We start from the raw sequence: 114,043 nt of genomic DNA, 5'->3' as shown, positions 1-114,043 counted from the left end.
CCGATTTCAAGGGCGAAGGCGCCGAACCGCTGATCGAGTCCAAGGGCGAAGTCGCCGCCGTGGTTGGCGCCGACGACACCATCTGGGCCGCTGACCTCGGCGCAGGAACCCTTTCCAGCTTCACCCTGGACGACGACGGGAAAGCCGAACTCGCCCAGGAATTCGAAATTCCGGAACTGGCCGAGATGAAGGAGCCGCAGCTTTCGGCCGTCGGCAAGATCGGCGTGGTCTTCGATGAAGCCACCGGCGAACTGGTCACCTCGGAGGGCAACTCCGCAATTCTCGAGAATCCTGCCAACGCCCGGATCCAGTCTCCGGGCCCGGAAGCCGAGAACATTGCTGTGGCCCTGGACCAGTCGCTGGCAACGGTGAGCCTGTCCGGCAAAGCCACCAACTATGAGCAGCTGGAAACCGCTGGCACCCCTATCCAGCCGGTGCGCGTGGGAACGTGCACCTACGCGGCCTGGCAGACCAGTGGCGAGTATCTGCGCTTCTGCGATGACCCGGCACATAACCAGAGCACCGCAATTCCGGAAATGCCAGAAGGCGCTGAACTGGCGTTCCGCGTCAACCGGGACGTGGTCGTGCTCAACGACGTGCATTCGGGGCAAGTCTGGTTGGCCAATGAAGGCATGGAAATCGTCAGCAACTGGAGTGATCTGGAACCGCCTGCTGGCAAGGGCGAAGCCAAGGAAGAAGAAACCAAGGAAATCACCGACGCCATCGAGCTACCTAACCGCACCGAGGAAAACAAGAAGCCGATCGCCGAGGACGACAGCTATTCGGTACGCCCCGGCCGCACCACCTTGCTGCCGGTGCTCTATAACGACGTGGATCCGGACGGCGATTTGCTGACCGCGAACCTGGAAGGCGCTGCGCCCTCGGTAGGTGCCGTGCAGCCGGTCCATGACGGCACCGGATTCCAGATTGTGGTCCCCGAAGATGCCAGGGGCGGCGCGAGTTTTTCCTACACCACCAAAGACGGCCGCGGGGGACAGGACACCGCGACCGTCAAGCTGAACGTGGTGGACGATGAAACCAACAAGGCTCCGGAACAAAAGCGCACCACCGTGCTGCGCGTGCAGCAGGGCGAGTCAGTCAGCCACAACGTGCTCGCTGACTGGACCGACGCGGAAGGCGATGACCTCCGCTTGCTCGGTGGAACCTCCGATGGCGATGACGTGATCCGCGTCCAACCCGATGGCACCTTGACCTTCCAGGATGACGGAAAGAAGCTGGGGCAAAAGGAATTGGCCATCCAGGTTTCCGACGGGCAGGAGGGCACCAAGGGCCGGGTACTGATCGAGGTCTTGGCCGACGCCACCGTGAAACCGGTGACCGCGACCGATCATGTGGTGGCCAATATCAATGAATCCGCCAGTTTCTCCCCGCTGGCCAATGACACTGATCCCAGCGGAGACGGACTGCGGCTGGCCGGGGTGGATGATGTTCCCGGGTTGGAAATCAAAACCAACGCACAGACCGGAACCGTGACCGCGCGCGCCGAACGCGCCGGAACCTACTACGTTGAATACATGGCCACCAACGGCCCGGCCAGCGCCCCGGGCCTGGCCCGCATCGATATCAAGAAGCCGGAAGAAAATGCCGAGGATCCGATCGCGGTACGCGATGTCGCCTTGCTGCCTGCCGGCCAGGATGTACTGGTCAACGTGCTGGGCAACGACACCGACCCGGCCGGTGGCGTACTGGTGGTAACCGGCGTGCAGACCGCCAGCGACAAGCCGTTCTCCACCTCCGTAGAACGCAATACCTTTGTCCGCATCACCGACGTGCGCGGCCTCACCGACCCGACCACCATTAGCTACACCGTGTCCAATGGCTCTCGTGAAGCGACCGGTTCCATCCGCGTGATTCCGATTCCGGCACCACCACGCATGGATCCGCCGCAGGCCAACCCGGACACCGTCACCGTCCGCGAGAACGACGTGGCCACCGTCAAGGTTCTGGAAAACGACATCCACCCGAACGGCGGAGAGCTGCTCTTGCGTCCCGAGCTGGAAGAAGCTGATGATCTGGGAGAAGGGTCCCTGATCTCGGTTGCCGACGAAACGATTCGATTCCGCGCCGGCGACTTTGGCGGCAAGGCCAAGCAGGTTTCCGCGGTCTACACCGTGGCAGGACCTGATGGCCAGGAAACCAGCGCCAGCGTCACCTTCAACGTCCTGCCCGAGGCAGAAGCCAATGACCTGGAAAAGAACACCCCGCCGAACCCGGAACCAGTCACCGGGCGGGTCTTCGCCGGCTCCAGCACCAACGTGCTGATCCCGATTGACGCTATCGACCCCGATGGCGACTCGGTCTCCCTCGTGCAATTCGGCGATTCCCCGCGCATGGGCACCGCGAAGATCCGCGGGGCCTCCATCGACTACACGGCCAACCCCGATGCCTCGGGCACCGATGAATTCAGCTACGTGGTGGAAGACCGTTTGGGTGCCCGCGCCACCGGCACGATCAAGATCGGCGTGGCACCGCTTGCCGAATCGAATAATTCCCCGGTTGCCGTCAACGACTTCTTGACCGTGCGCCCCAACCGCCCGGTGGCGGTGGACGTGATGGACAACGACACCGACCCGGATGGCGACCCGATCGCCTTGATGAGCGAAGTCTCCACCGAAGCCAGCATGGAGGTGGAAGTCATTGACGGCCGCGTCACCCTGACCTCGCCCCCGGAAGACGGCAACGTTTCGGTGCGCTACATGATTTCCGACGGCCGCGGCGGCACCGCGGCGGGCACGCTGAGCATCAAGTCCGATCCAGAGGCCCAGCTGCTGGCGCCCATTGCCCGCGATGACCGGGTTTCCTTGGAAGAAGTCATCGGCGATGAACAAGTGACCGTAGATATCTTGCGCAATGACGAGGACCCGGATGGCAGCTCCAGCGAATTGGAGATCAGCTTGCCGGATAACCCGCCTACTGCCCAAGTCACCGAAGATGGCCTGGTCGTCACCGCCACCGAGGACGCGCAGATCATTGCCTACACCCTGACCGACCCCGACGAACTGGCTTCTACTGCCTTCGTCCATGTGCCAGGCACCGCCGGAGCACGGCCAATCCTGCGCAGCGGGCTGAATCTGCAGGTCGAGGCGGGACAGGTCCTGCCACTGAACCTGGATGACCTGGTCCTCGTCCGTGAGGGACGCACCCCGCGCTTGACCACCGAAGAGTCGGTGGCCTCGATGCCGCAAAACGACGGCGAGCTGGTGAAGTCCGCCACCGAGCTTTCCTTCCGTGCACCGGTCGATTTCGACGGCTCGGCTACCGTCAGCTTCGAAGTCACCGACGGCACCGGCCCCGACGATGAAATGGGCCTGAAGTCCAAGCTGACCCTGCCAATCAATGTCACCCCGGCTCCGCGCCAGAACGATTCCGAGGAACACCAGAACCAGAACGAGGAAGGCCAACCGGAGGAGGAAGAGCCAGAGGAAGAGGAAGAAGAGCAGCCGCAGGAAGAGAACTTCGCTCCGACCCTGCAGGCCAATGCCTTGGCCGTGGGCCAGGGCGAGGAGCCAGCCTTCCTGGACCTGCGCATGGCCGCCAACGATGCCAATGAAGACGACGTTCCGAAGTTGAAGTTCGCCATCTCTTCGGTGGATATCCAAGGTGTCCAGGCCGAACTGGTCGAAGAGCATAACCTGAAGGTCAGCGCCGGAGCTTCGACCCCGAAGGGCACCACCGGTACCGTCACCGTCACGGTCAGCGACGGTGTGAACCCGCCGGTTCCGGCCGCCATGAACATCACCGTGACCGGCTCGGTCCGCGAGCTGCCGGTAGCTGTGGCCGATAACGTGGCCGATGCGGCCCAGGGCAAGACCGAAGTGGTCGATGTGCTGGCCAACGACCACAACCCGTACGCGGATGAAGGCCCGCTGCGCCTGATCAACGCCCGCGCCCTGGAAGACACCGGGGAAGTGGAAACGAGCGGCGACAAGGTATCTATCACCCCGAAGGACAACTTCGTGGGCACCATGCGGGTGGAATACACCATTGGCGATGTCACCGAAGACGTGGCACGCAACGTCATCGGTACCGTGACGCTGAACGTCAAGGGCGCCCCGGAAGCCCCGGGCCTGCCACGCGTCCAGTCCACCGGGGATGAGAAGGCTGTGCTGCAGTGGGATCCACCGGCCAACAACGGCTCGCAGATCACCCACTACACCGTGACCGGCGGCGGGCACACCCAGCGGTGCGCCACCACCACCTGCACCATCACCCCGCTGGCCAACGACACCGTATACAACTTCACGGTGACCGCCGCCAACGAGATCGGCCAGTCCCCGGCCTCGGCGCCGTCAGCCGATGCCCGACCGGACGTGGAACCCGAACAGCCTGTCGCCCCGACCGGCACCGACGGCGACCAGCAGGCGGCCTTCAAGTGGACTGCCCCCGCCAGCCGGGGTTCGGCCATCCAGAGCTACACCTTGGAGATCTCCCCGGCACCGTCCAACGGCGTCACCCAGGTCACCGGCATTACCGGCACTTCCTATACCTGGAAGGGCCTGAAGAACGGCACCGATTACCAGGTCCGCGTGCGTGCGGTGAACAAGGCGTCCAAGCCATCGGCCTTCAGCGCCTACTCGGCAGCCGTGACCCCGGCTGGCAAGCCGTTCAAGCCGTCCGCCCCCACCGCGGCCCGCAAGGAATCCGCGGTGGATGGCGGCGTGGTCAACGTCGCCTGGAACGCACCGGGCACCAATGGCGCACCGATCACCGGCTATGCCCTGCGCGTCTACAAGTCCGGAACCCTGGAGAAGACCATTGGCTCCATTGCGGCCAACCAGACCAGCCAGTCGGTCACCGGCCTGAGCACCTCGGGTTCCTACACCTTCACCATCGCGGCAACCAACCGCAAGGGCAGCTCGGAACAGAGCTCGAATTCGGTGGCGGTGACCCCGTACGGGCGTCCAAAGGCCGTGTCCAGCGTGAGCGCCAAGGCCACCGGCGCCAATCGCATGGTGCAACTGGGCTTCCAGGCTCCTGCGGCCAACGGCTCGAAGATCACCGGATACCAGTACTCCGCCGATGGCGGAGGGTGGCAGTCCTTCGGCGGCCCCGGCTCGGTGATCGACACCGGTTCCAACGGCACCGCGCATACCTGGCGCGTGCGTGCCTTGAATGCTGCCGGCCCGGGAGATCCCAGCCCTGCCAGCAACCAGACCAGCGCCTACGGTCCGCTGCGCGACAACGCGAAGATTTCCTCGTCGCATGGCGATAACTGGATTTCCTTCAGCTGGAATACAGCCGCCGGCGAATCCAACGGACGCAAGGTCACCCAGACGGTAGCCATTGGCGGGTCTAACACGGCTAACGACGGTACGGAGAAGGTCAGCAACCTGGGCTACTCCACGAGCCGCACCCTCAAGATCGTGGCAACGGATACCGAAGGCCAGAGCAAGTCCTGGTCCAAAACGGATCAGACCAATCCTAAACCGGCCCGTTCGGTGAAGCTGTCCGAAGGACCGTTGTACAACGGCTACGCGAACTCCACCTGCCCGCCGAACTGCTACAAGTACCACGTGGAGCTCTACGACTTCGACCCGGGCACCCACACCTACCTGGCGCAGTGCTACCACTCCAAGGGAATGTTCTCGGATAATTACGTGACCTTCAACGTCGACGGCAATGGCCGGGCCTCCAAGGACTTGCCATGCGTGATCGAATCGGGATATGCCCAGCCGTACTTCGCGAAAATCGACGGCACGGAATCCGACCGGGTTAATTTCAGATAAGCGCGGCATCGGCCGAGCATCAAGACGTACAGAAAGAACAAACACTGCCATGACCATGAGCACCGAGCAGGCCAACTGGTTCTGCGATACCTTCGCCAAATTGGTGTCCAATGTCGGACTGTCCGTGCTGGGCAAGGACCAGGCCATCAAGCTGGTGCTAACTGCCATGCTCACCGAAGGGCACGTGCTGCTCGAAGACGCACCGGGCACCGGCAAGACCATGCTGGCCCGCTCGCTGGCCGCCACGGTGCGGGGCAGCAACTCGCGCATCCAATTCACCCCGGACCTGTTGCCCTCGGACGTCACCGGCATCACCATCTACGACCAGCGCAGCGGGCAGTTCGACTTCCACCATGGACCGATCTTCGCCAACCTCGTGCTGGCCGATGAGATCAACCGCGCGTCTCCAAAGACCCAGTCGGCGTTGCTGGAAGTCATGGAAGAAGGGCGGGTCACCGTCGATGGCACCACCTACCCGCAGGCTCGCCCGTTCATGGTGATTGCCACCCAGAACCCGATCGAGCAGGCCGGTACCTACCGGCTGCCCGAAGCCCAGCTGGACCGTTTCCTGATCAAGACCTCCATCGGGTATCCGGACCGGGAAGCCACCGTGGCGCTGCTTTCGGGCAGTACCCAGCGTGACCGCTCGACCGCGCTGAGCGCCATCATCACTACCGAAGCAGTGGTGGAAATGGCCGAGCTGGCAACCACCGTGCATGTGGACACCGCCGTGCTGGAGTACGTCGCGGCGCTGTGCGAAGCGACCCGCGAAGTTCCGGAAACCCGTTTGGGAGTTTCGGTCCGCGGAGCCCTGGCGATGGTGCGCGCGGCCAAGGTGTGGGCTGCCAGCCAGGGACGGAACTACGTGCTGCCGGATGACATCAAGGAATTGGCGCCCTATATCTTCACCCATCGCCTGGTGCTGGACCCGGAAGCGGAATTCACCGGCACCACCTCCGCCCAGGTCATCACCTCGGTGCTGCGCAAGGTCCCGGCCCCAACCCGCCGTGGCAATGAAGACTCCGCTCCGGCCGCCGGCAAGGACCAGGACGAGCATTAATGAGCAGACGAGCTAAGCGTTCTGCACGGAGCACCAGGCTGAATCGCAGGGCCGAAATGTCGCTGACCATGGCCAGCGAAGCAATGCAGGTGCTGCGCGAATACCTGCGCCCTGCAACAGCGCGGGTCAAGGAATTCAGCACCCGTTTCCTCGCACCGGTCACCACGGTCATTTCGCCGCTGGGCTTCGTGCTGCTGGGTACAGCGATTCTCCTGTGGATCCTGGGCGCCAGTTTCGGCTGGCAGGAGGCCCTGCTCGGCGCCTTCATGGCCACCTTGCTGCTGCTGGCTTCCGTGGGATTCATCCTGGGCCGCAATGATTTCAGCGTGGACCTGGACCTGCACCGCACCCGTGTCGCTGTGGGGGACCGCGCCGTTGGCGCCCTGCAGGTGGCCAACCAGGCCTCGCGCAGCGCAGCGCCGGTGATGATGGAACTTCCGGTAGGCCATGGTGCCGCCCAGTTCCGGATCCCGCGCCTGGAGCCGCAAGGAACGCACGAAGACCTGTTCACCATCCCGACCCAGCGCCGCCAGGTGCTGGAGGTGGGGCCGGTCCGCTCGGTCCGCCAGGACCCCTTCGCCATTCTGCGCCGGCAGGTGAAATGGACCGACCGCTACGAGCTGTTCATCCATCCGCGCACCACCGCGCTCGATGGCTCCTCTGCTGGTTTCATCCGCGACCTCGAAGGCATGCCCACTTCGGATCTCTCGAACTCCGATGTGTCCTTCCACGCCCTGCGCGAATACCAGGCAGGAGACGACCGCCGCCATATCCACTGGAAGTCAACGGCGCGTACCGGTGAATTGATGGTCCGCCAGTTCGAAGAGACCCGGCGTTCGCACCTGGCACTGAGCCTGAGCACCAATCTGGACGAGTACTGCGAGGCGCACGCAGAGGAAGATTTCGAACTGGCTATTTCGGTCGCTGCCTCCATCGGGCAGCAGGCAGTGGCGGAACAGCGCAAGCTGGCCATCGTGACCCAGCAAGGTCCGGTGCGCACCGACAGCGGCCGCATGATGATGGACTCGCTGACCCGCATCGAAGCAGCCGCTGGCCAGCGCGAGAACCTGGTGCAGGTGGTTCGCCACACCGCCGATATCGTGCCCGGAGCGTCGGTGCTTTTCTTCCTCACCGGCACCAGGACCAGTGCAAAGTCGCTGCGTGAAGCCTGGATGCATGTGCCTGCCGGAGTGCGCGCCATCGCTATCAGGTGCGAGACCGGCATGGAGCCGACGCGCTCGAACATTGGCGAGCTGACGGTACTGAGCCTGGGCAAGCTGGAAGAACTCGGCTTGATGCTGCGAAAGGCCGTGGCATGAAACAGTCTTTGCCCCTCTGGCGCTTCGGCGTTGACGCGATCTGTCTGGGATTGGCCCTGGTCCTTGGTGCCCTGGGTCTCCTGGACGCCTACGGCGCGAGCTTGAACTTCATCCTGGCTGCCGTCGGCGGAATTGTTGCCGGTCTTGCACTGGCCTGGGCCAATGTGCACTTCAAGCTGGGTACTTGGCGGACCATGGCCCTGTTCGCACTGCTGTACCTCGTGCTGGGCACCCCGTTGGCGACTCCACGCGAGGCTGCCTTCGGAATCTTGCCCACCGGGCAATCCCTGCGCACCTTGCTGACCGGCCTGGTCTTCAGCTGGAAAGACATGCTCACCGTGGCGCCACCGGTAGGCTCCTACGGCGGCGTATTGATCGTGGCCTTCCTTTCCGCGCTGCTCACCGCGCTGCTGGCCGGCTTGGCGGCCTGGCATTTGCGCTCGCCGTATTGGACTTTGCTGCCGCTGCTGGCGATGTTCGTGCTGGGTATTGTTTTCGGCACCCGCGACGTGCCGATGCCGATCGCCCGTGGCGTCGCCTTGATTGCGGTATTGGTCGGTTGGCTTGCCTGGCGGCGCTTTATGGACACGCGCATTTCCGGCGGATTCAGCTCGCTGAACCACGAGCAGCTTGACTCCCATGGCGGCCAGCAGATGTTGCTGCGCCGCATCATTGCCGGAGCCCTGGTGCTGGCCGGAGCCGGCGTAGCGACCGCCGCGGCCACTCCGCTGCTGGCCCCCGAAACCCCGCGCCAGGTGTGGCGCGATGCGTTGGAACCGCCTGTGGATCTCTACGATTATCCAAGCCCGCTGACGAGTTTCCGCAAGTATGTGAAGACAATGGCTGACGACACCCTGCTGACCGTCAAGGGCTTGCCAAAGGACGAGCGCATCCGCTTGGCCGCATTGGATTCCTACAACGGCATGGTCATCAACGTGGATCCTTCCGCTGGTGGCAGTTTTGCCCCCGTGGGTGATGCCAGCGATATTCGTTCTGCCCAGACGCTGGAAGGCCGCGAAGCGGCTGAACTTGAAATCTCGATCCAGGACTATGAAGGGGTGTGGGTTCCTTCCGGAGGCAAGCTCATGGGCTTGGATCTGGCCGGCGGTCGTGAAGATGAACTGGCCCGTTCCCTGTTCTACAGCGATACCTCTGAAAGCGCGCTGAGCTCCATTGGCCTGGAGAAGGGCGATGCCTACACGGCTAAGGTGCTCTTCCCCGCCAAGCCGAGCGATGACCAGCTCAATGAACTGGATTTGGCGCAGTTCCGCATGCCAGAGCTGGCCAATGTGCCAGCCACGGCGGGAGCCAAGGCCGCCGAATTCACCGGTACGGCACGCGGCGACCTGCAGCGCGTGCGGAGCATTGAAGCCATGCTTTCCGGAACCGGATTCTTCTCCAACGGCACCGAGGGCCAGGTTCCCTCGCTCTCCGGGCACGGAGCGGGACGTATCACCAGCCTGCTCGATGCCGAGCAGATGATCGGCGATGACGAGCAGTATGCTGTCGCGATGGCGCTGATGGCCCGCGAGCAAGGGATCCCTGCGCGCGTAGTCATGGGTTTCTACCCGGAGGAATACGCGCCGGGGAAGGCCGTTGAAATCAAGGGGTCCGATGTTCATGCCTGGGTGGAGATCGCTTTCGAGGAAATAGGCTGGGTTGCTTTCAACCCGACGCCGAATGAAGACGAGCAGCCCACTCCTCCGGAACAGGAACCCAAGGCTGTGCCGCAGCCGCAGGTGCTGCAACCGCCACCACCGGCGCAGGAAGAAGCGGATTTGCCTCCGCAAACTGCACCGGAGCCGCAGGAAGTCGAAGAGGAACCGAAAACCTTCTGGGAACGCTGGGGCCAGGTCATCATTGTCGCCGGCATTTCGCTGGGTTCGGTGCTGCTTGTGCTCTCGCCGCTGCTGCTGGTTGCCTTGCTGAAGCTGCGCCGCAGGCAGAAGCGTTCTCAAACCGGCAGCGCCGGTGACCGCGTGAGCGGTGGCTGGCAGGAATTGCTCAGCCATGCCACTGACCACCGAATCGCGACTGCCAGCGGTGCGACCCGGCGGGAAAGTGCCGGCGTGCTGGCCGACGGTTTCCCGGCGCTGTCCAGCCCGGTGCAGTCGCTGGCGCAGCGTGCGGATGCGGCGAACTTCGCGCATGAAGAACCGACCGAAGAGCAAGTGCGGAAGTACTGGGAGGATGTCATTGCGCAGACCCTGAAGATGCAAGAGCCGCTGGGCTTCTTCGGCAAGATGCGGGTGAAATACTCTCCACGCTCTCTGATACACGAGTTGGCGGCTAAAACGGTCACCACGGCACGAACATTGCAACGGAAAAACAGGAGCAAGCCATGGCGGTAAAAATGGACCTGGTAGATGCCCGAACTGCGCAGCGGCTGCTTTCGTGGCTCGTCGACTTCCTGCCAGTACTGGTCCTCTCGGCTATTTTCCTGCCGATGATCGGATCCAGGATGGTGAACTCGCTGGATGCGCCGCAGATCATGGGCGAGATCGCCGGAACGTACATCCTGTACGGCGTCCTGGCTCTGGCCTACACGGTGTTCTTGTGGTGGTGGGAAGCTGCTGCAGGCAAGAGTCTTGGCAATGTGCTCCTCGGGTTACGCACCGCTACTGTGTCAGGCGAGCGCCCGGGCTGGGGCAAGACCATTATTCGCCGTTTGCTGATAGCCGTCGCGGGTATCGTTCCGATCCTGGGACCGGTGCTGATGGTGATCTCCAACCAATTCGACGCGAACGGCAAGAAGCAGGGATGGCACGATAAGGCGGCCGGGACGCTGGTACTGGATATCAAGGCTGGACGGGATCCGCTGACTACCGGTGGTACTGGGGGACCGGGGTCTTTCGCGCCTGAGCAGCAGTATGCTCCGGGCCGTCGCTTCGTGGGCGAACCAGAAGAAGAGCCCGGCAAGTCCTCGGGAGTCATCGATTCGGTGCCAGGCGCCGTGCGCGCCAATGCGCCTGAGGCGCAGAAAGCAGCTCGTCCCCGTCCTGCCTCGCAGCCTAAGCCGGAGGCGAAGATCGTTGAAGTCCCTTCGTCCAAGTCCGGTGGTGACCCGGATGCAGATCTCGGTCACACGCAGATTCGTTCGCAATCGCCTGATGCCTTGCATCTGCTCTTTGACGATAGCCGGTGCCTTGACCTTGCTGGCAGCATCTTGATCGGACGCAACCCTTCCTACGCAGAGGGCGATGCAGGTGTTCACCTGGTCGCCGTGGATGATCCGGAACGCACCGTCTCCAAAACGCATCTGCTGATCGAGCCGGGCGTAGGCAGTGTCTGGGTTACGGACCGGGATTCGGGCAACGGCTCATCCATTGTCGATGAAGATGGAAACGTGCGCGAACTTGTCCCGGGCAAGCCGGAACAGGCAATGATTGGCCATACGGTGTACTTCGGTGACCGCTACTTCCAGGTGGAACGTCCATGACAGATACTAGCCCGGCAGCCAGCCTCAGATTCAGCCACGGCCAGGCAACTGACCGTGGACTGCGCCGCGCCCTGAACGAGGACAGCTTGCTGGCCTCGGAACGGTTGTTGGCCATTGCCGATGGCATGGGCGGGCATGAGGCAGGTGAAATAGCTAGCACCCTGTGCCTCAAAATCCTGGGTGCAGGATTCCAAGACGCCGGCACCAATCTCGATCCGGAAACCCTGGACACGCTGCTGCTTGAAGCTGACCGCAGCATTGTGGAGGCAGGCTCCGGCCGAGCCGGAACCACACTCACCGGGGCCGTGCTGATTGATGCAAGGACCTCCAGCGGGCAGGAAGAACAACCCGAACTGCTGGTCTTCAACGTAGGCGACTCGCGCACCTACCTGTGGGCCCAAGGATTGCTGCAACAGGTCAGCATCGATCACTCCGAAGTGCAGGAGCTGATGGATATCGGCCAGTTGGACGCCGCGCAAGCGGCCACCCATCCGCGCCGGCACGTCATCACCCGCGCATTGGGGATCAACGCCAACAGCCAACCCGATTACTGGCTGGTGCCACTAGCAGGGCACGAACGCATTCTGGTCTGCTCAGATGGGCTGAGCAGCGAAGTCGGCGACGCCGCAATCCAGGAGATCCTCTCGCGTTTCCCGGATCCGCAGCAGGCGTCCGAGGAACTGGTCCAAGCGGCCATCGACGCCGGAGGACGCGATAATATCAGCGTGATCGTCGCCGACGTGCAGTATGGGCACCCCGATGATGTTGGCATTACAATCCCACGCATATCGACCACGAGCCACCAAGAGGAGAAATCATGAACGGCCTGAGTTACATTCCCGGAGACTGGTACGCCCTGGTGAATAACCAGCACATCGTCCTGCTTCCTGCCAGCGCCAGCGCCGAACAGGTCAACGTTTTGTGGTCCAACCTCGTTGGGAAGACGACGGTGGAAGCACTGCTCTCAGAGCTGTTGCCGCTTTACCAGATGAACATTGCCGAGCTGCCGAACTTCGCTTTGGTTTCCCGGGACAGGGCACCGCATCTGGTCTTGCGGGGAGCCCCAGAATTTACCGCACGGACAGCTGCCGGTGACGAGCTGGTCAGCGGTGCCGGCATTGCGACCTGGACCGAACGCAAACTTGGCGAGTCGAAGTCATGGACTTTGAGCACCGGTTCGGCGAATCCTGAAGCTGCGTTCGCGCTGCCAATTAGCGAAGGCATTGTTCGAGTATCCAGCCTTGAGTGGGGCACCGAAGGGGATGCGGCTGCTGGTGCGCCCGCCGGTGCCGCATCCAAATCACCCGCCACCCCTTCTGCTCCGGCCAAAGCAGCTCCAAGCGTGATGGCGCCTGCCGCCGCTGCGGCCAAGCCTGCTGCGGCTCCGGCAAAGGCGCCAGCGCCAACCGCGGCTAAGCCTGCTGCTGCGCCCGCGCAGGCAAAGGCCCCCGCAGCAACGGCGGCTAAGCCTGCGGCGGCCCCCGCTGTTGCCAAGCCGACGGATGCTCCGGCAAAAGCTCCAGCGGCAGCGAAAGAGCCAGCGCCAGCTGCTGCTAAGCCTGCGGCGGCCCCCGCTGTCGCCAAGCCGGCGGCTGCTCCGGCAAAAGCTCCAGCGGCAGCGAAAGAACCAGTGCCAGCTGCGGCTAAGCCTGCGGCGGCGCCCGCGCAGGCAAAGACCCCCGCAGCAACCGCGGCCAAGCCTGCTGCTGCGCCCGCGCCGGCAAAGGCCCCAGCGGCAGCGAAAGAACCAGCGCCAACTGCCGCCAAGCCGGCATCCGACCCGGGCGCCGCCGCGCCGTCCAAAGAAGCAGGAGATCCCAAGGGCCCCGCAGCTGTGTTGGCACGAGCAGCCAAGGCAGCCGACGCGGCCAAGGTATCTGCACAGGGTGCCGGGGATGAGCAGACAGATGGCACGGCAACGAGTTATGCGCTGCCGCCGACCGAAGTCTCGGAAGAAACTCAGGATCCAGCACAATACGAGCAGGAAGCCTACTCGGAGGAACTATCGCTGGGCGGACAGCTGCTGGGTGCCAGAGGTGCAGCAGAGACCGTCTACGATACCGGCCAGGGCGATGATCTGGACACGATTATCAAACCGCGCCCGGGAAGTCCTGCCTCTTCGGCGCGGCCGGTTGAACCAGCCGACGACGAGCACACGATCATCCGCGGCTCCAGTGTTCCGAAATCCAGCGCCGCTTCAGGTTTGGACGCCAAGGACGGCACCGAAAATTCGGTGTCGCTGAATGAATTCATCTTGGCCCGCTCTTGCTCCAAGCGGCATCCCAACCCTCCAACTGCCTCGACCTGCCGGGAATGCGGCGAGCGCCTCACCGGCCAAGCGCAGCAAGTTCGCAAACCGGCCATGGGCCGCATGATTGTCAGCGATCACGGTGGCGCTCGCGAATACGCCCATGAACTGAACCGCTCGGTGATCCTGGGGCGCCAGCCAAGCGCAGCAGCCATCAAATCCGACACCGAACCCCGGCTGCTGAAGGTGGAAAGCCCAAGCGGTGATATCTCCCGTTCGCACCTGCATGTGCATGTGGAAGGATGGCATGTGCAGCTGGTTGACCTGGGTGCGACTAATGGCACCGTGCTCCTGCGCGAAGGGCAGCGGCCACGGCGCCTGTCCCGGCACCAGGAGATCATGCTGATCAACGGCGATGTTGCTGATCTGGGCGATGGCGTGAGCATACGCTTCGAGGATCTGCCGTGAGCCTGCGGCGCGCGCCAGCTCCGGCACCGCAGATCCCGGGATTCACCTACGTCAAGCCGCTGGGCACGGGCGGATTTTCCGATGTCTATCTGTACGAGCAGCACCGGCCCAACCGCAAGGTGGCGGTGAAGGTGCTGCTGGCGGATGTCAGCGATGAGGAAGCCCGCCAGCGATTCGAGGCGGAAGCCAACTTGATGGCCCAGCTGTCCACTCATCCGTATATTGTCACGATCTACCAAGCGGAGATCACCGAAGACGGACGTTCCTATTTGGCCATGGAGTATTGTTCCCGGCCTTCTTTGGACGTCCGATACCGTCGTGGCGTCCTGAGCATTGATGAAACGCTGTCCCTGGCGATCCAGTTGTGTTCAGCGGTGCATACTGCGCATCTTGCTGGCATTGTGCATCGCGATATCAAGCCGGGAAACGTGCTGACCACCGACTACAACAGGCCGGCGCTGACCGACTTCGGCATCTCGGGAACTATCGGTTCACACACCGCTGGGCTTTCGGTGCCATGGTCCGCACCGGAAGCCTTCGGCGATGGCATGCCTCCGGGTGTGCGCATGGATGTGTACTCGCTCGGTGCCACGATCTATACGATCTTGGCCGGGCATTCGCCATTCGTCCGTCCTGGACAGGATAATTCGCAGGCAGTACTCATTGAGCGGATTTGCAATACGCCGTTGGTGCCGTTGGAACGGCTTGATGTTCCTGAATCATTGAGCCAGGCGCTGGCGGTAGCCATGGCGAAGAACCCGGCGTCGCGATTCGGCTCGGCTGCCGAACTGGCCCGCTCGATGCAACGAATCCAGATCGAGCTGGGCTTCTCGGTCACGCCCTTTGAAGTACTTGAAGAACCTGCAGAAGCGGTTGACGAAGATCACGGCGAGAGCACTCGCGTTCGCAATGTTACTTCGATTAGCGATGCGCAGCGTCCGCTGCCTGCCCCACCGATGATTTCCTCCGTTCCCGGGCAACGGCTGCGGCAGGCAGGACCGTCAGTTCCAATACCGCGGCTGGAAATGCCGAAGGATTCCATTTCGGCTCCGGGCCAGCAGAGCGCAGCTCCAGGCGAATCAGGAACGCCGGTGGACGCGCCGGCAGAACCGAAGCCGCGCCAGGGCCTGCCGAAGGTCTTCATCGCAGTGGGCCTTGTGCTATTTCTCCTGGTTGGCGGCGCTGTCATTGCCAACATGTACTTGCCGGACCAAAATGCTGCACAGCGTTCTGGCCCGCCTATTACAGCGACGGACGGGCCCAAGGATGCATTGGTTGGCGGCACTGTGCCGAAGGTGGATAATTTTGCGTACTCCACGGTCGGAGAAACTGTAACTTTCCGTTGGTCCAACCCAGAACCGAATAAGGCAGACCATTACCGGTGGGCTCCAATTACCGCCACGGAAACGGGAGAATACAAGCAGACGATGTCCCCAAGCGCCACTACCGAGATCGGGAAAGGCGGACAAACCTGTATCGAGGTCAAGCTCGTGCGCGATGATGGACGTATCTCGGATGGAGCACGGTTCTGCACCGCCGCAGGTTCAGGAAAGTAGGCAAGAGAGATGAGTGAAGTAACTATCGAGTACTGCGGACAGTACTATCCTGTCCACGATGCCAAGCCCTTCACCATCGGCCGAGAAGGCGACCTGGCCATCGACGACAATCCCTACTTGCACCGGCACTTCTTGACGATTACCAAGCAAAGCGGGCTGTGGTGGCTTAATAATGTCGGTAGCCGGCTGACCGCGACGATTGCTGACCGTACCGGCGGACTGCAGGCCTGGCTCTCGCCGGAATCGAGCCTGCCCCTGGTGCTGAACCGGGTGGGTGTGGTTTTCACCGCCGGTCCCACCACCTACGAGCTATCGATTCATGTTGCGCAGCCGGCATTCCGGCAGGCCTACATGGACTACGACGCTTCGGGCGAGACCACCATTGGCCCGGTGCTGCTGACCAGTGCCCAGCGGGCCTTGGTCGTTGTCCTGGCTGAGCCGATGCTGCGCCGTGAAGGCACTGGCTTGAGTTCAATTCCCACAAGTGCCGCTGCCGCCGCCCGGCTGGGGTGGGGAATTACGAAGTTCAATCGCAAACTCGATAACGTCTGCGACAAATTGGACAAGGCCGGCGTGGCCGGGCTGCGCGGGGGGCCTGGAAAATTGGCCACCAACCGCAGGGCGCGACTGGTGGAACACGCTGTGAGTTCGCATCTGGTGACTCGTGCAGACCTAGCCATCTTGGACTTCGAAGTTCCCGACGAAGACTAGGATGCCAGCGGCGCTGCACAGAGCAATGGCCCGGAAAATTCCGCTAGGGAACGTTCCGGGCCATCGCTTTCAGCAGGCCTTAGCGCCGGCCAATAGTCCAGCCCAAACGCGGGGCCAGCGCCCGGCGCCTGCGGATCCGGGCTACACGCTTCTTGGGCTCTGCGGCTTCTGGTGCAGGAGCCGGAGTATTGCCCATGGCAGCGAGCAGCGCGGTAACTACCGCCACTTCCTCGTCACTGGGGTTTCCCTTGGTGACGCGGATCTGCGGGGCAACAGGCAACGCAGCGTTCTGTTCCATGGGAGTGCTCCTTATTGGTTTTAGCTGGTACTAGGCGGGCAGGCACTGCTGCTTACAGCGGGATGTTGCCGTGCTTCTTCGGCGGCAGGCTAACGTGCTTCTCGCGCAGTGCGCGCAGGCCGCGAACCAGCTGGAAGCGGGTCTCGCTCGGGGCGATGACCGCATCCACGTAGCCCAGCTCCGCCGCCTGATAGGGGTTGAGCAGTTCGGCCTCGTAGTCGTCGATAATCTGCTTGCGGCGGGCCTCGACGTCTCCGCCTTCGGCTTCCACTGCGGCCAGATCGCGGCGGTAGAGGATGTTCACTGCGCCCTGGGCACCCATCACGCCGATTTGCGCGGTAGGCCAAGCTAGGTTCAGGTCCGCGCCCAGCTTCTTCGAACCCATCACGATGTACGCTCCGCCGTAGGCCTTGCGGGTAATCACGGTCAGCTTCGGCACCGTGGCCTCGGCGTAGGCGTAGAGCAGCTTCGCACCGCGGCGGATGATGCCCTGGAATTCCTGGTCCTTGCCCGGCAGGAAGCCTGGCACGTCCACGAAGGTGAGGATCGGGATGTTGAAGGCGTCGCAGTTGCGCACGAAGCGGGCAGCTTTTTCCGAGGCGGCGATATCCAAGGTGCCAGCGAACTGCATTGGCTGGTTGGCGACGATGCCCACGGTGCGCCCTTCGATGCGGGCGTAGCCAATCATCACGTTCGGTGCGTACAGCGACTGCATTTCAAAGAAATGCTCGTCGTCGACAACCGACTCGATGACCGTGCGCATGTCATAAGGCTGGTTGGCGGAGTCCGGGATGAGCGTATCGAGCTCCAGGTCCTCGGCAGTGATATCCAGTTCTTCATCGAATTCGGCAACCAGCGGATCCGAGAGGTTGGACGACGGGAGGAAATCGAGCAGTTCCTTGCAGAACTCCACGGCGTCTTCTTCATCGGACGCAAGATAGGTGGCGGTACCGGTATTGGCGTTGTGCTGGCGGGCGCCGCCCAGGGTTTCCATGTCGATTTCCTCGCCGGTAACCGTCTTGATGACGTCCGGACCGGTGATGAACATGTGGCTGGTCTTGTCGACCATGATCACGTAGTCGGTCAGTGCAGGGGAGTACGCTGCACCACCGGCCGATGGGCCCATGATCAGCGAGATCTGCGGGACAACGCCCGAGGTATGGACATTGTTGCGGAAGATGTCGGCGAACATGGCCAGGGAAGCGACGCCTTCTTGGATGCGGGCACCTCCGCCATCCAGGATGCCGACAACTGGGCAGCCGTTGCGCAGCGCAAATTCCTGGACCTTGACGATTTTCTCGCCGTTGACCTGGGACAGGGAGCCGCCGTAGACGGTGAAGTCCTGGGAGTAGACAGCCACCAGGCGGCCATCGACGGTGCCGTAGCCGGAGACCAGGCCATCGCCTAATGGCTTCTTCTTCTCCATGCCGAAGGCGGTGGAGCGGTGGACTGCGAGGGCGTCGAACTCAACGAAGGAATCCTCGTCCATGAGCATTTCAATGCGTTCGCGGGCAGTGTGCTTGCCGCGGGAGTGCTGCTTTTCAATCGCTGCTTCGCCACTTGGCGCTTTAGAGAGCTTCTGGCGGCGGCGGAACTCAGCAAGCTTTCCGGCGGTGGTGGACAGGTCGATTGACTCGGCTGCCTCGGTTCTGCCCTGCGTCATGCCTTCGACTCCCTCGAGTTGTCTTCAATGTGTAGGAATGGCACAAGAAAAATGCCAACTAAGCCAGTCTAGCTGGGCAAACAGCTCATTTGTTTGTAGGAATCTTACAAAATGGCCCGATATCTGGTGCGTGGCACGCCAGAATAAGTTACTGAACAGTAGCTTAGTGGGGGATCATCGCGTAATCTATATCACATGACTAGTGAATCGCGCACTCTTATCGCACCTGTTCCCGGGAACCTGGAAAACCGCACCATCCTGATGAGCGGCGGTAGCCGCGGCATCGGCCTGGCTATCGCCCTGGCCGCAGCCAAGCATGGGGCCAATGTGGTCCTGCTGTCCAAGACCGATACGCCGCATCCGGCACTGGAAGGGACCATCCACACCGCCGTTGCGCAAATCGAAGAAGCAGGTGGCAAGGGCCTGGCCGTAGTTGGCGATGTCCGCGTGGACGCCGATGTGCAGCGCGCGGTGGAAGAGGCCGTGGCAAAGTTCGGCGGCATCGACATTGTGGTCAACAACGCCTCGGCCATCAACCTGGCCAAGACCGATCAGCTTGATATGAAGCGCTACGACCTGATGCAGGACATCAACGTCCGCGGCACCTTCCTGCTCTCAAAGTCCGCGCTCCCGTACCTGCGCGCCTCCGAGCATGCCCATGTACTCACCCTCTCCCCGCCATTGAACCTGGAACCGAAGTGGGCTGGACGGCATTTGGCCTACACCATGGCCAAATACGGCATGTCGCTGACCACCCTTGGCCTGGCCGAAGAGCTGAAGGACGATGGCGTCGGCGTGAACTCGCTCTGGCCGGAAACCCTGATCGATACCGCAGCCATCCGGAACCTGCCGGGCGGACAGGAAATGGTTCAGGGAGCGCGCGATGCTTCGGTCGTGGCAGATGCCGCCATGGCCATTCTTGCCAGCCCGCCAGCCGGAGTCAGCGGAAACTTCTTCACGGATGGACAGGTGCTGACGCTGGCTGGCGAGACGGACCTGGAGAAGTACACCTTGAACCCAGAAGTCCCGCTGGTTGAAGACATCTTCCTCTAGGCAGATGACGAGGCAGGACTAAGCGTAATCATCGGCCGGTGCCATAGGGTTGGAGGTATGGAAAACCCGCATGGCACCGACCGCGCAGTTCTCGATTCCCGGCTCTTCACCGAGCTCACCGCGCAGCTGGGATTGGGGCTGGTTAATATCAAGCCAACCTCCGGTTCAACCAATACCGAGTTGGCGCAACTGGCTGGCAATGGGGATGCCGGCCACCTCAGCGTGTACTTCACGGATCACCAGCAGGCAGGCAAAGGGCGTTTGGGCCGTGAATGGGTAACTCCGGCAGGGTCCTCCCTGACCGTCAGTGTCTTGGCGGTGCCCGGTCCCAGCTTCCCTGCCGAATCCCTGTCTTGGTACACCATGCTTGCGGCCCTGGCTTGGAGCCGGGCCGCCGAGAATATCGGCGGCGTTCCCTTGGGCATCAAATGGCCCAACGATTTGTTGGCCGGAGAGCAGAAAGTCTGCGGCATACTGGCGCAAATGGTTCCAACTGGCAACGGCTACGGGGTAGTGGTTGGCACCGGAATCAACGTGAACCAGAACCGGGACGAGCTTCCGGTGCCCACCGCGACCTCCCTGCGTTTGGCTGGCGCCCAGAACTTGGACCGCACCGAACTGCTGGCTGAGTACCTGAAGCAATTCGCAGCACTGGATCAGGGTTTCCGCCGGGTCGGCGGCTTTGCGCAGATGCCGCTGCCGGGAAATAATGGAAAATCTTTGCGCCAGCTCGTCAGCGACAAGCTGGCCACACTGGGACATGAAGTGCGTGTGGAATTCCCCGATGGATCCACGCTGGTTGGCAACGCGGTCGAGTTGGGCGCAGACGGCTCACTGGTTCTGGAATATGGAACCGGGCAGCGAAAGCACGTGATGGCAGGGGACGTGCACCACGTACGGCGCGCCGACGGAAAGTATGCCTAACCAGACTTGGGTCTTGGCCCGGGACTATTATTGGAGATGATGACCGAAGCACGGAGTCGAGAACAGGAGGGGCGAGGAACAACACGATGAAGTTGCCGCTGCATGAAAGGGAACGAGTGATTATCAAAACTCGTGAACATTCCCGAGTGCTGCGCCAGCCCGTGGGAGCCTTCCTCGTATTGACTGCCCTGTGCACCTTCTCGTTGGGCTATCTCTCCCGGGAAGATCTCTCGGACTGGCTAGCTGGCAATGCGAATGTGTGGATGGTTGTTTCGGTGGTTCTCTGGGCCGCACTGGTGCTGATCTGGAGCGTGATTCCCTGGGCCCGCTGGCTACGCAGCCAAATCGTCTTGACCACCGAGCGGATCATGTTCCGGCCCACATACAACGATGGCAAGCTGCAATCTGTAGGATTATTTACAGTTCGCGACCTCGTCGCGCACAGCAAGGCGAAGAACACCATGACGCGTGCGGGAACCTTGGATATCGTGCTGAACCAGGGATACGTGAGACTCTCACATGTCCCCTCGGTACCGTATTTCCGATCCCTGGCAATGGAGGCGATGGCGAACCTGCGCAGCAACCAGAATGCGGCGCACACCGAAACGACGAACAGTGAGGGCATGGGGGCATGAGCACCGAGCACACCAACACACCCCGAGCAGACTCTCCGCAGTCCGCCGCCGAGGCTGTCCGCGGCGCCCGCCAGCACCCCCCTGTGGCCACACCGGCCGAGTCGGATCCAATTTTCGAACTTGCGCAGGCCATGGAAGGCCCCTTGCGCATTCCGGCCCACACCCCCGACGCTGTCCGCGACACCGTCGCTTCACTGGAAAGGCGGCTCATCGGCGGCCAACGCGAATTCCGTCGCCGCGAGGTCGCTTCCGAGGCCGGTGTTTCCCTGCACTCCGCGCGCAAGCTCTGGCGCGCCATCGGCTTCCCTGAACTCAGCGATGATGAAGTGTTCTTCACCCAGGCCGACAAGGAAGCCCTGGGCACCATGGTGGGGATGGTCCGCGAAGGCAAGCTGACCGAAGAAACCGCCATTTCCCTGATGCGTTCGGTTGGCCAGATGACTGACCGCATGGTGGTATGGCAGATCGAAGCCCTGGTTGAGGACATGATCGCCAACCAGAACATGTCGGATCGCCAGGCGCGCCGCCAGCTTTTCGGCCTGCTGCCCGAAATCATTCCAGCGATTGAAGACCTGCTGCTCTACTCATGGCGCCGCCAGCTGAACTCTGCCGTGCACCGCATGGCATTGCGGGTGGAAACCGGAGTGGCTGCCTACAACCAAGACCGTGGCGACGAAGATGGCGGCACCCCGCTGCCGCTGGCCCGTGCGGTGGGCTTTGCCGACCTGGTCTCCTACACTTCGCTGTCGCGCCGCATGAACGAGCGCACCCTGGCCCAGCTGGTGCAGCGCTTCGAAGCCAAATGCGCCGAAGTCATTTCCGTGGGCGGTGGCCGCCTGGTCAAGACCATTGGCGATGAAGTGCTCTACGTGGCCGAAACCCCGCAGGCCGGCGCCGAGATTGCGCTGTCCCTGTCGCGCGAGCTGGCCAAGGACGAGCTCTTCCCGCAAACCCGCGGCGCGGTGGTCTGGGGCCGGCTGCTCTCACGCCTGGGCGATATCTATGGTCCTACGGTGAACATGGCGGCTCGGCTGACCTCGCTGGCGGAACCGGGCACCGTGCTGACCGACGCGATTACCGCAAACACCCTGCGCAATGACGCACGCTTTGTGCTCACCGCCCAGGAAATCACCGCGGTGCGCGGCTTTGGAGACATTCAACCCTATGTGCTCTCCGCAGGCGAGGGAGCAGGACTGGTGATCGACTAATGGCTAAAGAACCAGCACCGGTACCGTTCATCCTCGCCGCGGCAGGGCTGACGGACGTGGGCCGGAAACGAACGCAAAACCAGGACCGCATCCTGATTCACGACATCGTGTATGCGGTAGCCGACGGCATGGGCGGTCACGAAGCTGGCGAGGTGGCCAGCCAGCTTGCGGTGGAAACCATGCAGGAAATCTGCACCTTCGCCAATAAGACGTCGGTTCGGAAACTGCCATCCGTGCCGGATGTCCAGCGCCAGGTGCAGCTGGCTGATGACCGCATTCGCGAAGCGCTTGAATCACGTGGCGGCACTACCTTGTGCGCATTGGTGCAGATCAAGACCCCGGGCAAAGGCCGGGACAATGTGACCGCTCCACTGGCCGCGGTGCCGCCCTGGACTTCAAGTTTCGCGATGACCCAGAACACTGATGTCATCTCCAAGATCACTCCGCAAATGCTGGAGAACCACCGCGCCAGTTTGGCTCCAGCTACCGAGCCGATTCCGGTGGTCGCCGATGAAATCCCGAGCCTGTTGCTGGTCAACGTGGGGGACTCGCGCGGATACCGGCTGCGTGATGGCGCCCTGCAGCAGCTGACCCGTGACCACTCGGCCGTGCAGGAAATGGTGGATGCCGGGCAGATCACCGAGTTGGAAGCCCGCAATCATCCGCACCGGAATCTGATTACCCGTGCGCTTGGCGCCGGCGCCGAAAGCCAGCCGGATCTCACCGTCTTGCAGCCGCGCATCGGCGACCGCTACATGCTGTGCAGCGACGGGCTCTCGGGCGAACTGACCGAAGACATCTTGCAGACCTTGCTGGTGAACTACAAGGACCGCACCGAAGCGGCCCGGATTCTCACCGGGGCCGCACTGGAAGCTGGCGGCCGGGACAACATCGCGGTGATTGTCCTTGATGTGCTGGCAGCCGAGTCCGCGCAAATTGACGCACCTGGGAACTAGGGCTCCAAGCCAGCTAAACTGTCCGCTGGTGGGGCACAATTGAATACGTGAGTGAAAAAGACGTAACACCAGTTGAGGCCACCAACGTTCCGCCAGAAGCTGACAAGTCCCGCTATGAACAGCTGGTCGAGCAGATCCGTGCCCACCGCGAGGCGTACTACCAAAACGATGCTCCTCTGGTCTCCGACGCGCAATACGATGCGTTGTTCCATGAGCTCCAGCTGCTCGAGGCAACCTATCCCATCCTGGCTGGACAGGATTCGCCCACGCAGGAAGTCGGCGGCGAAGTTTCCGCCGCCTTCGCATCGGTCACCCACGCAAGCCGCATGTACTCGCTGGAAGACGTTTTCTCACTTGATGAACTCGAAGCGTGGCTCGAACGTGCCCAGGTCAATGCCGAACGCCTGCACCCGCAAACCCCGGTCAAGTGGCTGTGCGAAGTCAAAATCGATGGCCTGGCACTGAACCTGACCTACCGCCAGGGCAAGCTGGTGCGTGCAGCTACCCGCGGCGACGGCACCACCGGTGAAGACGTTACCCACAATGCGCTGACCATCGGCGACATCCCGCAGGAGTTGTCCGGCACCGGCTGGCCCGAAGAATTCGAAGTCCGCGGCGAAGTTTTCATTGCCACCGATGACTTCAACAAGTTCAACGAAGCGTTGATTGCCCAGGGCAAGGCGCCCCTGGCCAACCCGCGCAACGCGGCCGCCGGGTCCTTGCGCCAGAAAGACCCGGAACAGACTGCTAAGCGCCCGCTGCGCATGTTCGTGCACGGACTGGGCCGCAGCCGCGATTTCAACCTTGCTGAACAGTCCCAGGCTTACGAGCTGATGCGCAACTGGGGTCTTCCGGTTTCGCCCTACGGCCGCGTTGTCGGCAGCCGCCAGGAAGCCAAGGACTACATTGCCGAGCACGGCGAGAAGCGCCACGACTTGATCCATGACATCGATGGCATCGTCATCAAGGTCGATGACCTGGCCACCCAGGAACAGCTGGGCTACACCTCGCGTGTTCCACGCTGGGCTGTCGCCTACAAGTACCCGCCAGAAGAAGTGCACACCAAGCTGCTGGACATCCAGGTCCAGGTGGGGCGCACCGGCCGCGTGACGCCTTTCGGCGTGATGGAACCGGTCCTCGTCGCTGGCTCCACCGTTGCCCGCGCGACCCTGCACAACCAGGAAGTCGTCAAGGCGAAGAACGTCAAGATTGGCGACACCATTATCCTGCGCAAGGCGGGAGACGTCATTCCTGAAATTGTTGGCCCGGTGCTGCCACTGCGTGAGGGCAACGATGACCTGCGTGATTTCGTCATGCCTGTCGAATGCCCATCCTGCGGGCAGCCACTGGCGCCGGCCAAGGAAGGCGATGTGGACATTCGTTGCCTCAACGCTGAATCCTGCCCGGCCCAGCTCACCGAACGCGTGGCCTACCTCGGCGGACGCAGCGCCCTTGATATCGAGGCGCTGGGCTACGAAGCAGCAGCGGCCCTGACCAGCGGTCCGGGCGAGGACCCTGCCACCCAGGGCGGCATCATTCTGCCTGCTGGCTCCGGCCCGCTGAAGAATGAAGCCGAACTGTTCAACCTCAAGGACATGCTCGACGAGCTTGGCGAGGTGAAGGTATGGCGGGAAAAGCGTTCCAAGGGGGAAGGCACCGGCATTTTCGAGCTCGTCCCGTACTTCTACTCCAAGGCCACCGCCAAGAAGCCGTCTGAGCCAACCAAGAGCACCATGAAGCTGCTCGATGAGCTGGAAAAGGCCAAGGGCAACCCGCTGTGGCGCGTGCTGGTGGCACTGTCCATCCGCCACGTTGGCCCGAACGCTTCGCGGGCCATTGCCACCCGCTACGGTTCCATGGATGCCCTGCTCGAGGTCCTTGACTCGGGCAACGCCGAGGCTGAACTGAGCGAAATCGATTCCGTCGGATCAATCATTGCCGACGCGCTGGTGGACTGGTTCAAGGTGGATTGGCACCGTGAAATTGTCTCCTCCTGGCAGGCCGCTGGGGTGAAGATGGAAGACGAGCAAGATGCGAACATCACCAAGAACCTCGAAGGCTTGGCCATTGTGGTGACCGGTACCTTGGAACACTATTCCCGCGATACCGCCAAGGAAGCGATCATTGTCCGTGGCGGCAAGGCCACCGGCAGCGTTTCGAAGAAGACGGACTTCCTGGTGGCCGGCGAAGCCGCAGGGTCAAAGCTGGACAAAGCCCGGTCCCTGGGTGTTCCGGTACTGGACGAAACCGGATTCGGCGTCCTGCTTGAACAGGGCCCAGACGCAGCGCGCGAGGTAGCCCTCGCCGCACTAACGGAAGGCTAGAAATGGACCGCGCAGTGACTCATGATCCGCTGGTAATGGTTGCCCGCCGGGCCGCCGCCGCCGGCGCCGAAGTACTCAACCGCCGCGATGAATCGCAGTTCAACCTCACCGACAAATCGGCGGCCGGGGACTGGGTGACCGACTTCGACCGTGCCGCCGAGGAAGCAATTCGCGCGGCCATCCTGACCTCCCGGCCCAACGACGAACTGACCGGCGAGGAATATCCAAGTGCCAAGCCTGCGAACCCGAGCGGCTTGCGCTGGAGCATTGATCCGCTGGATGGCACCACGAACTTCGTGCGCAACATCGCCTATTACTGCTCCTCGGTGGGCGTCTGCCAACGCAACGAGGATGGCAGCGAGACCTGGGTAGCCGCGGCCATCGTCGCCCCTGCATTGCAGGTGGAATACTTCGCCGGAAAGGGATTGGGTGCATGGAAGCTTGATCTGCGATCCGGGAAGCTCACACAGCTCACCGGACCGGCCGAATCCGAGACCAGGATCCTGGCAACTGGCTTCGGCTATGATTCCCAGCGCCGCCAGTTCCAAGCCCAAGTGCTCGGGCAGATGCTCCAGGACTACGTCAATGTGCGCCGACTCGGCTCGGCCGCGCTGGACCTGTGCCTGGTGGCCGAGGGGTCTTTGGACGCCTACGCCGAATATGGCACCCAGGAGTATGACTGGGCTGCCGGCGCGCTGATTGCAGAGGAAGCCGGATGCCAGGTAGGCAGGCCCAGCAGCAACCCGGGCTGGCAGTACGCCGGATTGGTGGATCCAGCCAAGCTCGCGGAGCCTAGCGCCTAGGGAAGCAAAGCTGCTATCCACTGATGCGCGTAATGGATGGCGATGCCCACAGCTACACCGCCGCACACCTGTGTGGCGGTGTGCTGGTAGCTGCGGATCCGGGCCCAGGAAAGCACCGCAAGGAAGAACACCACTAGCGGCATCAGCTCGGCCTGCTGTCCCGCCACCTGCAAAACAACGTAGGTGCCCACAGCCAGGTGCACCGAGACCTTCCACCACAAATTGATCACGGCAACAAGCGCCAATCCAAGCAGGATGCTGAGCACTTCGAGGAAGATCCCGGAACCGGCATCCATGACCCGCAGCACGAGCAGGCCGCACAGGATCAATCCTGCGGTATAGGCATAGATCCCATGCCGCTGACGCCGTACGGTCACGTGCATATCGGTGACCTTGCCGCGCAGTTTCGCCCCGGCCAGGATCAGCCACGGAATAATCGTGGTGAACAAGGCGGCAACAATCGACTCGGTCCAGCGCACTGAGGAATCCCGCCATGGCGTTGCCAACAGCAACACGGTGGCCAGGATAATGGGGGAGAGCACGTGCGAAACCACTAAGGCGATTTTTCGCACCGCAAGAGGTGAGCTGGCTGTCGAGGTCTGCTGCATCGGGGTCATTGGCCTTGATAGGGGTAGCGGTTTACTGCCGTCGTGGCGACTAATCCACTGTACACGTGGAGCCGTCAATAATTCCCCTCGCAGGCCGACGGCGATGAGCCCTCGGATCCAACTTCCAGTCCCGCACTGCAACCGTGTACTCCGTCATCTTGGAGCGGGGCGAAGCCATATTGGATCAAGGCCCGGATCTGAAAATCTCGGTTAACGCCGACGGTTCGTTCACCCACGTGCTTCCGGTGGATGCCAGTGAATTGCCCAGCCCGATGGCCGTCATCGTCCAGGCGCAGCCGCAGACCGGAGAATGCGGGGAATCCGACTCCTGCGCGGTGCGCCAGTGGGCTGTGGTCATCGAGCCACAGGACCGCTAGCGAGCAGGATTAGCCTTGCGCGTTGACCAGGTAGTCGTTGCGGATCCGGATGAGCTTGGGCAGGTACCAGCCAAGCACGAGCCGCTCGGCTAGCCAGCCCAAGGGACCCAATGGAGCTCTGAAGCGGATCTTGTCCACCATCAACGTCCCCTGGTCCGACTCGTAGAATTCATGGACGTGGTGGAAGGACTTGAAAGGCCCTCGCTCCTGCTGGTCGGTGAACGTGTGCGGGGCATCCAGGTCGGAAATCCTCGAGGTCATCCGGAAGGGGATGCCGAAATGCTTGGCACGCCAGGTGACCTGCTCGCCTAATCCGATAGCGCCGCTGGTAACCCCCGCCACGGCCTTTTCCTGCGAATTGGCCATTGAACCGGCGTGCGCGTCGATGCTGAGCGATTTCTCGAAGAGGTCGGCACGTGAAGCACCGCAAAGCGTAACGCATTCAAAGTAGACGGCCATGGCTTCAGTATGCCATTGGCTGGGCGGTTTAGCTGACCACGAGGTCTACGACGGTCAGTTCCTCAGCCGCGTCATCGTAGTATTCACGCAGTTTCAGCCCCTTGGCTGCCGCTTCATCAACTACTACCACTGCATCCTGGTGCAGCTGCAGGACGGATGCCGGGCAGGAAGCTGACAGCGGCCCTTCTACGGCAGCGGCAATGGCTTGGGCCTTGCCCGCGCCTACAGCCACCAGGACCAAGCGGCCGGCGTCAAGAATAGTACCTAGTCCCTGGGTGACGCAGTGGGTGGGAACGTGCTCGATGCCGTCGAAGAACCGGGCGTTGTCGTCACGGGTATTGGCCGCGAGGCGCTTGATGCGGGTGCGGCTTCGCAGCGCGCTGCCTGGTTCGTTGAAGCCCAGATGCCCATTGGATCCGATACCCAGAATCTGTACGTGGATGCCACCGGCCTGGGCGATGGAGGCATCGTACGCCCGGGCCGCCGTCTCGATGGCTTCCACGGATGCGGCCATGCCCTGCGGTACATGCAGGCAGCGGGCAGGCAAGCCGATGACATTGCAGACCTCGTTGATCAGCGTCTGGCGGTAGGACTGTTCGTGGGTGTCCGGGATCCCGATGTACTCATCCAAGGCGAAACCCTGGGTATCGGTGAAATCGGCACGGCCTTCCTGGACCGCACGGGAAAGTTCACGGTACAGGCCCAACGGAGACGAACCTGTGGCAAGCCCCAAATTCGAGGGGGCTCCAGCGCTGTGGTGGGCCAGGCCGGCCAACACGTTGTCGGCAGCGATGCGTGCAACTTCTTCAGGGGATGAACCAATGAGCACTCGCATGGTGGGCACTCTCCGATCTTGGCAGTGATGATTAGTGGAATACAGGTATGGAGAAACCGGGCGGCCCCGCTAGGTGATCCCCAGTTCATGGAATAGCACGTTGACCGCGCAACCTCGGAGCACCAGATGCTCTGGATCTTCGCTCAGCGAAAGCCGGAAGTTCTCGGCGCGTGCCGTATGCGAGCGCAGGGCCAGTGCTTCGCGTAGCGCTTGCGCGAGAGGCTGATCCACGACTTCCGGGGTCCCGGTGAAAATGACATCGCGAATGTCGAGTACCGAAAGAAGCGGCGCAAGTGCGCCAGCAAGATACGCGGCGATCCGCTGATCCAGCTGTTCCTTTGGTTCCCCCTCGGCCAGGGACTTCCAGATTGCAGGAACGGAAGCATAGGCTTCCAGGCAGCCGATTTGCCCGCAGCTGCATAAGACAGTGTCCTGCGCACGCTGGCGGACATGGCCCAGCTCGCCGGCGGCGAAATCCGAGCCGCGCACCAGGGTGTTGTGGGTGATGACGCCGCAGCCTACACCGCGCCCCAGGCGCAGCAAGATCATGTGGTCGCTGCCTTGGCCGAACGTGTGCTCGGAAAGGATGGCGCAGTCGGCGTCATTGAGGACATGAGCGGCCAGGCCGGTAGCCTGCTCGACCGCAGATCGCAGGTCGTAGTCGCGCCATCCGAACTTTTCGGCTGCGACGACAATTCCCCGATCGGTCACTACACCGGGCGAGCCAATGCCCACGCCCAGAACCGGTGCGTCGCATTCGGCTAGTGCGGTGTCGAGCAGCTCCAGGAGCTGGACCGTCGCGGCTTCACCGGTTGCTTCGCGTGCCTGGGCAGAAAAACTCTTGAGGATGGCGCCATCCAGATCCATGATGGCCGCCCGGAACGGGACAACGCCGGATAAGTCCACGCCGATGATCCTGAGCCCCGGGCGATTCAAATCGACGAGGGTGGAGGGCTTGCCGGGGCGTTTTTGCTCTTGCTGCCCGGTCTCAATGACGTGCGAGCGGTTGATCAATTCCGCGACCAGTTCCGAGACGGTGACACGTGTCAGGCCGGTAGCGCGTGCCAGATCGGCACGGCTCGAAGCGCCTTGGTCCGAAAGTGTTTGCAGAACCAGAGAGAGGTTGTGCTCCCTTCCATGGGAGGGCAAAATAGCGCTGCCGTGCGACAGCACATTCCAGTCCTTGCGTGGGGAAGTCACAGGGTTAGTTAACTCCATTAACAAACTTGCGGGCAAGTTTTTCTCCCAGTTATTCGCAAGGCACTAATTCCCACCGCGAATCACTGCAGATCAGAGAAGAATTGCTCCGCAAAAATTTCAGCCAGAGCATCATTTGCCTTGGGTTCGGTGACGTGCAGAAAACCATCTGAGCTCGTGGCACACTTGGAGCATCATGACTGACGCGCAAAGTTTTTCAACCAGCATTGGCGACTTGTCGATTGAACTGGCTGCTCCCGAGCACTACCAGCGTGTGGGGGAGCTGACCGCAGAGTCCTATTTTGCCGCTGGGCATTTCGACAGCCCGGATAACGAGTACCTGGACTTCGTGCGCAAGGTGGCCGAGCGTGCAGCCCAGACCGAAATCTACGTGGTGCGCCGGGAAGAAGAGATCATCGGTTCCATGACCTTGATCCGGGCGGGCAGCGACTATGCGGACATTGCCAGAGCGGACGAGCTGGAAATCCGCATGCTCAGCGTTGATCCGGCCGCGCAGCGCAGGGGTGTTGGCCGGAGCATGGTGCAGGCCGCCATCGAGCGCGCCCGGCTCATTCCCGGAATCAATGCCGTCTCCCTGACTACCGGTAGCAGCTGGGATTCTGCCCGGGGACTGTATGAATCCCTCGGATTCGTCCACTATCCCGAACGCGACTGGTTTGTGCCGAACACCGATATCGAATTGGTTGTCTACGCCTATAGCCTGCAGCCAAGATGGATTCAGCCTGGATCCAGATGAACCGCCCATGACTTCGGCGGACACACGTTGTGGTCTGTCCGAGCGCGTGAATAGAATGGCGCCATGAGTGCTATTCGCCGAAGTGTTGCCGCCCTGTCCGTTGCGTCCCTGGCCATGGCCGCACTAAGTGCCTGCAGCGCTGGCGCGCCAGACCCGGCGCCTTCGGCCGATGCACTGGTATCCGCCATGAATAGCGGCGATTTCGGCTCAGTGCAATTTGCTGGGACCAGCCCAGAAGATGCAGCGAAAGCCCAGGAAACTGCCTTTGGCGCCATGGGCGAAATCAAGCACACGAGCACCGTTCGTTCGGTGGCCGAAGACGAAGAAGAGCAAGATGGGGTCAAGACAGCTACCGCGAGCATCACCACGGTATGGGATATCGACAAGTCGGACAAGGATCTGAGCTACGACACCCAGGCTGTGTGGGAATTCGACAAGGAATCCGATTCCTGGAAACTGCGCTTTGACCCGTCAATTCTTGCCCCTGAGTTCGAAACCGGCGACTACCTCAAAGCGGCCTTCGATCCTGCAGCACGAGGCAGCATCACCGATGCAGAAGGCGAAAGCATTGTCTCCAACCGGCCGGTGATTCGTGTTGGCATGGATAAGACCCACACCGGAAAAGAAAACTGGGAAAGCTCGGCGAAGAAACTGGCCAAGCTCGTGGACATCGATGAACAGGCCTATGCGCAACGAGTGATGGCCGCTGGCGACAAAGCCTGGGTGGAAGCTATTGTCTTGCGCGACGACGCAACGCGGGAAGTCACCGACGAGGAAATCAAGGGCATTCCGGGTGCCGGCTTCCACAACGACGAGCTGCCCTTGGCACCCACTCGCTCCTTCGCCCGCCCGCTGCTAGGCAGCGTTGGCAAGGCCACCGTCGAGAATATCGAGAAGTCTGAAGGCAAGGTCAAGGCCGGTGACCAGGTAGGCCAATCAGGATTGCAAGCCGCCTACAATGACACCCTCGCGGGAACTGCAGGAGTCTCGGTATCGCAGTACAACGCTGAAGATGAAGCGGTAGCGGAACTGATCACCACAGCCCCGGTAGCAGGCAAGGACCTGAAGACCACTTTGGACACCGGACTGCAGGAAACCGCGGATGAACTGCTGGCCGAAGCCGAATCGAACTCTGCCATCGTGGTCATTCGGCCCTCTGACGGCAGCGTCCTCGCGGCCTCCTCGGGCCCGGTTTCTTCCGGGCTGAACACCTCCTTGCAAGCTTCCTATGCACCGGGTTCTTCCTTCAAGGTCGTGAGCGCCTTGGCGATGCTGCGTGACGGAGCGACCCCGGGTACCGAGGTCAAGTGCCCGGCAACCACGGTGGTGGATGGCAAGAGCTTCAAGAACTATGACGGCTATCCTGCTGCCGCCGTAGGCACCATCCCGCTATCCGAAGCAATCGCGCAGTCCTGCAACACGGTCTTTGTGAATCAGGGAACGGAAATTGGCGGCAAGAACCTGGCTGAAGCCGCGGCTGCTCTCGGCTTGCTGGCAGAGGACGGAACCGGTGCCGGTGCAGTGTTCGGTTCGGTGCCCGAAGATTCTGAAGGCACCACCCAGGCCGCGAACATGATTGGCCAGGGCGTGGTGGAAGCATCGCCACTGGGCATGGCCACCGTGATGGCATCGATCCAGGCGAAGTCCACGGTGCAGCCCAAGCTGATCCTGGCGCCAGAACCCCAGGCACCTGCCAAGCCGGCTTCCACGCTGAGCGAAGAGGAAGCAGGGCAGCTGTCCACCATGATGGCCGAGGTCGTGGACCACGGAACCCTGAAGGACCTGAAAGCGGTAGGCAGCGGAAAGATCATCGGCAAGAGCGGCACCGCCGAATACGACGGAGAAAAGAACGCGCATGCCTGGGCCATCGCCGCCCAAGGCGATCTGGCGGTTGCCGCGTTCGTCGAGGATGGAGACGGCGGAGCCCAGACGGCGGGACCGCTGGTGAAGTCCATGCTGGAGGAAGCGGCCAAATAGTACCGCGGGGTGCTGCTCAGCCCCGCTGGGCGAAGTATTCGCCGGCGAGCAGGCTCAGCTGCACCTGGTCGTGGAATACGCCATTGTGGAAGTACACCTCGCGTTGGCGCCCCTCCTGGGTATACCCGGCTTTCTCATAAGCCCGGATGGCCCGCTGGTTGAAGGCGGCAACGCACAGGCCAATCCGGTGCAGTCCCAACTCGCGGAAACCATAGCCGGACATCAACGCGGTGGCACGGGTGCCGAAACCCTGGCCGACGAAGTCCGGGCCGATCATCACCGCCATTTCAGCGGCACGATGGGGCAACTGGCCGCCATGCAGCGTGATGTGCCCGATGAAGGTTCCGCTGCCGCGCTCGAAGATGCTGAAGCCGGCATCGCCGGAAGAGGGCTTGTTCTCGCTGAACTGTGCGAACATTTCCACGAGCGGAGTCCCGGGACGCGGTTTGATGGTTCGTTGCTGGAGCACCGCCCAGGCCGGATCGTTCCACCACCCGGCCATGACCGAGAAGTCCTCGTGCTCGGACTCGCGCAGTTCAATGGCGGCATCCCGCAGCAGGTGCTGCCCGTACTGCTGCGCCTGCTGAACTTCATCCCATGGCTCATGTGTGTGCATGAAACCATCGTAGGAGCTATCGGCTGGCCAAAGAACCGTTGCGCCAACACTTGTGCCTAATACCAGCAATTGACAGACTAAGCTCATGGGAATCGTCTACAACACCACCATGTCTCCAACCAAGACCGAGTTGGTGGCAGCCTGGCTGGCCAAGCAGGAGTTCTACACCGGCCAGGGCGCGCCGAAACTTGAAAGTGTTGGCGGATTCCGCCTGGAAGACCCGCAGGGTGAAGTTGGTATCGAGTTGAGCTTCTACGCTGACCACAGCGATACCTCTGACGTGATTTACCACGTTCCGCTGACCTATCGGGATGCCCCGGTTGACGGTGCGGAACGCTACCTACTGGGAACGAGCGAGCACGCGATTCTGGGCACCCGCTTTGTCTATGACGCCGCCGGCGACCCCATTTTCATCGCCCAGGCACGTGAACTGCTGGCCGGAAATGCCACGCCGCAGCACCGGTCCGAGTCCTTTGCCGCGGATCCGCGGATCCTGGTCCGCGGCGAGAGTCGGGGCAAAGACGCGGTGATCATCCGCAAACCGGTAGCCGGCGATCCCGCCGAAGCCGGTGTTATCGGGATCTGGGAGAACGCCCTCGGCCAGGACCTGAGCGGTTTGGTATTGCGCACAGCATAACTAATGCCCCGCATATAGGCATTGGGGCAGGCGCGTAAGGGATAGACTTGTCTATGAAACCCAACCGCCATTCTAGGGAGATACATGTCTGCCATCAGCCGTGAGGACGTTGTGCATCTGGCACACCTTGCCCACATAGAGATGAGCGACGCAGAGCTGGACAAAATGACCGGTGAACTCGACGCTATCGTCGGTGCCATCGCGTCCGTCAGCGAAGTCGCCGCCTCCGACGTCCCAGCCACCAGCCACCCGATCCCGCTGACCAACGTGTTGCGCGAAGATACGGTGGGGCAGACGCTGAGCATTGAAGAAGTTCTGCTCAACGCGCCTGATTCGGACTCGGACCGCTTCAAGGTCCCGGCTATTCTGGATGGTGAATAATCCAAGTGAATGAACTGATTAAGCTTTCCGCCACCGAGCTGGCCGCCAAGCTGCGCGCCGGCGAAGCCACCTCCGTTCAAGCAGTCCAGGCCCACCTGGACCGCATCGCCGAGGTTGACGGCGCGCTGAATGCCTTCCTGCACGTGAACGCCGAAGAAGCGCTCGCCGTCGCAGCCGAAGTTGACGCCATCCGTGCCGCCGGCGGCGTGCAGGCCGAAGCCCTGCACCCGCTGGCCGGCGTGCCTATCGCGATCAAGGACCTGATCGTCACCAAGGGCCAGCCGACCACCGCGGCATCGAAGATGCTCGAAGGCTGGATGAGCCCCTACGATGCGACCGTGATCGAGAAGATCCGCGCTGCCAAGCTGCCGATGCTGGGCAAGACCAACCTGGATGAATTCGCCATGGGTTCCTCCACCGAGCACTCCGCCTACGGCGTGACCCGCAACCCGTGGAACCTGAACCGCATTCCGGGCGGGTCCGGCGGCGGCTCGGCCGCAGCAGTGGCCTCCTTCGAAGCTCCGCTGGCACTGGGCACCGACACCGGCGGCTCCATCCGCCAGCCAGGCGCCGTCACCGGTACCGTCGGCGTGAAGCCGACCTACGGTGCCGTCTCACGCTACGGCGCGATCGCCATGGCCTCCTCGCTGGACCAGATCGGCCCGGTCTCCCGTACCGTGCTGGACTCGGCCTACCTGCAGGAACTGATCGGCGGGCACGATCCCAAGGATTCCACCTCGCTGCCCAACCCGCTCGAAGGCCTGGTTGCCGCCGCTGAATCCGGCGCCACCGGGGACATCAAGGGCCTGCGCATTGGCGTCATCAAGGAACTGACCGGCGAAGGCTACCAGGAGGGTGTCCAAGCACGCTTCAACGAGTCGCTGGAACTGCTCAAGGCCGCCGGTGCAGAAATCGTCGAGGTTTCCTGCCCGAACTTCAAGTACGCGCTGGGCGCCTACTACCTGATCATGCCGTCGGAAGTTTCCTCCAACCTGGCCAAATTCGATGGTGTGCGCTACGGCCACCGCGTGCTTCCGGAAGAGGGCCCGATGACCATCGAGCGCGTCATGGGCTCCACCCGTGCCGCCGGCTTCGGCGACGAGGTCAAGCGCCGCATCATCCTGGGCACCTACGCCCTGTCCGCCGGCTACTACGACGCCTACTACGGCTCGGCGCAGAAGGTCCGCACGCTGATCCAGCGCGACTTCGAGGCCGCTTTCGAGCAGGCCGACGTGCTGGTTTCCCCCACCGCGCCGACCGTTGCTTTCGAGCTGGGCGCGAACGACAACGACCCGCTGGCCATGTACCTCAACGACGTGGCCACCATCCCGGCCAACCTCGCTGGCGTTCCGGGCATCACCGTCCCGGGCGGCCTGTCCGAGAACCTGCCGGTAGGCATCCAGTTCCTGGCCCCGGCCTACGAGGATGCCCGCTTGTACCGTGCCGGCGCAGCACTGGAAACCCTGCTCGAGAAGCAGTGGGGCCACTCGCTGATCTCGCAGGCACCAGCCATTGACACCGCTTCGATCGCGCAGGAGGCCTAGGCACCATGAGCAACTACACCGATGAACTGGTCGACTTCGATACGGCACTGGATCGCTACGACCCGGTCCTGGGCTTCGAGGTCCACGTTGAGCTTAACACCAAGACCAAGATGTTCTCCGACGCGCCGAACGCTTTTGGCGATGCCCCGAACACCAACGTCACCCCGGTAGACCTGGGCCTGCCCGGCGTGCTGCCGGTGGTCAACAAGACCGCCGTGGAGTACTCCATCCTGATCGGCCTGGCACTGAACTGCCAGATCGCGCAGAAGTGCGGCTTCGCCCGCAAGAACTACTTCTACCCGGATACCCCGAAGAACTTCCAGACCTCCCAGTACGATGATCCAATTGCCTTCGACGGCTACCTGGACATCGAGCTGGAAGACGGCGAAGTCTTCCGCGTCGAGATCGAACGCGCCCACATGGAAGAAGATGCCGGCAAGCTGACCCACATGGGTGGCGCTGCCGGACGCATCCAGGGTGCGGACTACTCGCTGGTTGACTACAACCGTGCTGGTGTTCCGCTGGTGGAGATCGTGACCAAGCCAATTACGGGTGCCGGCAAGCGCGCTCCCGAGCTGGCCAAAGCCTACGTGGCCGCCGTGCGCGAAATCGTGAAGAACCTGGGCGTTTCGGATGCCAAGATGGAACGCGGCAACGTGCGTTGCGATGCCAACGTCTCGCTGATGCCCAAGGGCGCCCAGAAGTTCGGCACCCGTACCGAAACCAAGAACGTGAACTCCTTGCGCGCGGTGGAGCACGCCGTGCACTTCGAGATCGAGCGGCACGCGGCGGTGCTGGATTCCGGGGCGAAGATCGTCCAGGAAACCCGCCACTGGCATGAGGACACCCGTTCGACCACCTCGGGCCGCCCGAAGTCGGATGCCGATGACTACCGCTACTTCCCGGAGCCGGACCTGGTGCCTATCGTCACCACCGCCGAATGGGTAGAAGAGCTGCGCGGCCGCCTGCCGGAACCGCCAGCCGAGCGCCGCAAGCGCCTGAAGGCCGAGTGGGGCTACGCGGACAAGGAATTCCGCGACGTGGTCAACGCCGGTGTGCTCGACGAGATCGAGCAGACCATTGCCGCTGGCGCCAGCGCCGCTGTCGCACGCAAGTGGTGGATGGGCGAGATCGCCCGCCTGGCCAAGGCCGCGGACAAGGACATCGCCGATCTGGGCGTGAGCGCTGCGACCATCGTTGAGCTGAACTCGCTGATCGAGGCGAAGAAGATCAACGACAAGATCGCCCGCCAGGTGCTGGAATTCGCCATCGCCGGCGAAGGCACCCCAAGCGAAATCGTCGAGAAGCGCAGCTTGGCTGTGGTGAATGACGATGATGCATTGGGCAAGGCCGTGGATGATGCCATGGCTGCCATGCCTGATGTGGTCGAGAAGATCAAGGGCGGCAAGATGCAGGCCATCGGCGCGCTGATGGGCCCTGTCATGAAGGCCACCCGCGGACAGGCTGACGCCGGCCGCGTGCGCGAAATCGTGATGGAGAAGCTGGGACTCTAGTCCCCGGACTCCAAACCCTGGCGCCAGCCTCGGACTTCCAATCGTGAAGTCCGAGGCTGGCGTTTTTTAGCAAGCATCACGCGCAAGCGGTCTTGATGGCACAAGTTTTTATGAGTCGTTTTTATATTCAGTTATCATCTGAACATGATCAATGCATCTCGTGGAGCAAGAATTTTCAGCACGGTGGCCGCGGTTGGGCTGCTGCTCACTGGGTGCAGCGAACCAGAGCCGGACCTGGAATCCTCAACGCCAACGGTAGTTCCTTCGCCGAGCAAGGAAGAACCTGGGATCGAATCCCTGCGAGATGCGGATCTTGGAAACGCAACCTGGATGGATCCGATGGCGCTCGATGGCAAACCCTCGAAGATCCGTCTTGAGAATTCGAAAGCCAGCGATGAATTCAACAGCTATGAGCTGGGCAAGATCGTCTACGCGGATCTGGATGGCGACGGCGTAGACGATGCCGTCGCATCGTTCATCAGCACGTCCGGCAATGCCTATTGGGAGCACTTCGTTGCCTGGGTTGCGACGGAGGAGGGGCCAGTCCAGGTTCCCGGCGAGATCGCTTATTCGCATAATTGCGGATCCACCGTTGCGAGCGTGGTGCCAGCCACGCAGGGCGTCAAGGTCACTGAGTACCTGCGCAGCGATTTCCAGAATACTGCCTGCGCGGAAAATGGCCCGCTGGAACAGGTTCGAACGGTAGGCGTAAAACAGTAGTCCGGCGATGACCAGTACTACCTCGTGCGCACGGACGGTCTTGGAGGCGACGGTGGATACTGCCACCCGGAGGCAAAGGGCGACACCATTTCCGTGTCGATCCCCGTCTATTCTGCCCCGAACGCCAAGAGCGAGATGCCTTTGGAAGATCAAGAAATGATGGGCTACCTGGCCGGACCGGAAGCCATGGGGGAAGTCACCGACGACGGGCAGTGGATGCTGGGCACGGTGCTGGTCAGGGATGGGCAAGCGGAGTCGGGCATGCAGACGCGCTGCGCGTGGATGCCGACGATGAAAAACCCGCTGCATACCGACGGGGACGCGGTGCTGGGTGAAAACGGCCAGCCGGCTGGATAGGGCGAAGTGGAACCTGCCTGGAATCGCACCTTCCGGCTTCCGGCATCGAGGCATACTGGATAGATGAATAGCGAATGGTTCGATAAGCCCGGTGGTGAACCTGTCCATCTTGTCGAGCATGATCCGTCGTGGGCCGACCAGGCCGCTGATTGGATGCTGCGCATCCAGGACGCCATTGGTCCTGCCGCGGCATCTGCAGAGCATATCGGGTCGACAGCAGTACCGGGCCTCATCGCCAAACCAGTTCTCGACCTCCAACTAGCTGTTCCGGATATTTCAGAAGAGTCCGCGTACCGCAGCGGCCTCGAAACGCTGGGGCTTGTGCTGCGGCAACGGGAGACCGGCCATCTCTTCTTTCGTCCGCCCGCGGGAGAGCCCCGAACAGTGCATGTTCACGTGTGCCAACTCGGTTCGGTCTGGGAACGCGAGCATCTGGTGTTCCGCGATCGACTGAGGGAAGACGCCAATATTGCTACCGCATATGCCGAGCTGAAACAGGACTTGGCCACGAGGGTCGGGGATGACAGGATCGCTTATGCGCGAGGCAAGGCGCAATTCATCAAGGACGTTGTCGACGGAAAGCCGCTGCATGGCCGGTCGGCGTGATCCCCAATCGCGACGAGAAATGCTTGCGCAGCAGATCATCAGAAGCAAAGCCAACCTGACGGGCAACGGCGCCAACCGACAGGTCGCTTTGTTCCAGTAGGCGTTGGGCCTCGCTGACTCGAAGATCATTGAGCCATGCAATAGGTGTTGTCCCGACCGCGTCTGAGAACCACCGGTGAAAAGTCCGTGGTGACATTGCGCAGACCGCTGCTAGTTCCTGGACGTTCCAATGCCGTTGAAGATCTTGGCTGACTGCCAGATGCAGTTGTTCAACTGACGGCGATGAATTCCCAGGAATGCTGGTATCCGCGTATTGCGCTTGGGTTCCCGGTCTGAAAACAGGGGTGACCATGGCCTTCGCGATAGTTTCTGCAGCGCTGGTTCCCCAGTCCAGACGTACTAGATGGAGTAATAGATCAACTCCTGCGGTGACTCCAGCCGAAGTCCATACTTTGTCCTCGCCACAATACAAATCCCTCGACTTGACGTTGACCTCTGGATAACGCCTTGCAAGTTCATTGGCAAAACGCCAGTGGGTCGTCGCGCTTCGCCCATCGAGCAGTCCTGCAGCAGCGAGTGTGAATGCGCCGGTACACAATGAGGCGACAAGAACCCCGGCGGAAGCAGCTCGTGCAACTGCTGCAACTTCCTGCGGGTGAGGTTCTGCGAGCGGATTCTCGCTTCCTGGAACCACCATCATGTCGAGTTCCTCCACCGAAGCAAGCGGATGTGTGCGCCGTATTGAGCGAACCGGGTCAAGATCGGTGACCGTGGTTGCTGCGAGGATTCGAACTGCGGGCCGGGGGAGACCACGGTCGGTTCGGTCGTCGTACACCTCACGTGCAACTTCGATATCAAATGCTCGACGGCCCGGCCCAACTAGAATCCCCACGATGGTCATGGCGCAATCTTATCGAACCATGTCATTTATGCCACTGGTTGGGTAGCTCTATCCCTGATGAAGTAGAAGCATGATGACAAGTACAAAGACCGCATTGATCGTGGTTGACATGCAACAGGGTTTCTACGACACCTCATGGGGCCCGACAACCAACTACCCGCAATGCGAGAACAACGTTGACCGGCTTCTCTTGGAGTGGTCCGAAAAGAACCTGCCGATAGTGATCGTCAGGCACGATAGCCGAAATTCGGACTCGCCCTTGTTCGTGGAAAGTCCCGGCAATAATCTTCACGAATCGGTGCAAGTGGTCACCCCTGATCTGTTCGTAACCAAGTCAGTGAACTCATCATTTTATGGCTCCCCGGATTTGGGCCAGTGGCTGAGGTCCAATCAGATCAAAAAGATCGTGGTTTGCGGAATCCAAACCAACTTGTGTGTAGAAACCACCGCCCGGATGGGCGGAAATCTGGGATTTGACGTCATTGTGCCTCTCGATGCCACACGAACTTTTGATCTGGCAGGACCTGACGGCACGGTAATACCGGCAGCCACTCTGATGCAGGTTACGGCGACCAATCTTCACGGAGACGGCTTTGCGCTGGTGGTTTCGACGCAAGAGATTCTGGATTCATTGAAAGCGGCCTGACATGGAAGCAGATATTCGGCCGGGTGCTGTCGCCACCGGATTCATGTTTACGCTGACTGGATCCGGCATGTCTTCTATAGGCTTGCCCCATGAATATCTCGTTCACAGCAATGGCACCGGAAGACAGCAGTGCCATCGCCGCTTTTCTATCAAGCAACAGCTTCCCATTCCGTGTCCGTCGGAACTGGACAGAGCCGGAGCTGAGACGACTAGTCGATAGCGGAAGATATTGGAACAGCGAGCGCCAAGGATTCTGGATTATTGGCGAGGGAGAATGCTTGGGAATGGCAGTACTCGAAGATCTGGAAGACGACACTCCCATGCTTGACCTGCGCTTGGCGGAAAAGCACCGGGGATCAGGCCTGGGTACCCTCGTACTGAGGGAATTGACTGCCAAGGTGTTCACTGATTTCCCCGGCACCTTGCGCTTCGAAGGCCAAACCAGGGAAGACAACATCGCGATGCGCAAGACTTTTCTTCGCGCCGGGTTCCTCAAGGAGGCGCATTACCGGATGGCGTGGCCCACCGGCGACGGGCGCCATCTCGCCTCGGTTGCCTACGCGATCCTGCGCCAGGATTGGGAATCCGGGACCGCTACCCGCTTCGATTGGGAAGATCTGGACCTGTGAGCGGCGCGCGGTCCTGCGGCATTTGATTTGGCGCCTCTGGCAACTGCGCACTGATCCTGCTAGGGTTTCATCACACCAAATCAACTACCGCTGAGCGGTAGAAGGCTTCTAGGAGGGTAGCCATGGCTGCATGGCCCAGAATCGCGGCGCTGGCCATGCTGCTGGCCGCCATGGTGGCATTGATGGCATTCCAGTGGCTTCCAGCTCTCTTGTTCTTGCCTGTTGCAGGAGCCTTGCTCGTTTGGGACGGCTCTGCGCGCGGACGCTCTTCAGGCCCCGGGAAAGGCCATGGGTAGGCCAGCTGTGACCTGCCGGATGCCTTTCACGACGCGTCTTTGGCCAAGTGATCCCGGGTGATTTCCAGATGCCCCAAGTGCTGGCAGAGCTCTTCGAGCACATGCAGCAGCACGCCCTGGCAGGTGGACATCCAGTATTCGCCCTCCCTGCCTGGCGGGGCCGCAACGGGAGCATCATGCATGGCAGTGAACGCCAGGTCGTTGGCGAACGCCTTCCTGGCCTCATGCGCCAGTTGCAGGGCAGTCTCCTTGTCCATCACCGCGGTGAACTCGGCGGCCCGATCGCGGGGGACCTCGATGCCGAGATTGACCGTGGAAGACCAGCGGCGCATCATCCCGCAGCAATGCAGCACCAGCTGCACCGGCGAATTGCTGCCGTGAACGGGCAGGACGCTATTGGCCTGTTCCTGCGGAATGCTCGCCAAGGTTTCGGTAAGCTGGTCGAATTTCTCCAGCAGGAGCGTGGCGAGGATCTGCTGGCCGGGTGCAGGGGAGTCCATGCACCGATTCTAGAACGATTCGCGCGGCAGGGTGAGCCATGCGGGGTGCACTAGCATTGAGCAATGACTTCTTCTGTCTCCACGGATAAGGGAATGCCGCCAGCCGAAGTTGAAATTGACGCGGAGCTGGTCAGGCACCTGCTGGTTAGCCAGGCGCCGCACTGGGCGAACCAGGACATTGCCTATCTGGCTACCGGGTGGGATAACGAGGTGTACCGGCTGGGTGCTGAGCTGGTGGTGCGCCTGCCGCGCCGGGAACTAGGCGAGGCCATTGGACTCAAGGAACGGCGTTGGCTGCCGCAATTGGCCGCCGAGACCGGCCTGCCCATCGCCATGCCGGTCTTCGTTGGACGGCCCGCACCGCAGTACCCCTTCACGTTCTCCATTTGCCCCTATGTCCCGGGCCGCAGCGCCGCGACGGTGGACCGCCGCAGGCGCGATGGCTACGCCGGAGAATTCGCGCAGTACTTGTATCGGCTGCACCAGCCTGCCGGAGCGTCCAGACCGCACAGTGAATGCCGCGGGGTGCCGCTGGCCGCGCTCGACAAGAAAACCCGCAAGCAGATTTCGGCGCTGGACCCTACATTGCACGAACCGGCCCTTGCACTCTGGGAAGACGCAGTGGCCGCGGCACCGCATGAAGGCGCACCACTTTGGTTGCATGGTGATCCGCATCCGCACAACACGATTGTCAACGACTCAGCCAACGACGATGCCACGGTTTCGTTGGTTGATTTCGGAGATCTCTGCATTGGTGATCCAGCCAGCGACCTTGGCATGTTCTGGATGCATTTCAGCCCTGCAGCAATTTCGGAGGCATTCGACCAGTACGGGGCAGAACCCCGAAGCTCGTTATGGCGACGTAGTCGAGGCTGGGGTCTGAGATATGCAATGTTGACCGCAGACCTCGGCCCTGATGATCATTTGGGCGTCATTGGCCGTGAAACATTGGGAATCCTGCTTACCGATTCCGAATCAGCGGCGATTGCCGGTAATTGAACGATGGGCGGGTCCGTAACACAATGCGCCATGGGAATGAGCTTCGAATACCTTTTAGGTGGTCAGCTGGGCTTTCAGCCTATTTTCTCTACTCTAAGATTCCATCACTGTTGTCTAGATGATTTGCGGGTGAAGAGTTACGGAAGCGCGTCGAACTGAGAGATGTTGCCCAGGTCAATATTCATTTGAGGGTACGGTATCTGAAGGGTTGATGGGGTAAGCATCAAGAAGAGGATCCTGGAGGATCTTTTGCGCGGTCCGTCGCTCGCATCCGACTACGAGACTTCTCGCGTAGATGTCCTGACCGACGAACCAGCGAAGATTCGAGGGCCACCAGTACATCGGCACACGCTCCGTTGACGTCGTGGACAAGAGGGAAGCTCCGCGCTGATCCGTCAATTTTCCGGAGTAGAGCAGCATTTCGCTTTGATACGGAGAAAACATCGTGGTCTGTTCATGAAATCCATGGCATACCCGGCCCAGGAAGCGAAAGAGTGGATGCTCGGATCTGGATCGAGGGTTTTGGTCAGTTGCCTTGCAAGACTGGCGGGTGGATTTCCCCTGTCGGGTACCCGCCAGTAACCCTCCGGTTACTTGGCGTCTTTTTTCACTGCGAGCTCGGGCCACTGGATCCATGCCCGAGGCTGACTCCGTTCCTGCCCATGACATCCGTCCGGAGGATAGTTGAACCGTCTCGAAGTTCGACCGGATTGAGGACCAGCACATACGATTCGTAACCAGAGGAATCACTGAGGTCACTGTGTTTCCCGTTTAGTCCAGCAGCCTGGCGACAGCTTCTGCTGGATGCATATCGGCTTCATAGCGCGAGGTATGCATGGACGTAGACTACCCTGGCTCGATGGCTGAATCCAGTGAAGCCCGTTTCGCTTGATATGGTTCCAGTCGGAGAGGAGTAAAGACCAAAATGAACTTGGTTGAGCCTTCCCACAACCATGCTTTGCAGCCACGCCGATTCGGCAAAGGCGGACGTATTTCTTAGCTGGAAAAGTGTGCTTCAAGCTGCTCGGTTCGAGGGCTGATGAAAGCGACTTGCTAGCCTCTTACGGCCACAGCGATAGAAGAACGCTCTACGCGACAGCAGCAGAAATGTCGAATGCGGGGGACCGAGCTCCTTGAACAGCAGCACCGTCCAACCGGGCTATGGGCTGGCAGATGGTGTTGTGGATCGGCGGCAAGGTGATCCCATATCGCCGGGTTTAGCACACGGGGCACAACATTGCTTTTCAAGTTCCGAAGCGCGCTGTTTCCCGCAGTCCGCCCTACTTTACCCACCAGCTTCGCGGCTTCCCACACGGGATCTTCTGCCGCTGAAAGTGCGCGCGTTAGAAAGGGCGCGATCAACCGGTTTTCCGTACAAAGAAACCCGCTGCGCCGAACGAAGCGAAATGCGAGAGTCCTTGCATCACATGTTGTTGATGGCGTACTTGCGGCTTGACGGGGAATATGCCGCAGCCAGCGAATGGGGCAGCGAAAAGTGGTCCGAAAGGATGTTGCGGCCCCAGAAAATGGCGAACCAGCCAGAACGAACCGGTCCGCTTCGTTCCTGGTGTAATAGCTGGTTGGGCTGCGTAATTCTGCTCAATCATGGCCTCTGAATGCCACCTGTGTTCCCGAAGTTGACCCGCACAGTGACACAATAAGCCAAGTAGCCCCTTCAGGTTGCTGTCATGGAAAGGACCTTCTCCGCATGTCCCGCAAGTCCGACCCGGCCCGGGTGCGCAACTACTCGATGGTGCTCCAGGAGATTTTCTCTTCGCCCGGCGGCTCCCGCAAGGATGTCGCCGATGCCCTGGGCATCAGCGCCGCATCGGTTACCGGCATTGCGGCGAGCTTGCTGGAAAGCTCATTAATCAGCGAAGCCGAACCAATGGCTGTGGGGCAGGGGCGGCCCAGGGTCCCATTGCACGTTGATACCAAGTCCAATCTGGTGATGGGCATCCACCTGGGACCGCGAGTCACCGGCGTGGTGCTTACCGGGCTGGATGGGGTGGCCAAGGCCTCGGTTCTCGTGCCGCATGATGGCTTGGGCGCCCAAGAGTCCTTCAAGCTGGTCATTAACCAAGCGAAACAGCTGGTGGACGAGCATGCCAAGGGGAGGCCAATCTTGGGGACCGGGGTAGCCACCGGCGGCATTGTCGACCGGATCAACGGGCGGATTGTGGAGAATCGCGGTGCTCGTTGGCAACAGGTTCCCGCGGTGCAGATGCTCGAAGAATTGCCCCAGCCGATTATTCTGGACAACAATGCCCGCGCAGCGGCGCAGTCCGAGCTGTTCTATGGGCATGGCGCCACGGAGCGCGATTTCCTGCTCATGGTGATCACCTCGGATTTGGGCGCGGTTTTAGTCAGTGACGGGCGGATCCGCGCCGGCTGGTCGCAGCATGCCGGGAACATTGCCCATCTTCAAGTCAGTGACCAGGGGTTCCCTTGCGATTGCGGACGCAGTGGCTGCCTGCAAGTCATGGCAACCGACGAAGCTACCGTACGCCGGGCGCATGAGGCCGGTCGCCTTGATGTGATGCATTATGGCGATATTGATCGGCTTTATGACGCTGGTGATGAACAGATCCGTGCCCTGGTCGCTGATCGCGACACCTTTGTCGCCCGGGCCGCTGCGATGCTCTTCGACCTGCTGGACCCGGGGCTGCTAGTAATCGCCGGGACCCCGGCCGAACGCCCCGAAACCCGGACCCTGGTCCAAACGGTGGTCGCGGAGAATTCCCTGCAGGGCGCCCAGGCCTCAAGCCGCGTAGTCTACTCCAGCGACCATTCGCTGTCGCTGTCGATCTTCGCAGCCAGCTTGATGGTGAACGAAGTGCTGGCCAATCCGCTGGCCTTTATTGATCGGCTGCATGCGGAGACAGAGGCAGAATAAGCCCCGGAAAGTGTTGACAGTCACACCTTCTGCAATGTTTACTTTATTTCATAAAATAAATAAAGTGACAGCGGCCACGAGCACGGCACAGGTGCCGGTAGCCGCTCAGGGAGGAACAAGATGGAACGACAGAAGAAAACTGCGCTCGTTGCCTGTGTCGTATCGCTGATGCTCGCCGCAACCGGCTGCTCATCAGCCAGCAGCCAAGCGGAGCAAGTCGGTGATGGATCCGGTGAGGCAACCTTGTCATTCATGACCAGCGAGCCAAAGAGCATCGTGCCGCAGAAGGATCCCGGAAGCCAGATCGGTATGGCGCTGTGCGCGAACCTGATGGAAGTGAATTCCGAAACCCAGAAGCTGGAACCGCTGGCCGCCAAATCGGTGACCAGCGATGATGCCCAGGTCTGGGATATCGAGCTGCAAGACGGATGGACCTTCCACGATGGCACCCCGGTAACGGCACAATCCTTCGCCGATGCCTGGAACGCCACCGCCACCGGATCCAACGCCTGGCAGGGCAATGGCACCTTCGTCTCCTTCGAAGGCTATGACAAAATGAACCCGCTGGATGGAGGCAAAGCCAAGGCCAGCGAGCTCTCCGGAGTCAAGGTTGTGGACGACACCCACATGGAAGTCACTCTGAAGGCGCCGAACCGCGACTTCCCGGCAATTCTGAGCACCAACCCGACCTGCCCGATGCCGCAAAGCGCATTCGATGACGAGACCGGTTACGACCAGGCACCAGTTTCTAACGGACCATACAAGTTCGACTCCTGGGATCACAACCAGCAGGTAGTGATGGAGAAATGGGACGGTTTCAAGGGTGCCGAGGGCTTCAGTGGCGGAGCCGAGAAGCTGATTGGTAAGATCTACACTTCCGTGGATCCGGCCTACACCGACATGACCGCAGGCAACCTGGACATGATCCGCAACGTGCCGGCCACCATGGTGGACAAGGCTTCCAGCCAGCTGGGCGAAGAAGCGCTGTACAAGGTCGCAATCGGCTCCAAGCAGCAGACATTGCAGGTCCCTGCCTACGTCGATGAACTGACTTCCCCGGCTCTGCGCCAGGCGATCTCCATGTCCATTGACCGCGAAGCGATCGCCACCTCGCTGCTCAAGGGTCACGCCGAGCCATCTGACTCATTGGTCCCGCCATCGCTGGAATCCTACGTTCCCGGATCCTGCGAAGCATGCACCTTCGACCCCAAGGAAGCCAAGGAGATCCTGGCTGATGACGGCGGCTTTGAAGGCACGCTGACTATCGAAAGCAACTCCAACTCCGACCAGCAGCTGGTGCAGGCCATTGCCAAGCAGATCCAGGACAACCTGGGCATCAAGGTGCAGATGAAGCCGATGCTGGGCACCGAGCTGTCCGAGCGCCGCAACAACCAGAAGCTCGAAGGCGCAGCCTTCGGCTTGTGGGGCTGGTCGTACATGTCTCCTGACCAGTACCTGAGCCAGTATGAGACCGGTGGCGACGGCAATCTGGCCACCGGCTACTCCAATCCAGAAGTGGACAAGCTGCTACGCGCGGCCCGCGCCGAGATGGATGATGGGAAGTCCACCGAGCTGTTCAAGCATGCCGAGGCGAAGATCATCAAGGATCTGCCAGCCATCCCGCTGTTCATCCCGACCGACTACGGCCTGCAGTCCAAGTGCGCCGTGCTCAACGACGTGCAGGGCGACCTGCAGTACTACCGCGCGGGCTACGGCTGCTAGCACCACCAGTCTCCGGCGGGCGGGCCATGAAACGAGTCATGGGTCCTCCCGCCGGTACACACTATTCTTCTTAAGGGGTAACCAATGCTGGGTTATACCGTGCGGCGCATCTTGCAGATGATCCCGGTGCTACTGGGCGCCACCTTCATTATCTACGCACTGACCTTTCTGATGCCGGGCGACCCGATCTCGGCGCTCACCGGCGAACGCCCGCTGCCCGAGGCCACCGTGATGCAGATCCGCCAGGCCTACCATTTGGATGACCCGTTTTTCGTCCAGTACGGCAATTACATCCTCGGGGTCTTCCGCGGGGACTTCGGCATCGACTTCTTCGGCCGCCCGGTACTGGATTTGATCCTCGAGCGCTTGCCGGTGACTTTCGCGCTGGCGCTGACTGCCTGGGTGCTCAAGCTGTTCATTGGCCTGGTTATCGGCGTTTACGGAGGGCTGCGCCGCGGACAGTCGGGAGACCACTTCGCACTGGTGTTCACGGTGCTGTTCATGGGTGTACCGGGCTTCGTGATCGCTCTGGGCGCACAGACCTACTTCGGTGTGCACTTGGGCTGGGTGGACCCGGCCGGCATCCGCGCGGGCTGGCCCATGGCCTTCATTCTGCCCGCCTTGGTCATGGCCTTCGAGGCCGCCGCCGGGCTGGCCCGGCTGACTCGCACCTCGCTGGTGGAAGTGCTGCGCGCTGAATACCTGCGCACCGCCAAGGCCAAGGGCCTTTCCCCGCGGCGGATCATCTGGGGCCACGCACTGCGCAACGCCATGATCCCGGTGGTGACCTACCTGGGCCTGAGCCTAGCCGGCATGCTCGGCGGCGCGGTCATCATCGAGGCCATCTTCAACATCCCGGGCATTGGGGGACTGATGGTCAGCTCCATCAACAACAAGGAAGGCACAATCGTGGTTGGCATCGCTACCTTGCTGGTGCTGGTGTACTTGGTTTTCAACCTGCTGGTTGACCTGACCTACGGCCTGATCGATCCACGGGTGAGAATATGAGTTCGAGCATGAGCACAGTCAATCCCGCCGATGGCGCCCAGGCGGTGGACCGCTCCCCGCAGAAGTCGCGCGGCGCGCACCGGCGCTGGTGGCTGAAGCCGCGCTTCGCGATCTCCGGGTCCATTGTGCTGCTGATGATCCTGATGGCCGCGTTCCCTCAGCTGTTTACCGGCTTTGGTCCCGGGCCCACGGAGAGCTGCGACATCCTCAAATCCAACCAGCCGCCTAGCGCCGCGCACCTGTTCGGCATCGATATCCAGGGCTGCGACTACTATACCAATGTCATATATGGGGCGCGCGCCTCGATCCTAGTGGGCATCGTGGTCTCGGCCATCGCCTTTGGCATCGCCGCGCTGGTCGGGGCCGTCGCCGGATACTTCGGAGGCTGGGTGGACGCAGTGATTTCCCGGGTGTGCGATATGGCCTTCGGCCTACCGTTCATCCTGGCCGCGATCGTGGTGCTGCAGCTGTTCAGCGAGCGCAACGTGTGGACCGTGATCTTCGCGCTGTCCCTGTTCGCATGGCCCGGGGGCGTGCGCTTCATGCGCTCTTCGGTGCTGGAAGTGCGCAACCGCGAGTACGTGCAGGCCTCCCGGCTGCTGGGCGCCAGCAATGGGCGGATCATCGCAAAGCACATCGTGCCCAATGCAATCACCCCGCTGCTCGTGCTGCAGACCCTGGGTGTGGGCGGGATGATCTCTGCCGAGGCCGGCCTGACCTTCATCGGCATCGGGCTCACCCCGCCGTCGGTGTCCTGGGGCCTGCAGCTGGCAGCGGCCCGCGACTATATTGATGCCGCCCCGCACCTGCTGCTGTTCCCAGCCGTATTCCTGACCATTACCGTGCTCGGCTTCGTCCTGTTTGGCGAAGCCATGCGCGACGAGTTCGACCCGAAGGGCAAGTGATGAGCACTGCGCACGAAGCAGCAAACCCGCTGCTGGAGATCAAGGACCTGCGCGTTGAGTTCGCCACCCGGCAGGGAGTTGCCACCGCGATCAACGGCGTGGATCTCTCGCTGCAGCGCGGCCGCGCCCTGGGCATACTGGGTGAATCGGGCTCAGGGAAGTCCGTGACCGCGCGAACCATCATGGGCCTGCTGGACACTCCGCCGGCGAAAGTCACCGGTGGGCAGATCCTGCTGGACGGAGAAGACCTGCTCGCAGTGACCCCCAAGCGCCGCCGGGAGCTGAACTCGGCCAGCGTGGCCATGGTGTTCCAAGACGCGCTCAGCGCCTTGAACCCCGTGCACCCGGTGGGCCGCCAGATCGGCGAGCTGTACCGCGTGCACCGCGGCTACAGCCCGGCAGAGGCCAAGAAAGCGGCCATCCAGATGATGGACCGGGTGCGCATCCCAGTTGCAGCCAGTCGGGTGAACGACTACCCTCACCAGTTCTCCGGGGGCATGCGCCAGCGCATCGTGATCGCGATGGCCCTGGCCCTGGACCCGCAACTGCTGATCGCCGACGAGCCGACCACCGCGCTGGATGTCACCGTCCAGGCCCAGATCCTGGAGCTGCTGACCGAGCAGCAGGTGGAGAACAACATGGGCTTGATCCTGATCACCCACGACATCTCGGTGGTCCGGGAGGTCACCGACCAGGTGGCGGTGATGTATGCCGGGCGGATCGTGGAGAACGGGCCCACCGCCCAGGTGCTCTCCGAACCGGCACACCCCTACACCCGCGGTCTGGCCTCATCGGTGGCCAGCGAGGAGCTCAAGGGCCAGCTTCTTCCAGCAATCCCGGGCAGCCCGCCGGACCTGCTGAACCTGCCGGCTGGCTGCGCCTTCGCTGGGCGTTGCCCTCTGGCCAACCAGCAGTGCGCCACCGAAGTCCCGGAACTAGACGAAATCGCCGCGCAGCGCCACACGGCCTGCTTCAACTCCCAGGAGGTGCTAGCCCATGCTTAGCCCGCAGACCCTGCCAGAGACCGCGACACCGGATGCCGCCCCGCTGATGGAAATGCGCGGGGTTACCCGCCACTACCCGGTGGCCCGTTCTCTGCCCATCGGGCCGCGCAAAGTAGTCAAGGCCCTGGACGGGGTGGACCTGCAGGTGCAACAGGGCAAGACCCTGGGAATCATCGGGGAAAGCGGCTGTGGAAAGTCCACCATGGCCCGCGTGCTCAGCGGGCTGGAAAAGCCCACTGCTGGCCAGGTGCTGTTCGAGGGCCACGACATCAATGCGCTGCGCGGAGCGGAGCGGGCGCAGATGCGCCGGAATATCCAGCTGATCTTCCAAGACCCCTACGCGTCGCTGAACCCGCGCATGACTATTGAGCAGATCCTCTCCGAGCCCTTCGAAATCCACCCGGACATCGCCAAGCGCGGCTCCCGCCGAGCTAATCTGGGCGAGATGATGGAATTGGTCGGGCTGAACCCCGATCATTTGGGACGCTATCCGCACAACTTCTCCGGAGGCCAGCAGCAGCGCATCGGCATCGCCCGCGGCATCGCACTGAATCCGAAGGTGCTGATCTGCGACGAAGCGGTCTCGGCCCTGGACGTATCGGTGCGCGCCCAAGTGGTGAACCTGCTCGATTCGCTGCAGCGCGAACTGGGTCTGAGCTACGTCTTCATCGCCCACGACTTGCAGATCGTGCGGCATATTTCCGACTCCGTGGCCACCATGTACCTGGGACGGGTGATCGAGACCGGCTCCTACGCCCAGGTCTATGACGCCAGCGCCCATCCCTATACCCAAGCATTGCTCTCGGCAGCACCGGAACTGCGCCAGGATCCGGCGCATGCGCGCCAGTTGATCATGCTGCAAGGCGACCCGCCTTCGCCGATCGACCCGCCCTCCGGCTGCCGCTTCCACACCCGCTGCCCGGTCGCCCGGCCGGACTGCGCAACTAGCGAGCCGGAGCTGGATCCGGTGGCCGATGGCCACCGCGCCCGCTGCTTCTATCCGGGCCCCATCAGCACAGAACTATCCCAAGGAGACTGAAACATGGATTTGAAAGTTGGCATTATCGGCTTCGGGCTGCGCGCTTCCCTGCACCGCTACCTGCAGCGCCCAAACGAAGGCAGCGTCGTGTCCATTGTTTGCGACACCAGCGAACGCGGCCGTCAGGATGCCGCTGAGGCGCTTCCTGATGCGGTAGTCACCGGGGATTTGCAGGAATTGCTGGACTTCGAGCTGGACGCAGTGCTGGTGCTCACCCCCGACTACACGCACCGGAACGTGGTGGTGCGCACCTTGAAATCCGGTATTCCGACCTTCGTGGAGAAGCCGCTGGATATCACTTTGGAAGCGGCCGACGAGATCCTGGATACCGCTCGGCGCACAGGCACCCGGCTGTATGTTGGACACAATATGCGCCATATGCCGGTGATTCGGCAGATGAAGCAGCTCATCGACTCCGGGACCATCGGCGAGGTCAAGGCCGTCTGGTGCCGCCACTTCGTAGGCAACGGCGGAGATTACTACTTCAAGGACTGGCATGCCCAGCAGCGCTATGCGAATACGCTGCTGCTGCAAAAGGGAGCCCATGACATTGACGTTATTCACTGGCTGGCCGGAGGCTACAGCACCCAGGTTTCGGGCGTTGGCGCGCTGGCCGTCTACGGGGACGTCACCGATCGGCGGGACAACTCGGATCTGCGCATGCGCGACTGGTTCTCGCTGTCGAACTGGCCCCCGGCCAAGCAGACGCAACTGAACCCAGAACTGGACGTGGAAGACTTGTCAATGGTGCAGATGAAGCTGGATAACGGGGTGCTGGCTTCCTACCAGCAGTGCCATTTCACCCCTGACTATTGGCGCAACTACACAGTGATCGGCAGCGCCGGGCGGTTGGAGAATTTCGGCGACGGTCCCGGGGACTTCATTCACGTGTGGAACACCCGCAGCACCCATGGATTCGCCGAACCGGATTTGAAGGTCGAAGTCAATGGCGATGATGAAGGCCATGGCGGCGCAGATCCGAATTTGATCGCAGAGTTCCTGCGTTTTGCCCGCGTAGGGGGAGCGACCGATACTTCCCCGGTTGCCGCTCGCGCGGCAGTGGCCGTGGGCGACTACGGCGCCCGCTCAATGCGCGCGGAGGGAGAGGCCCTGCAAATTCCAGCGCTCGATGGACAGCTCGCCGAGTATTTCGCTGCCAACCAGCAGGCGGCGGCCGTTAGCTGACCTCGATGGGGCTGGCATTTTTGGTGCAGCTGGGCGGTCGCTTCAACGTTCTGAGCAGGCAGAGCCTGCCAAGATTAGGCGAACCGGCCAGCTCCCCGGGGCTCTGGCTTATTGCTTGGATGCCAAAGCTGGCAGCTTATCCATGGAGGTGAACACCTGCGTTGCGCCAGCTGCGCGCAGCAGCTCGGGCGAAGTGCTCGTGGGTCCGCCGTTGGAATAGCCGTACACCGTCGCGCCGGCCGCGATCCCGGCAGCCACCCCGGTGGCAGTGTCCTCGATAACCAGTGCGCCAGCTGGGTCAATGCCCAGTGACGCGGCTGCGGCCAGGTAGACATCCGGTGCCGGTTTGCTGCGTGGGCATTCCATGCCGCTGAAGACCCGGTCTCCGAAGTACTCGGTGAACCCGGCCAGGGCCAGCTGCATTTCGACCTTGGCCCGGTCTGCGCCGGTGGCGCAGGCAATGTTCTGGCCGTAGACCGAGGAAATCTGCTTGACTGCTTCCAGCGCTCCGGGGATCGGCTGCAGCTCCGAGCGCAGCGCTTCGTCGCGGCGTGCGCGGAACTGGCTAATCCACTGGTCGTCGATCCGGAATCCGGTCTGGTCGAGAATGGGTTGCCACTGGTCTTTCAACGCCTTGCCGATGAAGATCTCGATGCATTGCTCGGGGCTGATCTCCCAGCCCAGCTCTATGAGCATCTGGCGGAGCACGGAATTGGTGATGGACTCGGAATCCACCAGGACGCCATCGCAATCGAAAAGCACGGCGGAAAATTTCGGATGCAGCAAGGACGGTCCCTTCCAAGGATTCAGCAATTGGCTACGCGGCAGAGAACTCGTGGAGAATGCGGGCCAGCGGCGCCAGCTCAGGTTGCTCTTCTGCCTGCTTCAACACGCGTTCCAGCGTGGCATCGTGAATGGGCTTGGCCTTCTGGTACAGCTCGTGGCCAGTGGCAGTGAGCTCGGTGTAAATGCCGCGGCGGTCATCGGCGCACAGCACCCGCGAGAGCAGATTGCGGTCTTCGAGCCTGGTAACCAGTCGCGTCGTTGCGCTGGGGCTCAGGGCCGTGGCGCGGGCCAGCTGCGCCATGCGCATATGCCAGCCATCCTGACGATTCAGGGCATCCAGAAGTGTGTACTCGACCACAGAGAGCCCCACTTGCGCCGTCAGGTCCTTTTCAAGTGCAGTATCGATTAATCCGTGCAACGACGCCAAAGTGCGCCACCCTCTTGCCCGAATTTCGACAGCATCATCTGCGATTCCCATCGGTTCCTCCAAAAGTACTTGCTTGCGCTGGTTAGTTGCGTGTGCAACGATAGTGTTCATCGCGCAATAACAAGCGTGTGCAACTAATTTATCTAGTCTATCAGGAGTAACGCTATGCCGCTCGGTCTTATTGCGTTGGCCATCGGTGCCTTCGGCATCGGGCTTACCGAATTCGTCATCATGGGCTTGTTGCCGGATGTGACGGCCGACTTCGGCGTCAGCGAGGCCGCAGCTGGCTGGCTCATTTCCGGATACGCATTGAGCGTGGTGGTCGGCGCCCTCGGCCTGACCGCAGCCACCGTCCGCTTGCCGCGCAAGCCGGTGCTCGTCGGGTTGCTGGTACTTTTCATCATCGGCAACTCGCTTACCGCGATGGCCGCAACGTACGAAGTGGCCATGATCGGCCGCGTCATCGCCGCCCTGTGCCACGGTGCCTTCTTCGGCATCGGCGCGGTCGTGGCAGCTGACCTGGTCCCGGCCAACAAGAAGGCTGGCGCCATTGCCATCATGTTCACCGGGCTGACCGCGGCCAATGTGCTGGGTGTTCCCTTCGGTACCCTGCTGGGGCAGCATTCCGGCTGGCGCTCGACTTTCTGGGCCATCTCCGGCATTGGCATTATCGCCCTGATCGGCATCCTCGTGCTGGTGCCAGTCATCAAGCACGCAGCCGAAGGCATCTCGCTGCGCAAAGAACTCGGGGCCTTCACCTCGCTGCAGGTCTGGCTGTCCCTAGGTGTCACGGTCCTTGGCTACGGTGGTATGTTCGGTGCCTTCACCTACATCGCCTACACCCTGACCGAGGTCACCGGATTCAACGAGACCAGCGTTCCGTGGCTGCTGATGCTCTTCGGCGTGGGCCTGTTTGCAGGCAACTGGATCGGTGGCCGCATGGCTGATAAGAGCATCGACCGCACTCTGCTCATCTTCATCTCGGCACTGCTGGTGGTCCTTGTCCTCTTCGGATTCTTCGCAAGCAACCAGATCGCCACCGTTATCGCTTTGCTGCTGATGGGTGGCTTCGGCTTCGGAACCGTTCCCGGTCTGCAAAGCCGCATCATGCAGTACGCCGGCAATGCACCGACCCTGGCATCCGGCGCCAACATCGGTGCGTTCAATGTCGGCAACGCGCTGGGCGCATGGGCTGGCGGCCTGGGCATTGCGGCAGGCTTGGGCTACACCTCGCCGATCTGGATCGGCGCACTGATCACCCTCGTCGCACTGGTCGTTATTCTCCTGGCCATGGGTTTGGCCAAGAAGTCTTCGGCAGCATCACCCCAGCTGGTTACAGCTGGCTAATCCACAGTTTTGTTCAGTCCCCAACCAATTTCTAGGAGTTAGACATGACTACCCCCATTCCAACCATCACGCTGAACAATGGCGTTGAAATGCCCCAGGTAGGTTTTGGAGTCTTCCAGGTTCCCAATGAAGAGACCACTGCTGCAGTGGGTTCAGCGCTCAAGGCCGGCTACCGCAGTATCGATACCGCCGCGATCTACGGCAATGAGGAAGGCGTGGGCGCAGCACTGGCCCAGTCCGGCCTTGCCCGCGAAGACCTGTTCATCACCTCCAAGATCTGGATTGCGGACATGGGTTACGAGCAGACGCTGGAAGCCTTTGATGCCAGTCTTGAGCGCTTGGGCCTGGACTACCTGGACCTGTACTTGATTCACTGGCCAGCCCCGGAAAAGAATCTCTACATTGAGACGTGGAAGGCGCTGGAGAGGCTGTATGCAGAGAAGAAGATCCGCGCCATCGGGGTTTCCAACTTCCAGCCTGAGCACCTGGAGCAGCTGGTCGCCGAAGGAACCATCGTTCCGGCCGTGAACCAGGTGGAACTCCACCCTGCCTTGCAGAACCGCGAAGTCGTTGCAGCTAACGCGCAGCACGGCATCGTCACCGAAGCATGGAGCCCGCTGGCTCAGGGCGCAATGCTCACCGAAGAAACCATCGTGGGCATCGCTCAGGCGCATGAGGTGTCCGCGGCTCAGGTCATCCTGCGCTGGCATCTGCAGCAGGGCCGGGTGATCATCCCGAAGTCTGTCACTGAATCACGCATCATCGCCAACTTGGACCTGTTCGGCTTCGAATTGACCAGCGGCGAACTGGCAAGCATTGATGCCCTTGATCGTGATGGACGCACCGGCCCAAACCCGGACACCTTTAACGGCTGATTTGATGACAACAACCTAGATGCTGCCTGTGCCCTCAACTGGCCGCGGGCAGCATCTCTGGCTTGGATGGTCCGGGGCGTTGTGAACGTCGCGTTCTAGGCATTATCCCCATGTGGATCGGATTGACCGTCTAGTCGGCATGGGCACGAGCGGCTGGGTATGCCAGAACCTGGTTCGCCAAGTCGCCCCAGTCGATGGCCACCATCGAACGCATTAGCGGCGACTACCTCATTGGCGGGGGCTATCACCAAATAAGGAGACCATCGATAGGGCCTGAGTAAAAAAGTTGTTGCCTAGACCAATTTGCCCGGCCTAGGCAACAACTGTAGCGGTCATCCTATGGGACTCTGAACGTGTCATGTCCTACATGTCAGTCAGCCGCTGTGTGACTACTGTCTGAAGTAGGGGTCATTGGCAGAAGACGATCCTGCCTCTGTTGGTGTCCAGCCGTGGAGTCGAGTCATGCCGATCCCGCCTTCATAGGTGTATTCGACCCAGATCACGGCGTAGCGGCCGTGGCGATTCGCTTCTGTCCACGCGAGGACGTCAACAATGCTTTCTGCGTCTTCAATTCGGTTCTCGTAGCAGGCACGGTCCTCGTCCCAGAAGTCCATCCGATACACGGGATTCGGGTTTTCCTGACTGACGTATCGAGGATCAACGAGAGTTGCCCTGATCTTTTCTGCACTCATGCTCACAATCTATCGCGCTCGAGCGTAATCAAGCGGGCGTTCTAGAGCCGTCCCAAAAAGGGAATCTCCTGTGGGACACTCGCCACAATGTATATGGGCTGTCCTGCATTGGTCAGTCTCAATATCGTCGGGGCGTCCACCCCGATGGCAGCATGCCAGTGATCTTTCCCCGTTCAGAATCAACCTCGGCTGACCAGCCTTGCGCTGCCTGTTCCTCATCGAAAGCGCCCCGTGCAATGCGCAGACCAACGTCTGGGTGGCTCATCCCAGGCGCACCACCGCGGCGCGTCGAAGCCCGCAGGCTCCACGACTTATCAGCAAAACCGCCCCCGCGGAAGACTCGGTAATCGTCGTAGCGGGCCGGATCGGGTAGATCCCAGCACCATTCCCATACGTTTCCAAGGGTGTCGTGGAGTCCGAAGGCATTGGGTAGTTTTTGACCAACTTCCTTCGGGTTCTCTAGCTTGTCATCCGCTGTCCACCCAATGGCATCGAGGGAGCCATAATGTGGCCCCACGGTGCCAGCGCGGCACGCGTATTCCCATTCGGCTTCGGTAGGCAGGCGGTACCCGGAGGCGTTGGTCTGCCAACTTACCTCGCCTGCCTCGAAGATGTATGCAGGGGCAAGCCCTTCATTGATTGACGCTGCATTGCAAAACTTGATGGCTTCCAACCAATTGATATCTACCAGAGGTGCTTGGGAACCTGCTTCGCTAGTACTCATCAGTTGCCCGTACTGCGCCGTGGTGACGGAGATAGCCCCAATTTCGAAAGGTTCTAGATCGACGGTCCAGCGGCGTTTCCGTCGAGCGTCGTGCAATTCTACTTGTCCGGCCGTTAACGGACGGAGGTCAAAGGTAGGCATTCCATAATGTTCCCATACCGTCCCATAAGCCGAACCTTCACCGGGACAGGAACCGTGGGAAGGCCGAGACCTCCCTTTGCAACGGGGTGGAGGGACACGGCTTTGGGTCATGAGACTGCGGGGTTGGCGTTCTCCCATGTCCGCAGGCTCGGCCATGCGATGAGAGCGCAGAGGGCGAACACGAGTGCCCCCGCCAGGAACGGGGTTGCAAGACCACTGGCCGTGGCAAACAGGCCCCCGAGCGCAGCTCCGATGGTGAGGCCGGCGAGGCCGAACAATTTGGAGACGGCATTGACCCGTCCACGCAGCTCGTCCGGGACCAGTCGCTGGCGCAGGGAACTGAGACAAATGCTGAAAAGCACGGCATGCAAGATATATGCGGCCAAGAACAATGCCGCCACCCAGGGAACATCGGTCACGTAGATAGCAAACAAGCTGAGCGATCCAAGGACCAAGCTGCCCGCGGTGGTCGCGGCGTAGCCAATCTTGCGCCGCAGCGGCGCGGCCACGGCTGACCCGATGAGTCCGCCGAGGGCCGAGACCGAAAGCAAAATCCCATAGCCGGGCGCCCCCAAGCCCAAGACGTCCTCGGCAAAAAGGACGAGGATCGAAAACGGCATCATGTACGCGACACTGGCCAGCCCGCTGATGATCGCCAGTGAGCGCAACAGCCGGTGACGTACCAACCAGGCGGCACCCTCGACCACCTCGCGGCGCAAAGAAGGAGGTTTGGCGTTGAGCCGCTTGGGACGGAAATTGCCGACCATCCCCAGGAAGAACAGGGCTGCTGCCGCGTAGGCCCCGCCCGTGATGGCGATAGGCAAGGAGATGACGGCGGCAAACATCAGTCCGCCGAGCGGTGGACCGATGAATTCATCCGCGACAAGTTGGGTCGCTGTGATCTGGCTGTTGGCCTTGTCCAGGTTCTTGGTGTGCACGAGGGACGGCAGGATGGATAGTGCCGAGTTGTCTGCCGCCGTTTCCAGGAGCCCTATCAAAGTAAAGACCACATAGAGGGCGACGATTGACCCGGTGCCGGTGGCGACCAACACTGCCAGTGCGATCAACAGGATGCTTCTGCTCAGATTGGCGACCCACAGAATGGTTTTGCGGTCCAGCCGGTCAACGAAAGCTCCGATCGGCAGAACGACCAGGAACTTGGCGGCGGAATAGACCATCGACAGGCCCGCGATCAGCAAGGGGTTGGATGTTAGGGCCGTAGCCAGAAGTGGAATGGCTACGAAACTCATGCCGTCGCCGAAGTTGGAGGCCGCGTTCCCGGCCCACAGCTTCCTATACTCTCGTCCCAGCGACATGCTTTCAGAGCCTACCGGCAATTCCACGGCCTGTTGCAATCTGACAAGTGCCGTTCGGATTAAGTGCCTCGTCGGGAAGGCCGAGGACTCCGATCTTTGGGTTGTTCGTCTCGCAAGGGGTCTGCTTTGAACAGCGTTCCGTTAGGGGGTCCTCTACAGGAGCGCCCGTAAGCCGAACGTTCTACGGGACAGCAACACGGCACCAGACTGAACAGGCGGGAAATGAGGCGGGCTGTTGACTAGATCGATTCTAGGGCCACGGGACAACCAAGCTATTCTGGCCCAGAAGGTCCGGGGAATGGCTGCGTTCGCCAATGTCGGGAATGAGCGAGTCCCTTCAAGAGTTCATCACCCCAAGATCAGACATGGTCTGGGCAATCATAAATTGGATCCCGTCTCGGGTAACAACTCGCACCGACTGGACATGTATAGGTATGAGCACTTCAGAAATAAAGCAGAATCGGGAGGCGCGGTTCTCCAGATTGTATGAATCGGCCTACACCGATGTCCTGCGATTCATCCAACGACGGGCAGGTCCAGACCACGCGGAGGACATCGTCCACGAGGCCTTTCTTGCCGCCTGGCGGCGTTTGGACGAACTCCCTATTAAGCACGACGATGCCAGAGCCTGGCTGTTCGCAACCGCGCGGAACTGCCTGCTTAACAACCAACGCGGGCAGGCACGCCAAGGAGCGCTGGCGGTCCGGATCGCAGCCCGGACACCTATCTACACTGACGCCGAAGCCGAGCTGACCCATCAACGCATTGACCTGACCTCCGCCTGGCAACGGCTGCGCCCTGAATACCAAGAAGTCCTGGCCACGACGATTTGGGAAGATCTTTCTTCGTCACAGGCGGGCCAAGTACTAGGGATTTCATCGGCGGCCTACCGCATCCGGCTTCATCGTGCGCGCAAATCGTTGCGACACGAACTCGATTCCGCCCCCTTCCCGGCACCCCTCGCCGGATCCCTCATGACGGAGTGACTGACATGGATAAGAACAAATACCTGGAACTAGAGGCATTTCGACCCCTCGATTCCGCTCCCCAAGGCGATCTGGACCAGGCCGGACAGATCAGGGCGAACGCGAGGCTGCAACAAATTCTCGCCAGCGATCCGGACAACGGAAATACCATGAGTGGTGCTATCGGTAAACGTCGACTCAAACCTGTACGCCGCATAGGGGCTCCCATTGCTCTGGCCGCGGTGGCTGCCATCACCGCAACGGTGGTGCTCCTACCGGGGACGGGAAGCAATGGTACGGCGTATGCGTCATGGAATGCTGTGCCAACTTCCATCAGCAGCACCGATAAGGCCGTAGCCGATGCGGCCTGCCGCGGCCACCTGGACCTATCCTCCCCGCAATTGGATCTTGCCGAGCGACGGGGTGATTGGGTGGTGTTGCTTTACACCGCTTCCGAACACATGGCAGGTATGTGTCTAGCCCACTTGCCTGCCGGAGCACAAAAGGCTGACAACATTGATTTCAGTAGGGGAGGTGGCGATCAAGGGTTCCTCCCGGTTGCGGGGGAATTCACTGAGGGAAACATCGCCGAATTTCGTGGTGGCAATATATTCGGGTTCGGTGATCGTCCCGAAATTGCCCTCACCCACGGGAACGTTGGTGAGGATGTAACAGCTGTAACGATCACGACTCCGGACGGCCAATTGGTCGAAGCCACCGTTCAGGACGGCAGATACGCTGCTTGGTGGCCGGGCAAGGCCCTCGGTGACGAATTGGAGGGCAACGGTGGACCCGCTCCGGCGATTTCCTACACACTCACTCTTAAGGACCAGACGGTTGTCAAGGACGCAACCCCAAGGATGCCGTCCTAGAGTCACTGGTGACAGTGTGGGCGCGACGAGCAACCAGGCACCATAATGGAAGCCTCGTCGCGCCCGTTACCTCTAGCAGTGCTTTGCTTTGGGCATCAGAAAGAGCGTCTCACCGCCGCGGGGACAGTCATTTTGTCCCGTTAGGAGTTTGTCCGGAATGGCATTTGAGAACGTCCCGTAAGGGGAACGCCCTGCGGGACACAATTTAGGTTACTGAAATAATTGGGCCGGCAGGTCTACGAAGCCAAACTGTTGTGAAACCCTCTGCCATATCTTCTTCAAAATCGAATTTGAAGCCACGTCGTTCATAGAATGTCTGGGCCGCAGAGTTCCCTTTCACAAATTCGATCCTTACCTCATGGGCTGGGCCAATTGCAGTAAGGGCTACGTCCATAAGAGCACTGCCAATACCGCGTCCGTGGGCTTCGGGCACGACATAAATTTTCCAGATTACAGGTTCGCCTTCAAACAGCCCGAAGGTTAGCGTGCCAACTGCCTGTCCATCCTGAAAAGCAATGAACGTCGTGTCATCCGTGATTGATGCGCTCACCGAGTCGTGAGACCACCATGTATTGAGGTTTTCCATGACAAAATCTGGACTGGTGAAACTCAGGTACGTAGCTGGCCACGTGACGAGCCCAATTGACCGAATGGCTTGCACATCATCAAGGTTCGCAACGCGAATCGAAAGGTCTTCCATGCCCCGAATCTACAGGAGGATCGATAGATTATTGGGCTTCGCAAAGAGACGTAAATGTTTCCACTTGCTATTTCGCTTTATAGCGACTGCACTGACAGTCCTAAGTTGTCTTCGTTACGCGCCCGTAAGCGGAAGGTCTATCGAACAGTCCGGATCGCTTCGAGCCAAAGGGACTCGTTGTTCCTCACGAACTGGGTCACGGTGTTCCAGTGGTCACCGTGGCCAGTCGTGAACATCGCCCCCCACGGTTCGATTCCCCTGGCATGGGAATTTTTGAGCAGTTCGTGCATAGCTGTTGTCCGTTGCCACATCGTGGAGGGCAGCGCTGCCCGGGGCTCTTCGTCGGCGTCGTAGCCGTCAATGAAGGCTGCCAGTGCTTGTGCGGCCATATGAGGGTCGGCCGATGCGTCGTTTAGCGTGAAGGACTGCGCGGCGTATGCGAGATCCCATAGGCGTGTACTAGGTGCGGCCGCGTCCCAATCGATGAACACCCATCGGTCTCCGATGAGGAGATTCCACGGGGCCAGATCGTTGTGGCAGATCAGGTCGGCCCCGGGCGCCGGAATGTGTGTGATCCAAGTTGAGCCGAAGTCCGGCTCATAGGCCGCACTGGCATCATGGATAGTGCGCACCAGGCGACCTACCCGGGAAAGCTCTGAGAGCGATAATGGCCCCGAGTCCATGGCAAGGCAACCGGGGACAAACTCTGTCACTTGTCGTCCCTGGGCGTCTTGCCCATATACCGCGGGCACATCGACGCCTGCGTTGCGCACAGCCCTCATATATGCGAGCACACTCGGAGTGGCTGCCGACCACGGTTTACGTACCGTGGAGCCGACGCGTACCACGCCATCGGTGGCGTTGCCTCCAGCCAGGTGAACCTCTTCCATCCCACAAGCCTAGCGCTCACGCCTTGCCGCTCCGCAGAGGGAAGCTCCACGGGGACGTCCCGCAAGCCGGTCGTCATACGGGACATACGTTTTATTGACTCGGCCAATTTTTGAAACTCCGAGTTTTCAAACATTTCAGATTCCCATATACCCCGCCTGAGAAAATGCCCGGTGAAGGGACCTTATGCGCGACATGGAAAATGAGCCAAAGGCGCCACAGCGTTTCTGGGGAAGAAAACATCTGTTGTTGCTCGATCGTGCGCTGGTGCTCGAGCGCTATTCGTGGGAAATGTTGATTCTTGTGGAACCCTCTTTAACGGAGACTAGCCCTCTGTTCGTTTGGCCTGAAGCTCCCGACCCGATGAAAACGCGAGGCAGGCTGTTGCCTGTTTCCACTCTTTGGAAGTTGCATTGCTGACGGTCGACTAACCGATACATGTCAACAGTCTGGGCTGTGAACGAAATAGATTGAAGAGGGTTCCGCTTGTTCGGCAATTCACTTCCAGAGGAGCCAGTCACTTGTCTTCGCAGGGCTCAGAATGTGAAGCGACGCAGCGAACTATCCGGCTTGCAGAACCCATCCTCTACGGTTGGCCGTCGGCACGGAGCCGGCGACCGGAAATTGATGCAAGGCATGCTGAGCGAGGACTTGGCTGTTCAGGGTGCAGCAGCTTGAGAGAGCGCGTCTTGTGAGATCAAGAGAGCTTGGTAGCCGCGAATTCGGAATGGTTGAAACCGTGTTGCCCGAGTTGCAGAATCAGTTGATGACCAGCCGTTTCACGGTGCTCCTGATCGCCTCGATGACATCATTGATGGTAATTCGATGCAAATGTTCGGCTCTCAATAAGAGGTCGATTTGTCTCCCTGAATTCAATCCCTTGATTGGTCGTAAAGTCACCGTTTCATCCAGAGTCTTTCGTGCTGTGAAACGTGGGAGGATTCCCAGGCAACCACTGGCTTCAACCAAGGCGCCGGCGGTGGCGTAGTCGTTGACCCGGTGCTCGATCCGCGGGGCTTTACCGGCCAGCGCGGCGATGGTTTCCAGGACGTCGGCCGGTGAGTACCCTGAGCGGGAAACGACCCAGGGCTCGTCGATCACCTGCTCGGGGGAGAGCTCCTCGAATTTGGCCAGGGGATGATCTCGGTGGATCGCCACGTCCAGCGGTTCGAAAGCCAGAGGTATAACGCTGATCCGGTCTTCGGGCCAGGGGGCCGTGTGCGGCATCCGGTGTGCCAGCACCAAATCGTACGTCGAGGTCAGCGCCGGAAAATCCTGCTGCGAGACATCTTCGTCGGAAAAGCGCAGCGGGGGCAGTTGGCCTTCCGGGTAGGTTAGCAACGGGGCGAAAATGGTCTGCCCAATGGAATGGAATCCCGCGATGCGAATGGGGGTGTCCCGCTCTTGCTCCTGGGTGCGGATCCTCGCTGACACCTCGGCCAGGGTCGAAGCGACTGACGCTGCGGCGGAGGCCAGCAGTTTTCCCTCGGTTGTCAGGACCAGCCTGCGTCCGTCCTTCTGGGTCAGGGGCGCAGGGAAGTTGCGCTGCAGCTGCGCCAAATGCTGCGAGACCGCTGAGGGTGAGACAAAAAGGGCCCTCGCCACGGCGTTGACGCTGCCCAAATCCGCGAGTTCACGCAGAATCCTCAACTGATGTAATTCCATGAAGTAAATACTAAATCGTTGGATCAGTAAATAAGTGATCTTCTAAGGTGTTGTCCCGTGCTGTCGGGTGCGACACTTGAATCGACCCCATGTCTGTGTTGCGCGCACCCAGGTGCCCAATCCAAAGGAACCCGCATGAAAGCACTGTACAAGTCCGGCCCGCACGCAGGGCTGGAACTCGTTGATCGCCCAGAACCAGAGACCGGTGCCCACGAGGTCAAGATCCGTGTCATGACCGCCGGAATCTGCGGCACCGACCTGCACATCGAAGCCTACGACGATGCAGCCAAGGCCATGATCAACACGCCGCTGGTTCCGGGGCACGAGTTCTACGGCGAGGTCGTGGAAATCGGCGACTTCGTGCACGGGGTCAAGATCGGCGACCGCGTCTCGGGTGAAGGCCACGTAGTGTGCGGCCTGTGCCGCAACTGCCGCGCGGGCCGCAAGCAGATGTGCATCAACGTCGATTCGGTAGGCGTGCAGCGCGACGGCGCATTCGCCGAATACGTGGTGATCCCCGAAAGCAACGTCTACATCCACCGCGATGAGCGCATCACCCCGCTGCTCGGCGCCATCTTCGACCCGTTCGGCAATGCCGTGCACACCGCACTGCAGTTCCCGATGGTGGGCGAGGACGTGCTGATCACCGGTGCCGGACCCATCGGCCTGATGGCCGCGGCAGTGGCCCGCCACGTCGGCGCCCGCAACATCGCCATCACCGATGTCTCCGAGCAGCGCCTGGAACTGGCCCAGTCCATGGGCATCGATCTGGCCGTGAATGTCGCGACCACCCGCATCAAGGAAGCGCAGCAGAAGCTGGGCATGGTCGAAGGGTTCGACTACGGCATGGAAATGTCCGGGCACAAGACCGCCCTGCCGGAAATGATCGAGAACATGAACCATGGCGGCAAGATCGCCATGCTCGGCTTGCCCAGCACCTCGATCGACATCAACTGGGGCAAGGTTGTCACCCACATGCTGACCCTGCGCGGCATCTACGGCCGCGAAATGTTCGAGACCTGGTACGCCATGAGCGCCATGCTCACCTCCTCGGAGGTGATGCGCGAGCGCATCGCTTCGGTGGTTACCGACTTCCTGCCGGCCACCGAATGGCAGCAGGGCTTCGAAGCTGCTCGCAGCGGGCACGGCGGCAAGGTCGTGCTCGACTGGACCGTTTTCTCAGGCTAAGAATTTCCCGCATCAACAAGGAGCATTTGCAATGTACACGGATCTCAAAGACCAGCTTGCCGCCGAATTGGACGAGCTGAAGTCCTCCGGCCTGTTCAAGGCAGAACGCCACATCGACTCGGCCCAGTCCGCTTCCATCATGGCCGGCTCGCTGGGCGACGATGCACGGAAGGTGCTGAATTTCTGCGCCAACAACTACCTGGGCCTGGCCGATAACCAGCAGATCATCGACGCGGCCAAGACCGCCATGGATGAGCGCGGCTTCGGCATGGCCTCGGTCCGCTTCATCTGCGGCACCCAGGACCTGCACCTGGAACTGGAAGCCAAGCTCTCTAAATTCCTGGGCACCGAGGACACCATCTTGTTCTCCAGCTGCTTCGATGCCAACGGCGGCGTGTTCGAATCGCTGTTCGGCAAGGAAGACGCCATCATCTCCGATGCGCTGAACCACGCCTCGATCATCGATGGCATCCGCTTGTCCAAGGCCGCGCGCTTCCGCTACGCCAACCAGGACATGGCCGACCTGGAAACCCAGTTGCAGGCTGCCGCGCAGCTCAACGGCGGGGCGGGCGCCCGCCGCACCATCATCGTCACCGATGGCGTCTTCTCCATGGACGGCTACCTGGCTCCCTTGGAGGCCATCTGCGATCTGGCTGACAAGTACAACGCGCTGGTCATGGTCGATGACTCCCACGCTGTGGGCTTCATGGGCGCCACCGGGGCAGGCACTCCGGAGCATGCAGGAGTCTCGGACCGCGTGGACATCTACACCGGCACCTTCGGCAAGGCATTAGGCGGCGCCTCGGGCGGCTACGTGTCCGGCCGCGGCGAGGTTGTCGCGATGCTGCGCCAGAAGGCCCGCCCGTACCTGTTCTCCAACTCGCTGGCTCCATCGATTGTCGCTGCCACGTTGAAGGCGCTGGACCTGGTGGTGGACTCCGGGGACCTGCGCGAGAAGCTCTTCGAGAACGCTGCGCACTTCCGCCGCCGCATGACCGAAGAGGGCTTCGAATTGCTCGACGGCGAGCACGCCATCATTCCGGTGATGTTCGGCGACGCGGTCAAGGCCGCAGAGGTCGCAGGCAAGATGCTCGAGCAGGGCGTCTTCGTCACGGCCTTCAGCTTCCCGGTAGTGCCCAAGGGGGCCGCGCGCATCCGCGTCCAGCTTTCTGCCGCGCATTCGGCTGAGGATATCGAGGCCTGCGTGCAGGCATTCGTCGCCAGCCGCTGACCCAGGGGGATTGCCCGGCGCCGTGTTTCAATAGGGATGACGAGTTGGAATAACCAAAGGCGGTGGGCTCATGGCTACCAGGAACGACGTGGCGCGCTTGGCCGGCGTATCTCCTAGTACCGTGTCCTACGTGATCAGCGGCCGGCGCACCATTTCCGAGGCGACCAAGGCCAGGGTCCTGGCGGCCATGCGGGAGTTGAACTACACCCCGGATGCCTTTGCCCAGGGCCTGGCCGGATCGCGCCGGGGCATCCTTGCCCTGCACTTTCCCACCAGCCTGGACGGCTATTCTTCCACCGAGTTCGAGTACGTCACCGCCGCCATGGAGCGTGCCCGCGCGCTGGGCTACCACATGCTGTTGTGGTCCAACCCGATGACCGATGCCATGGGATTGGAAAGCCTGGTCGGACAGAAGCTGGTGGCCGGGGTGCTCTTGATGGAAGTGTCGATCAATGACCCGCGCTTTGATGTCCTGCGGCGCGCGGGCATTGCCTTTGCCTCCATTGGCCGTCCCGATGACAGCGCGGACCTGTCCTATGTCGATAATGACTTTGCCCAGGCCGGGCGCATCGCGGTGGACTATTTGGCGAGCCTCGGCCACCAATCCATCATGTACATCAACGTATCGGTGGAAGACCAGGAAGCCGGCAACGGCCCGGCCATCCGCACGGCCCGGGCCATCTGCGATGCCGTGCGCGATCGGGGCATGGCGATGCAGGAAGTGCCGGTGGAAAACAACGCCCGCGGCGGCCGCGCGGCGCTGAATGCCTACCTGGAACTGCACCCGCGACCCACTGCGGTGCTGGCGCTCAAGGAGTTCGCCACCGCGGGATTTGTCAACGCCGCTGGCATGGCTGCGTTGCGGATCCCCGATGACCTCTCGGTGATCGCACTGGGGGTCGGGGACCGTTCGGCCGAGATGGTTGCCCCGGCGCTGACCACGGTGGCCCCGCCGGGGGAGGCCATTTCCCATGCCGCGGTGGACGCCCTGGTGCAGCAGATCGAGGGGCGCTCCCAAGCGCCGGTGCAGCAACTGGTCGCGCCGCTGATGGTGGTCCGGGACAGCTCGGGCCCGGCACCGCAATGACCTGCCCGCGCCAATTTCTCCACGGTGTTCTCCCATAACTGTTGACGCGCGTCGATGACCTGCGTCACTATTGAGGGGATCACTCGTGCCAGGCCGCCTCATCCGGCAGGGCATTACCCAACGTGGAGGGCATCATGACTAAAGCAAAACGCGGGCTGAAGTTCGCGCCGGTTATCTCGGTGGCAGCAATCGGCCTGCTCCTGGCCGGTTGCTCGGGCGGAGCAGACCCCAATGACCCCAACGCCTCCGGCGGCGGCGAAGCGCAAGTGGGCCAAGCCGACGGAGTCGTCGACATCTACGGCCCGGTCACCGGCATTGAAGCGGAACTGCTGGAAGAATCCTGGGCCAAGTGGTCCGAGGAGAACGGCATCAAGATCCGCTACACCGGCGACAAGAACTTCGAATCCCAAATCGGAATCAAGGTCCAAGGCGGCGACACCCCGGACCTGGCCGTCTTCCCGCAACCGGGCTTGCTGCAGGCCACCGTGGCCCAGGGCAAGGTGCAGCAACTTCCCGAGGCAGTGCAGTCCCAGCTGCAGAGCAACTGGTCCGAAGACTGGCAGAACTACGGCAAGGTCGATGGGGTGCAGTACGGGGTGCCGCTGATGGCCAGCGTGAAAGGCTACATCTGGTACTCGCCCAAGCAGTTCGAGCAGTGGGGCTTGAGCGTCCCGGAAACCTGGGATGAAATGACCACCCTGGGCACCGAAATCTCGAAGCAGACCAAGGAACCGGCCTGGTGTGCCGGATTCGCTTCGGGCGAGGCATCGGGATGGCCGGGCACCGACTGGATTGAAGACGCGGTCCTGCGCCAGTCCGGAACCGAAGCCTACGACGAGTGGGTTTCGGGAGATCTGGAATTCACTTCGCCAGAAATCACCAGCGCCTTCGATTCCGTTGGAAAGATCCTGCTGGACCCAGAGCAAGTCAACGCCGGATATGGCGACGTGAAGTCGATCAACGCCACCGCCTTCGGCGATGTTGGCACGGCCGTGGCCAAGGGAACCTGCCCGCTGACCCACCAGGCATCCTTCCTGGAAGGATACGTCCTGGATTCCAAGAACGCCGATGGCGAGAAGGCTACCGTGGCGCCTGACGGGGATGTCTGGGCTTTCGTTGCCCCGCCAGCCAAAGCCGATGACCCCGTATCTGTTGTAGGCGGCGGTGAATTCGTTGCCGCCTTCTCCAATGATGAGGATACCGCCAAGGTCCAGGAATACCTGGCCAGCGCGGATTGGGCCAATAGCCGCGTTGGACTCGGCGGCGTGATCTCGGCGAACTCCGGGCTTGATCCGAAGAACGCCAGCAGCGATCTGCTGCGCTCCGCTGTTGAATTGCTGCAGGATCCGAACACCACCTTCCGCTTCGACGGGTCTGATCTGATGCCCAAGAGCGTCGGCTCCGACTCCTTCTGGAAGGGCCTGGTGGACTGGGTCGATGGCAAGCCGACCAAGGAAGTGCTTGAAAATATCCAGTCCGGCTATGACTCCTAGTCGCCATCTGGTCCATCGCCAACGGCCGGGAGTCCAGGCCGTTGGCGGGATTGTAGGAGCCTGAGCGCATGTCTGAATTCTTCCAGTGGCTGGCTGGCGTTCCGCCGCTAGTCCAAGTGCCGATCGTCCTGGTTGCCTTCGCGGTCTTGATCGCAGCGATCCTCGCCTTTGTCGAGATAGCGACCAAGGGCGGACGGGTTTTCGCCGTCGTGCGCTTTGCCGCCGCGGTCTTGGTCCCGGTGGCGATCCTGCTGGTCCTGGGCCTGTACAACTCCGTGATGTGGGTGGCCGCGCTGGCCGCGGTGCTCGGCGCGGTGCTGTTTATCCTGGACCGGCGCTCGCGATCCGGCGCCGGCGCGCTGCTGCAGCTGTCCGGTTTCCTGGCTCCGGCCATGCTGCTGCTCGCAATCGGCTTGATCTACCCCACGGTCCGCACCGCGCTCAGCGCCTTCATGGCCAACGACGGATCCGGCTTCGTCGGCCTGGGGAATTTCCGCTGGGTCTTCACCAGCCCCGATGGCCTAACCGCCCTGCTCAATACCCTGGTGTGGGTTCTGGTGGCGCCCGTGGTCTCCACTATCATCGGATTGGCCTACGCGGTATTCATCGACAAGAGCCGTGGCGAGAAGTTCTTCAAGCTGCTGGTGTTCATGCCCATGGCGATTTCCTTCGTTGGCGCATCGATCATCTTCAAGTTCTTCTACGACATCCGCCAGGGCGAGCAAATAGGCGTGCTCAACGCGATCATCACGGCATTCGGGGCCACGCCGGTCGACTGGCTCGGGCTCGAACCGTGGAACACGTTGTTCCTGGTGGTCATCCTGATCTGGACACAGGCGGGATTCGCCATGGTCATCCTGTCCGCGGCCATCAAGGGCGTGCCCGCAGAGCAAATCGAAGCAGCATCCCTGGACGGGGCCAGCCCATGGCAGCGTTTCGCCAATGTCACGCTGCCGGGGATCCGCTCCACCGTCATCGTCGTATTGACCACCATTTCCATTGCCTCGCTCAAGGTCTTCGACATCGTCTCTTCGATGACCGGCGGACGCTCGGATACAACGGTGCTGGCATTCGAAATGGTGCGCCAGTTCCAGCTCGGGGCACGCACCGGCTACAGCTCGGCCCTGGCCGTCATCCTGTTCATCCTGGTACTGCCGATCATCATCTACAACGTCCGCCAGCATAAGAAGCAAAGGGGAGTCCGATGAGCACCGTCAGCGAATCCTCTCGACGCCTCTTGGCAGCTACCGAGAAAACCAGCGGGAAACTGCGCAAAGCCACCACCTCCCGCGCAGCCACCATTGCGGCGTTCATCATTGCCGCGGTGTGGACCATCCCCACCTTCGGCCTGTTTGTCTCCTCCTTCAGGCAGGCTGATGACATCAAGACCTCGGGCTGGTGGACGGCCCTGTCCAACCCTTCATTCACGCTCGATAACTATGCGCAGGCCTTTGCCTCCGGCGACAGCCTTCCGCTGTCCAAGGCGTTCCTGAATTCGCTGGTCATCACCATTCCGGCGGCGATCGTGCCGATCCTTGTCGCCAGCTTGGCTGCCTATGCCTTCGCGTGGATCAACTTCAAGGGGCGCAATACGCTCTTCGTTCTCGTTTTCGCCCTGCAGATCGTTCCGATCCAGATGGCGCTGGTTCCGCTGCTCCAGCTGTTCTCGGACGGAGTGAAGATCGGTGGGCTGTATATCCTGCCGGGCTTGGGAGTCAACGGGTTGGATGGCGCCTACGCCAAGGTCTGGATTGCCCACACGATCTTCGCCTTGCCGTTGGCGATCTTCATGCTGCACAACTTCATTTCGGAGATCCCCGATGAGGTCATCGAGGCTGCTCGTGTTGACGGAGCCGGGCACGGGAAGATCTTCTCGAAGATCGTCCTGCCCCTGTCGATGCCGGCTATTGCTTCCTTCGGAATCTTCCAGTTCCTCTGGGTGTGGAATGACCTCTTGGTTGCGACGGTCTTCACCTCGGGTGGAGGCTTGCCGATCACGAAAGCGCTCCAGGACCTCTCGGGTACCTACGGGCAATCCTGGGAGCTGCTCACCGCAGGCGCTTTCATCTCGATGGTCATTCCGCTGGCGGTCTTCTTCGCCCTGCAACGGTTCTTCGTGCGGGGATTGCTGGCAGGTGCCACCAAGGGGTAACCCTGGCCTGCAGTGGGAACAATAGGGTGCCAGTCTGAAATCCCAGACGGGCACCCTATTGTTCTGCCCCATAGGCAACGAGCCATGGGTAGGCTCTTGGCTAAAGGATTGGAAATACCACGAAGGCGGAGCGCTCATGGCAACCTTGTTGCTTACCAACATTGGACAGCTGACTACGGTTGACGCGAAGGGCCGCGTGCTGGAAGACGCGGCGGTGCTGATCGCGGACGGACTGGTCGCATGGATCGGCAACATGGCGCATGCACCTGCTGCAGGACACGGGATCGATTTGGGCGGCCGTGCGGTGCTGCCCGGTTGGGTTGATTCCCACAGCCACCTGATTTTCGGCGGCGACCGCGCCGAGGAGTTCGTAGCCCGCATGGCAGGCCAGTCCTATGCCGCTGGAGGCATCGCGGTCACCACATCGGCCACCGGGCAGCTCTCGGACAAGGAACTGGCCGACCTCGTGGCTGATCGCCGCCGTGAAGCTCTTGCGATGGGCACCACCTGGATGGAAACCAAGACCGGCTACGGCCTGGCACTGGAAGAAGAGACCCGGCATTCGGTGCTGGGCAAGCCGCTGGTCGATTCCCTGACTTTCCTTGGCGCACACCTGGTCCCGGCAGGATGGGATGCCGATGACTACACCGATTTGGTCACCGGCCCGATGCTGGATGCCGTGGCGGCCAACGTCGACTTCGTGGATGTCTTCTGCGAACGCGGCGCATTCACCGAAGAACAATCGCGCCGGGTCCTGGACGCCGCAAGGAACAAGGGACTGGCAACCAAGGTCCACGGAAACCAGCTGGGTCCAGGGCCGGGCGTGAAGCTGGCCGTAGAGTTCGGCAGCCACTCGGTAGACCACGTGAATTACCTGGACGAACAGGATCTCCATGCGCTCGCCGGAAGCTGGGCTGGCTGGGACACTGCAACAAGAACAGGGACTGCAGGCACCGTCGCCACCTGCTTGCCCGCCTGCGACCTGTCCACACGGCAACCGCTGGCCCCGGGCCGTGCACTGCTCGATGCAGGCGTGCGAATCGCACTGGCGAGCAACTGCAATCCGGGTACCAGCTACACGAGCAACATGAACTTCTGCGTGGCTACCGCAGTGCTCCAAATGGACCTGACCCTGGCTGAAGCCATCGAGGCGGCAACCTACGGAGGGGCGCTCGCGCTGGGCGTTGCCGACCAAGTGGGATCTATTGAGATCGGCAAGCGCGCGGATCTGCATGTTCTTGACGCGCCAGTTGCTGCGCATCTGGCGTACCGTCCTGGGATGAACTTGACCCACAGCGTGTATCGGGCCGGCAAAGCGATCTAGAGCTATGTGAGAGCCCATCCAAAATTTGTCTGGATCGCGCGCCCAGGGAAGGGGGATAGGGGCGGCAGGGATCCGGCCGCAAGGATTCTTCGGCCCCGGGCCGTGCTGCGGATTGAAGCAGTCCAAGCCGTAAGCAAAACTAGGACTCTGCATTCTGTCCGCCCGGTAGATCGAAGCGATGAGAAGCCTTCAATGCCTGCCCCTGCTGGCCACGCAGGTCCGCTACTCCCAATTCCCGACGACTGGTGGCGGCTTCTGGTGAGATCGAGGCACGCCTCCGTGCCTTCCCAGACCGGTAGCTTCCTAGCGCTGGGAAATGAGCGTCTCGTGCCCGGACCATGGGCAATTCTCCCCGCTTGGCTCAGCACAGTTCTGCATGGGGATGCCCACGGTCCCAATGTCACTGAGAATAAAAGAGCTTGCCGGCGGCTCGTGGAAACCGATGAAACCGCAGCTTCTCTTGCGAAGTCAGTTGGCTACGAAACAGCGGTCGCATTTAGGCAGCGATTCCAGGCCTTGAAAAGCTTGCCGCCTGTTGAATACCTGGCGGCGTTTCGCAAATAGCCACGAGGCTAGGAGGGCAGAATGAATATTCCATCTGGGCTCTCGAATCCTGAACGCTGTCCGGTGCGCGCGTACACGCTCACCGACCATTGGGAGCCAGAACGGTAGGGAGCTAAATGCCAGTCGGCGAATCGCTGCACGAGCTGCAGCGAGGTCCCTTCGCGAAGTTCGTCCTGGTCTTCCGGTCCGCCGTTGGCATGGCGGGTGGTTCCGACAACGAGTATGCCAGAGACGCTGAGCACCTGATCGGCTAAGTTGAAAACGCCTCGCAGTTCATCGCGAGAAATGAAAGCAGGCACATTACCGGTCAACAATATGGCGTCGTACGTCCTTGGCAGGTCATGCTCGTCCAATGAGCCCACGGCCAGCTGGTTCGCCGATAGCTGCCGGAACCAGCTGCCGTCGAATAGCTCTGCAGCTACATCCAGCACTTGGGGAGTGGGATCTATGCCGTAGCCACGGTGTCCCAAGTGGCGCAAGGCGTTGACGGTGTTGCCTACCCCGCAACCGATATCGAGAATTCGTGAATTGCGGCGGCAGAGCATGTCGGTGAAACGGGCAACTACTTCCAAATCAGTGCCGTCAAGGGTCTGAGCACGCATCTTCGCTGCGTATGAATCGTAGTCGGGGCCCATGTCCACAGTTTTGCATGGGAACGAGAGGTGAGCGACTTGTTTGCGCTAGTAGGCAGAAAATATAGCTCCGGATTAGGCATTCATGATAAACAGGACCTATGGCTAATACTGCTTTCAAGGGAACCCCTGTACAGACTATTGGTGATCTGCCGGCCGTTGGCTCGCAGGCTCCAGCTTTCACTCTCACCGACACCGGCCTTGCAGATGTCACCAGCGAATCGCTGGCTGGCCGTCGCGTTGTCCTGAACATCTTCCCGTCGGTTGATACCGGCGTTTGCGCTGCCAGCGTGCGTCGCTTCAACGAATTGGCTGCCGGCCTGGAGAACACGACCGTGGTGTGCGTTTCTGCTGACTTGCCATTCGCACTGGGACGCTTCTGCGGTGCCGAAGACATCGAGAACGTTACCGCTGCTTCGGTCTTCCGTTCCGACTTCGGTTCGGACTACGGTGTGACCCAGGTTGACGGTCCACTGGGTGGCTTGCTGGCCCGTTCGGTTGTTGTCCTGGATGAAGACGGCAAGGTTGTTTACAGCCAAATCGTCCCGGAGATCACCACCGAGCCGGACTACGATGCAGCCATCTCAGCACTGAACTAGATATTGTTTGCACCGGAAACGGTGCATGAAAGCCCGCTTGAAAATTTTTCAGGCGGGCTTTCTTTATGCCCAAGCCGGTAATCCCATCGGTCGATCAAGCCAAATCTCACGTGGCTTGTGGTGGGAACACATTTCGCCGAGGTTGATCATCAGTGGACCGGCTATCGGACGAGCAGAATCTGCATGCCTGGAACAACGCGGTAATTTCCTCGCTGACTAGTTAATTCCCATCAATAGTCGATTGCTGCCGCACTTTTGGGAGCGGTCTGCCACTGGCGGTAATTGGAGAATTTCTGGGCAGGCATTCTCAAGACGGGTTTCTCACCCTATACTCGAAATAGATTGTTTCTGACTGTTATCATCTAAAAATAATCATAAAACATCAATCCTGATCTGTCGGGCACTGCATGCCAAAAGGAGCAAACGCATGAGCGAGCGAACCGTGCTAGGCGCACATATGGAAGAAGAGCTGGTCTCGCAACCAGAGATGTGGCGTCGTGCAGTAGCGCAGCAACAGCGAGAAAACCTGTTGCCGGCCAAGGGCGCGAAGGTTGCCGTAGTGGGATGCGGGACATCATGGTTCATGGCTGAAGCCTATGCCGCGGCGAGAGAAGCAGCAGGCCACGGTGTGACTGATGCCTTCGCCGCATCTGAAGCGCGTATCGCTACGCGTGACTACGATGCCGTGGTTGCGATTACTCGTTCGGGCACCACCTCTGAAGTGCTCCAACTGCTGGCCGAACTCGATGACAGCATCCACACCGTAGGCATCATCGGGGACGTGGCCTCGCCCATAGTGGACAGGGTCGATGCCGTGATTCAGCTGCCTTATGCCGATGAGCAGTCCGTCGTCCAGACGCGTTTTGCTACCACTGCCCTGGCTTATTTGCTCTCCAGCGTGGGGGAAAAGCTGGATCACGCAATGACCCAAGCCGAAGCGCTGGTGAACTCGCCAACACCACAAGAATTAGTGGACGCAGAACAATTCACCTTCCTTGGACGGGGATTCTCCGTGGGCCTGGCCCATGAAGCCGCCTTGAAAATGAGAGAGGCTGTCCAAGGGTGGACCGAAGCCTACCCTGCAATGGACTACCGTCACGGGCCGATCGCCATTGCCGCGCCCAACCGAGTGACGTGGATGCTCGGCGAACAGCCCGAGGACCTGGATATCCAGGTGCGCAGCACTGGCGCCATCTACATCAATGAAGACCGTCACCCGTTGGCCGAGCTTGCCTACATTCACAGGGTCACCCTGGACCGGGCGCGTGCCCGGGGGATGGACCCGGACCACCCGCGCAACCTCACGCGCTCGGTGATTCTGGAAGGCTGAGTACTCAGCCATGTTAAAACGATATCTGCTCTTCGATGTCGGCGGCACCGACGTTAAAGCCGGGCTGGCCACAGAAGAAGGTGAAATTCTCCGGGTACTGCGAGAACCTACGCGCAAGGCATCCCCGCAGCTTGCCGCCCAGGTACTCGTTGACCAGTTGCTCGGGCTCGCAGCCAAGCTCCGTGAAGCGAATGACCAGCAGCCGGCGGCAGCGGGCCTGGTGGTCTGCGGATTGGTAGACCCGGTTGCCGAGATGGCAGTGTTCTCAGCGAACCTCGGCTGGCGCGATGTTCCGATGAAGCGGCTGGTCTCTGACGCGCTCGGACTGCCTGTGGGCTTCGGGCATGATGTGGCTTCGGCTGCCCGTGCAGAACTGGAGTTAGGAAGCGGCGCACACTACGACGCACTGCGGCGCAACAGCGCCATTTTGATCATAGGAACCGGGATTGCGTCGGCCTTGGTGGTCGACGGCCGTCTCTTGGAAGCTGGCGGGTACGCAGGGGAACTGGGGCATGCGCCGGTCCCCGGAGGCCTGCTCTGTGCTTGCGGTGCCACAGGCTGCCTGGAAACCCTCGCCTCGGCCGGTGCCATCGCACGAAGATACGAACAAGCCACGGGAACATCGGCCGGTGCCAAAGAAATCTTCGCCGCCCGGGCCGCTGGAGACGCCAAAGCGGCAACGATCATCGCGGAGGCCATTGAGGCTCTGAGCTTCACGCTGGCTCAACTATGCTCATCAACCGCGCCAGAAGGAATCATCATTGGCGGAGGTTTGGCTCAAGCCGGGCCATCGTTCTTTGCTGAGATAGAACAATCGCTAGAACGGCGATTATCTTTCCAACGCAGACCACGGATTGTTCCGGCGCGGCTTGGCGCGGAGGCAGGGTTGCAAGGTGCCTTGCTGCTCGCCCGCCAGTCAACACGTCCCGGGGCAGGGCGCCACCCATGATTCTTAGCTTCACGCCGAATCCGGCCATGGACGAAACCTACTTGACCCCGAATTTGAAGCTGGACTCCAGCCACAGGGTCACGCTGCAGCATCGCCAAGCAGGTGGCAAGGGGATCAACGTAGCCAAGGTACTGCACTCCCAGGGCATTGACGTCGAAGTCATATGTCCGCTGGGTGGCAGCCTTGGAGAGCAATTCGCTGTCGAATTAGGACAGCAGGGCATTGCGATCAATCCGGTTCGCACTTCTGTCCCCACCCGCCGCTCCATGGCTTTCCATGACGCGGAGTCCGACATGACGAGCATCTTCAACGAAACAGGTACCGCGCTGGCAACTGCCGAATGGTCGCGTATAGAAGACGAGTTCCAGGCCTTGCTATCGACAGCGAGCGCGGTGGCCATCTGCGGATCCTGGCCACCGGGAACTCCCAAGGAAACAATCAGCAGGATCATTGGCCACGCCACCGGCCAAGGACTGTGGACTGTGGTGGATACCAGCGGGCCAAACCTGCTGCTCGCTGCCAAATGCGGGGCAGTTCTCAAGCCCAACGATCATGAGCTGCGCGAGGCCACCGGTTGCGCCAGCATAGGTGGGGGAGCGCGGGAATTGCTGCGTCTTGGCGCCCCGGAAGTCTATGTCAGTGCCGGGGCCCAAGGGCTGTACCACTTCACCAGGGAAACACCGCTGGTCGCCCATGCCAAACTCAACCGAACGCTGTCCGGGAACCCAACTGGGGCAGGGGATTCGGCCGTGGCCGCTATCGCCTCGGGGTTTGTGCAGCTGCTGAACCGGGAAGCGATCTTGCGACGGGCTGTCGCCTGGTCCGCGGCTACGGTACTCATGCCAACTGCAGGGAGCCTGTCACCCCAGCACATCGAGCTGGCTAGAGACACCAACTACCGCATTATCCCTGCGAACGAACAAATCTAAGGAGCACGACCATGCCATTGGTTCCCACCAGCCAAATTATGGATCAGGCAGTAAAGCAACGCCGAGGCCAAGGAGCTTTTAATGTTATTCACCTCGAGACCGCCCAAGCCATAATCGGTGGTGCTGAGCAGGTCGGGTTGGCGGTGATCTTGCAGATTAGCGAGAATTGCGTGAAATACCACGGTGGACTCCACGCGATTGCCGCTGCAACACTGGCATTGGCCGAATCTGCCGAAGTCCCGGTGGCTGTGCATCTGGATCATGCCGAGGATGAATCGCTGGTATACCAGGCAATGGATCTGGGATTTGGATCGGTCATGTTCGACGGCGCCAAACTGCCCTTTGAGCAGAACGTTGCAGCCACCATACGAGTAGTGGAAGCCGCCCATCGCCAAGGGGTCTACGTCGAGGCAGAACTTGGAGAAATTGGCGGAAAGGACGGTGCCCACGCTCCTGGGGTACGCACCGACCCTGTCGAAGCACGGCATTTTCATTCTCTGACAGAGGTTGATGCCCTCGCCGTGGCCGTCGGTTCCTCGCACGCCATGCTTGAGCGATCTGCCAGCCTGGACTTGCCACTGATTGAGCAGCTTTCGTCAACGCTGGCCATACCAGTGGTGCTCCACGGGTCATCCGGGGTCCCCGACACTACGCTGGTCGAGGCGATTAACTCCGGCATGCGCAAGATTAATGTTTCCACGCACCTGAATGGATTCTTTACCCGTGCCGTGCGTGATTGGCTCGAAGCTAATCCTGGTGCCGTTGACTCACGCAAATATGTCGGCGCTGGCCGCGCAGCCTTGGCCTCAGAAGCGGCCCGCCTGCTCCGCCTCTTTGCCTTGCTTGAGCACTAAACTGGCAAAGAAGCATGCATTAATGATTACTTATGAGCTTTTTCGAACAAGTTAAATCTCTAAATATCAAAATTCTCTTGACCTGTGATCCGTAACACTTCATACTTTTTAGTGAATCTGACTTTTCTTGATTTATATCGGCAAGAAAAGTCACGAATTATTCACACTTGCATCGATGCAAAAGCATCACAGCGATGAGGAGCAACCATGAAACGTACGACGCGAACCGGGGTTCTCGCCCTTTCAACAGCCGCGGCATTGCTACTGACCAGTTGCGGTTTTTCTGATAATGGTGGCGGATCCGCGGATGCTTCAGGTGGCACTACGACCTTGAACATGCTCGTACCGACTTACTCGGATGGGACCAAGGGCCTCTGGGAAGGCGTAATCGCTGACTTCGAAGCCGAGCACGAGAACATTGACGTCAACCTCGAAGTCCAGTCTTGGGAAAACATCGAGGGTGTGCTGAAAACCAAGTTGCAGGGTGGACAAGCTCCTGACATCTACAACGGCGGAGCCTTCGCGGAGTTCGCTGCCGAGGGCCTGCTTGCACCGGCAAGTGACATTGCCTCGCAGGAAACCATCGATGATTTCCAAACGACTTTTGCGGACGCGGAGAAGTTCGAAGGCACCCAATTCGGTTTGCCATTGATCGCTTCGGCCCGGGCTTTGTTCTACAACAAGGCCCTGATGGAAGAAGCCGGCGTTGATGCCGTTCCTACCACCTGGGAAGAACTCCATGATGCATCGAAGCTGATCAGCGAGAAAACCAAGGCCGATGGTTACGGGATGCCCCTGGGCAGCGAGGAAGCCCAGGGCGAATCGCTGATCTGGTTCGCCGGAAACGGTGGCAGTTTCGGAGACTCGCAGAAGATCTCGGTGAATACGCCGCAAAACCTCGAAGCGGCCGAGTTCATGAAGAAGATGGTAGACGACGGTGTCACCCAGAATGATCCCGGTGCCACACAGCGTACCCCGATGCTCAACACGTTCGTCCAAGGCAAGCTCGGCTTCGCCTACGCGCTGCCGCAGACAATCGGGCAGATTGAGGACGAGAACCCGAAGCTGGACTACGGTGTGGCTGCCGTGCCGACGAAATCCGGTGAGCCTGCAACGCTGGGTGTTGCCGATCGCTTGATGTCCTTCAGGAATGACGGCAGCAAGTCTGCTGCCGTCAAAGAATTCATGGACTACTTCTTCTCCGCTGACGTCTACACCGATTGGGTGAGCACCGAAGGATTCTTGCCAACGACGAAGTCCGGCTCCGAGAAGATGGCTGGAGACGAAACACTCACGCCATTCCTGGACATGTTGCCTAACGCGGTCTTCTACCCGACGACAAACCCGGCATGGAACGCCACCGATGGTGCATTCAAGTCACTGATGGGCGAGTTGGGGACCGGCAAGTCTGCTCAGGAAGTACTCGGGAGCATCCAAGCCAAGGCCGACGCCGCAAGCTAGGAACTGCTACCGGAAGCATTCCACGGCAGGCCCGGCGTAACACCGCCGGGCCTGCCGTGCTGGACAACCGAGAATCTCCGGTCCCAGGGTTACCTGGCCGAACGCAACGAAAGCGAGCCGACTATGAGCTCCGTACTGCCAGCCACGAACCGGGCCCGGCGCACCCGCCGCCGAGGCACGGATTCCCAGACATTCTTGTCTTCTTTGCCATGGATTGGGCCGGCACTCTTGCTGATCCTGGCCATCGTGGTGTTCCCCGCCGGCTACATGATCTACAACTCGACCAGGAAGATCTCTTCGGTGGGAACCGATCTTGAATCGGCAGGCCTGGAGAACTTCGTGACCATCTTCCAAGACCCGGTCTTGCCCCGCGTTTTGCTCAACACCGTTCTCTGGGTGGTGTCGGTGGTGGTCATTACCGTGCTGCTGTCACTGGTCCTGGCCCAGTTCTTGAACAAACCCTTCCCTGGACGCACCATCGTCCGGATGGCGGTTATCGTCCCATGGGCCGCCTCAGTAGTCATGACCACCACAGTTTTCTACTACGGGCTGGATCCGAACTACGGCATCTTCAACCACTTCTTTGTTCAACTCGGCTTGATGGATGAAGGCTACGGATGGACCAAGAACGCCGTTCCCGCCATTGCCGTTTCGGTAGTTGTGGCCATCTTTGTTTCCATCCCTTTTACGACCTACACCCTGCTGGCCGGGTTGCAAGCAATCCCGCAAGAAACTTTGGAAGCAGCCCGCGTAGATGGAGCCGGTAGATGGAAAACCTACCTGTTGGTGATCATTCCCCAGCTGCGATCCGCGCTGGCCGTCTCGGTGCTGATCAACATCATCAACGTCTTCAATAACTTGCCGATATTGAAAGTGATGACCGGATCCATCCCCGGCAACAGCGCAGACACGCTGATGACCTACATCTTCAAGGTGCTGCAATTCGACCGCCGACTGGATCTGTCTTCGGCACTTTCGGTTGTGAATTTCGCAATCGTGCTGGTGATTGTGGCGATCTACGTGAAAACCGTCAAACCCATGCAGGAGATCTAGCCGTGGCATTTTTGGTAACCGAAGATCGAGCCGCGAAGAAGACTGTCATCGGCCGGATGGTTGTAGGCTTCGCGGTAGTCATTATCTTCCTCATTCCCTACGGCACGATGCTGATCGGGTCGCTGAAAACCCAATCCGAAATCCTGGCCATCCCGCCAAAATACCTGCCGCAGGATGGTGCGCAGTTTTCCAACTACATCACCATGTGGGACACCCCGGAAACTCCGGTGCCCTACAACTTGATCTCCACCATCGTGATCGCGGTTTTCGCCACCTTGCTGGTACTGCTGGTCGCGACCCCGGCCGCCTACTACACCGCCCGATTCAAGTTCCCGGGCAAGATGGTGTTCATGTTCTTGGTGATTGTCACGCAGATGCTGCAACCTGCCGTGCTCACCGCAGGTTTGTTCAAGCAGATGCTGGCTTGGAATCTGAACGACACTTGGCTGGCAATGATCCTGATCAATGCCGCCTTCAACTTGGCCTTCGCGGTATGGATCATGCACTCTTTCTTCGCAGGCGTACCACGCAGCATCGATGAAGCTGCGCAGATTGATGGGGCTGGAAAGCTGCGGGTGCTGTTCACCATCAACCTTCCACTGGTTTGGCCGGGTATTGTCACAGCAGTGATCTTCACTTTTGTTTCCTGCTGGAATGAATTCGCTGCCTCGCTGGTGATCCTCTCCACCGCCGAGAACCAGCCGTTGAGCGTCGCGTTGACCAAGTTCGTTGGCCAGTACTCCACTGCATGGCAATACGTTTTCGGAGTATCCATTGTGGCCATCGTTCCGGTGATCGTGCTCTTCGCATTGATCGAGAAGCGGCTGATCGGCGGCCTGGCTGCCGGTGCGGTGAAATAGCCGTGGGCACGGCGTTGCCGGCGCTGGAAATCGTGGCCACGTCTGGTGCATGCGCCCAACGGGCAACGCGGGCCGGAGCCGATCGGCTCGAAGCCTGCCAAGCGCTGGAACTAGGCGGGCTCACGCCAAACCCGGAAGCGCTCGAACAGATCCATGAGCATCGGCCTCCACGAGGGGTGCACGCACTGCTGCGCAGCCGTCCGGGAAATTTCCGCTACACCACCGAGGAAGCCGCGCTCATGGAGAGGCAAGCTGCACGTCTTGCTGCCGCGGGGGTAGACGGGATAGTGCTCGGTGCGCTGGATCCACGCGGGGCACTGGACTTGGCCATGATGCGGCACTGGGCCGAGGCCGCCCTGGCGGTGAACCAGAGGCTGGAAATCACGGTGCACCGGGCCATCGATGCCAGCCGAGACCCAATAGGGGAACTTGCCAGGCTTCTGGAGTTCCCGGCTCACCGAGTGCTCAGCAGCGGCGGGAGAAGAACCGTTGACCAGGGCATGGCCACGATCGAGGCCATGGTTCAAGCCGCCGGCAGCCGGATCGAGATCATGTGCGGTGGCGGGCTGCAGGCAACAGATATTGAATCCGTACGCAGACTGGGAGTCGCAGCCGTTCATTCTTCTGCCAAGACCCGCTATGCCGATACCATCGAAGTATCTGAGCAACAGGTGCGCCAACTGCGCTGCACGCTTGATGAACTGGAAAATTAAGGAGCGCGCACGATGAAACGCGAGGAACGGCAGAACCAGATCCTCGATCTGCTGGCCAGCCGCGGCCAGATCGATGTAGAGGAAGTCGTCAAGCAACTGGGTACCAGCCCGGCCACGGCGCGCCGGGACCTGGACGCATTGGCTGCCGCATCACTGCTTACCCGCACTCACGGAGGTGCGGTCTCCAACTCGGTGGCCTACGACCTGCCTTCCCGCTACCAGCGCGATAGCAACGACCGCGCGAAGGCGCAAATCGCGAAGCTGGCAGCCGACATGGTCTCGCAGAATATGGTCATCGGATTATCCGGGGGAACCACCACCAAGGCGATCGCCAGCGAACTGAGCCTGCGCCAAGACCTGGTGGGTGAACCGGGCCGGGTCACGTTGACCGTGGTCACCAACGCGGTGAACATTGCCTCGATGCTGGCCGTCCGCCCGCATATCCGGGTGATGGTTACTGGCGGCGTGCTCAACGACCGTTCTTACGAGCTGGTTGGTCCAATGGCGCAGTCCTCTCTGGCAAAGATCACCATTGACTTGGCTTTTGTCGGAATCAACGGGTTGGATCCCGAAGTCGGTCCGATGGTCAGCGATGAAATGGAAGCGGCAGTCAATGAGCAAATGATCCGGCAATCGAGCAGCAGCTACCTGGTGGCCGATTCATCGAAGATCGGCAGGCGCTCGTTTGTCATCTTGGATCGTCAGAACCTGACCGGCATCATCACGGACAACGACGCCACAAGCGAGCAACTGGGTGCCTTGGCCAAGGCCGGCATGCGTGCAGCCATGGACGTGGCGGAATATCGGCCCGAGGAGAAATCCTAGCTGCGCTGGAACTGCCCACCGAGCTGCTGGTCCGGTCGGCGTTTGTGCTTGCGGAACCAGCGGATGCCAAGCACTATCTTTTCCGATGGCCTGCGCTGGTCCTGTCAAAGCAACGCGCGCAACAAGCAGGGCCGGCCGCACAGGTCAAAGCGAGGAGCCCAGGTTTTCAAGCAACGCCCGGCTTCGCGCGAGGAAGAGCTGTTCACGATTGCTATTGGGAGCCACGGAGTTGAATACCCCGGCGAGCATCACCGCAGCATCCAGCCTCAGCACAGTCCACGCTGCCGAAGTGTCGTCGAAACTGCCGCCATTTCCGGTGTATGCAGTACGCAAGCGCTCGTTGTCCAAACCGTTTTCGGCAATGGCAGCGTATTCCTCGATGCGTGCCAGTTCCATCTCCGGGGCAGCGCAGAGGGCATTACTCCAATCGAATATGGCCAGGGGCATTCCAGCCAGAACACGAACGTTCTGCCTACGGATATCCAGATGCAACAGCCTGCGCCGGTGCAAGGATCTTTCGAGAAGAGCACGCAACACGTCGGCCGATGGCAAGGCTGGCATCGAATGCTGGCGGGCTAGCTTCGCGTAGCGGTCAGCGATGCGCTGGGCAACCGTCGCATAAATTGTGCCGGCCTGGCTGCCTTCCTCGTCGAGAGCGAGCGGCGGAAGTTCGTGCAAAGAAGCCAGCAACGAGCCCAATGCGTGAGCGTCCACTGGTGAGCCGTCATCTTCGATGACTTCGGTGATCAACACCGGGTACCCATCTTGATCTACGAGATCAATTGCCCGTGCGCTGGGCAACCCATGTTGTTGAGCCCAGATGCTGCAGTTCAATTCCTTGATCTGAAGGCTGCTGGCCGGAATCTGCGGATTGTTGCTGGTGTTGTAGACCCGCATTCGAGGGATGCGGTAGCCCTCGTAGCGGGTCCCGCGCAGCGAGCTGTAGAAAAGGAATTCGGTGCCTTCCCCGGTTAGTGCCAGCTCGCGTGCGCCACGGCGGGCGGCTAGCCTGGCAGCGACCTGATGGGGCTCGAGAATATGCGTCCTAGCCATTGATTGACTGCGCGGCGGTGAGGATGCGCGGACCAATCTTGCGCATGAGCTTGCCCATTTTCGGGTTGTCGGTGCGCGAGAGCGTATCCGATAGCCGTTCAAGACTCATCAGGCCCAACCAGATTTTGGCCCGGTATGCTTCCTCTGCGCTGGGAGCAATCAAATCCGCCATTTCCAATCCATGCCACAGGCTCAGGTAAGCGGTGTTCAAAGCCGGGTCCCACGCAGCGGCCAGGTCCCAATCCAAGATGCCAACCAGTTTCTCGCCGATCCAGTGCATGTTGTGGCCGGCCAAGTCGCCATGGACCAAGCCCGCAGGAACCTGCGCCAGGATATCGAGCTGGGCCCAGAGCTCGGTAGCAGGCCCTCGCAGTTCCTCGGGCAGCGCATCGAAGCATTGCTGCTGCCTGGCCTGGGTCCATTCGCCACGGAATGAAAACGGTTTGGCCAGATGCTCGCTGATCGGCTCCAGCGGCAGCTCGGCCAAATCCTTGACCAGCTGTCCCAGCACCTTCGGATCCCCGTAATGCGGTTCATGGGCGCTGCCGGGGATGAAAGACATGGCCACGGAGCTGAGTCCGTCGACGTGCAGGATCTCGGAGACCGCCACCGGAATCTGGTAGTTGAGCTGGCCCTCCAGCAAAGACAGCAGCTTGACGGAACGGGGCATCTGCTCCGTGGCCGCTGGCGTGCGCGTCATGCGAATCACCGCTTGCGGATTGCCAATGACCACCTTGTGGAATTGTCCGCCTTCGTTCACGGCCGCATCTTCCCAGGAAAGATCGGGGCAGAGCTGACGGGCAATCTGCAGTTCTCCAATGGTGGCAGGACGGCTCACTCGCACTCTTCTCGTTCAGCTTGCTGGTGGTCTCAACCTCAGGCTATCGCAGGTTTGCCACGTGGCTGCTCAGTACGCGCACAGCCAGATCAGCCTATGATCGGAAACGTGAACGCTGAACAATCTAAGCAGACAGCAACCCGCAAGACCCTCAAATTCGAGATCGTCTTGGTTCTTGCCCTGTCCTTGGGACAAAGCGCGGTCTACTCGCTGCTGAGCTTTGCCGACAAGGTCACCCGGGCGCCGCTGCGCGAGCAGACTACATCGCTGAACAACCCGCTGAGCACCCGCGAGTTCTTTGATTTCTCCTACCAGCTGCTGGACATCTTCTTTGCCTTGGTACCCGTCGTGCTGGCGCTCTACCTGATGAAGCGCACGACTGGACGAACTATCCGGGACATCGGTTTCGATATGCGCAAGCCGGGCAAGGACGCACTGCTCGGGGCGGGGATGTTCTTGGCCATGGGAGTAGGAACGCTGGGCGTCTATGCCGCTGGGCGGGCACTGGGCGTCACCACGGCACTGTCAGCAGCGAATCTTGGCGATTATTGGTGGAGCGTCCCAGTGCTTCTGCTGTCGGCTGCACGTCATGCAGTCCTCGAAGAAGTGCTGATGCTCGGATTCCTGTTAACCTACGCCAAGAAATTGAAGCTGGGCCTGTGGAGCACCATTATTGGTTCTGCGATGATCCGAGGCAGCTACCACCTGTACCAGGGGGTGGGGCCGATGATCGGCAATATGCTCATGGGCGTCGTCTTCGGCTGGGTATACCAGAAATACGGGCGGGTGATGCCGCTGGTTATCGCGCACTTCCTGCTCGATGCCATCGGCTTCGTGGGATACGCCTTGGTCGGGCCGGCCATCGGAATCGGCCAGTAGCGCCGGTAAGCTGAGCCAATGCAGATTACCGTGCTGCGCGAAGAGGACCTTCGCCAAGCAGTTGAATTGTGGGAAGCAACCGGGCTGGCTCGTCCGTGGAATGATGCGCTCGCCGACGCCCGACGGGCTTTGGCCGAGCCTGCTTCCACGGTGCTGGCCATCGTTGAGAACGATCAACTCATGGCTACTGCGATGGTTGGCCATGATGGCCACCGAGGTTGGCTCTACTATGTTGCGGTGGATCCGTGCCGGCAGGGCAACGGCCTGGGAAGGGAGCTGGTGGATGCCGCTGTCCTGTGGCTGCGGGATCGCGGCGTGCCCAAGGTGCAGCTCATGGTCCGCGAGGAGAACTCTGCCGTCATCGATTTCTATGAACGGCTGGGCTTCGAAGACCAGCACGTCGTGGTGCTGGGGAAGCGCCTGGACCGGCCTTGACGAAAAGAAAGTAGGTGGGGACGCCATTGTCCCCGCCTACTTGCGTTCTCTGCGGAACTGTTTACAGCACCACGGTGCCGGACTCGGTCTCAAAGGTAACCGACATGATGCCCGGAGTGCCATTCGGCGCTTCATATTGCATGGTGACAGCGCCCAAATTGACGTTCTGCGGCTGGCCCAGCCAATCCAGCACCCGTTCACGCGAGCCGGCAATGGCGATCTGGCTGATGGCGCCGGCAGGTTCCAGCGCCTTCGACGGATGCAGCTCCTCGGATCCTTCATCCCAGGAAATCAGGTACGGGCACTGCGGATCGGCGATCAGGCCCTTGATGCCAATCTGCTGCCAGGTCAGTTCGCGGCCATCAGGGAACTTCCGGTTGCCCGGCACCGACTTGCGGCCCAAGCGGTCCTCGGCACTGGATAGATCCTCCACCGAGACGCACCAGCCCATCCAGCCGCCGCCGAGCTCCGAACGGGCGCGAACCGCCTGTCCGAAGGGTGCCTTGTCGCTGGCCGGGTGGTTCAGGACTTCAACCACCTCCAGGTACTGGCCATGCTTGAGCGGGAAGATGACATTGCGTGTTCCGAATCGTGGATGCACGCCGCCCTTGACGAATTCCAGTCCAAGGGACTCGGAGATTCTTTCAGCGGTTGGCAACAGCCCGTCTGGGCCGCATGCATAACTTACGTGATCTAGCCTCATCATGTGCCCATCATGGCAACATGTGATGCGAGTCTCTACTTAGGCACACCTAAGTGCCGGGATGCTATCGAATACTCTGCGATGAACCTGCAATATTCGCGAAATATGACCGATTGAGTCCAATCACCAGCTCTTGCGTTGCAAAGATCTTCGGTTTTCGGGCAAACTGGTACCAGGTCATGAGTCCCAGTAACAAGCCCCGGCTTACTGGGCGGCAACCCTCCAACCGCGGTGGGGTGCCCCGGGTGAAGACCTGGCCCTTGAACGCACAAGGCATCAAGGACAAGCGCGGGTTACCCCTGGAAGTCGTCACGATATGGTGCTTCCTGTCGGTGTCTTTTCAGTGGCGTACCCCCATAGTCATGAAACGCTATTTGGAGGAAACCATGAGCAATAACTGGTCATTTGAAACCCGTCAGATCCACTCCGGCCAGACCCCGGATCCGACGACCGGAGCACGGGCTCTCCCGATTTTCCAAACCACCTCTTTCGTCTTCCCCAGCGCCCAGAGCGCTGCTGCACGTTTCGCGCTGCAGGAACTGGAGCCGATCTACACCCGTATCGGCAACCCGACCACCGACGCGGTGGAAACCCGCATCGCTGACCTGGAGGGCGGCGTTGGAGCACTGCTGCTCTCTTCGGGACAGGCTGCCACCACTTTCGCCATCTTGAATTTGGCCGAAGCCGGCGACCACCTGGTGGCCAGCCCCAGCCTGTACGGCGGAACCCAGAACCTGCTCAAGCACACGCTCAAGCGCCTGGGCATCGAGGTCACCTTCGTTGCCGACCCGGACAACCTGGATGATTGGCGTGCCGCGGTGCGTCCGAACACCAAGGCCTTCTTCGGGGAAACCATCTCCAATCCGCGACAGGACGTCCTGGACATCGAGGGCATCTCGGCGATCGCCCACGAAGCCGGCGTGCCGCTGCTGGTGGACAACACCCTGGCCACCCCGTACCTGATCCGCCCGATCGAGTGGGGCGCGGATATCGTGATCCATTCGGCCACCAAGTTCCTCGGCGGCCACGGCAATGCCATTGCCGGTGTCATCGTGGACTCGGGCAACTTCGACTTCGCCAAGGACGCCCACCGCTTCCCGGGCTTCAACACCCCGGACGAGTCCTACAACGGCCTGGTCTTCGCCCGCGACCTGGGTGCCAACGGCATCCTGGGCGCCAATCTGGCCTACATCCTCAAGGCCCGCGTGCAGTTGCTGCGCGATTTGGGTTCCTCGGTTGCGCCGTTCAACGCGTTCTTGATCGCGCAGGGCCTGGAAACCTTGTCGCTGCGCATTGAGCGCCACGGCCAGAATGCCGTAGAAGTTGCCAATTGGCTCGAAGCCCGCGAGGAAGTGCAGAAGGTCGCCTACGCAGGCCTGAAGTCCTCGCCTTGGCATGAGCGTGCGCAGAAGTACAGCGATCAGGGCGCCGGCTCGATCATCGCGTTCGAACTGGAGGGCGGTTCGGAAGCCGGCCAGGCCTTCGTGGACGCACTGGTATTGCACTCCAATGTCGCGAACATCGGCGACGTGCGCTCCTTGGTCATCCACCCGGCCTCCACCACCCATGCCCAGCTCTCCGAAGCGGAGCAGGTTGCGGCCGGCGTGAGCCCGGGACTGGTGCGGCTGAGCGTCGGACTGGAGAATATCAAGGATATTCTGGCCGATCTGGAACTGGGCTTCCAAGCTGTTGCAGCCCTCGAGAACAAGGAACTGCAGGAAACCCTCTAGGCATGGCATCCATTGTGACTACTGAAGATACTCTGCGCGCCGAAGAGCTCGCCGGCGGGCAAGACGGCATTTTGCGCCGTAAGTCCGTGGGGGAGCACCACTTCGAATTCGGTGGATTCCTTCCGGACGTGGTGCTGGCCTATGAAACGTGGGGGACGCTAGCAGCTGATGGCTCCAACGCGGTGCTGGTGATGCATGCGCTCACCGGTGACGCCCACGTTGCGCAAGGCGATTCGCAAAGCGCCGGCTGGTGGGAAGAGCTCGTAGGTCCCGGAGCCACGGTTGACACCAATGAGTACTTTGTCGTGTCCATCAACATGGTGGGTGGTTGCAATGGTTCCACCGGCCCCTCGTCCTTGGGCGACCAGGGCCTGCCCTACGGTTCGAGCTTTCCCTTCGTCACCATCAAGGACTCGGTGCGCCTTGAAGCGCGGCTGGCCAAGCAACTGGGAATTGATTCCTGGCATGCGGTCATTGGCGGTTCGATGGGCGGTGCGCGCGCGTTGGAATACGCCGTCGAGTTCCCCGACCAGGTCAAGAACCTCGTAGTGATGGCCTCGAGCGCGCAGGCGACTGCCGAGCAAATTGCCTTTGCACAGGTGCAAACCCAATCCATCCGGTTGGATCCGCACTTCTGCAATGGCGACTACTACGGCAACGATGCGCGCCCGGACGCCGGTCTTGGCTTGGCTCGCCGCCTGGCCCACATCACCTATCGTTCCGAGGCCGAGCTTGAAACCCGTTTCTCGCGCAATCCGCAGGATGGCGAGAAGCCAACGGGTCTGCTCGAGGGGCCTCGCGGGCGGTACCAGGTGGAAAGCTACCTTGACCATCAGGCCAGCAAGCTGGTGAATCGTTTCGACGCCAACAGCTACCTGGTGCTCACCGAGGCGCTGATGAGTCATGATGTGGCTCGCGGCCATGAATCCCTGGAAGCCGCCTTGGCGCGATTGGCGAACGTCAACGTGGTGGTTGCCGCGGTAACCACTGACCGGTTGTACTTTCCTGAGCAGTCAGTGAAGCTGGCCTCGTCGCTGTCCAAGCCAAAACCGGTGCACTACATTGATTCGCCGATTGGCCACGATGGATTCCTGACCGATGCCACGCAGCTCGATGGCGTGCTCCGGACCTTGGTGTTCGGGGACTGAGCCCCGGAAAGGGCTCGGGAAGATTTCAAAGCCTGAAGCAGTTCCGCCAGTAATCGGTGGAACTGCTTCAGGCTTTTCATGCCTACTTGGCGCTGTCGCCGGCGCCGAGCGAGTCGTTTGGCTTGGTCTGCGCAAACGGCGTGGCCGAGGGCCGCTTCGGGGTGATGCCGTCGCCGGAGGACTGGTGGCGCAGGCGGCGCAATACCCAGGGAGCAAGATGCTCGCGCGCCCACTGCAGATCCTCCTTGCGGGCTTCCCGCCAGCTGCGTTCATCCACGGCCGGAACGATTTCGGTATCCAGAGGATGCGCGACGTTCAGCGAGTCCAGTGCCATGGCGGCAATGCGCCGGTGCCCGGCAGGGGAGAAGTGCAGGCGATCCGGTGCCCACATCTGGGATTGGTGCAACTCCTGCAAGGCCCACATGTCCGCCACGATGGCGTCGTGGCGGGCGGCTACGGTGCGCACATTTTCGTTGTAGATCGCCACTTTGCCTCGGATGCTTCCCAAAACCGGGGTATCGCGAATATCGGGCCCGGTGAAGAGCAAGAGCGTGGCGCCCGTATCGGTGAGCTTGGCTACCGCATTGTCGAGGATATCTGCAATCTTGTCTGGATCCCCGCCCGGGCGCAGGACATCGTTGCCGCCCGCGCAGAGCGAGATCAGATCAGGCTTCAGGTCAATGCAGGGATCGAGCTGTTCGGCAACGATCTGGCCAATCAGCCGGCCTCGAATGGCGAGATTGGCATACGAGAAGTCCGGGACGGTGCGGCTGAGCTCATGGGCCAAGCGGTCGGCCCAGCCAAGGTGGCGGCCGGTGCTCGACGGGTCGGGGTCGCCTATGCCCTCGGTGAACGAGTCCCCAATGGCGACATAGCGGCGCCACGGATGCAGTGGGGCATTGGCGGATGTTGATAGTTCAGAAGCAGAATCGTTTGGCACGAATCTATTGTTACCAAAGGGTAACTTATAGTCAATCATTCCCGAGGATGATTCCACGAGCTGCCGTGCTAGTCGCTCAAAGCGTCCCGGCGCGCCTGCAAGTACTCGTCGCGGGTAATGATTCCTCGCGAGTGCAGGGAATCGAGTTCGGCAAGCTTGTCCTCAAGGGATTTTCCGGCGCCAGCATAGCTGAATTAGCGGCTCTTGCCAACAGTTCGGTTTCCAGGGTCAGCGGATCAAAACCGGCGCTCTTAGCTTTGCGGTAATTGCGCACAGCTACGAAGATGATCAATCCGACAACGGCGATAAAGAGCATGGCGAACAGGGGAGTGCCGACTGAAAATACGGCGTCCACGTTATCGAATAGGGACGAAGCGCTTCCCGGGTCCGGTTCGATGTACCCGAAACTATCGAGATCCTCTTGCAGCTGCCCCGGAATATCTTCGCTGTATTCAATTTCGCCCATGGCGCCTATTCCTTACTCTGTCGCTGTCGCTGTCGCTGTCTCGTCCGGCGAGAGCGGCGTTCCGGAGGGCCGTGAGGCCGTTGGTCCAGTTGAACACGAAAAACTTGGAAAGCTAAGCAATTTTTGAAGATTTATAATCTTGTAACATGTCAACTGGATTTCGAGGCCTTGGAAGACCAAGGTTCCAGGATAGTGCCGGCCAACGCCATCAGCAGATTCGACGGTGATTATGGGGAAGTTCTGCTGCACCCGGGCGCTGCCATCGCCGGTGGCCGGGGAATTGATGGAATCGGGCCGCGGAAGCGCTGAGCTAGCTGTAGTTCCCCGCGACGTCCTGTTCGATAGTCTTGGGGAACTATGACTATCCCGGATCAGGCTCCAGTGGCCATCATCTCCCGTAACGACGAATCCCGCCTTGGAACTCCGCTGCTGGTGTTCCTGCACGGCTATGGCTCGAATGAACAAGACCTCATGGGGCTCTCGCAGCATCTGCCCGAAGAGTTCACTTACCTCTCGGTGCGCGCACCGCTCCAAGCAGGCCCGGGGTACAGCTGGTTCCCGCTGACCCAGGAAATCGATTACTCCATCGAGTCGGTGGCACGCAGCGTCGAAGCGCTATGGGCATTGCTGGAACCGCTGGCAAAGCAGCACTCCTCGATCACCCTGCTCGGTTTCTCCCAGGGCATGGCCATGGCGACTTCATTGGCACGCTACCAGCCCGATTCCATTGAAGCCGTCGTCGGGCTCTCGGGCTTCGCCGTGGATCCCGGGCCCTTGGATATATTCGACGACGCGAAGCTGGCAGAAAAGCCGCTGCCGCTGTTCTGGGGCCGCGATCTGGCTGACCCGGTGATCACCCGGGACAAGATCGAATACACCCTGGGATGGGTCCCGGGGCACACCGAATTGGCCAGCGAAACCTACCGGCAGATTGGCCACTCGGTGTGCATGGAAGAACTGCAGGATGTTTCCGAGTTCCTCAACAGGGTCGTCCTGGGGAAAAGCTGACTACTGCTGCGCGGTGACCTTCACGCATTCACCATTCACGCACACCACGTCGCCGGGGCGGATCTGCGCCCCGCGACGGGTGTCCACCTCTCCGTTGACGGTGACGATTCCGTCGGAAATCATTTCCTTGGCGTGGATGCCATCCTCGGCCAGGGAGGCAAGCTTGAGCAACTGGCCCAAGCGGATGGACTCGTCGCGGATTTCTAGGTCAAAAGCTTCATTGGCACTCATGGCTTCCATTCTTCCCTAAATAAGCGCGCTGCATCGTTAGAATCGGCCAAAGGCGTGGAAGTTCACGTCGGCGTTACCTGATTCGGCTTCGTCTGCAGGCCGCGGAAACGATACCCTTGGAAGGTATGTATTTTTCTACGGACCGCAACCAGCGGCCTCGTAATTCCCATTGGAGTTGATATGGCGCCACAGTCCAAGCTAGACCAGGTTATTTCCCTCGCAAAGCGTCGAGGATTCGTTTTCCAGGCTGGTGAAATCTACGGTGGTTCCCGTTCGGCATGGGATTACGGTCCCCTGGGCACCGAACTGAAGGAAAACATCAAGCGCGAGTGGTGGCAGAACTTCGTTCGCGGCCGCGAGGACATGGTTGGCCTGGACTCGTCGATCATCTTGCCCAAGGCTGTCTGGGAAGCGTCGGGCCACGTGGCCACCTTCACCGACCCGCTGGTCGAATGCATCCAGTGCCACAAGCGCCACCGCCAGGACCACCTGATCGAGGCTTTCGAGGCCAAGAAGGGCCGTGCAGCCAAGGACGGGATGAGCGAGATCGCCTGCCCTGACTGCGGCACCAAGGGCCAGTTCACCGAGCCGCAGATGTTCTCCGGCCTGATGAAGACCTTCCTGGGCCCAGTGGATACCGAAGCCGGCCTGGCCTACATGCGTCCGGAGACCGCCCAGGGCATCTTCGTGAACTTCGCCAACGTGCTCACCGCCTCGCGCAAGAAGCCGCCATTCGGCATCGGCCAGATCGGCAAGGCTTTCCGCAACGAAATCACCCCGGGCAACTTCATCTTCCGCACCCGCGAGTTCGAGCAGATGGAAATCGAGTTCTTCACCGCTCCGGAAGATGCCCCCGACTTCTTCGACCAGTGGGTCAAGGATTGCTGGGCATGGTTCCTGGATCTGGGCATCAAGGAAGAGAACCTGCGCCAGTTCGACGTGCCAGAAGACGAGCGCGCGCACTACTCGGCCGGCACCATCGACTTCGAGTACCGCTTCGGCTTCCAGGGTTCGGAGTGGGGCGAGCTCATGGGCGTTGCCAACCGCACCGACTACGACCTGTCCAGCCATGCGAAGGCTTCGGGCTCCGAGCTGTCCTACTTCAACCAGGCCACCGGTGAGCGCTACACCCCTTACGTGATCGAGCCTTCCTTCGGCCTGACCCGTTCCATGATGGCTTTCCTGGTCGATGCCTACACCGAGGACGAAGCACCGAACACCAAGGGCGGCGTGGACAAGCGCACCGTGCTCAAGCTCGATCCGCGCCTGGCTCCGGTCAAGGCCGCGGTGCTGCCGCTGAGCCGCAATGAGAACCTTTCCCCGAAGGCCAAGGACCTGGCTGCCGAGCTGCGCAAGCGCTGGAACATCGACTTCGATGACGCCGGTGCCATTGGCCGCCGCTACCGCCGCCAGGATGAGATCGGCACCCCGTTCTGCATCACCGTGGACTTCGACACCCTCGAGGACCAGGCCGTGACCATCCGCGAACGAGACACCATGTCCCAGGAACGTGTTTCCCTGGACCAGGTCACTGCTTACCTTTCCGAGCGCCTGAACGGAGCCTAGAGCCCGATGAACGAACTGGAATTCCGACTGTGGCGCTCCGGGGACGACCTCCAGCTGCTGCAGATCTTCGGCGACCCGCGTTCCCCGCAGGCCCACCAGGATCGCACCATGCTGCGCGAAAACAGCGATGCACCGTTCTCCCGCACGCTGGTAGCCACCGTTGACCAGGTGGCTATCGGCGCCGGGGTGGTGTTCGCTTCCTCGCTGCATCCGCAGCGCCTGTGGCTCTATGTCGAGGTAGCCGCCGAGCAGCGCCGGTCCGGCGTGGGCACCGCCCTGGTTCAGCAGCTGCGCAAGCAGATCCCGGCCGGCCAGGCGCAGGAGCTCAAGGCCCGCTACACGGTGACCGCCGGCGATCCTGCGACCGCGGCGGCTGGCTTCTGCCAGTCGCTGGGCCTGGGCGAAATCCAGGTCTCGCGCGATGTCATCCTGGAGCCGGGTGCACTGGCTGAACCGGTTTTCGATACCAATGACCGGGTGATCGAGGACCTGTCCACCGGCAGTGTCGAGCTGACCCAGCTGGTGATGGATTTCTACAACGCGGTGCACACCGATTGGGATCCAGCCAAGATGACCGTGGGCTCGGCGCAGCGCATGCTGCTCGACGAGCACACCGGCGCGCAGGGCGCCTTGGTGCTGCGCGACAAGCCGAAGCGCGAGGGCGGTGTTCCGCTGGCTTTCGCGGTCAGCTACGTGCCCGCCCGCGAGAACGCCCCGACCGACGTGCTGGTAGGCCACAACCCGGCCTTCAGTGATGACGAAGTGGCAGAAGCGGTGCGCGACATGGTCGCCATGCTGATCCACCAGTACCCGGTGAAGCTGGAAGTCGACTCGTCGATGTTCATCCTCTCCTCGCTGATTGATGCGTTGGCCGTGGTTGACCAGGCCACCGTCATATCCACGACGCATATCCTCGCCAGCGACGCGGCGAAGTAATGCCAGCAAGAACGGGACCCGCCTGGCGGGTCCCGTTTTTGCCATTCTGCACCAGCCTCCACTTCGTGAAAGAACTCCGTTGACCACCAGCACCACCATGACCGCGCAGGTCCGCTCCGGCGGAAAGATCCTGTTCATCCTGCTTGCCATCGCTTCGGGCCTGCTGCTGTGCGTGCAGTCGCGCATCAACGGGGCGCTGGGCGCGAAACTGGGGGACGCCATCGCGGCATCAACCATCAGCTTCGGTGTCGGCTTGGCGGCATTGGTACTGCTGGCCATCTTTGTTCCCGCGGTGCGCGGCTCGGTGGCGCAAGTGCCGCGCGCCTTGGCCCAAGGCCGTTTCCCGCGCTGGTACCTGGTGGCCGGGGCGGTAGGTGCCCTGATTGTCTTCAGCCAGGCCGCAGCGGTGCCGGTCATTGGGGTGGCGCTGTTCACCGTCTGCCTGGTGACCGGCCAGGCAATCGGTTCCATGTTCATGGACCGGGTGGGCTTTGGCGGGGCCGCGCCGCGCAAGATCAATGCCTTGCGCATCCTCGGCGTGGTGCTGACCATTATCGGCGTGGTTTGGGCGGTCAGCCCGCGCGGAGCCGACGCGGACCTTTCCTCCTTGCTCCTGCCAATGGCGCTTTCGGCAGCCGTCGGCATGCTCATGGGCTTCCAGGCAGCTGCCAACGGCGCGCAAGCGGTGGCTTATGGCGGCGCCACGGCGGCGACCCTGGTGAACTTTGCCGTCGGGTTCGTGGTCCTGGCGATGGTGATGCTGGTGCGGTTGCCTGCCGGCATCGGCCTGGACCCGCTGCCAGGCACCTGGTGGTACTACATCGGCGGACTGCTCGGTTGCCTGTTCGTCGGCATCACCGCCCTGGTGGTCAAGCGGCTCGGAGTGCTGGTCACCAGCCTCGCGGCCGTTGGCGGCCAGCTGGTGGGCTCGCTGCTCCTGGACGTTTTCTTTCCGGCCCCCGGTTCGTCCGTCACCGCCGCAACTGTCATGGGTACCTTGCTGACACTGCTCGCTGTTGGCCTGGCCTCGATCTCCGGAGCGCGGAACGCGAAGCGCGCCAGCCCCCGGATCCCGGTGGCATCACGCAATTAGCGTGGCGCGCTATCGCTGTTTACCTTCAGTTTTCCTCCACGACTTATGCTGGAATCCATGGAATCACAGCGCATGGCACAGGGCTCGGCCAGGGAAGTCTTCAAGGTCTTCCTGAAGCTCGGTTTGACCTCTTTCGGCGGTCCCATCGCCCACTTGGGATACTTCCGCACCGAACTGGTTGATCGCCGCCGCTGGCTCGATGACCAGCAGTACGCCCAACTGGTCGCATTGAGCCAGTTCCTGCCCGGCCCGGCATCCAGCCAGGTCGGTTTCGGCTTGGGCTTGCACCGGGCCGGAATGCGCGGTGCCCTGGCGGCATTCCTGGCGTTCACCCTGCCCTCTGCGGTGGTGATGGCGGTCTTCGCCTTCGGCGCTTCGCTGTTCAGCGGTCCCATCGGTACCGGGCTGCTGGCCGGCCTGAAAATCGTTGCGGTCGCCATCATCGCCCACGCGGTACTGGGCATGGCAAGGAACCTGGCTCCGGATCGTGCCCGTGCCGCCATTGCGGTTGTCGCTGCCGGATCGGCGCTGCTTTTGGCCGGAAGCTTCGGGCAGGTCCTGGCCATTGCCTTCGGCGCATTGGCAGGATATTTCTGGTGCCGCGGCAAGGATGCCGGAGCAGCGGCGGCTATGCAGTTTCCGGTATCAAGGACCGTGGGCATCAGCTGCCTGTCGCTGTTCGCCATCCTGCTTTTCGGGTTGCCGGTGGCAGCCCTTGCAACGGGCTGGGATCTGCTGGGCTTCATCGATGCGTTCTACCGCTCCGGCGCCCTGGTCTTTGGCGGCGGGCACGTGGTTTTGCCGCTGCTCCAAAGCGCAGTTGTGGATCCCGGGCTGATCAGTTCCCAAGAATTCCTCGCCGGCTACGGCGCGGCCCAGGCCATGCCCGGACCGCTCTTCACCTTCGCCGCGTACCTTGGCGTCCTCGTCGACTCGGGTCCCGGCGGCGCTGCCGGAGCGCTCATCGCCTTGCTTGCCATTTTCCTTCCGGGCTTCCTGCTGCTGCTCGGCGTGCTGCCGTTCTGGAACCGGGTGAGCCACTGGTCTGCCGCCAGGGCCATCATGCATGGCGCCAACGCGGCAGTGGTCGGGGTGCTCGCCGCCGCACTGTACAACCCGGTCTTCACCTCGGCGATTACTTCGGCTCCCGCTTTCGTCCTGGCCTTGCTCTGCTTTGTTTTGCTGACCGCCTGGAAGATGGCCCCATGGATTGTCGTGGCCATCGGTGCGCTCGGGGGAGTGCTGCTGGGCGTGCTGGCTTAGACAGGCTCGGTGAGCTGCTGGGGCCGGCACCCCGGTGCGCCTCGTGGCGCGGGGTACCGGACCTCGGCGCAATGCCCCTAGTTCAGGCTCTTGGCTGTGTTGAGCACTGCGATCAGCTCGTCGAACCATTGCGCATAGCTGCTGTAGGTGAACGGACGCTTATCATCCCATTCGACCACCTGGCTGGCCTCTACCGCTGGCAAAGACGCGAAGACGGGATGGTCCTTGACCTGCTGCGCGGTGCCCGAATAGCTCAGCACCACATCGGCAGGGTAGTCGGCAACCTTCTCCCAGCTCATTGAAGCCCAGCCGCTGTCCTCGGTCTGGCCGACAATATCGAATCCGAGTTCGTCCAGCAGGGCCAGCTGGCCCAGTGATTTCTGGCCGACGTACAGGTCGTCATACCCATTGAGCGCGATGATCCGCAACGGCTGGTCCTTGGCCAAGGCACGCAACTGTTCAAGTTTGGCTTGGTAGTCGGCCTTGGCGGCGGACTGCGACGCAATATCCCCACCCAATGACTTGGCCAATGATTCATAGTCCTCGATGACCTCCAGAACAGGCCGGTTGCCAAATTTGATGCCCAGGAATGGAGCCGTGGCAGTGGCCTCTGCCTGGACCTTGTCATCCCACCAGGTCCAGCCCGTGCCTTCGGCATTGCCGAAGCCCACGATCAGATCCGGGTCGAGGCCAAGCAACTTCTCCAGGCTGAACTCTCCGTCCTGGCCGATGATGGTCATCTCTGCTGGATCCGCACTGCCAAGGGCCAGGCTGCCCGACTCGTCCAAACCGTATCCGAAGACGCCCGAGGGGCGGATGCCGTAGTCCCAGAGTGCCGCAGCCGAATAGGAATCGGTGACCAGCGTTTGCGGTGCAGCATCCATGGAGATGGTTTTTCCATAGCCGGAATCGGTGAAGCTCCACGCTGCGCTGGCTTCGCCGTTTGAAGGGGAAGCGGCCTGGGTGCTCGGGCTGCAGGCGGCCAGGGCCAGGGCTGCGGCCAGCGAAGCTGCGCCGAAAAAGACGCGTCGGGTCATTGGTTGCATGTTCTTTTCCTTCTTAGATGGCCTCGTGGCCCAGCGGGATCACGAGTGGTGTGTGCGAGACGGGATCCTGGATGATGGTGCAGGGCAAGGCGAAAACCTCGCGGATCAGTTCCTCGGTGACAATCTGCGAGGGAGGTCCTGCGGCGACGATCTCACCGGATTTCATCGCGATCAGGTGCGTGGCGTAGCGGCACGCTTGGTTCAAGTCATGGAGCACCGCAACCACCGTATTGCCCTGTTGCTCGTTGAGCCTGCGGCACAGTTCCATGATTTCGATCTGGTGGGAGATGTCCAAGAAGGTGGTCGGTTCATCGAGCAGCAGCAAAGGAGTCTGCTGGGCCAGTACCATGGCGATCCAGACGCGTTGGCGTTGCCCGCCGGATAGTTCGTCGACCAGCCGCCGGGAGAGCCCGGTGGTGCCTGTGGCGTGCATGGCGCTGAGCACTGCTTGCTCGTCCGCGGCAGACCATTGGGAGAACAAGCCTTGGTGCGGGCTGCGGCCGCGGGCGATCAGATCCGCAACGGTGATGCCATCCGGGGCGATGGAGGACTGCGGCAGCAGCCCCAGCCGCTGGGCCACCTGCTTGGCTGGCAGGGACAGGATCGGTTTGCCATCCAGGATGACCTGGCCGGAGGAAGGCTTCAGCACCCTGGACAGGGCGCGCAGCAAGGTCGATTTGCCGCAGGCGTTGGGCCCAATGACGACCGTAAACGAGCCCGGGGGGATGGATAGCGAGAGGTTTTCGGAGATGGCCGATGGCCCGTAGCCCAAGGTGAGCCGGTCGGCGGATAGCTGCGGATGGGTCATGCTCATTGGCGTCGTGCCTCACGAAGTAGTAGCCAGATCAGGTAGACCCCGCCGATGCTGACGGTGACTACGCCAACCGGCAGGGAAGTGTTCTCCAAAACGCGCTGGGCCAGCACATCGCTGGCCAGCAGCAGCACGGCGCCGAGCAATGCCGAGTAAGCCAACGACACGCCTGCGCTGCCCATGATCCGGCGGGCGATTTGCGGAGCAGCTAGCGAGATGAAGGCGATGGGGCCTGCCGCCGCGGTGGCCAGGGCAGTCAACGCCACCCCGATCACCAGCAAGGACAGCTTGCTGGATTCGGTGTTGATGCCCAGCGCCACAGCAGCGTCATCGCCCAATTCCAGCAGGCGCATCCTGCGCGTGCAGGCCATGGCGCCCAGCGCGAGAGGCAACGCGACCGCTGCGGCCGGTATGGCCTGGTCCCAGCCGATGGCATTCAGCGAGCCGGCACCCCAGATGGCCGCGGTCATGGCGTCCTCCAGCTCGCTGCGCAAGATCAGCCAGGTGTTGGCCGAAGCGAGGATCGCGCTGACCGCGATCCCGACGATGATCAGCCGGAATCCCTCAGAGCCGTTCTTAAAGGACAAGGCATACACCACGGCCGCGGTGGCCAAGCCACCAGCCAATGCACCGAGTGCCACCTGGAAATACCCGCCGCCGAAGACCAGCATGACGGCCAGCGCACCGGTATAGGCACCGGTATTGAATCCGATAATGTCTGGAGAACCCAGGGGATTGCGGGTCATGGATTGGAAAATTGCCCCGCTGGCGCCTAGCGCTGCGCCCAATAGCAGTGCCATCAGAACGCGGGGCAGCCGCCATTGCAGCACCACCCGCTGGCTGCTGGCCTCCCCGGCTCCAGCCAGGGTATTGAGCACTTCGCCCAAGCCCAGCGTGTAGTCGCCAGTGGCCAACGCGTAGAGGCCCAGGGCGGCCGCCAATACCGAGAGCAGTGCGGCGAGAAGCAGCTGACGTGGTTGCACGCGCAACCAGATGCGTCCAATGCGCAGTACCCGGTGGCCCGGGCCGAAATCCACAGCACTCATAGTCCGCTAGCCCGCTTGCGCCGAACCAGCCAAATCAGCACCGGAGCGCCAAGCAAGGCCGTGACGACCCCCACCTGCATTTCGCCGGGCGGGACAACGATGCGGCCAAGCACATCGGAAACGAGCAACAGCACCGGGCCGAGGATCATCGAGAAACACAGGATCCATCGCTGATCCGGTCCGACGATCCAACGGCTGATATGCGGGATCATCAAGCCCACGAAGCCGATCGGGCCGGCGGCGGCGGTCGCTGCGCCGCAGAGCAGGGTGACCGCCACAATCACCACTGCGCGGGTCAGGCCGATATTGGTACCCAGCGCGAGGCTGGCCTCATCGCCCAAGGCCAATGTGTTCAGCGAGCGGGTGCACAGCACCGCCAAGACCAGCCCCAGGATAACGAAAGGGGCGATGACGCCCACCATGGGCAGGGTGCGGTTGTTCAAGGTTCCCGCGCCCCAATAGCGCATGCGGTCAAAAGCCTCGGGGTTGAGCAGGGTCATCCCGTTGGAAATTCCTCCCAGCACGGCGCCCAGTGCGACGCCGGACAAGGTCAGCCTGGCCGGTGTCGCTCCACCGCGGCCACGCGATCCAATGAGGTATACCGCGAGGGTGGCCAGCACGGCTCCGGCGAAGGCGAACCAGATGTACTGGGAAATGTGGGTGATGCCGAGGAACGCCACAGCGAGCACGACGGCGAATCCGGCGCCCGCATTGACCCCGAGGATACCGGGATCTGCCAGCGGATTGCGGGTCAGTGCCTGAATCAATGCGCCGCCAACAGCCAGGGACATTCCTGCCAGGAGCCCAATCGCGGTGCGCGGCAGGCGCAGCTCGTTGATGATCACCAGTGTTTCGGGTGTGCCAATTCCCCATAGCGCCTGCCCGGCAGCCAGCGGCGCAATCGCCTTTGCTCCAATGCCCAAAGACGCGAAGAGGGCGACTGCGAGCAAGCCGAGGCAGAGGGCCAACGCCGCTGACTTCCAAGCATTGCTGGCGGCCAATCCTGCTGATCCATGGGCGGCTTTGGCTTGATCGGACTTGTTGGCGGGCTGATGCGGCGCAAGGAGGGTCATGCGACTTTCCGTAATTAGGGAACACTCACTGAATCGCGAGCACAAAAAGTCACACTACCATGATGTTTTTAGTTTAGGGCAAAATAAGTCACAATAGACGCACCTATTTACAAATTGGTGCTGAATGCGTTCCGACTAGGCGAGATTGATAAAACGCACCGACCCGTCAGCTTCGGCAAGAACCATGAAGGAATCATGATGAGTTGCCAGGTATTCCTCGATGCGCGCCAGCACCGACACCTCGGTCCGGTCGTCCAATGCAGGGCCGGACGAAGCCATCCACGTCACCGCTAGCTCCGGGCGCGCTTTGAGCTGAGCCGCCATCGGCTCGGAAGCCGCCGGGCCAACGATTACCACTCCTCGACGTGTTATCGCCCCCTGAGAGGCAATGGATTTTCCAGAAGAACCGGCTCTGGAATCCTTATCCGAACGCCACAGCGCAAAGTGGTAGCCGGCCACGGCAGCGGTCGCAACCAGCCAGCCCAGCGGGCCGCGAACGGTGTCCAGGAGGGAATCAAGACGAGAATCGGGTTCCAGGTAGAACTCGAAAATCCGGTACCCGAAGACCAGCAGGGAAACCAGCGCGACGACGGAACTGGCTCCGAAGAACAGGACCAAATAGGCGCTGCGCGAGTCTGCCGGGAAGGGCTTCCAGGGCTTGAAGTACCAAAGCCATGCGGCGGCTCCGAAGGCGAGCAAGCCGAGACCATGGCCCAGCAAACCCGCGGAGTAGCCCACCGAGACGCTGGACCCGAGTGCTGCGAAGAGCGCATTGACCACCATGCCCAGCCCGGTAGCCAGCACGGCCAGGCTGACACCGCTCAGCGCCAGGTGCGCTGCGCCAACCACGGCGGCAGGGTGCAGCCCGGAACGCAGCTGGGACTGGTGGTAAATCCAGAGAACCGCGGCCGCCACAATGATGGCCAGCAGGCTTGGACCGCCGTCGAGGAACAGCTCGGTGCGTTCCTGCGCCGTCCATGCCTGCGGCCACACCCAGGAAACCAGCTCGGCGATCGCCAGCAGGAACGCCAACGCCGGTGCGGCCAGGCCCAATACAACCAGCAGGACGCTGTTCAGGAGATTGGACATCTTCTGGACTCTGCGCAGTTTCCAATGCCAGAACCACAGGGCCGAGGAACCTGCCAGCCAGACCAGCGCCATCAGCAGATTCGGCATGCCGGTGGGGCCCACCAGCGTGTTTTCCGGCACGACCAGGATTTCCAACGCGACCGTCAGCGTGGCAATCAGCGAAAGCGCGAAGAGCACCATGCTGAAGTAATTTCCCACGCTGGCCGCCAGCTGGGCGAATTGCCGCGGTGCAGTACGCGGTGAAGTGATTTGGCGGTGCTGCCAGGCGCACACCGTGCCCCAGCCCAAGGCCACCGCCAGCGTCGACTGCCATGCACCGTCGCGGGCTGCGGAAACAAGTCCCGCCAGGAACGCCAGCGCGGCGCAGCTGCTGGCAGCCAGGGTGGCAAGGTACGCGGCCGAGGCCTGCAAGGACCAGATGGCTGAGTCGAAGGCCGACGGCCGGGCCAAGCGCTTGCGGATGGAACGCCACAACAGCCAGGCCAAGGGGATTCCAACCAGGGTGAAGGTGAAGGCCATCGCCAGCTGCTCGGTGCTGACCAGCAAGGAATCGAAACCATGGAAGAGCGCGGTAAAGAGCGTAGACAAGCCCGTAGCCGAGACCATCAACAGCACGAACAGCAAGCCGTGGAGGATCACTGGACGCAGCACGCTGCTGCTTTGCACGTGGAACGCCGGGGCGGTTGCGGCCATCAGTAACCCAACTCCTCGGCGGTGCACAGGCCGACCTGCCACGGCATGCGGTCAATCAGCCAGGCTCCATCGATCTTGCGCAGCTCGAACGCCTCTTCATATGAGGACAGATTCCCCAAGGGCAGGAATTGGGCGTCGCGGGTATTGAACCTGGTGCGCACGGTAGCGCTGGACTCCCCGACGGTGCTGCGCAGCAGCTGCACATCAAGCGGCTGCGGGGCATAGGGTTCGGGAGAGCACAGCGTCCTGGATTGGCCTTCAACAGTGTAGCCCTGCATGGCCGGCAAATCCTCGGCCTCGAAAGCCATCAGATATCTTTGCACGACCCCTTCCGGAGTGTTCTCCCCGTGGACCTCTGGTGCCGAACGCAGCGAAACCACGAGCAATGCGGCTATAACCAAAGCCACAATGGCGGCGGCAAGGGCCAGCAGAACCACCCGCGCCGCCGAAAATTTACTTGTCATTGCATCATTTTGGTCCACATCAGGACAATAATCCAGCGCCTCGGCATCAAGATTTGATGAAGATCTCAGTTACTGTTTTGCGTTCGTGCGGGATAATGGATGGGTGACGACCCTGACTGATGCGCCAACCAACACCCCGACCCTCAAGCTGCCTCCATTGCAGCTGGGCAAGCTGACCATTGATACCCCGGTGGTTCTTGCTCCGATGGCTGGGGTGACCAACCGCGCCTTCCGCCGCCTCTGCCGCGAATATGGCGGCGGGCTGTACGTGACCGAAATGGTGACCGCCCGGGCACTGGTGGAACGCAACCCCGAATCCTTGCGCATCATCTCCCACGATCCCGACGAGGAGATCCGCTCCATCCAGATCTACGGCGTGGACCCCGGCACCGTGCGCGCTGCCGTGCGCATGGTGGTTGACGAAAACCTGGCGGACCACGTTGACCTGAACTTCGGCTGCCCAGTTCCAAAGGTCACCCGCAAGGGCGGCGGCTCGGCCCTGCCCTGGAAGTCGGATCTCTACACCTCCATCATCGAAGCCGCGACCTCAGAGGCCGCCAAGGGCGATATCCCGCTGACCGTGAAGATGCGCATCGGCATCGACAAGGACCACCTGACCTACCTGGAATCAGCGAAAATTGCCCGGGACCACGGTGCGGCCGCAGTCACCTTGCACGCGCGCACCGCCGGCCAGTACTACGCGGGGCACTCCGACTGGGACGCGATCACGACCTTGCGCGAAGCCATGGATGACATGCCGGTGCTGGGCAACGGCGATATCTTCAGTGCCGAGGATGCCATTGAAATGGTTGAGCAGACCGGTGCCGCCGGCGTCATGGTAGGCCGTGGCTGCCAGGGCCGGCCATGGATTTTCGGCGACCTGCAGGCGGCCTTCGAGGGCCGTGAAGACCGTTTCCGCCCGGGCGTGCGCATGGTCGCCGACACCGTATACCGCCATGGCGAACTGCTGGCCGAATTCTTCGAGGACGAGGGCAAGGGCATGCGCGATATCCGCAAGCACATTGCCTGGTACTTCAAGGGCTACCCGGTAGGCGGCGAAATCCGCTCGCAGCTGGCCCAGGTGCCATCCCTGGCAGTGCTGCGCGAACTGCTGGACCAGCTGGATCTGGACCTGCCGTACCCGGGGGTTGCCGCAGAAGGCACCCGCGGACGTGCGGGCCACCCGAAGAAGACGCACGTCCCCGACGGCTGGCTGGATAACCGCGTGATGAGCGATGCCCACCGCGAAATGATCAAGGCCGCCGAGCTGGATATCTCCGGCGGCTAGCCACCCCGGGATAGCCACGGCTACGCCACTAGTGGATAACTCCTCAATGCCGGCAAAGAGTTACTAGACTAGGAACTATGACTCAGATCCCCGGATATACCGAAGCCGACCAGCAGCGGTGGGTGCCTGAACCAGCGAAGAAGTCCTACCGTACTGCCTTTGAGCGGGACCGTGCCCGCGTGCTGCATTCCTCCGCCTTGCGCCGTTTGAGCGCCAAGACCCAGGTAGTGGCACCAAACCAGAATGACTTCGTGCGCAACCGGCTCACCCACTCATTGGAAGTGGCCCAGGTGGGCCGCGAGCTCGGTGCGGCCCTTGGCTGCGATCCGGATGTTGTCGACACCGCCTGCTTGGCGCACGACCTGGGTCATCCGCCCTTTGGCCACAACGGCGAGAAGGCGCTGGACAAGGCAGCCAAGGACATTGGCGGATTCGAGGGCAATGCCCAGACCTTGCGTTTGCTCACTCGCTTGGAAACCAAGACTTTCCGGCACAACGGGCATTCGGCCGGGTTGAATCTTTCGCGGGCGTCGCTGGATGCAGCGTGCAAGTACCCGTGGCTGAAAACCGATGCGCCAGAGGTCAACGGCAAGAAAACCAAGAAGTTCGGTGTCTACGAGGATGACGCCACCGTCTTCAACTGGTTGCGCAACGTCCCGGAAGCCACCGCCGGAGCAGTCTGCATGGAAGGCCAGGTCATGGACTTGGCTGATGACATTTCCTACTCGGTTCATGACGTGGAAGACGCAATTGTCGGCGGCAAGCTGCAGCTGCGTTGGCTCAAGCAGGATCTGCAGCGCGAGCGTGCGTTGCAGGTGACCAAGGACTGGTACTTGCCGACCACTGGGGAGGCCGACATCGATGCGGCGTTGCGCCGCCTGGAAATCAGCGATGAGTGGGTTTCGCATTTTGACGGCTCACGGCGTTCCATGGCGGCGCTGAAGGACATGACCAGCCAATTCATTGGCCGCTTCGCTGCCGCGGCAATGGATGCCACCCGGGCACGCTTCGGGGAAGGCAAGCTCACCCGCTATAACGCGAACCTGATTGTGCCCGAGGAAACCGAGCACGAGATTGCCGTGATGAAGGGCATCGCGGCCAGCTACGTGATGGCTTCGGAAGTGCGCCAGCCGCTCTACCTGGATCAGCGCACGCTGCTGACCGAGCTGGTCGAACTGCTCTGTGAAACGGGCCGGGATAATCTGGAGCCGATCTTCGCAGCTGACTGGGAAGACGCCGCTGATGAAGCGGCCCAGCTGCGTGTGGTGATTGACCAGGTCGCCTCGCTCACTGACGTCTCAGCCACCGAATGGCACTCGTATCTGGTCAAGGGCGAAGCCCCTGACGCAAAGTTGTTCTAGAAGGGAATCATGGCAGGGCTGATCAAGCGTGAAGATATCGACGAGGTGCGTAACCGCACCGACCTCCGTGAGGTCGTCGAATCCTATGTCACGCTCAAATCCGCGGGCATTGGCTCGTTCAAGGGCCTGTGCCCTTTTCACGACGAACGCAGTCCGTCCTTCCATATTCGCCCGCAGCTAGGAACCTTCCACTGCTTTGGCTGTGGCGAGTCCGGCGACGTGATCGCCTTCATCCAGAAAATGGACCACTCGTCGTTCACCGAAACTGTGGAACTCCTGGCTGCCCGGATCAACTACGAGCTTCGCTATGAAGACGGGGGACCGGGACCGCGCCGCGAAGACTACGGCAAGCGCCAGCGCCTGGTCGACGCGCACAAGGTCGCCGAGGAATTCTTCCGCGCGCAGCTGGCTACCGAGGAAGGAGCCGCCGGCCGCGAGTTCCTTGCCGGTCGCGGTTTTGACCAGGAAGTCACAGCCCAATTCTCCGTGGGCTATGCACCCAAGGGCTGGGATTCACTGCTCAAGCACCTGCGCTCCAAGGGCTTCGTTGATGATGAGCTGAAGCTGACGGGCATGTTCTCCGAGGGCAACCGCGGAATCTATGACCGATTCCGCGGACGTGTCATGTGGCCGATCCGCGACCTGTCTGGTGCCACCATCGGCTTCGGTGCACGCAAGCTCTACGAGGATGACCAGGGCCCGAAGTATCTGAACACTCCGGAGACCCAGCTCTACAAGAAATCCCAGGTCCTCTATGGCCTGGACCTGGCCAAGAAGCAGATTTCCAAGAGCCGCCAGATCGTTGTGGTGGAAGGCTACACCGACGTGATGGCCTGCCATCTGGCTGGCATCACCACCGCGGTGGCCACCTGCGGTACCGCTTTCGGCACGGACCACATCAAGATTGCCCGCCGGCTGCTGCAGGATGACGGCACCGGTGGCGAAGTAGTCTTCACCTTCGATGGTGACGCCGCAGGCCAGAAGGCCGCGCTGCGCGCCTTCGAAGAAGACCAGCGATTTATTGCCCAGACTTACGTTTGTGTTGAACCAACCGGTGCTGACCCGTGCGACTTGCGTTTGCGCCGCGGAGACGAAGCTGTACGCGAGCTCATCGAGCTCAAGCGTCCGCTGTTTGAATTCGCCATCCGTGCCGAATTGAAGAAATTCAATCTGAACACCGTTGAAGGACGTGTCCAGGCCTTGCGCCAGACCGCTCCGATCGTTGCGCAGATCCGCGACTCGGCCATTCGTCCGGCATATGCCCGTGAGCTTGCCGGCTGGCTGGGAATGAATAATGAGGACGTCAACCGCTCGGTGGGCGCCTCCATCAAACGCGCCCGGTTGCCGAAGAACGCCGACCTGCAGGCACCACACCCGCAACCGGGGGAGGCTGAACAGGCAATCCCGGCGGCGGCCTTTGAACGCCCGGATCACCGCGACCCGGTGATGCGCCTTGAACGACAGGCCCTGGAAGTGGTGATCCAGCAGCCGCAGCGGTTGAAGGACGAGCAATGGCAGGCGTTCTACGAGGCTCGCTTCCTGGCCCCGGCGCACTCTGCTGTCCACGATGGCGTCGTTGCCGCGTCCAGCGCAGGCGCGTCGGCGACCTCCTGGGTTGAAGTCATTCGCGACGAAGTCCCCGAGCAGTTGCGCAGCTTCGTTTCAGAACTCGCAGTGACCAGCATTCCGGCATCTGACGAACATAGCCTGAACCGCTACTGCGCCGACATCATCAACGGCTTGATTGAGCTTCAAATCACACACCGCAAGGCCGAGTTGATCGGCCGCTTGCAGCGTGCTGAAATGGCACCCGAAGGCGAAGAATATGCCCAGATCAACCGGGAACTGATGGAACTGGAGATGCGCCGGAGGATCCTTCGCGGAACCTAGGATCCCGATTTTGCATTCGCGGGAATCTTGGGTAAAGTTATATCTCGTTGCAATCCTCCATAGCTCAATTGGCAGAGCATTCGACTGTTAATCGAAGGGTTACTGGTTCAAGTCCAGTTGGAGGAGCTTACAAGAAGGTTCCGGCTCGCATTCGCGAGTCGGAACTTTTTATTTTCGCCTGAAACCGGAATTCTGGCACCTAGCCCTGACTAGCCTCGCCAGGAAAAAGCCGAGTTGGGTAGCAGGGGCCAGTTGCCGGACCAGCGGCGGGTATTTTGCCTAGCGGACTCAGGCAGCCGGGTTCCACAAGCGCCGGGATTCCAGATACCAGAAATACGAGAAAAGGCTGATCTCGAACCATTCGACAATGAATAGGGCCTCCTGGATGCCCGCGGCCAGCAGGATCGGCCAGGCAATCAATCCGATGAGCATCAGCACCAGGATGATTGCGTAGTGCAGCTTCTTGCCTCCGCTGGTGTCCATCGCGCACAGCGGCTTGTGGTCCAGGTGGCTGGCGATGGCGATGCCCATGGAGAAGATCAGCAGGAATGCAGCGCTGGCATGCACGCCGGCGAACTGCTTGCCTTCAACGGTCCGCCACAGCAGCAGCAGGACAAAGCCGACCAGGAGCAGGGTGCTCAGCAAACCGAGCGCTTTGGTCGCGGTGCTGTGGAACAGCGCGCGGTGCGGAGCGCGGCTGGTCCTGATTCCCAGCCAGATGAATACCGAGCTGACGACGAGAACCGCAATAACCGATACCTGCACGGAGAAGATGAGCCGCCTCTGCTCGCCCAGGTGCAGCTGCGCCAGCGTTTCACCCAGCTTGGTGGGAACCAAGGCGACGAACATGGCGTAGAAGCCGGCCAAATTCAGTGCATAGTCCTCCAGCTCGTCTCCGGTGTAAACCACCAGCAGTACCCCGGTAGTCACCAGCATCGCAACGAACAAGTCCCGTGCTGGACCCAGGTAATAGGAACTCAGGGAGTCTTCAATGCGCTGGTTGGCAATGCCATAGATGACGATGGCAACGACAAGGAGCAGGGGCACCGCGAGCAGCATGAGGCGCACATAGCGCAATGTACTGCGGCCCGGGGAGTGTTCAAGGGAAGTGGCCATAAGTGCATTCTGTAATGAATCACCCAGGTTTTGCCAACGGGCCCGCCTAGCGCAGGCAAATTCCCGGGAGAATCGCAGGCATCGGTCCGCGGGCCAGATGCACCTGCTGGAACACCTGAATGGTGCACGTCAATCGCCCGCACTTGGCTTCCGGAAACTGCAGCTGCCTTGGGCAGCTCGGCTGGAGCCGAATCCGGGGCAAGCTAAATTGTCGGTAGGCACTGGCATGATTTTTGAAGAGTCAACAAAGACTCTTTTCGGCCGAAGTCCTCATCCGCTTGGGCTGATATCCGCCTCGGCGCCAGCGTGGCGCCGTCTTCACTCGAAGGAAGCTTTCATGTCTTTACAAAATCCGGTCGATCCGAACATGGTGCCACCGGCACCGCCTGCCAAGAGCTCAGCTGGCAAGGGCCTGGGCATTGCGGCCCTGGTCGTGGCCATCGTTGCATTGGCCCTGTGCTGGGTACCGATCGTCAACAACTTTGCCGCCGTGCTCGGTTTCATTGCTCTGGTACTGGGCATCGTCTCGCTCATTGTCGCTTCCAAGCGCCGTGGCAGCAAGGGCTTGGGCGTTGCATCGAGCATCATCGCCATCGTAGCCATCGTTCTTGTGTTCGCCACCCAGGCAGCCTATGTGAAGGCGATCGACGAGGTCGCCAACGGCATTGCCGACGCTTCCGACGGCGAAGTGGCGGCACCGGCTGAGATCATCGAGCAAGCCGAAGACGAAACACAGGTATTGGCCTTGGGGCAGGCCGCTGCTGTTGGCGAGTATTCGGTCAATGTCAGTGCGGTGAACCTGGATGCCGGCGCACAGATCGCCAAGGCAAATGAGTTCAACCAGGAGGCCGAAGGCCAGTATGTCCTCGTGGACCTTTCTGTTGTCTACAACGGTGAAGAAGAAGGCGACGCATGGCTGGACCTTAATCCAGAGCTGGTGGGCTCGGATGCAAGCATCTACAGCACCAGCAGCGCGACTGCGATCACCGCCAAGCCGGGCATGGACGTTCCTACCTTGGCCAAGGGCGGGAAGGGAAGCTACCAGGTGGTCTTCGACGTGCCGGCCGAGGCCGTGGCAGATGCGAAAATCCGCATGAGCGAAACGCTCTCGTTCACTGACGACTCGGTGCTCTGGGCTGCGAAGTAGCTCGAATTCGCAGAGGTTCCGCTATCCCATCAGGGGTGGCGGAACCTCTTTTCTTTTGCCCTGGCGGCGAGGAAGCCCGCAGTTCGCGGATTGCGACCACAACATGAACACCGAAAATAGGAAGATCGGGAAAATTTTCATGGAATTCCCCGCGCTGCCGGACCTCGGAAATACGCGAGAACCCGGGGCGATTCGCTCGCTCTCATTTGCTTCTCATGGACGCGCCATAATCCTCTCACCACCGCCTAATGTGCTCCTCACAAGGGTCTTTTAATGTTCAAAGCATGAATCGCCGCATACTTCTCATCCTCATGGTGTTGGCCGTGCCAGCGGGACTGGCCGGCGCCAGCCAGGCACTTGCCGACAAGGCCAATCCGCCCATCCCGCATCAGCAGCCAATCATTGTCCAGCTCTCACCGGCTCCCGAGCCCGCTGCTGCACAAGCGCAAGCTGAGGAGCTGATCGCCAATGGCTGATATCCATGAGCACCAGGGATCAACGGTGTCGGCACGGTTGCGCATTGTCGGGTGGATCGTGCTCACTACTGCACTGGCCCTGCTGGCCGTAACGGTTTCGATGCGTTCGATCATGTCCGGCCAAGTAGCCGAAGCTGCCAACGTGGGCATCGCGCAGGAAATCGAGGAGTTCCGGACCTTCGCCGCCGAGGGACTGGACCCGAAGACAGCTCGCCCGTTTTCCTCGATCGGTGAATTGATGGAACGCTATCTGGCCCGCCAGCAGCCGATGGCCGGCGAAGCGATTCTCGCGCAGGCCAATGGACGGGTGCTCACCGCAGGCACCGCAGCCAACCAGGCCGGGACCTGGCTGGCTGATGACCCCGTGCTCCTGGGCCGTATTCTCGATGACGCGAAGACCTCCGGAATCCTGGAGAGCAACCACGGGACGGTTCGCTGGGCGAAGGCCGAGGCCAAGGATGCCTCCGGAGCCAGCGGGGCGGGGCACCAAGCCCATCTGGTCGTCGCGCACTTCATTGGCGGGGCCCAGGAAGAAGCCAACCGGCAGGCAACCATGCTCTTCGGCGTGGCCGCCGGGGGACTGGCCTTGACCGCGGGGATCGCCTGGTTGGCAGCTGGGCAGATCATGCGTCCCATCCGCACCATGAGCGAAACCGCCGCCTCGATTAGCGCCAATGACCTCTCGGCCCGCGTTCCGGTCGAAGGACGCGACGACTTGGCGCAGCTGGCCAGGACACTGAATGCGATGCTTGACCGGGTTGAAGCTTCGCATCTGGCCCAACGCCACTTCATCGCCGAAGCACGAGAGCACCTGGGAAGCCCGCAACGCAAGATGGCAGCTGCCTTGCAGAAGCTCAACGAGGAAGAGGTGCCCCGGAAGCAACGCGGCAGGATCATCAGCACCGCGCAGGCGCACATTTCACTGATGGGGCAGACGCTTGCCGACCTGGAATTGCTGGCGCAAAGCTCGGACCCGGACTTCATCCAGCGCCGAATGGTGCCCGTCGGCGAAGTCACGGCGGACGTTGCCGCGGCAGCCGCCCGCCCGGGCGCCTACCCGGACCGCCGATTCCGCATAGCCGAGTCTGCCAAGGCCCAGGCGTGGCTGGATCCGCTGCGCGTTGCCCAGGCCATGCACCAACTGATCCAAAATGCTGTCGCGCATACCGAGGATGGAGAAAGCATCCGGATCGGTTCTGCCGCAGCAAAGGGCATGGCCAGCTTCTGGGTTGCCAACGATGGACCGGTGTTGGATCCGGACCAGGCCCGTGCCCTGCTGGAAAACTATCGCAGTGCCCCGGAAGCCGGCCAGCAAGGAACCGGCATGGGCTTGGGCCTGGCCGTGGTGAAAGCGGTCGCGCAAGCCCACGGCGGCACGGCCTGGGTGGAATCCGGAAACGGCAACGGAACCAGTTTCGGATTTTCCCTCCCGCAAGCTGATGCCGGACAAGGCATCCGCTGCGAAGAAGAATTCGCCCAATCCATGGCCAGCAGCCTGGGCGGTGAGTCATGAGCATCAAGCCAACCGCGCCACGCTCGGGATTCCGCTACACCGCCCAGCGGTCCACGGACCAAGCCGCGGAACAGGGCAACGCCGGTGCTGCACGAAACCGGTGGAGCAAGCAGAACGCAGCGCGAATCATCGCCGCACTGGTCTTGCTGGCCTTTCTCGGCTGGTGCGCCTACGGAGCCTTCGGCCCAGATGCGGGGACAGCGCAGGCATTGCCAGCCCAAGGGGCCCTGACCCTGGCGGTCTTCGCCTTGGCCATCTGGCTCTGGGTCTTCTCGCCAGTAGGCGATACCTTTATCGCCTTGGGCGCAGCAGTGGTGCTGGTGCTCATGGGCGTGCTGCCCGAAGCCGACCTGTTCTCCTCGCTGGGAGAAGACACCATTTGGCTCTTGCTGGCCGCCTTCGTGATCGCGGCGGGGATCACCGCCACGGGACTGGCTACCCGCGCCGCAGCATGGATAGCCGCAGGGGCGAACACCCCGCGGCAGCTGATCCACCTGACTACCGGCGTGCTGGTGGCTACCGCATTCGCGGTGCCGTCCACTTCCGGGCGCGCGGCCCTGGCCATTCCGGTCTTCATTGCCCTGGCCAAGGCGCTGGCGGATCGCCGCCGCATCGTCCTGGCCCTGTCCCTGGTTTTCCCCTCGGTTATCCTGCTTTCGGCCGTGGCATCCTATCTGGGCGCCGGAGCGCACCTGATCACCAGCCAGATCCTCGCCACCGCGGGCCATGAAGGATTCTCCTTCGCCGGCTGGCTGGTCTACGGATTGCCGCTGGCTTTCGTTTCCTCCCATCTGTGCGCCGAACTGGTGCTGTGGATGTTCACCCGCAAGGAGGACCGCGCAGAACCGCTGGCGGTGGGCATCGAGCGGCTGCAGCAGTATTCGCCGGTGCCGCTCTCGGGCCCGCTCACGGTGGGGCAATCCAGGGCAGCGCTGCTGGTCTCGGCTGTGGTGGTGCTCTGGTGCACCGAGCCCCTGCACCAGCTCCATCCCGCCATCGTGGCCCTGCTTGGTTCATTGCTGGTAGCCAGCCCGGGATACGGCTCTGTAGGCCTGGCCAAGGCATTGAAGGCGGTGCCGTGGTCGATGCTCATCTTCATGGCCGCGACCCTCACCCTGGGCACGGCGCTCGCCGGAAGCGGAGCCGCCGAATGGCTGGCCCGCAAGGTGCTTGGCCCCGTCGAGCAGCTCGGCGCTGCCGCACCCTGGGTCTTCACCGTCCTCGTGGTGGTGGTCTCTGCCGCGGCGCATCTGGTCATCCAGTCCCGTTCGGCCCGCTCAGCGGTGCTGATTCCGCTGGTGGTCTCGCTGGCCCCGGGCGTCGGGGTCAACGCGGTAGCCATTGCCCTGGCTTCCACCGCCGCCGCCGGTTT

Annotated in this window: 106 protein-coding genes, 1 tRNA gene and 1 riboswitch (2 of these 108 cut by a window edge); of the genes, 75 read left to right on the top strand and 32 right to left on the bottom strand. The window is 61.3% G+C overall.

Going from position 1 to position 114,043, the window contains the following annotated elements; all coding sequences use genetic code 11:
- The 9 genes in view from ACFVHU_RS09645 to ACFVHU_RS09605 are tightly spaced (at most 49 nt apart) and all read left to right on the top strand, a layout consistent with a single transcriptional unit that may run on beyond the window.
- Window positions 1-5,747: the 3' portion of an Ig-like domain-containing protein gene (locus ACFVHU_RS09645; protein WP_388024121.1), read on the top strand. It extends 448 nt beyond the left edge of the window; 5,747 of the gene's 6,195 nt are visible here — the last part of the coding sequence; its start codon lies beyond the left edge, outside the window; the stop codon is at window positions 5,745-5,747.
- A 49-nt stretch (window positions 5,748-5,796) separates the two neighbouring features.
- On the top strand, window positions 5,797-6,807 hold the full coding sequence (locus tag ACFVHU_RS09640) for a MoxR family ATPase (protein WP_105661752.1): 1,011 nt from the start codon (window positions 5,797-5,799) through the stop codon (window positions 6,805-6,807).
- A complete protein-coding gene (locus ACFVHU_RS09635; RefSeq protein WP_105661753.1) occupies window positions 6,807-8,126 on the top strand; it encodes a DUF58 domain-containing protein in 1,320 nt (439 codons plus the stop codon). The genes ACFVHU_RS09640 and ACFVHU_RS09635 overlap by 1 nt, the downstream gene beginning before the upstream one ends.
- Window positions 8,123-10,477 carry a DUF4129 domain-containing transglutaminase family protein gene (locus ACFVHU_RS09630; RefSeq protein WP_388024119.1) on the top strand — a complete coding sequence of 785 codons (2,355 nt, stop codon included), beginning with the start codon at window positions 8,123-8,125 and terminating at the stop codon, window positions 10,475-10,477. The genes ACFVHU_RS09635 and ACFVHU_RS09630 overlap by 4 nt, the downstream gene beginning before the upstream one ends.
- Window positions 10,468-11,565, top strand: coding sequence for an RDD family protein (locus tag ACFVHU_RS09625; protein ID WP_388024117.1), 1,098 nt, complete (start codon window positions 10,468-10,470; stop codon window positions 11,563-11,565). The genes ACFVHU_RS09630 and ACFVHU_RS09625 overlap by 10 nt, the downstream gene beginning before the upstream one ends.
- Entirely contained in the window at window positions 11,562-12,386 is an 825-nt protein-coding gene (locus ACFVHU_RS09620; protein WP_388024115.1) for a PP2C family protein-serine/threonine phosphatase, read from the top strand. The genes ACFVHU_RS09625 and ACFVHU_RS09620 overlap by 4 nt, the downstream gene beginning before the upstream one ends.
- Window positions 12,383-14,281: an FHA domain-containing protein gene (locus ACFVHU_RS09615; RefSeq protein ID WP_388024114.1), complete on the top strand. Its 1,899-nt coding sequence runs from the start codon at window positions 12,383-12,385 to the stop codon at window positions 14,279-14,281. The genes ACFVHU_RS09620 and ACFVHU_RS09615 overlap by 4 nt, the downstream gene beginning before the upstream one ends.
- Window positions 14,278-15,837 (top strand): serine/threonine-protein kinase, encoded by a 1,560-nt coding sequence (locus ACFVHU_RS09610; RefSeq protein ID WP_332503532.1) that lies wholly within the window; start codon window positions 14,278-14,280, stop codon window positions 15,835-15,837. The genes ACFVHU_RS09615 and ACFVHU_RS09610 overlap by 4 nt, the downstream gene beginning before the upstream one ends.
- 9 nt (window positions 15,838-15,846) lie before the next feature.
- Window positions 15,847-16,548, top strand: coding sequence for a hypothetical protein (locus ACFVHU_RS09605; RefSeq protein WP_332503534.1), 702 nt, complete (start codon window positions 15,847-15,849; stop codon window positions 16,546-16,548).
- A gap of 79 nt (window positions 16,549-16,627) precedes the next feature.
- Here the strand turns inward: ACFVHU_RS09605 and ACFVHU_RS09600 are convergent, their stop codons facing one another.
- On the bottom strand, window positions 16,628-16,846 hold the full coding sequence (locus ACFVHU_RS09600) for an acyl-CoA carboxylase subunit epsilon (protein ID WP_105657136.1): 219 nt from the start codon (window positions 16,844-16,846) through the stop codon (window positions 16,628-16,630).
- Window positions 16,847-16,898: 52 nt separating this feature from the next.
- Window positions 16,899-18,509 carry an acyl-CoA carboxylase subunit beta gene (locus ACFVHU_RS09595; RefSeq protein ID WP_388024113.1) on the bottom strand — a complete coding sequence of 537 codons (1,611 nt, stop codon included), beginning with the start codon at window positions 18,507-18,509 and terminating at the stop codon, window positions 16,899-16,901.
- A gap of 195 nt (window positions 18,510-18,704) precedes the next feature.
- On the opposite strand from ACFVHU_RS09595, the gene ACFVHU_RS09590 reads away from it, so the two are divergent.
- The 7 genes from ACFVHU_RS09590 (at window position 18,705) to ACFVHU_RS09560 (ending at window position 26,412) form a co-directional block, all read left to right on the top strand.
- The gene (locus ACFVHU_RS09590) at window positions 18,705-19,562 is read left to right on the top strand and encodes an NAD(P)-dependent oxidoreductase (RefSeq protein ID WP_133833029.1); all 858 of its coding nucleotides are present in this window, start codon (window positions 18,705-18,707) and stop codon (window positions 19,560-19,562) included.
- Window positions 19,563-19,619: 57 nt separating this feature from the next.
- The gene (locus tag ACFVHU_RS09585; RefSeq protein WP_388024112.1) at window positions 19,620-20,486 is read left to right on the top strand and encodes a biotin--[acetyl-CoA-carboxylase] ligase; all 867 of its coding nucleotides are present in this window, start codon (window positions 19,620-19,622) and stop codon (window positions 20,484-20,486) included.
- Window positions 20,487-20,572: 86 nt separating this feature from the next.
- Window positions 20,573-21,121, top strand: coding sequence for a hypothetical protein (locus tag ACFVHU_RS09580; protein WP_388024110.1), 549 nt, complete (start codon window positions 20,573-20,575; stop codon window positions 21,119-21,121).
- Window positions 21,118-22,329, top strand: a complete 1,212-nt coding sequence (locus ACFVHU_RS09575) for an adenylate/guanylate cyclase domain-containing protein (RefSeq protein WP_388024108.1) — start codon at window positions 21,118-21,120, stop codon at window positions 22,327-22,329. The genes ACFVHU_RS09580 and ACFVHU_RS09575 overlap by 4 nt, the downstream gene beginning before the upstream one ends.
- Window positions 22,329-23,285 carry a PP2C family serine/threonine-protein phosphatase gene (locus ACFVHU_RS09570; RefSeq protein ID WP_133833026.1) on the top strand — a complete coding sequence of 319 codons (957 nt, stop codon included), beginning with the start codon at window positions 22,329-22,331 and terminating at the stop codon, window positions 23,283-23,285. Before ACFVHU_RS09575 ends, ACFVHU_RS09570 begins: the two co-directional genes overlap by 1 nt.
- 47 nt (window positions 23,286-23,332) lie before the next feature.
- Window positions 23,333-25,609 carry an NAD-dependent DNA ligase LigA gene (gene ligA / locus ACFVHU_RS09565; protein WP_388024106.1) on the top strand — a complete coding sequence of 759 codons (2,277 nt, stop codon included), beginning with the start codon at window positions 23,333-23,335 and terminating at the stop codon, window positions 25,607-25,609.
- Between the two features lie 2 nt (window positions 25,610-25,611).
- The gene (locus ACFVHU_RS09560; protein WP_105657144.1) at window positions 25,612-26,412 is read left to right on the top strand and encodes an inositol monophosphatase family protein; all 801 of its coding nucleotides are present in this window, start codon (window positions 25,612-25,614) and stop codon (window positions 26,410-26,412) included.
- Here ACFVHU_RS09560 and ACFVHU_RS09555 read toward each other — a convergent pair.
- A complete protein-coding gene (locus ACFVHU_RS09555; protein ID WP_332487793.1) occupies window positions 26,409-26,966 on the bottom strand; it encodes a hypothetical protein in 558 nt (185 codons plus the stop codon). The two genes, ACFVHU_RS09560 and ACFVHU_RS09555, sit on opposite strands and share 4 nt — an antisense overlap.
- A 197-nt stretch (window positions 26,967-27,163) precedes the next feature.
- On the opposite strand from ACFVHU_RS09555, the gene ACFVHU_RS09550 reads away from it, so the two are divergent.
- A complete protein-coding gene (locus ACFVHU_RS09550) occupies window positions 27,164-27,397 on the top strand; it encodes a hypothetical protein (RefSeq protein WP_388024104.1) in 234 nt (77 codons plus the stop codon).
- Window positions 27,398-27,406: 9 nt separating this feature from the next.
- Here ACFVHU_RS09550 and ACFVHU_RS09545 read toward each other — a convergent pair whose 3' ends face one another.
- From ACFVHU_RS09545 to ACFVHU_RS09535, 3 genes are all read right to left on the bottom strand, one after another.
- Window positions 27,407-27,856 (bottom strand): cyclase, encoded by a 450-nt coding sequence (locus ACFVHU_RS09545; RefSeq protein ID WP_388024102.1) that lies wholly within the window; start codon window positions 27,854-27,856, stop codon window positions 27,407-27,409.
- Between the two features lie 28 nt (window positions 27,857-27,884).
- Entirely contained in the window at window positions 27,885-28,691 is an 807-nt protein-coding gene (locus ACFVHU_RS09540) for a glucosamine-6-phosphate deaminase (protein WP_388024194.1), read from the bottom strand.
- 69 nt (window positions 28,692-28,760) lie between these two features.
- Window positions 28,761-29,891: an ROK family transcriptional regulator gene (locus ACFVHU_RS09535; protein WP_388024100.1), complete on the bottom strand. Its 1,131-nt coding sequence runs from the start codon at window positions 29,889-29,891 to the stop codon at window positions 28,761-28,763.
- Window positions 29,892-30,084: 193 nt separating this feature from the next.
- On the opposite strand from ACFVHU_RS09535, the gene ACFVHU_RS09530 reads away from it, so the two are divergent.
- Both ACFVHU_RS09530 and ACFVHU_RS09525 read left to right on the top strand, forming a co-directional pair.
- Entirely contained in the window at window positions 30,085-30,645 is a 561-nt protein-coding gene (locus tag ACFVHU_RS09530) for a GNAT family N-acetyltransferase (RefSeq protein WP_388024098.1), read from the top strand.
- 63 nt (window positions 30,646-30,708) lie between these two features.
- Window positions 30,709-32,622 carry a penicillin-binding transpeptidase domain-containing protein gene (locus ACFVHU_RS09525; protein ID WP_388024096.1) on the top strand — a complete coding sequence of 638 codons (1,914 nt, stop codon included), beginning with the start codon at window positions 30,709-30,711 and terminating at the stop codon, window positions 32,620-32,622.
- Between the two features lie 16 nt (window positions 32,623-32,638).
- Here ACFVHU_RS09525 and ACFVHU_RS09520 read toward each other — a convergent pair whose 3' ends face one another.
- The gene (locus ACFVHU_RS09520) at window positions 32,639-33,238 is read right to left on the bottom strand and encodes a GNAT family N-acetyltransferase (protein WP_388024095.1); all 600 of its coding nucleotides are present in this window, start codon (window positions 33,236-33,238) and stop codon (window positions 32,639-32,641) included.
- A gap of 85 nt (window positions 33,239-33,323) precedes the next feature.
- On the opposite strand from ACFVHU_RS09520, the gene ACFVHU_RS09515 reads away from it, so the two are divergent.
- From ACFVHU_RS09515 to ACFVHU_RS09485, 7 genes are all read left to right on the top strand, one after another.
- On the top strand, window positions 33,324-33,875 hold the full coding sequence (locus ACFVHU_RS09515) for a hypothetical protein (protein WP_388024093.1): 552 nt from the start codon (window positions 33,324-33,326) through the stop codon (window positions 33,873-33,875).
- A gap of 84 nt (window positions 33,876-33,959) precedes the next feature.
- Window positions 33,960-34,256, top strand: a complete 297-nt coding sequence (gatC, locus tag ACFVHU_RS09510; protein ID WP_038989805.1) for an Asp-tRNA(Asn)/Glu-tRNA(Gln) amidotransferase subunit GatC — start codon at window positions 33,960-33,962, stop codon at window positions 34,254-34,256.
- Between the two features lie 5 nt (window positions 34,257-34,261).
- The gene (gene gatA, locus ACFVHU_RS09505; RefSeq protein WP_388024092.1) at window positions 34,262-35,800 is read left to right on the top strand and encodes an Asp-tRNA(Asn)/Glu-tRNA(Gln) amidotransferase subunit GatA; all 1,539 of its coding nucleotides are present in this window, start codon (window positions 34,262-34,264) and stop codon (window positions 35,798-35,800) included.
- A gap of 5 nt (window positions 35,801-35,805) precedes the next feature.
- Complete coding sequence (gene gatB / locus ACFVHU_RS09500; protein ID WP_332594776.1) at window positions 35,806-37,314, top strand: Asp-tRNA(Asn)/Glu-tRNA(Gln) amidotransferase subunit GatB; 1,509 nt, start codon at window positions 35,806-35,808, stop codon at window positions 37,312-37,314.
- Between the two features lie 144 nt (window positions 37,315-37,458).
- Window positions 37,459-38,034: a hypothetical protein gene (locus ACFVHU_RS09495; RefSeq protein WP_388024090.1), complete on the top strand. Its 576-nt coding sequence runs from the start codon at window positions 37,459-37,461 to the stop codon at window positions 38,032-38,034.
- Between the two features lie 24 nt (window positions 38,035-38,058).
- Entirely contained in the window at window positions 38,059-38,391 is a 333-nt protein-coding gene (locus ACFVHU_RS09490) for a hypothetical protein (RefSeq protein ID WP_388024088.1), read from the top strand.
- Between the two features lie 63 nt (window positions 38,392-38,454).
- The gene (locus tag ACFVHU_RS09485; RefSeq protein WP_388024087.1) at window positions 38,455-38,997 is read left to right on the top strand and encodes a GrpB family protein; all 543 of its coding nucleotides are present in this window, start codon (window positions 38,455-38,457) and stop codon (window positions 38,995-38,997) included.
- Here the strand turns inward: ACFVHU_RS09485 and ACFVHU_RS09480 are convergent.
- Window positions 38,951-39,898 (bottom strand): GlxA family transcriptional regulator, encoded by a 948-nt coding sequence (locus tag ACFVHU_RS09480; protein ID WP_388024085.1) that lies wholly within the window; start codon window positions 39,896-39,898, stop codon window positions 38,951-38,953. The two genes, ACFVHU_RS09485 and ACFVHU_RS09480, sit on opposite strands and share 47 nt — an antisense overlap.
- 70 nt (window positions 39,899-39,968) lie before the next feature.
- Between ACFVHU_RS09480 and ACFVHU_RS09475 the strand changes: the two genes are divergently transcribed.
- The 3 genes from ACFVHU_RS09475 to ACFVHU_RS09465 all read left to right on the top strand — a co-directional run bounded on the left by ACFVHU_RS09475 (window position 39,969) and on the right by ACFVHU_RS09465 (window position 41,469).
- Complete coding sequence (locus ACFVHU_RS09475; RefSeq protein ID WP_388024083.1) at window positions 39,969-40,544, top strand: cysteine hydrolase family protein; 576 nt, start codon at window positions 39,969-39,971, stop codon at window positions 40,542-40,544.
- A gap of 89 nt (window positions 40,545-40,633) precedes the next feature.
- Window positions 40,634-41,173 (top strand): GNAT family N-acetyltransferase, encoded by a 540-nt coding sequence (locus ACFVHU_RS09470; RefSeq protein ID WP_388024082.1) that lies wholly within the window; start codon window positions 40,634-40,636, stop codon window positions 41,171-41,173.
- Between the two features lie 122 nt (window positions 41,174-41,295).
- Window positions 41,296-41,469 carry a hypothetical protein gene (locus ACFVHU_RS09465; protein WP_388024080.1) on the top strand — a complete coding sequence of 58 codons (174 nt, stop codon included), beginning with the start codon at window positions 41,296-41,298 and terminating at the stop codon, window positions 41,467-41,469.
- A gap of 26 nt (window positions 41,470-41,495) precedes the next feature.
- Here the strand turns inward: ACFVHU_RS09465 and ACFVHU_RS09460 are convergent, their stop codons facing one another.
- Window positions 41,496-41,969 carry a DUF664 domain-containing protein gene (locus ACFVHU_RS09460; protein ID WP_388024078.1) on the bottom strand — a complete coding sequence of 158 codons (474 nt, stop codon included), beginning with the start codon at window positions 41,967-41,969 and terminating at the stop codon, window positions 41,496-41,498.
- Between the two features lie 63 nt (window positions 41,970-42,032).
- On the opposite strand from ACFVHU_RS09460, the gene ACFVHU_RS09455 reads away from it, so the two are divergent.
- A complete protein-coding gene (locus ACFVHU_RS09455; RefSeq protein WP_388024077.1) occupies window positions 42,033-42,968 on the top strand; it encodes an aminoglycoside phosphotransferase family protein in 936 nt (311 codons plus the stop codon).
- A gap of 1,358 nt (window positions 42,969-44,326) precedes the next feature.
- Here the strand turns inward: ACFVHU_RS09455 and ACFVHU_RS09450 are convergent.
- Window positions 44,327-44,575, bottom strand: coding sequence for a hypothetical protein (locus ACFVHU_RS09450; protein WP_133833013.1), 249 nt, complete (start codon window positions 44,573-44,575; stop codon window positions 44,327-44,329).
- A 101-nt stretch (window positions 44,576-44,676) separates the two neighbouring features.
- On the opposite strand from ACFVHU_RS09450, the gene ACFVHU_RS09445 reads away from it, so the two are divergent.
- The 7 genes from ACFVHU_RS09445 (at window position 44,677) to ACFVHU_RS09415 (ending at window position 52,727) form a co-directional block, all read left to right on the top strand.
- On the top strand, window positions 44,677-45,864 hold the full coding sequence (locus tag ACFVHU_RS09445; protein WP_105657162.1) for an ROK family protein: 1,188 nt from the start codon (window positions 44,677-44,679) through the stop codon (window positions 45,862-45,864).
- A gap of 120 nt (window positions 45,865-45,984) precedes the next feature.
- A complete protein-coding gene (locus ACFVHU_RS09440) occupies window positions 45,985-47,586 on the top strand; it encodes an ABC transporter substrate-binding protein (RefSeq protein ID WP_105657163.1) in 1,602 nt (533 codons plus the stop codon).
- 84 nt (window positions 47,587-47,670) lie between these two features.
- Window positions 47,671-48,594 carry an ABC transporter permease gene (locus ACFVHU_RS09435; protein WP_105657164.1) on the top strand — a complete coding sequence of 308 codons (924 nt, stop codon included), beginning with the start codon at window positions 47,671-47,673 and terminating at the stop codon, window positions 48,592-48,594.
- Between the two features lie 8 nt (window positions 48,595-48,602).
- Window positions 48,603-49,499 carry an ABC transporter permease gene (locus tag ACFVHU_RS09430; RefSeq protein ID WP_105657165.1) on the top strand — a complete coding sequence of 299 codons (897 nt, stop codon included), beginning with the start codon at window positions 48,603-48,605 and terminating at the stop codon, window positions 49,497-49,499.
- Window positions 49,499-50,503 (top strand): ABC transporter ATP-binding protein, encoded by a 1,005-nt coding sequence (locus ACFVHU_RS09425; RefSeq protein WP_388024075.1) that lies wholly within the window; start codon window positions 49,499-49,501, stop codon window positions 50,501-50,503. The genes ACFVHU_RS09430 and ACFVHU_RS09425 overlap by 1 nt, the downstream gene beginning before the upstream one ends.
- A complete protein-coding gene (locus ACFVHU_RS09420) occupies window positions 50,496-51,542 on the top strand; it encodes an ABC transporter ATP-binding protein (protein ID WP_105657167.1) in 1,047 nt (348 codons plus the stop codon). Before ACFVHU_RS09425 ends, ACFVHU_RS09420 begins: the two co-directional genes overlap by 8 nt.
- Window positions 51,543-51,545: 3 nt before the next feature.
- Window positions 51,546-52,727, top strand: a complete 1,182-nt coding sequence (locus ACFVHU_RS09415) for a Gfo/Idh/MocA family protein (protein ID WP_388024074.1) — start codon at window positions 51,546-51,548, stop codon at window positions 52,725-52,727.
- Window positions 52,728-52,835: 108 nt separating this feature from the next.
- Here the strand turns inward: ACFVHU_RS09415 and ACFVHU_RS09410 are convergent, their stop codons facing one another.
- Window positions 52,836-53,489: an HAD family hydrolase gene (locus tag ACFVHU_RS09410; RefSeq protein ID WP_388024072.1), complete on the bottom strand. Its 654-nt coding sequence runs from the start codon at window positions 53,487-53,489 to the stop codon at window positions 52,836-52,838.
- Between the two features lie 55 nt (window positions 53,490-53,544).
- Window positions 53,545-53,991: a MarR family transcriptional regulator gene (locus ACFVHU_RS09405; RefSeq protein WP_332503593.1), complete on the bottom strand. Its 447-nt coding sequence runs from the start codon at window positions 53,989-53,991 to the stop codon at window positions 53,545-53,547.
- Between the two features lie 114 nt (window positions 53,992-54,105).
- On the opposite strand from ACFVHU_RS09405, the gene ACFVHU_RS09400 reads away from it, so the two are divergent.
- Window positions 54,106-55,287, top strand: a complete 1,182-nt coding sequence (locus ACFVHU_RS09400; RefSeq protein ID WP_388024070.1) for an MFS transporter — start codon at window positions 54,106-54,108, stop codon at window positions 55,285-55,287.
- A gap of 44 nt (window positions 55,288-55,331) precedes the next feature.
- Window positions 55,332-56,162, top strand: coding sequence for an aldo/keto reductase (locus ACFVHU_RS09395; protein ID WP_388024069.1), 831 nt, complete (start codon window positions 55,332-55,334; stop codon window positions 56,160-56,162).
- A gap of 389 nt (window positions 56,163-56,551) precedes the next feature.
- Here ACFVHU_RS09395 and ACFVHU_RS09390 read toward each other — a convergent pair whose 3' ends face one another.
- The 3 genes from ACFVHU_RS09390 to ACFVHU_RS09380 all read right to left on the bottom strand — a co-directional run bounded on the left by ACFVHU_RS09390 (window position 56,552) and on the right by ACFVHU_RS09380 (window position 59,035).
- Window positions 56,552-56,854, bottom strand: a complete 303-nt coding sequence (locus ACFVHU_RS09390) for a hypothetical protein (RefSeq protein WP_388024067.1) — start codon at window positions 56,852-56,854, stop codon at window positions 56,552-56,554.
- Between the two features lie 118 nt (window positions 56,855-56,972).
- On the bottom strand, window positions 56,973-57,719 hold the full coding sequence (locus ACFVHU_RS09385) for a formylglycine-generating enzyme family protein (RefSeq protein WP_388024066.1): 747 nt from the start codon (window positions 57,717-57,719) through the stop codon (window positions 56,973-56,975).
- A 107-nt stretch (window positions 57,720-57,826) separates the two neighbouring features.
- The gene (locus ACFVHU_RS09380; protein ID WP_388024064.1) at window positions 57,827-59,035 is read right to left on the bottom strand and encodes an MFS transporter; all 1,209 of its coding nucleotides are present in this window, start codon (window positions 59,033-59,035) and stop codon (window positions 57,827-57,829) included.
- Window positions 59,036-59,469: 434 nt separating this feature from the next.
- Between ACFVHU_RS09380 and ACFVHU_RS09375 the strand changes: the two genes are divergently transcribed.
- Window positions 59,470-60,021: an RNA polymerase sigma factor gene (locus tag ACFVHU_RS09375; protein ID WP_388024062.1), complete on the top strand. Its 552-nt coding sequence runs from the start codon at window positions 59,470-59,472 to the stop codon at window positions 60,019-60,021.
- 5 nt (window positions 60,022-60,026) lie between these two features.
- Entirely contained in the window at window positions 60,027-60,872 is an 846-nt protein-coding gene (locus ACFVHU_RS09370) for a hypothetical protein (protein WP_388024061.1), read from the top strand.
- A 205-nt stretch (window positions 60,873-61,077) separates the two neighbouring features.
- Here ACFVHU_RS09370 and ACFVHU_RS09365 read toward each other — a convergent pair whose 3' ends face one another.
- The 3 genes from ACFVHU_RS09365 to ACFVHU_RS09355 form a co-directional block, all read right to left on the bottom strand.
- Window positions 61,078-61,572: a GNAT family N-acetyltransferase gene (locus ACFVHU_RS09365; RefSeq protein ID WP_388024060.1), complete on the bottom strand. Its 495-nt coding sequence runs from the start codon at window positions 61,570-61,572 to the stop codon at window positions 61,078-61,080.
- A 137-nt stretch (window positions 61,573-61,709) separates the two neighbouring features.
- Window positions 61,710-62,462: a phosphotransferase gene (locus ACFVHU_RS09360; protein ID WP_388024058.1), complete on the bottom strand. Its 753-nt coding sequence runs from the start codon at window positions 62,460-62,462 to the stop codon at window positions 61,710-61,712.
- Between the two features lie 757 nt (window positions 62,463-63,219).
- On the bottom strand, window positions 63,220-64,125 hold the full coding sequence (locus ACFVHU_RS09355; protein ID WP_388024056.1) for a LysR family transcriptional regulator: 906 nt from the start codon (window positions 64,123-64,125) through the stop codon (window positions 63,220-63,222).
- Between the two features lie 135 nt (window positions 64,126-64,260).
- On the opposite strand from ACFVHU_RS09355, the gene tdh reads away from it, so the two are divergent.
- From tdh to hutI, 7 genes are all read left to right on the top strand, one after another.
- Entirely contained in the window at window positions 64,261-65,313 is a 1,053-nt protein-coding gene (tdh, locus tag ACFVHU_RS09350) for an L-threonine 3-dehydrogenase (RefSeq protein WP_105657175.1), read from the top strand.
- 31 nt (window positions 65,314-65,344) lie between these two features.
- On the top strand, window positions 65,345-66,544 hold the full coding sequence (locus tag ACFVHU_RS09345) for a glycine C-acetyltransferase (protein WP_105657176.1): 1,200 nt from the start codon (window positions 65,345-65,347) through the stop codon (window positions 66,542-66,544).
- A 70-nt stretch (window positions 66,545-66,614) separates the two neighbouring features.
- The gene (locus ACFVHU_RS09340) at window positions 66,615-67,631 is read left to right on the top strand and encodes a LacI family DNA-binding transcriptional regulator (protein ID WP_388024054.1); all 1,017 of its coding nucleotides are present in this window, start codon (window positions 66,615-66,617) and stop codon (window positions 67,629-67,631) included.
- 134 nt (window positions 67,632-67,765) lie between these two features.
- Complete coding sequence (locus ACFVHU_RS09335; protein ID WP_388024052.1) at window positions 67,766-69,124, top strand: ABC transporter substrate-binding protein; 1,359 nt, start codon at window positions 67,766-67,768, stop codon at window positions 69,122-69,124.
- A gap of 68 nt (window positions 69,125-69,192) precedes the next feature.
- A complete protein-coding gene (locus ACFVHU_RS09330) occupies window positions 69,193-70,332 on the top strand; it encodes a carbohydrate ABC transporter permease (RefSeq protein WP_388024050.1) in 1,140 nt (379 codons plus the stop codon).
- Entirely contained in the window at window positions 70,329-71,276 is a 948-nt protein-coding gene (locus ACFVHU_RS09325; protein ID WP_388024048.1) for a carbohydrate ABC transporter permease, read from the top strand. The genes ACFVHU_RS09330 and ACFVHU_RS09325 overlap by 4 nt, the downstream gene beginning before the upstream one ends.
- A 136-nt stretch (window positions 71,277-71,412) precedes the next feature.
- On the top strand, window positions 71,413-72,600 hold the full coding sequence (hutI, locus tag ACFVHU_RS09320; RefSeq protein ID WP_388024046.1) for an imidazolonepropionase: 1,188 nt from the start codon (window positions 71,413-71,415) through the stop codon (window positions 72,598-72,600).
- Between the two features lie 572 nt (window positions 72,601-73,172).
- On the opposite strand, the gene ACFVHU_RS09315 is transcribed toward hutI, so the two are convergent.
- A complete protein-coding gene (locus tag ACFVHU_RS09315; RefSeq protein WP_388024044.1) occupies window positions 73,173-73,799 on the bottom strand; it encodes a class I SAM-dependent methyltransferase in 627 nt (208 codons plus the stop codon).
- Between the two features lie 98 nt (window positions 73,800-73,897).
- Between ACFVHU_RS09315 and tpx the strand changes: the two genes are divergently transcribed.
- The 10 genes from tpx (at window position 73,898) to ACFVHU_RS09265 (ending at window position 83,369) form a co-directional block, all read left to right on the top strand.
- Complete coding sequence (gene tpx, locus ACFVHU_RS09310; protein WP_105661770.1) at window positions 73,898-74,395, top strand: thiol peroxidase; 498 nt, start codon at window positions 73,898-73,900, stop codon at window positions 74,393-74,395.
- Between the two features lie 427 nt (window positions 74,396-74,822).
- Window positions 74,823-75,725, top strand: a complete 903-nt coding sequence (locus ACFVHU_RS09305; RefSeq protein WP_105657184.1) for an SIS domain-containing protein — start codon at window positions 74,823-74,825, stop codon at window positions 75,723-75,725.
- A gap of 10 nt (window positions 75,726-75,735) precedes the next feature.
- A complete protein-coding gene (locus tag ACFVHU_RS09300; protein WP_388024042.1) occupies window positions 75,736-76,674 on the top strand; it encodes an ROK family protein in 939 nt (312 codons plus the stop codon).
- 26 nt (window positions 76,675-76,700) lie between these two features.
- A complete protein-coding gene (locus ACFVHU_RS09295; RefSeq protein ID WP_388024040.1) occupies window positions 76,701-77,603 on the top strand; it encodes a 1-phosphofructokinase family hexose kinase in 903 nt (300 codons plus the stop codon).
- Window positions 77,604-77,614: 11 nt separating this feature from the next.
- Window positions 77,615-78,457 (top strand): ketose-bisphosphate aldolase, encoded by an 843-nt coding sequence (locus ACFVHU_RS09290; protein ID WP_388024038.1) that lies wholly within the window; start codon window positions 77,615-77,617, stop codon window positions 78,455-78,457.
- 207 nt (window positions 78,458-78,664) lie between these two features.
- Window positions 78,665-79,918: an extracellular solute-binding protein gene (locus tag ACFVHU_RS09285; RefSeq protein WP_388024036.1), complete on the top strand. Its 1,254-nt coding sequence runs from the start codon at window positions 78,665-78,667 to the stop codon at window positions 79,916-79,918.
- Window positions 79,919-80,041: 123 nt separating this feature from the next.
- The gene (locus ACFVHU_RS09280; protein WP_388024034.1) at window positions 80,042-80,971 is read left to right on the top strand and encodes a carbohydrate ABC transporter permease; all 930 of its coding nucleotides are present in this window, start codon (window positions 80,042-80,044) and stop codon (window positions 80,969-80,971) included.
- A 2-nt stretch (window positions 80,972-80,973) separates the two neighbouring features.
- Window positions 80,974-81,831, top strand: a complete 858-nt coding sequence (locus ACFVHU_RS09275) for a carbohydrate ABC transporter permease (RefSeq protein WP_388024032.1) — start codon at window positions 80,974-80,976, stop codon at window positions 81,829-81,831.
- 2 nt (window positions 81,832-81,833) lie between these two features.
- A complete protein-coding gene (locus ACFVHU_RS09270; protein ID WP_388024031.1) occupies window positions 81,834-82,544 on the top strand; it encodes a copper homeostasis protein CutC in 711 nt (236 codons plus the stop codon).
- A 12-nt stretch (window positions 82,545-82,556) separates the two neighbouring features.
- Complete coding sequence (locus ACFVHU_RS09265; RefSeq protein ID WP_105657191.1) at window positions 82,557-83,369, top strand: DeoR/GlpR family DNA-binding transcription regulator; 813 nt, start codon at window positions 82,557-82,559, stop codon at window positions 83,367-83,369.
- A 144-nt stretch (window positions 83,370-83,513) separates the two neighbouring features.
- Here the strand turns inward: ACFVHU_RS09265 and ACFVHU_RS09260 are convergent, their stop codons facing one another.
- Both ACFVHU_RS09260 and ACFVHU_RS09255 read right to left on the bottom strand, forming a co-directional pair.
- Entirely contained in the window at window positions 83,514-84,422 is a 909-nt protein-coding gene (locus tag ACFVHU_RS09260) for a phosphotransferase family protein (RefSeq protein ID WP_388024030.1), read from the bottom strand.
- Window positions 84,415-85,260, bottom strand: coding sequence for a phosphotransferase family protein (locus tag ACFVHU_RS09255; protein ID WP_388024029.1), 846 nt, complete (start codon window positions 85,258-85,260; stop codon window positions 84,415-84,417). Before ACFVHU_RS09255 ends, ACFVHU_RS09260 begins: the two co-directional genes overlap by 8 nt.
- 96 nt (window positions 85,261-85,356) lie before the next feature.
- Between ACFVHU_RS09255 and ACFVHU_RS09250 the strand changes: the two genes are divergently transcribed.
- Window positions 85,357-86,139 (top strand): CPBP family intramembrane glutamic endopeptidase, encoded by a 783-nt coding sequence (locus ACFVHU_RS09250; RefSeq protein ID WP_388024027.1) that lies wholly within the window; start codon window positions 85,357-85,359, stop codon window positions 86,137-86,139.
- A gap of 18 nt (window positions 86,140-86,157) precedes the next feature.
- On the top strand, window positions 86,158-86,574 hold the full coding sequence (locus ACFVHU_RS09245) for a GNAT family acetyltransferase (protein ID WP_388024026.1): 417 nt from the start codon (window positions 86,158-86,160) through the stop codon (window positions 86,572-86,574).
- A 61-nt stretch (window positions 86,575-86,635) separates the two neighbouring features.
- Here the strand turns inward: ACFVHU_RS09245 and ACFVHU_RS09240 are convergent, their stop codons facing one another.
- Complete coding sequence (locus ACFVHU_RS09240) at window positions 86,636-87,280, bottom strand: VOC family protein (RefSeq protein ID WP_332498748.1); 645 nt, start codon at window positions 87,278-87,280, stop codon at window positions 86,636-86,638.
- A gap of 172 nt (window positions 87,281-87,452) precedes the next feature.
- Window positions 87,453-87,572, top strand: a riboswitch (SAM riboswitch).
- Window positions 87,573-87,663: 91 nt separating this feature from the next.
- Between ACFVHU_RS09240 and ACFVHU_RS09235 the strand changes: the two genes are divergently transcribed.
- Window positions 87,664-89,007 carry a bifunctional o-acetylhomoserine/o-acetylserine sulfhydrylase gene (locus ACFVHU_RS09235; RefSeq protein WP_388024024.1) on the top strand — a complete coding sequence of 448 codons (1,344 nt, stop codon included), beginning with the start codon at window positions 87,664-87,666 and terminating at the stop codon, window positions 89,005-89,007.
- A gap of 2 nt (window positions 89,008-89,009) precedes the next feature.
- Window positions 89,010-90,155: a homoserine O-acetyltransferase gene (locus tag ACFVHU_RS09230; protein ID WP_388024022.1), complete on the top strand. Its 1,146-nt coding sequence runs from the start codon at window positions 89,010-89,012 to the stop codon at window positions 90,153-90,155.
- Between the two features lie 82 nt (window positions 90,156-90,237).
- On the opposite strand, the gene ACFVHU_RS09225 is transcribed toward ACFVHU_RS09230, so the two are convergent.
- Together ACFVHU_RS09225 and ACFVHU_RS09220 are read right to left on the bottom strand one after the other, a co-directional pair.
- The gene (locus ACFVHU_RS09225) at window positions 90,238-91,134 is read right to left on the bottom strand and encodes an SGNH/GDSL hydrolase family protein (RefSeq protein ID WP_388024020.1); all 897 of its coding nucleotides are present in this window, start codon (window positions 91,132-91,134) and stop codon (window positions 90,238-90,240) included.
- 29 nt (window positions 91,135-91,163) lie between these two features.
- Entirely contained in the window at window positions 91,164-91,217 is a 54-nt protein-coding gene (locus ACFVHU_RS09220) for a hypothetical protein (RefSeq protein WP_388024192.1), read from the bottom strand.
- Window positions 91,218-91,918: 701 nt separating this feature from the next.
- On the opposite strand from ACFVHU_RS09220, the gene ACFVHU_RS09215 reads away from it, so the two are divergent.
- Window positions 91,919-92,569 carry an alpha/beta hydrolase gene (locus ACFVHU_RS09215; RefSeq protein WP_388024018.1) on the top strand — a complete coding sequence of 217 codons (651 nt, stop codon included), beginning with the start codon at window positions 91,919-91,921 and terminating at the stop codon, window positions 92,567-92,569.
- Here ACFVHU_RS09215 and ACFVHU_RS09210 read toward each other — a convergent pair whose 3' ends face one another.
- Window positions 92,570-92,800, bottom strand: a complete 231-nt coding sequence (locus tag ACFVHU_RS09210; protein ID WP_181148825.1) for an RNA-binding S4 domain-containing protein — start codon at window positions 92,798-92,800, stop codon at window positions 92,570-92,572.
- A gap of 180 nt (window positions 92,801-92,980) precedes the next feature.
- Between ACFVHU_RS09210 and ACFVHU_RS09205 the strand changes: the two genes are divergently transcribed.
- The 4 genes from ACFVHU_RS09205 to chrA all read left to right on the top strand — a co-directional run bounded on the left by ACFVHU_RS09205 (window position 92,981) and on the right by chrA (window position 97,658).
- Window positions 92,981-94,366: a glycine--tRNA ligase gene (locus ACFVHU_RS09205; RefSeq protein ID WP_388024016.1), complete on the top strand. Its 1,386-nt coding sequence runs from the start codon at window positions 92,981-92,983 to the stop codon at window positions 94,364-94,366.
- A 6-nt stretch (window positions 94,367-94,372) separates the two neighbouring features.
- Window positions 94,373-95,302: a GNAT family N-acetyltransferase gene (locus tag ACFVHU_RS09200; protein WP_388024015.1), complete on the top strand. Its 930-nt coding sequence runs from the start codon at window positions 94,373-94,375 to the stop codon at window positions 95,300-95,302.
- A 79-nt stretch (window positions 95,303-95,381) separates the two neighbouring features.
- Window positions 95,382-96,395, top strand: coding sequence for a DMT family transporter (locus ACFVHU_RS09195; RefSeq protein WP_388024014.1), 1,014 nt, complete (start codon window positions 95,382-95,384; stop codon window positions 96,393-96,395).
- A 57-nt stretch (window positions 96,396-96,452) separates the two neighbouring features.
- The gene (gene chrA / locus ACFVHU_RS09190) at window positions 96,453-97,658 is read left to right on the top strand and encodes a chromate efflux transporter (protein WP_388024012.1); all 1,206 of its coding nucleotides are present in this window, start codon (window positions 96,453-96,455) and stop codon (window positions 97,656-97,658) included.
- 77 nt (window positions 97,659-97,735) lie between these two features.
- Here chrA and ACFVHU_RS09185 read toward each other — a convergent pair whose 3' ends face one another.
- From ACFVHU_RS09185 to ACFVHU_RS09160, 6 genes are all read right to left on the bottom strand, one after another.
- Window positions 97,736-98,704 carry an ABC transporter substrate-binding protein gene (locus tag ACFVHU_RS09185; protein WP_332502599.1) on the bottom strand — a complete coding sequence of 323 codons (969 nt, stop codon included), beginning with the start codon at window positions 98,702-98,704 and terminating at the stop codon, window positions 97,736-97,738.
- A gap of 13 nt (window positions 98,705-98,717) precedes the next feature.
- Complete coding sequence (locus tag ACFVHU_RS09180) at window positions 98,718-99,518, bottom strand: ABC transporter ATP-binding protein (RefSeq protein WP_105657206.1); 801 nt, start codon at window positions 99,516-99,518, stop codon at window positions 98,718-98,720.
- A complete protein-coding gene (locus ACFVHU_RS09175; protein WP_388024010.1) occupies window positions 99,515-100,561 on the bottom strand; it encodes a FecCD family ABC transporter permease in 1,047 nt (348 codons plus the stop codon). The genes ACFVHU_RS09180 and ACFVHU_RS09175 overlap by 4 nt, the downstream gene beginning before the upstream one ends.
- On the bottom strand, window positions 100,558-101,634 hold the full coding sequence (locus tag ACFVHU_RS09170) for an iron chelate uptake ABC transporter family permease subunit (protein WP_332595106.1): 1,077 nt from the start codon (window positions 101,632-101,634) through the stop codon (window positions 100,558-100,560). Before ACFVHU_RS09170 ends, ACFVHU_RS09175 begins: the two co-directional genes overlap by 4 nt.
- 135 nt (window positions 101,635-101,769) lie before the next feature.
- Window positions 101,770-103,416 (bottom strand): DUF5671 domain-containing protein, encoded by a 1,647-nt coding sequence (locus tag ACFVHU_RS09165; protein WP_388024009.1) that lies wholly within the window; start codon window positions 103,414-103,416, stop codon window positions 101,770-101,772.
- A complete protein-coding gene (locus ACFVHU_RS09160; RefSeq protein WP_388024008.1) occupies window positions 103,416-103,880 on the bottom strand; it encodes a hypothetical protein in 465 nt (154 codons plus the stop codon). The genes ACFVHU_RS09165 and ACFVHU_RS09160 overlap by 1 nt, the downstream gene beginning before the upstream one ends.
- Window positions 103,881-103,983: 103 nt before the next feature.
- Between ACFVHU_RS09160 and dusB the strand changes: the two genes are divergently transcribed.
- The 4 genes from dusB to ACFVHU_RS09140 all read left to right on the top strand — a co-directional run bounded on the left by dusB (window position 103,984) and on the right by ACFVHU_RS09140 (window position 108,545).
- A complete protein-coding gene (dusB, locus tag ACFVHU_RS09155; protein ID WP_388024006.1) occupies window positions 103,984-105,168 on the top strand; it encodes a tRNA dihydrouridine synthase DusB in 1,185 nt (394 codons plus the stop codon).
- 77 nt (window positions 105,169-105,245) lie between these two features.
- A complete protein-coding gene (locus ACFVHU_RS09150; RefSeq protein WP_105657212.1) occupies window positions 105,246-106,529 on the top strand; it encodes a deoxyguanosinetriphosphate triphosphohydrolase in 1,284 nt (427 codons plus the stop codon).
- Window positions 106,530-106,538: 9 nt separating this feature from the next.
- Complete coding sequence (gene dnaG / locus ACFVHU_RS09145; RefSeq protein ID WP_388024004.1) at window positions 106,539-108,419, top strand: DNA primase; 1,881 nt, start codon at window positions 106,539-106,541, stop codon at window positions 108,417-108,419.
- 53 nt (window positions 108,420-108,472) lie between these two features.
- Window positions 108,473-108,545, top strand: a tRNA-Asn gene (locus ACFVHU_RS09140).
- Window positions 108,546-108,707: 162 nt separating this feature from the next.
- On the opposite strand, the gene ACFVHU_RS09135 is transcribed toward ACFVHU_RS09140, so the two are convergent.
- On the bottom strand, window positions 108,708-109,535 hold the full coding sequence (locus ACFVHU_RS09135) for a hypothetical protein (RefSeq protein ID WP_388024002.1): 828 nt from the start codon (window positions 109,533-109,535) through the stop codon (window positions 108,708-108,710).
- Between the two features lie 337 nt (window positions 109,536-109,872).
- On the opposite strand from ACFVHU_RS09135, the gene ACFVHU_RS09130 reads away from it, so the two are divergent.
- The 4 genes from ACFVHU_RS09130 to ACFVHU_RS09115 form a co-directional block, all read left to right on the top strand.
- Window positions 109,873-110,682, top strand: a complete 810-nt coding sequence (locus tag ACFVHU_RS09130) for a DUF4352 domain-containing protein (protein WP_388024001.1) — start codon at window positions 109,873-109,875, stop codon at window positions 110,680-110,682.
- A gap of 284 nt (window positions 110,683-110,966) precedes the next feature.
- Window positions 110,967-111,158: a hypothetical protein gene (locus ACFVHU_RS09125; RefSeq protein ID WP_133833006.1), complete on the top strand. Its 192-nt coding sequence runs from the start codon at window positions 110,967-110,969 to the stop codon at window positions 111,156-111,158.
- Window positions 111,151-112,671, top strand: a complete 1,521-nt coding sequence (locus ACFVHU_RS09120; RefSeq protein WP_105661786.1) for an ATP-binding protein — start codon at window positions 111,151-111,153, stop codon at window positions 112,669-112,671. The genes ACFVHU_RS09125 and ACFVHU_RS09120 overlap by 8 nt, the downstream gene beginning before the upstream one ends.
- On the top strand, window positions 112,668-114,043 hold the 5' portion of the coding sequence (locus tag ACFVHU_RS09115; protein WP_388023999.1) for an SLC13 family permease. The gene runs 184 nt beyond the window's last position; the window shows 1,376 of its 1,560 coding nt (coding positions 1-1,376); it begins with the start codon at window positions 112,668-112,670; the stop codon falls past the right edge of the window. Before ACFVHU_RS09120 ends, ACFVHU_RS09115 begins: the two co-directional genes overlap by 4 nt.

Source organism: Glutamicibacter sp. NPDC127525, assembly GCF_042672105.1.
Classification (GTDB): domain Bacteria; phylum Actinomycetota; class Actinomycetes; order Actinomycetales; family Micrococcaceae; genus Glutamicibacter.
This window is presented reverse-complemented; position numbering and strand designations above follow the sequence as displayed.

Coding starts and splice junctions, on each gene's coding strand:
- ACFVHU_RS09640 (WP_105661752.1), top strand. CDS start 5,797: ATGACCATGAGCACCGAGCAGGCCAACTGGTTCTGCGATACCTTCGCC.
- ACFVHU_RS09635 (WP_105661753.1), top strand. CDS start 6,807: ATGAGCAGACGAGCTAAGCGTTCTGCACGGAGCACCAGGCTGAATCGC.
- ACFVHU_RS09630 (WP_388024119.1), top strand. CDS start 8,123: ATGAAACAGTCTTTGCCCCTCTGGCGCTTCGGCGTTGACGCGATCTGT.
- ACFVHU_RS09625 (WP_388024117.1), top strand. CDS start 10,468: ATGGCGGTAAAAATGGACCTGGTAGATGCCCGAACTGCGCAGCGGCTG.
- ACFVHU_RS09620 (WP_388024115.1), top strand. CDS start 11,562: ATGACAGATACTAGCCCGGCAGCCAGCCTCAGATTCAGCCACGGCCAG.
- ACFVHU_RS09615 (WP_388024114.1), top strand. CDS start 12,383: ATGAACGGCCTGAGTTACATTCCCGGAGACTGGTACGCCCTGGTGAAT.
- ACFVHU_RS09605 (WP_332503534.1), top strand. CDS start 15,847: ATGAGTGAAGTAACTATCGAGTACTGCGGACAGTACTATCCTGTCCAC.
- ACFVHU_RS09600 (WP_105657136.1), bottom strand. CDS start 16,846: ATGGAACAGAACGCTGCGTTGCCTGTTGCCCCGCAGATCCGCGTCACC.
- ACFVHU_RS09595 (WP_388024113.1), bottom strand. CDS start 18,509: ATGACGCAGGGCAGAACCGAGGCAGCCGAGTCAATCGACCTGTCCACC.
- ACFVHU_RS09590 (WP_133833029.1), top strand. CDS start 18,705: ATGACTAGTGAATCGCGCACTCTTATCGCACCTGTTCCCGGGAACCTG.
- ACFVHU_RS09585 (WP_388024112.1), top strand. CDS start 19,620: ATGGAAAACCCGCATGGCACCGACCGCGCAGTTCTCGATTCCCGGCTC.
- ACFVHU_RS09580 (WP_388024110.1), top strand. CDS start 20,573: ATGAAGTTGCCGCTGCATGAAAGGGAACGAGTGATTATCAAAACTCGT.
- ACFVHU_RS09575 (WP_388024108.1), top strand. CDS start 21,118: ATGAGCACCGAGCACACCAACACACCCCGAGCAGACTCTCCGCAGTCC.
- ACFVHU_RS09570 (WP_133833026.1), top strand. CDS start 22,329: ATGGCTAAAGAACCAGCACCGGTACCGTTCATCCTCGCCGCGGCAGGG.
- ACFVHU_RS09560 (WP_105657144.1), top strand. CDS start 25,612: ATGGACCGCGCAGTGACTCATGATCCGCTGGTAATGGTTGCCCGCCGG.
- ACFVHU_RS09545 (WP_388024102.1), bottom strand. CDS start 27,856: ATGGCCGTCTACTTTGAATGCGTTACGCTTTGCGGTGCTTCACGTGCC.
- ACFVHU_RS09540 (WP_388024194.1), bottom strand. CDS start 28,691: ATGCGAGTGCTCATTGGTTCATCCCCTGAAGAAGTTGCACGCATCGCT.
- ACFVHU_RS09530 (WP_388024098.1), top strand. CDS start 30,085: ATGACTGACGCGCAAAGTTTTTCAACCAGCATTGGCGACTTGTCGATT.
- ACFVHU_RS09525 (WP_388024096.1), top strand. CDS start 30,709: ATGAGTGCTATTCGCCGAAGTGTTGCCGCCCTGTCCGTTGCGTCCCTG.
- ACFVHU_RS09520 (WP_388024095.1), bottom strand. CDS start 33,238: ATGCACACACATGAGCCATGGGATGAAGTTCAGCAGGCGCAGCAGTAC.
- ACFVHU_RS09515 (WP_388024093.1), top strand. CDS start 33,324: ATGGGAATCGTCTACAACACCACCATGTCTCCAACCAAGACCGAGTTG.
- gatC (WP_038989805.1), top strand. CDS start 33,960: ATGTCTGCCATCAGCCGTGAGGACGTTGTGCATCTGGCACACCTTGCC.
- gatB (WP_332594776.1), top strand. CDS start 35,806: ATGAGCAACTACACCGATGAACTGGTCGACTTCGATACGGCACTGGAT.
- ACFVHU_RS09495 (WP_388024090.1), top strand. CDS start 37,459: ATGATCAATGCATCTCGTGGAGCAAGAATTTTCAGCACGGTGGCCGCG.
- ACFVHU_RS09485 (WP_388024087.1), top strand. CDS start 38,455: ATGAATAGCGAATGGTTCGATAAGCCCGGTGGTGAACCTGTCCATCTT.
- ACFVHU_RS09480 (WP_388024085.1), bottom strand. CDS start 39,898: ATGACCATCGTGGGGATTCTAGTTGGGCCGGGCCGTCGAGCATTTGAT.
- ACFVHU_RS09475 (WP_388024083.1), top strand. CDS start 39,969: ATGATGACAAGTACAAAGACCGCATTGATCGTGGTTGACATGCAACAG.
- ACFVHU_RS09470 (WP_388024082.1), top strand. CDS start 40,634: ATGAATATCTCGTTCACAGCAATGGCACCGGAAGACAGCAGTGCCATC.
- ACFVHU_RS09465 (WP_388024080.1), top strand. CDS start 41,296: ATGGCTGCATGGCCCAGAATCGCGGCGCTGGCCATGCTGCTGGCCGCC.
- ACFVHU_RS09460 (WP_388024078.1), bottom strand. CDS start 41,969: ATGGACTCCCCTGCACCCGGCCAGCAGATCCTCGCCACGCTCCTGCTG.
- ACFVHU_RS09455 (WP_388024077.1), top strand. CDS start 42,033: ATGACTTCTTCTGTCTCCACGGATAAGGGAATGCCGCCAGCCGAAGTT.
- ACFVHU_RS09450 (WP_133833013.1), bottom strand. CDS start 44,575: ATGATTGAGCAGAATTACGCAGCCCAACCAGCTATTACACCAGGAACG.
- ACFVHU_RS09445 (WP_105657162.1), top strand. CDS start 44,677: ATGTCCCGCAAGTCCGACCCGGCCCGGGTGCGCAACTACTCGATGGTG.
- ACFVHU_RS09440 (WP_105657163.1), top strand. CDS start 45,985: ATGGAACGACAGAAGAAAACTGCGCTCGTTGCCTGTGTCGTATCGCTG.
- ACFVHU_RS09435 (WP_105657164.1), top strand. CDS start 47,671: ATGCTGGGTTATACCGTGCGGCGCATCTTGCAGATGATCCCGGTGCTA.
- ACFVHU_RS09430 (WP_105657165.1), top strand. CDS start 48,603: ATGAGCACAGTCAATCCCGCCGATGGCGCCCAGGCGGTGGACCGCTCC.
- ACFVHU_RS09425 (WP_388024075.1), top strand. CDS start 49,499: ATGAGCACTGCGCACGAAGCAGCAAACCCGCTGCTGGAGATCAAGGAC.
- ACFVHU_RS09420 (WP_105657167.1), top strand. CDS start 50,496: ATGCTTAGCCCGCAGACCCTGCCAGAGACCGCGACACCGGATGCCGCC.
- ACFVHU_RS09415 (WP_388024074.1), top strand. CDS start 51,546: ATGGATTTGAAAGTTGGCATTATCGGCTTCGGGCTGCGCGCTTCCCTG.
- ACFVHU_RS09405 (WP_332503593.1), bottom strand. CDS start 53,991: ATGGGAATCGCAGATGATGCTGTCGAAATTCGGGCAAGAGGGTGGCGC.
- ACFVHU_RS09400 (WP_388024070.1), top strand. CDS start 54,106: ATGCCGCTCGGTCTTATTGCGTTGGCCATCGGTGCCTTCGGCATCGGG.
- ACFVHU_RS09395 (WP_388024069.1), top strand. CDS start 55,332: ATGACTACCCCCATTCCAACCATCACGCTGAACAATGGCGTTGAAATG.
- ACFVHU_RS09390 (WP_388024067.1), bottom strand. CDS start 56,854: ATGAGTGCAGAAAAGATCAGGGCAACTCTCGTTGATCCTCGATACGTC.
- ACFVHU_RS09385 (WP_388024066.1), bottom strand. CDS start 57,719: ATGCCTACCTTTGACCTCCGTCCGTTAACGGCCGGACAAGTAGAATTG.
- ACFVHU_RS09380 (WP_388024064.1), bottom strand. CDS start 59,035: ATGTCGCTGGGACGAGAGTATAGGAAGCTGTGGGCCGGGAACGCGGCC.
- ACFVHU_RS09375 (WP_388024062.1), top strand. CDS start 59,470: ATGAGCACTTCAGAAATAAAGCAGAATCGGGAGGCGCGGTTCTCCAGA.
- ACFVHU_RS09370 (WP_388024061.1), top strand. CDS start 60,027: ATGGATAAGAACAAATACCTGGAACTAGAGGCATTTCGACCCCTCGAT.
- ACFVHU_RS09365 (WP_388024060.1), bottom strand. CDS start 61,572: ATGGAAGACCTTTCGATTCGCGTTGCGAACCTTGATGATGTGCAAGCC.
- ACFVHU_RS09360 (WP_388024058.1), bottom strand. CDS start 62,462: ATGGAAGAGGTTCACCTGGCTGGAGGCAACGCCACCGATGGCGTGGTA.
- ACFVHU_RS09355 (WP_388024056.1), bottom strand. CDS start 64,125: ATGGAATTACATCAGTTGAGGATTCTGCGTGAACTCGCGGATTTGGGC.
- tdh (WP_105657175.1), top strand. CDS start 64,261: ATGAAAGCACTGTACAAGTCCGGCCCGCACGCAGGGCTGGAACTCGTT.
- ACFVHU_RS09345 (WP_105657176.1), top strand. CDS start 65,345: ATGTACACGGATCTCAAAGACCAGCTTGCCGCCGAATTGGACGAGCTG.
- ACFVHU_RS09340 (WP_388024054.1), top strand. CDS start 66,615: ATGGCTACCAGGAACGACGTGGCGCGCTTGGCCGGCGTATCTCCTAGT.
- ACFVHU_RS09335 (WP_388024052.1), top strand. CDS start 67,766: ATGACTAAAGCAAAACGCGGGCTGAAGTTCGCGCCGGTTATCTCGGTG.
- ACFVHU_RS09330 (WP_388024050.1), top strand. CDS start 69,193: ATGTCTGAATTCTTCCAGTGGCTGGCTGGCGTTCCGCCGCTAGTCCAA.
- ACFVHU_RS09325 (WP_388024048.1), top strand. CDS start 70,329: ATGAGCACCGTCAGCGAATCCTCTCGACGCCTCTTGGCAGCTACCGAG.
- hutI (WP_388024046.1), top strand. CDS start 71,413: ATGGCAACCTTGTTGCTTACCAACATTGGACAGCTGACTACGGTTGAC.
- ACFVHU_RS09315 (WP_388024044.1), bottom strand. CDS start 73,799: ATGGGCCCCGACTACGATTCATACGCAGCGAAGATGCGTGCTCAGACC.
- tpx (WP_105661770.1), top strand. CDS start 73,898: ATGGCTAATACTGCTTTCAAGGGAACCCCTGTACAGACTATTGGTGAT.
- ACFVHU_RS09305 (WP_105657184.1), top strand. CDS start 74,823: ATGAGCGAGCGAACCGTGCTAGGCGCACATATGGAAGAAGAGCTGGTC.
- ACFVHU_RS09300 (WP_388024042.1), top strand. CDS start 75,736: ATGTTAAAACGATATCTGCTCTTCGATGTCGGCGGCACCGACGTTAAA.
- ACFVHU_RS09295 (WP_388024040.1), top strand. CDS start 76,701: ATGGACGAAACCTACTTGACCCCGAATTTGAAGCTGGACTCCAGCCAC.
- ACFVHU_RS09290 (WP_388024038.1), top strand. CDS start 77,615: ATGCCATTGGTTCCCACCAGCCAAATTATGGATCAGGCAGTAAAGCAA.
- ACFVHU_RS09285 (WP_388024036.1), top strand. CDS start 78,665: ATGAAACGTACGACGCGAACCGGGGTTCTCGCCCTTTCAACAGCCGCG.
- ACFVHU_RS09280 (WP_388024034.1), top strand. CDS start 80,042: ATGAGCTCCGTACTGCCAGCCACGAACCGGGCCCGGCGCACCCGCCGC.
- ACFVHU_RS09265 (WP_105657191.1), top strand. CDS start 82,557: ATGAAACGCGAGGAACGGCAGAACCAGATCCTCGATCTGCTGGCCAGC.
- ACFVHU_RS09260 (WP_388024030.1), bottom strand. CDS start 84,422: ATGGCTAGGACGCATATTCTCGAGCCCCATCAGGTCGCTGCCAGGCTA.
- ACFVHU_RS09250 (WP_388024027.1), top strand. CDS start 85,357: ATGATCGGAAACGTGAACGCTGAACAATCTAAGCAGACAGCAACCCGC.
- ACFVHU_RS09245 (WP_388024026.1), top strand. CDS start 86,158: ATGCAGATTACCGTGCTGCGCGAAGAGGACCTTCGCCAAGCAGTTGAA.
- ACFVHU_RS09240 (WP_332498748.1), bottom strand. CDS start 87,280: ATGATGAGGCTAGATCACGTAAGTTATGCATGCGGCCCAGACGGGCTG.
- ACFVHU_RS09235 (WP_388024024.1), top strand. CDS start 87,664: ATGAGCAATAACTGGTCATTTGAAACCCGTCAGATCCACTCCGGCCAG.
- ACFVHU_RS09230 (WP_388024022.1), top strand. CDS start 89,010: ATGGCATCCATTGTGACTACTGAAGATACTCTGCGCGCCGAAGAGCTC.
- ACFVHU_RS09225 (WP_388024020.1), bottom strand. CDS start 91,134: ATGATTGACTATAAGTTACCCTTTGGTAACAATAGATTCGTGCCAAAC.
- ACFVHU_RS09215 (WP_388024018.1), top strand. CDS start 91,919: ATGACTATCCCGGATCAGGCTCCAGTGGCCATCATCTCCCGTAACGAC.
- ACFVHU_RS09210 (WP_181148825.1), bottom strand. CDS start 92,800: ATGAGTGCCAATGAAGCTTTTGACCTAGAAATCCGCGACGAGTCCATC.
- ACFVHU_RS09205 (WP_388024016.1), top strand. CDS start 92,981: ATGGCGCCACAGTCCAAGCTAGACCAGGTTATTTCCCTCGCAAAGCGT.
- ACFVHU_RS09200 (WP_388024015.1), top strand. CDS start 94,373: ATGAACGAACTGGAATTCCGACTGTGGCGCTCCGGGGACGACCTCCAG.
- chrA (WP_388024012.1), top strand. CDS start 96,453: ATGGAATCACAGCGCATGGCACAGGGCTCGGCCAGGGAAGTCTTCAAG.
- ACFVHU_RS09185 (WP_332502599.1), bottom strand. CDS start 98,704: ATGCAACCAATGACCCGACGCGTCTTTTTCGGCGCAGCTTCGCTGGCC.
- ACFVHU_RS09180 (WP_105657206.1), bottom strand. CDS start 99,518: ATGAGCATGACCCATCCGCAGCTATCCGCCGACCGGCTCACCTTGGGC.
- ACFVHU_RS09175 (WP_388024010.1), bottom strand. CDS start 100,561: ATGAGTGCTGTGGATTTCGGCCCGGGCCACCGGGTACTGCGCATTGGA.
- ACFVHU_RS09170 (WP_332595106.1), bottom strand. CDS start 101,634: ATGACCCTCCTTGCGCCGCATCAGCCCGCCAACAAGTCCGATCAAGCC.
- ACFVHU_RS09165 (WP_388024009.1), bottom strand. CDS start 103,416: ATGGCCGCAACCGCCCCGGCGTTCCACGTGCAAAGCAGCAGCGTGCTG.
- ACFVHU_RS09160 (WP_388024008.1), bottom strand. CDS start 103,880: ATGACAAGTAAATTTTCGGCGGCGCGGGTGGTTCTGCTGGCCCTTGCC.
- ACFVHU_RS09150 (WP_105657212.1), top strand. CDS start 105,246: ATGACTCAGATCCCCGGATATACCGAAGCCGACCAGCAGCGGTGGGTG.
- dnaG (WP_388024004.1), top strand. CDS start 106,539: ATGGCAGGGCTGATCAAGCGTGAAGATATCGACGAGGTGCGTAACCGC.
- ACFVHU_RS09135 (WP_388024002.1), bottom strand. CDS start 109,535: ATGGCCACTTCCCTTGAACACTCCCCGGGCCGCAGTACATTGCGCTAT.
- ACFVHU_RS09130 (WP_388024001.1), top strand. CDS start 109,873: ATGTCTTTACAAAATCCGGTCGATCCGAACATGGTGCCACCGGCACCG.
- ACFVHU_RS09125 (WP_133833006.1), top strand. CDS start 110,967: ATGAATCGCCGCATACTTCTCATCCTCATGGTGTTGGCCGTGCCAGCG.
- ACFVHU_RS09120 (WP_105661786.1), top strand. CDS start 111,151: ATGGCTGATATCCATGAGCACCAGGGATCAACGGTGTCGGCACGGTTG.